The sequence below is a fragment of the Palleronia sediminis genome (assembly GCF_004358695.1).
In the GTDB taxonomy this organism is placed as follows: Bacteria; Pseudomonadota; Alphaproteobacteria; order Rhodobacterales; family Rhodobacteraceae; genus Palleronia; species Palleronia sediminis.
In genome coordinates, this window is the sequence record NZ_SNAA01000010.1 from 1 (window position 1) to 112461 (window position 112461).

Sequence of the window (112461 nt, forward strand, 5' to 3'; positions counted from 1 at the left end):
AACTCGACCTCTTCGATGCATTGAACCTCCCGAAACCCGCCTGACGCTCGATGTCGTCACAAAAACGCTTGACCCGCGTCAACAATATCAATCGCTTATCGGATTAACTGTCGAACTCCGGCGCGCCGCGGACGATGGCCGGGGCGGCCGTCACCGCACGCCCGGATCGGCGGCGGTGACGGCGGGCTGCGAGGGCGTGCCCCCGGTTTCGCCCGGACGCGCCATCACGATATCGAAGCGCGAACGCCAGACCGTATCGCCGTCGATCCGCTCGAAGCTCGCGATCAGGCTGTCCTTGACCCCGAACACGGTATCGTCGGCGAGGTAGGCGTCGCCCTCGACGAAGGAATGGCTGACGATGGTGTGGAACCCCTCGGCCTTGACCAGCAGGTGCATGTGCCCCGGCCGGTTGGGATGGCGTCCGAGCGCGGCCAGCATCTTGCCCACCGGCCCGTCATCGGGGATCGGATAGCTCACCGGCTTGATCCCGCGGAACGCATAGCGTCCGTCCGCGCCGGTTCTGAACCGGCCGCGGTTGTTCCATTTCGGTTGAATGTCGGGCTGCTGCACGTCGTAATAGCCGTCCGCATTGTCCGACCATACGTCGAGTTCGACCCCTTCGAGCGGCGTGCCGTCCAGATCGGTGATCGTGCCCTCGAACAGGCAGGACTCGCCCTTGCCGTCGAGACAGATGTTGTCGCCCATCTCGCGCAGCGGCGCGCCCTCGACATGAAAGGGGCCGAAGACGGTGTTCTCGGTGGCGCCGTGGGGGCGGCGGTTGTTGATGGCGTCGACCAGCATCGACAGGCCCAGCGTGTCCGACAGCAGAATGAACTCCTGCCGCTCGGGCGAACAGATCTGGCCGGTGCGGGTCAGGAAATCTATGCCCAGCGCCCATTCGGCCTCGGTCAGCTCGACCTCCTTGGCGAAGGCGTGCAGATGCTCGACCAGCTTGCCCATCACCAGCCTGAGGCGCGGGTCGATCCCCTCGCCCATACGCTCGTTCACGGCCTCGACCGAACGCTCTTCGGAAAAATAGCTGCCCATGATCCCCTCCTATCGCGCCAGGATGGCGGAAAGCGCGCGGCGCAGATCGCCCTCGGCGTCGCCGGTCATCGCGGGCGCCCGCCACGCGACATGGTGATCGGGCCGCACGAGAAGGCATCCGTCATCGGCGATCTCGCTGACCCGCGCCCAGTCGCCGGTGTGATCGACATAGGCCCGGCGCGGCCCGATCAGATGGGTGCGGATCTTGATTCCCATCTCGGCCGAAAGCGCCTCGGCCGCTGCGACCCACGCCTCGCCGCCGATCCCGGTCAGCACGGTGAACCGCGACCGCCCGCACAGGTCGAGCGTCGAGACCTTGGCGCCGGTTTCGTGATCGAACACCCAGACATGCGGCAGGCGCGCGCCCGGCCATGTCGTCGGGTGATAATGAAGCTCCGCATCGCGGTCGAAGGCGGGTTCGGCCTGGCCGTCGGTCAGGATGGCGCCGCTGCGATAGCGCTGGTTCATCTCGACGCCATGCGCGTCGAACTCGTATTTCTTGAAGGCGATGGCCTTGCGGATCGCCTCGCGCTGGTTCGCGGCCGCCTCGTCGTCGTTGCACCGCGCGTCCATGTTGCGCTGCACGGCATCGGTATCCACGCCGCCCGTCATGCCCAGGCTTTCGAAGATCGGGCCGAACTCGCCGATCGACTGGTTGGCGCGGGTGACGATCTGCTTGGCGACCGGCGCTCGCTCGGCCGTATAGCTGTCGAGCAGCGCCTCGCCCGCCTGCCCCTTGATGACGGCGGCGAGTTTCCAGGCGAGGTTGAAGCCGTCCTGGATCGAGGTGTTGGACCCCAGCCCGTTCGAGGGCGGATGCCGGTGCGCGGCATCCCCGGCGATAAAGACGCGCCCCTTCTGCATCCGGGTCGCGTACATGTTGTTCACGGTCCAGGTGTTGGCCGACAAGAGCTCGATCTCGAGCTCGGGGTCGCCCACGAGCTGCCGCGCGACCTGCCGAGCCATCGCCTCGTCGACCTCGGGCGCGGGTTCATTGATGTCGTAGCCCCAGACGATCAGCCACTCGTTCCAGGGCCGCACCATCCGCACCAGCCCCATGCCGATGCCGCCCACGTCCGAGCCGGGCTGCATCACCCAGTAGAGCACCGAGGGGCGATGCGCGACGTATCTGGACAGGTCGGCGCGAAAGACGATGTTCATCGACCCGCCGACGCCCATCTGGCCCTCGAACGGCAGGCCGAGATGCTCGGCCACCATCGACCGGCCTCCGTCGGCCCCCACGAGATAGCGCGAGCGGACCTCGAACTCGCGCCCCGACAGGCGGTCGCGACAGATGGTCGTCACGCCCGCGTCGTCCTGTTCGTGGCTGACATATTCGGTCGACATACGCGCCTGCGTCCCGCGCTTGCAGGCGGTGTTGAACAGGATCGGCTCCATGAAGGTCTGCGGCAGGTCGTTCATGAAGGTCGGGCTCGACAGCAGGTGTTCGGCCTTGGACAGCGGATGCGTGCCCCAGGACTGCATCCTGCCGATCTCTTCGCCGGCGAGGCTTTCGCAAAATACGTTCTCGCCCATCAGCTCCTGCGCGGAGGCGTGGAGATAGGCCTCGGCCTCGACCTCGGGGCCGAGGTCGCGCAGCACCTCCATCGTGCGCTGGTTGGTGATGTGGGCGCGGGGCGAATTGGCGAGCCAGCGATAGCGGTTGATCGCCATGCAGTTCACGCCCGCGCTCGCCAGCAGCGCGGCCGTCGCCGACCCCGCGGGGCCGGTGCCGACGATGAGGACGTCCGTTTCGATCTCAGCCATGGTCGTTTCCTTTCGTGGTTATCAGCCGGCGGCGGATGGGAAAAAGCTCGAGCCCCGTGCGGTGCGAGATCAGCCCCCACAGACCGCGCGGCGCAAACAGCATCACGGCGATGCCGATGACCCCGAGCGCGATGAGATACCACGCCCCGAAATCCGCCAGCAGCTTTTGAAGCGCGAAAAACACCAGCACCCCCAGGATCGGCCCCTCGATCGTCCCGATCCCGCCGATCACGACGATGAAGATGACGAAGGCCGTCCACTCGGTCACCGAGAACGCCGCATCGGGCGAGATGCGCGCGATCTGCATGAAGATCAGCCCCCCGGCGATCCCCGTGCCGAAGGCCGCCGCCAGAAAGACCGACCATTTCAGCCGCGCGGCATCGACGCCGACGGACCGGGCGGCCTCTTCGTTGTCGCGGATCGAGGCAAGCGCGAGGCCGCGCCGCGACCGCAACAGCCCGTAGATCGCCCCGATGGCGAGCAGCGCGAGCCCCAGCGCCAGCCAATAGGCGAGGATATCGCGCGCCGCGGCGCCCCGCACGTCCAGCGCGGCCTCGATCCAGCCGGTGCCCGCGATGTCGCGCGTGGCGGTGCGCGGCAGCGATGTGCCCGTGCCGCCGCCAAGCGTCTTCCACTGGGCGACCGACAGGCGCACGACCTCGGCGATGACCCAGGTCGCGATGGCGAAATAGGCCCCGGCAAGGCGGAACGCGAAAAAGGCGGTCGGCACGGCGACGATCACCGCGGCGAGACCACCCAGCGGGATCGCCCAGACGGGGTCGATCCCCGCAAGGATCACCCCCGCGAACATCGCATAGGCCCCGAGGCCGACGAAGGCCTGCTGGCCGATGCTGACGAGGCCGCCATAACCCGCCAGCAGGTTCCAGAACTGCGCCAGAACCAGCATCGTGAGGATGAAGAACATGTCCTGGATCAGGCCCCGCCCCGCAACCAGCGGCAGCAGCGCGAGGCCGAGCACGACGATGGCGCCGACGATGGCCGCGACGGTCGAGGCGCGGGTGCGGGTGCGGATGACGTGGCCCATCAGTCCACCGCCCGCGGGAACAGTCCCCGCGGCCTGAACAGCAACACGACCAGGAACGCGACATGGCCCGCGAGGATCTGCCACTCGGGGTTGATCGCCGCGCCCACGGTCTGCGCCACGCCGATGATGATGCCGCCCGCGAGCGTCCCCCACAGCGACCCGAGCCCGCCGATGATGACCGCCTCGAAGGCATAGATCAGCCGCGCGGGGCCGATATTGGGGTCGAAATTCGAGCGCATCCCGAGATAGAGCGCGGCCACCGTCACCACCAGCATCGCGATGGCCGTGGCGGTGGCAAAGATGGTCGCGGGCCGGATGCCCATCAGCGACGCCGTCACCGCGTCGTCCGACGTGGCCCGGAACGCCCGGCCCAGTTCGGTGCGATAGAACAGCCAGTTGAGCGCGAGGATCACCGCGATGGCCGAGGCGAAGGTCAGCAGCGGCAGCACGCCCACCGTGACCGCCCCGAGATCGAGCGATGCCGTCGCCAGCGGGCCGGCCGGCAGGCGCTGGCTATCGGCCGAGAACCCCTCGAGCAGCGCGTTCTGCAGGGCGATGGACAGCCCGAAGGTGACGAGCAGCGGCGGCAGGATGTCGGTGCCGAGGGTCCGGTTGAGCACATGGCGCTGCAACAACCAGCCCGCCCCCGCCATGGCCGGGGCGGCCAGCAGCGCCGCGACGAAGGGCGAAAGCCCCGTCAGCGAGACCAGCACGAGGATCAGGTAGGCCGCGACGACGATCAGGTCGCCATGCGCGAGGTTCACCAGCCGCATGATGCCGAAGACGATCGAAAGCCCGACCGCGAACAGCGCGTAGAGCCCGCCCAGCAGGACCCCCTGCACCAACGTGTCGATCCAGATCATGCCGAGACCCCGAAATAGGCATCGTGGATCGCCTCGCGGCTGAGCGTGTCGGGCGTCCCCTCGAGCGTCACGCGCCCCTCCATCATGCAATAGACCCGGTCCGCGACCTTGAGCGCCTGCCCGATATCCTGCTCGACCACGACGAGGCTCGCCCCGGCCTCGCGGATGCGCGGGACGGCGGCATAGATGTCGCGGATGACCACCGGCGCGAGACCCAGCGAGATCTCGTCGCACAGCAGCAGGTCGGGGTTCGAGATCAGTGCGCGCCCGATGGCCACCATCTGCTGCTGCCCGCCCGAAAGGGCGGTGCCGGGGGCGTGGCGCCGCTCGCCCAAAATGGGAAAGAGGTCGTAGATCGCGTCGAGCGACCAGGGCCCCGGTGCCTTGCGGCCATAACATCCTATCTGCAGGTTCTCTTCGACCGACAGCGACGGGAACAGGCGGCGGCCCTCGGGCACCATGGCCAGCCCCGCGCCCATGACGGCGGCCGCGTCCAGCGCGCCGATCTCGCGGCCGCGGAACACCACCTCGCCGGGCGCCGAGCGCAGCACCCCCGCGATGCTGCGCATCAGCGTGGTCTTGCCCGCCCCGTTGGCCCCGATGATCGCCACGGCCTCGCCCGGCTCGACGCGGATATCGACGCCGAAAAGCGCCTGGAAATCCCCGTAATGCGCCGTCAGGCCATGCGTGCTCAGAAGGCTCATATCTCGATCCCCAGGTAGATCTCGCGCACCTCCTGCGAGGCCATGATCTCGCCCGGCTCGCCGATGCCGATCACGCGGCCGAAATCGAGCACCAGCAGCCGTTCGACCACCGAGTTGAGCGCGTGAAGCACATGCTCGATCCAGATGATCGTCACCCCCTGCGCGTGCACGTCGCGAATGGTGCGGATCAGCGCCGTGCATTCGCCCTCGGTCAGGCCGCCCGCGATCTCGTCCAGCAGCAGCAGGCGCGGCCGGGTCGCCATGGCGCGCGCCAGTTCCAGCCGCTTGCGCCCCAGCAGGGACAGCCCCCCCGCCGGATCGTTGGCCCGCGCCGAAAGCTCGCACCGCTCGAGTATGTCGGCGCAGTCGCGCACGACGGCGGCCTCGCCCTGCCCCCGCCCATGGGTGGCGGCGACCAGCAGGTTCTCGAACACCGTCAGCCGGTCGAAGGGCTGCGGGATCTGGAACGAACGGCCGATCCCCGCAAGGCACCGCCGCATGGGCGGGGTGCGCGTCACGTCCCGCCCGTCGAACGCGATCCGCCCGGCATCGGGCAGAACGTTGCCGGTGATGAGGTTGAACAATGTCGACTTGCCCGCGCCGTTCGGCCCGATGATCCCGAGCGCCTGCCCCTCGGGCAGGTCGAAGGTCACGTCATCCGTGACCTTCAGGCTGCCATAGGACTTGGACACGCCGGCAAGAGAAAGGATCGACACCAGTTTATCCCAGCGGCTGCATCGTGCCGCCCGTGGGGATCGCCGGTTGCGACCCGTTCTCGACGATCACGAGGTCATAGCCGCCGCCCTCGCGCCGCCGCCATTGCCCGCCGACAAGCGGCGTCTTGGCCACGTTCTGCGCGGCAAAGGGCGGCAGGCCCGCCCCGTCGAAGGCGATGCGTCCCACGATGCTTTCGAGCTGTGCGGCGCGGATGGCCTCGGCCACCGCGTCGGGGTCGCCCGCATCCGACGTGCGCGCAAAGCTGTCGGCCGCCATCTCGAACAGCGCGTGCACGAACCCGATCGGCTGCGTCCATTGCCGGCCCGTCGCGGCCTCGTAGCCCGCTGCAAGCTCGCCCGCCGATTGCCCGGTCAGCGACGACGAGAACGGGTGCGAGGGGGACCACCAGACCTCGGACGACAGGTTGTGCCCCGCTTCGCCGAGCTGATCGACCGCCTGCGGGAACAGGATCGCCTTGCCGATGCTCGCCGCCTTGGGGGCAAAGCCCTGCTGCTTGGCCTGCGTCCAGAAGGTCGTGAAATCGGGCGGGATCGGGACGCCGGTGACGATCTCGACATTCGCCTGGCGGAACGCGTTGATCTGGGCGCTGAAATCGTCGGTGAGGTTCTGGTAGCGGCCGGGGTCGGTCAGGGTGTAGCCCTGCGCCTCGAGCACGGGCGGGAACCCGACCTCGGGGTTGCCCCAAGCATTGCCGTCGCCGTCATTGGGAAACAGCGCGCCGACCGCGCGATTCGTGTCGAGCTGACCCCACATGGCGGTGAAGACGTCGATCACGTCCTCGAGCCCCCAGAAGAAATGGTGCGCGTAAAAGAACGGCTCCCACGAGGCGGGATCGCCGGGATTGCCCTGCTGTCCGATGAACCACGGCTGCCAGGGCGCGACGGTCGAGATGCAGGGGATCTCTTCGGCCTCGCAGGTCGTGGCGACGGGGTTCGTCGTCTCGGGGGTGGAGGCGACGAGGATCATGTCCACCTCGTCGTCGATGATGAGCTCGCCCGCCACCTCGGCCGCGCGGTTGGGGTTGGACTGGCTGTCCTTGACGATGACCTCGAAATTGCTGCCCGCCTCGGAAGCGCGGAACCCCTCGAGGATATAGCTGTCGGCCTCGCTGAACGCGGCGAGCGGGCCGGATTGCGGGCTGACATAGCCCAGCCGAATCCGGGCATCCTGCGCGATGACGGGGGCGGCAAGGCCGGATGCGGCAACGAGGCCGCCCGCGGCGGAGGTCTTCATCAGGTGGCGGCGGGTAATCATGGCATGTCCTCCCAGACGTGATGGTTCAGGCGTTCAACCGGCGGGCGCCTCGCCGGCCCAGGCCCGCGCGAGAAGCGCGCGGATCGCGTCCTCTTCGACGGGGCGGGGGTTCCAGTAGGGATTGGCGGCGGCCGCGGCGGCGCACCGGTCGATGTCGCCCTCCTCCATCCCCAGCCCGCGCAGGCTGCGCGGGGCGTCGAGCGATCCGGCGAAATCCCACAGCGCGCGTGCCGGGTCGTCCCCGCCCAGCAATTCGGCCACCGGCGCGAGTTCGCGCGCGGCCGCGCCCATGTTGTAGGCGACGGCATGGGGCAGGACGACGGCATGCGTCTCGGCATGGGGCAGCCCGAGCATGCCGCCCAGCGTGTGGCAAAGCTTGTGGTGCAGCGCCATCGAGCTGCGCCCCAGCACCGCGCCACAGGCCCAGGCGCCGCGTTGCGTCGTCTCGCGCGCGGCAAGGTCGCCCGGCGTCTCGACCACGGCTGCCAGCCCGTCGACAAAGGCCCGCAGCCCCTCCATGGCCAGCGCGTCGGTATCCTCGTCGCGGTCGCGCGCATATAGCGCCTCGACCGCGTGGGCCATCGCGTTGAGCGCGCTCGTCACCGTCATCGCGGCGGGCAGGGTCGCGACAAGCTCGGCATCGTAGAGCACCGTCTCGGGCCGCACCCGCGGATCGGTCAGGGTGGTCTTGGCGCCGTTCTCGGTCTGGCCCAGGATCGGCGTCGCCTCGGATCCGGCATAGGTGGTGGGGATGGCGACCTGCGGCAGGTCGGTGCGCAGCGCGATGGCCTTGCCCAGCCCGATGGTCGATCCGCCGCCGACAGAGACGAGACAATCGGCCTCCGTCTCCTGCGCATGGGCCATGGCGGCCTGCGTCACCTCGACGGGGGTGTGCATCGCCGCGCCGGTGAACAGGCCCGCGCAATGGGCGCCGATATCGGCGGCGAGGTCCATGGCAAGCTCTGCCTGGTGCGGCGTCGACAGGATCAGCGCCCGCGCACAACCGAGACGTTCGACCTCGTCTCCCGCCTCGTGACGCAGGCCCGCGCCAAACCGGACTCTCTGCTCTGTCGTCATTCGTCCCTCCGGCGTCCTCTCGGGATCATGCTAAACACATCGCGCGGGCATCTTGATCGAAAAGACGGCGGCTGACATAACCCGGCGTTATGAAGCTGGACCCCCGCCATCTCGAGATCCTCGCCTCCGTCGTCGATGCCGGCGGCATGACCGAGGGCGCAGCCGATCTCGGCAAATCGCAGCCCTCGGTGTCGCGCAGTCTCTCGCTGCTCGAGGCGCGGGTGGGCGCGCCGCTTTTCGAGCCGGGGCGGCGGCCGTTGCGCCCCACCGAGCTCGGACGCGCCCTGGCGGCCGAGGGGCGGGCCGTGCGCGTCGCCGGACGGCGGGCCACGGATCTCGTCGCGCGGGCGGCCGACGGGCGCGCGGGCGTGGTGCGGGTCGGCGGCACGCCGTTCTTTCTCGATGGCGTGGTCGCCGGGGTGATCGCCGAGTTCCAGTCGGGCAGCCCCGGCATCCGCGTCGAGCAGCGCGCGGGCTACCGCGCCGAGCTGATCGCGGCGCTCGAGTCCGGCGCGCTCGACATGGCGGTGCTGCCGCTGCGCGACGGCGATGTGCCCACGGGCGTCCGCTCGGAGCCGGTGCTCAAGGGGCGCAACGTCATCGCCTGTCGCGTCGGCCACCCGCTGACGCGCCGGGCACCGCTGCGCCTGCCCGATGTCGCGCCCTATCCCTGGATCGCGCCCCCGGCCGACAGCCCGCTCTACCGCGACCTGCGCGACGTGCTGAGCGAAATCGGCGTCATGGATATCAGGGTGAGCTTTACCGGCGGATCGCTGTCGGCGGTGCAGACCGTGCTGGCCGGGTCCGATGCGCTCACGGTGCTGCCGCTGTCGGTCGCCCATCCGCTCGCCCGGCAAAAGACGCTGACGACCCTGCCCATCCGCATCGGCCATGCGCGGCGGCATCTCTGTCTCGTGACGCATGGGGACACGCCGCTCTCGGCCTCGGCCGAGCGCTTTGCCGCGCATCTGCGCGGCGCCATGCGCGCGATCGCGCAAACGCTAGAGCGGGTGGCCCCCGACTGAGACCCGCGCGATACCGCCGGGCTAGAGCACGCAGGTTTCGGTTACATGGGTCTCGAAGAAATCCGAGAATGTCGCCACGCGCAGCGGTAGCCGGTCATAGGGCGGATAGAACAGCGTCAGCCAGATATCGGGCGCGGACCAGTCGGGCAAAAGCTCGACCAGGCGCCCGGCGGCGAGATCGTCGGCCACGATGAACCGCGGCAGAAGCGCGACCCCTTCGCCGTTCACCGCCAGCCGCGCCAGGAAATCGCCGTTATTGGCGCTGAAGGTGCCGCCGGTCCTGAAACTGCGGCTGCCCGCCCCTTTCGACAGGTGCCAGACCTCGCCCGAGGCATTGGCGCCATAGCCGAGACAGGCGAGCGCCGACAATTCGTCCGGCGTCTCGGGCAAGTCTCGGGACGACAGGTAACCGGGGGCCGCGACGAGCACGCGCGGCACGCGGCAGATCTTGCGCCAGATGGTCGACTTGTCGGCGGGCGGCCCCGAGATGCGGATGGCGAGGTCGTAATCGCCCTCGACGATATCGACGAACCCGTCGGACAGGATGACCGACACGCCGGTCTGCGGGTGCAGCGTGGCGAATTGCGACAGCACGTCGGGCAGGACCTTCACCCCTAGCGACATCGGGGCGCTGATGCGGATGCGCCCGGCGGTCATCCCCTGCGCCTCGCGCGTCTCGTCCACCGCGCGGCTCAACCCCTCGACAAGCGGCGTCACCCGCGCCGCATAGACCGCCCCCGCCGAGGTGAGCGAGACCTGCCGCGTCGTGCGCACCAGCAGTTGCAGCCCCAGCCGATCCTCGAGCGCGGCGACGGTGCGCGTCACCGAGGCGGGCGTCAGCCCGAGCTGGCGGGCCGCACCGGCAAAGCTCTGCTGTTCGGCGACCGCCAGGAAGACGCGGATGGATTCGAGTTCGCCCATGTGGGCATCATTACGCTCAGCGCAATGGTGAATGCAACATTCTACCCGTTCCCGACAATGGCAGGCGGGTCTATCTCTGCGTCCAGACAACGGAATCAACCGAGGAGCGGACCATGCTCGACCAGATCAAGGGACTTCACCACGTCACGTCGATGGCGGCGGATGCCCAGGAAAACAATGCCTTCTTCACCAACGTGCTCGGCCTGCGCCGGGTCAAGAAAACCGTCAATTTCGATGCGCCCGAGGTCTATCACCTCTATTACGGCGACGAGGCCGGCACGCCGGGCTCGGTGATGACCTATTTCCCCTTCCCGCGGATCGGGCCGGGCCGGCGCGGCGCGGGCGAGGTATCCGAGACGGGTTTTGCGGTGCCGCCGGGCACGCTCGACTTCTGGCGCGACCGGCTCGAGGGCGCCGGGGTCGATGGCCTTGCCGAGTTCGAGGCCTTCGGCGAACGGCGCCTGCGCTTTCACGGCCCGGACGGTGACGGATTCGCCCTGATCGAGACGCCGGACGATCCGCGCGAACCCTATGCCGACGGCCCGGTTCCGGCCGACAAGGGCGTCCACGGCTTTCGCGGCGTAACCATGCGGCTGCGCGACGGCGCCGCCACGTCCGAGCTTCTCAAGTTCATGGGCTATCGCGAGATCGCCCGCGACGGGGTGCTGATCCGGTTCGCGCTCGAGGGCGGCAACGGCGCCGATATCGTCGATCTGGAGGTTCTGCCCGACGCGGCACCGGCACGCCAGGGCGCGGGTTCGGTTCATCACGTGGCCTTTGCCGTCGCCGATCGCGCGGCCCAGGTCGAGGTGCGCCGCGCCCTGCTCGAGGCGGGCGCCCATGTGACCCCGGTCATCGACCGCGACTATTTCTGGGCAATCTATTTCCGCACTCCGGGCGGTATCCTGTTCGAGATCGCGACGAACGAGCCGGGCTTTGCCCGCGACGAGGATCCCGCCCATCTGGGCGAGGCGCTGAAACTGCCCAAGCAGCACGCCCATTTGCGCCCTCAGCTTGAGAAAACCCTGCCCGCCATCGCGGACTGACCTAGTTCACCCAGGGGCGACGGGGCCACGAGACCCCGGCGCCCCGTTCCGACCGCATCCCGGCGGACCGAAGGAGACCGAAATGACCTCTCAACGCCTCGAAACCGCATGGGCGCCCGTGATGCTCAGCGTCCTGCGCATCGTGACCGCATTGATCTTTTTTGCGCATGGCACGCAGAAACTCCTGGGCTTTCCGGCCTCGGACCGGATGCCCGAGGCCTTTACACTGGGCTGGACGGCTGGCGTGATCGAACTGATCGCCGGCGGCCTCCTCGTCATCGGGCTGTTCACCCGCCCGGCCGCCTTCATCGCGTCGGGCACCATGGCCGCAGCCTATTTCATCGCCCACCTGCCGCAGAGCTTCTATCCGCCTCTCAATGGCGGGGATGCGGCGATCCTGTATTGCTTCGTGTTTCTCTATCTGGTTTTCGCGGGCCCCGGCCCGTGGAGCGTCGATGCCATGAGGAACGGTCGCGCAGGCAATCCCGCCTGACACGACCCTGATTTCAACCACCCCAACGGACAGGAAGAAACGACATGACCGTCAAACTCGCCATCGTCTATTACTCGAGCTACGGCACGAACCACCAGATGGCCTCCATCGCCGCCGAGGCCGCGAAGGCCGCCGGGGCCGAGGTGCGGCTGCTGAAGGCCCCCGAGACCGCCCCCGCCGAGGTCGTCGCCGGAACCGACGCCTGGGCCGCGCAGGCCGAGCGGTCCTCGGACGTTCCCGACGCGACGCCCGAGGACATGGAATGGGCGAATGCCTACCTGATCTCGGCGCCGACGCGGTTCGGCGTCATGGCCAGCCAGATGCGCGCCTTCATCGACACGCTGGGCGGCGTCTGGTTCAAGGGCGGCCTCGCCGGCAAGCCCGTCTCGGCCATGACCTCGGCCCAGAACACCCATGGCGGACAGGAAACGACGCTGGGCTCGTTCTATACCACCGTCATGCATTGGGGCGGCTTCGTGGTCGCGCCCGGCTATACCGACGAGGTCATCTACAAGACCGGCGGCAACCCCTACGGCTACAGCCACACGGTCGGGGCCGAGTTCACCGACGAGGTCAAGACCGCGATCGGCCACCAGGCCCGCCGCCTCGTCGAGGTCGCCGAAAAGCTGAACCGGAGCGATGGCTGACGCCATTCCCGAACCGGGTCGCGGCCGCGCACCGCCGCGGCCCGTCCTGCCGGCGGTGCTCGTCGCGATGGCTTCGGCCGCCGGCGGGCCCGCCCTGGCCGCGACGCCGCCGGACGGCGCCGCGGTCTTTGGCCTTGTCGGGCTCGAGCTCGGGTTTCTCGCCGCGCTCGCACTGATCGCGCTGGCCTGCCTGTTCGTGCCTTTGTCGCGCGCGCTGGGGCTTGGCACGGTCATCGGCTACCTGTCCGCTGGGGTCGTGGCCGGTGCCGCGCTGTCGATCTCGTTCACCCGCGATCCCGATCAGTTGCTGCACTTCGCCGAGTTCGGCGTGGTGCTTTTCCTTTTCGTGATCGGGCTGGAGTTCCGACCCGCCCGCCTGTGGGAGATGCGCGGCACCATCTTTGGCCGGGGTCTGGCGCAGGTCGCGACCTGCGGCATCCTGCTGACGGGCGCGGGGCTGCTGGCCGGGCTCGACTGGCGCGTGGCGCTGATCCTCGGGCTGGGGCTGGCGCTGTCCTCCACCGCGCTCGTCATGCGCGGGATCGACGAAAGCGGCGAGCGCAATTCGCCCTTCGGGCAGACCGCCATCGCCGTGCTGCTGTTCGAGGATCTGGCCATCGTTCCATTCCTGCTGCTGGTCACGCTACTGGCCCCCTCGGGGGGCGAGGCGTCGCTGGCCGGAGACGCCCGCGCCGTCGCCATCGGGATCGGCGCCATCGCGGTGCTGATCGCCGTGGGGCGCTACGCGCTCGATCCGATCTTTCGCGTAGTGGCCCGCACCCGGACGCCCGAGCTGATGACCGCGGCCGCCCTCGGGGTGGTCGTCTTTGCCGCGCTGGTCATGGCCTCGGCGGGGCTGTCCTATGCCATGGGGGCCTTCATCGCCGGCGTGATGCTGGCCGAGTCGTCCTTTCGCCACGAGGTCGAGGCCGATATCGAGCCGTTCCGCGGCCTTTTCATGGGGCTTTTCTTTGTCGCGGTCGGGCTTTCGCTCGATCTCGGCGCGGTGGCCGAATACTGGCTGACGATCCTGCTGGCCGTGCCCGTCACCGTCACGCTCAAGGCGCTCGGTGCCTATGTCGTCAATCGCGCTTTCGGCACGCCGCATCCCGTGGCCCTGCGCATCGCCTTTGCCATGGGCCAGCATGGCGAGTTCGGCTTCGTGCTGTTCGCCGCCGCAAGCTCGGCGATGATCCTGCCGGGCGACGTGTCGTCGGTGGCCGTGGCCATCGTCACCCTGTCCATGGCGCTGTCGTCGCAATCCGACCGGGCCTATCGGCTCGTCATGGGGCGCAAGGCCCCCGAGACGCTGGACGAGGATTTCTCGGATGCGGACGGGTCGGTTCTGGTCATAGGCTTTGGCCGGGTCGGGCAGCTCGTCGCGCAACCGCTGATCGCCGAGGGCATCGCTGTCACGCTGCTCGACCACGATGCCGACCGCATCCGCGAGGCCCGGCAGTTCGACCAGCGCGTGCATTTCGGCGACGGTACCCGGCCCGAAGTGTTGCAGGCCGCGGGCGCGGCACGGGCGCGGGCCATCGTGATCGCGACCGACGATCCCGCGACGACGCTGCGGATCGCCCGGATCGTGCGCCGCCGTTTCGCCAACGCGGCCCTGACGGTGCGCGCCCATGACCGGATCCACGCCGTCCGGCTCGCGGGCGAAGGTGTCCCGACCGATGCGATCATGCGCGAGACGCTGCTGTCGGCGCTGTCGCTCGGGGCCACGACGCTGCGCGCGCTCGGCTATCCCGAGGACGAGGCCGCCGAGGTCGTCGACCGGGTGCGCCGCCGCGATGCCGCGCGTCTCGACGAACAGGTCGCGGCCGCGCGGGACCGGACCGAACGCGATGCCATCGTCTCGGCCATCGCGCCCGAACCGCTCGACCGCGACTGACCGGAACGCGGCCCCTTCAGTCGAAAACGGTGTCCCGCCCCTCGGGGTGGACGGTCTCGTAATAGCCCACCAGCTCGAGCGCGCCGGCCGCCTCGCGGTCGAGAACCACGGTGGCCTTTGCATGAAGCTGAAGCGCCGAGGCCGGGCAGGCCGCGCTCAGCGGGCCTTCGACCATGCGGGCAACGGCATCGGCCTTGGCCGCGCCGGTGGCCAGCAGCAGGCAGGCACGCGACGCGAGGATCGTGGCGACGCCCATCGTGATCGCATAGCGGGGCGTCTCGTCGAACGAGTCGAAATAGCGCCGGTTCGCCTGCCGGGTACTGTCGGTCAGCGTCTTGATCCGCGTGCGCGAGCCCAGGCTGGCGGTCGGTTCGTTGAACCCGATATGCCCGTTGCGCCCGATGCCCAGCAATTGCAGGTCGATGCCGCCCGCCCGCTCGATCGCCGCCTCGTAATCCCGCGCGGCCGCCTGCGGATCGGGCGCATCGCCCCGCGGCAGATGGGTGCGCGACGGGTCGATATCGACCCGGTCGAAAAACGCCTCGCGCATGTAGCTGTGATAGGAACAGGGATGCTCGGGCGGCAGGCCGATATACTCGTCAAGGTTGAAACTCACCGTTCGGGCAAAGGACACATCGCCCGCCGCATGGCGCTGCGCCAATGTCTCGTACAGGGGCAGCATCGTCCCCCCGGTCGCCAGCCCCAGAACCGCGTCGGGCGCGTCGCGAACGGTCCGCGCGACGATATCGGCGGCGCGGTCCACGGCGGCCTGTTCATCGGGGAGGATGAGAACCTTCATGTCGTGTCCTTTCCGAGACGGGCGGCGAGCGCACCGATCAGCGGGGCGTCATGCCCCAGGGCGGCGGGGACGAGGCGCGGGCGGAACAGCGCGGGCTCGGCCCCAAGCGCGTGCCCTACGCGGTCGAGATAGCCGGGGGCAAGCCCGATGCTGCCGCCCAGGGCTACGGTATCGGTGCCGAGGATGGCGGCGAGATCGCCGATCAGCGTGGCCACCGCCCCGGCCGAAGCGTCGACGATGCGCTCGGCCCATGACGCGCCCGCATCGGCCGCCGCGAACACCGCGCGGGCATCGGCGACATCCTGCCCCGCCGCGGCGGCGGCGGCCGCGATGGCCCGCCCGCCCGCGATGCTTTCGACCGTGCCGCGCCGTCCGCTGCCGCAGGGGCCGCTTGCGTGCCGGCTCGAGACAAAGCCCACGTGACCGGCCATGCCGTTCCCGCTCGAGATCAGGCGGTTGCCCAGGACAAGCCCGCCGCCGACGCCGGTCGAGACCGTGAGATAGGCAAAGCTGTCGCTCTCGCGCCCCGCGCCGAACAGGCCCTCGGCCAGGGCCGCGGAATCCGCATCGTTGAGCGCGGTTCCCCCGCCGAAGGCCCGGCCGAGCTTTTCGCCCAGCGGAACCGCGTCGATGGCCGCAAGGATGCCGCGGTTGACCGCGTGCCAGCATCCCGCCGCATCGACCCGCCCCGCGACCGCCACGCCGAGCGGTGCACCGTGGCGATGGCCGAGCCGGTCGAGCAGGGCGCCGATCGCCTCGACCTGGGCATCGGGGTCGGCGGCGCCGTCGGTGGCGGTCTGCAATCGCTCGGCCACGGCGCCGCCCTCGATCCGGGCGGCGGCGATCTTGGTGCCGCCCAGATCGGCGGCAAAGCCGCTCAGCGTCTCGCGGGCCACGGGCCGCATCAGCGCCGCCCGGCGGCCTGGCGGACCGCGTCGGCGAACCAGCCGGTCATGATCTCGAGCCGGGTCAGCGCCGTGCCGACCGTCACCGCGTCGGCCCCCGCCGCCATCGCGCGCGCCGCCCGGTCGGGCGTGTTCACCCGGCCCTCGGCCATGACGAACCCGCCCAACGCCCGGAAGGCGGAAATCAGGTCGGTGTCGACATCGTCGCTGTCGGTCGCGGTCTCGTCGGTATATCCCGAAAGCGTGGTGCCGACGATCCCGGCACCTTGGCGCAGGGCGCGCTCTGCGTCGGCGCGCGTGGCGCAATCGGCCATCGCCAGCGCACCGGCGGCGTGGATCTCGGCGAGGATCGCCGCCGTCGTCTCGGGACGGGGCCGGTCGGTCGCGTCATAGGCCACGATATCAGCCCCCGCCCGCACCAATGCGCGCGCATCTTCGGCAAAGGGCGTGATGCGCACCGGACTATCCGCGAGGTCGCGCTTGACGATCCCCACGATGGGCAGGTCGACGCACCGCCGCGTGGCCTCAAGATTGGCGACCCCCTCGATCCGCAGACCGGCGGCACCGCCGGCCGCGGCCGCGGCGGCCATCGCCGCGACGATCTCGGGGCGGTCGAGCGGGCCGTCATCGACGGGTTGGCAGGACACGACGAGACCGCCGCGCAAGGCATCGAGTACGTTCATCGCGTCAATCCATCAGGCTCGGAAGCCCCGTCGAAAGAACGGGAAAGGTGCAAACGAGGATCAGCACCACGAAGGGCGGGATCAGCCATGGCAGGATCGCGCGGGCCAGCCGCTGATACGGGATGCCGCCGACCTGCGCGACGACGAATAGCGCCATGCCCATCGGCGGCGTCAGGATCGAGATCATCAGATTGAGCACGGTGATGATCCCGAAATGCACCGGGTCGATCCCGAACCCCGCGGCCACCGGCACGAGGATCGGCACCACGACCAGCAGGATGACCAGCGCCTCGATGAAGCAGCCGAGGAAAAAGATCATCACGTTGACCGCGATCAGGAAGGTCAGCGGGCTGTCGGCGATCGACAGGAAAAAGGTCGCGATCTGCTGCGGCGCCTGTTCGCGCGCCATGATGAAGCTGAGCAGCGCCACGCCCGCGACGATGGTCGCGATCGAGGCCGAGGTGACGGTAGTATCGTAGATCGCATCCCAAAGCCGCCGGAAGGTGAGTTCGCGGTAGAACACGAGGTCGATCAGGATCGCGTAGAGCACCGTGACCGCCGCCGCCTCGGTGGGCGAGAACAGCCCCGAGAAGATGCCTCCGACGATGACGACCGGGGTCAGCAGCGCGGGCAGCGATTTCACGAAAAGCGTCCCGATCTCGCCCGCGCTGCGGCGCGGATCGCGGGGATAGTCGCGTTTGCGGGCGATGAACCAGACCATCGTCATCAGCGCGGCGGCGCACAGAAAGCCCGGAACGATGCCGCCGAGAAACAGCTTGCCGATCGAGACGTTCGCGATGACGCCATAAAGCACCATCGTGATCGAGGGCGGCACCAGCGGGCCGATCATGGACGAGGCGGCGGTGACGGCACCGGCGAAATCGTCGTCGTAGCCGGCATCGCGCATGGCCTCGATCTCCATCTTGCCGAGGCCCCCCGCATCGGCCAGCGCCGAGCCGGACATGCCCGAGAAGAACAGAGAGGCCAGCACGTTCACATGGCCGAGCCCGCCGGTCACATGACCCACGAGGCTGCGCGCGAAACCGAAGAGATGGTTCGTGATCCCGGCCGAGTTCAGCACACCGGCCGCGAGGATGAAGAGCGGCACGGCCAGCAGCGGAAAGCTGTTCAGCCCGTCCACCATGCGCTGCATGGCGAAACCGATGCCCATGCCGGTGTAATAGAAATAGCCCATCGAGACAAAGATCATGGCGATCCCGATGGGGACGCCGATCAGCACGAAGAACAGCCACGAGATGCCGACGACGGTCAGGATCATAGCGACGGCTCCCGCGTTACGGACAGGTCGCGCCGTCCGATCAGGCGGCGTACGATCCGGTGGACGACGAGGACGGCCGCGACCATCCCCGAGGCATAGAGCAGCGCGTCGGTCGTGGGCAGCGTCACGGTCGTGTTGTTCCACGTCCGCAGGACGGTTTTGTAACCGATCCAGGCCAGGTGGCCCATGATCCCGAGATAGACGAGGTCGATCGCCGTGTAGAGCCAGAGCCGCGCCCGCGCGGGCAGCAGGTCGGCGAGAAAGGCCATCCTGAGTTGGCCGTCCTGCCGCTCGACCTCGGCGATGGCGACGAAGGCCATCCACACCCAGAGCCAGCGCGCCGCCTCTTCGGTCCAGACGGGGCCGCGAAACAGCGGCGTGCGGCCGAACACCTGGATCAGCACGATGCCGATCAGGGCGATGAAGATCGCCGAGGCGACGATGCCTTCGACGCTGTATCTACGTTTCGACGTCATGCTCGCCCTCCGGCCGCGTGAAACGCCCCGCGGCCCGCGCCGCGGGGCATCGGATCATTCGCCGCGCACGCGGGCGATGGCACCTTCGCCGAACTCTTGCTCGAGCGTGTCGTAATAGGGCTGCATCGCCTCGCGGAAGGGCGCGAGGTCGGGCCGGCTGATGGTCAGGCCGCGCTCTTCGAAGGTGGCGATCAGGTCCTCTTCGGCCTGCTCGGTCAGGTCGTCGTTCAGCTCGCCGCCGGCCTCGACCGCCTCGTCGATCCAGCCCTTTTCCTCGTCGCTGAGCTCGTTCCACAGGTCGTTCGAGATCTGTACGGCGGCCGATGCGACAAAGTGGTTGGTCATCGCGACATGGCTCTGGACCTCGTAGAACTTCATCGCCTCGATGGTCGGCAGCGGGTTTTCCTGCGCGTCGACCTGGTTCGTCTGAAGCGCGAGATAGACCTCGGCAAAGGCGACGGGCGCCGGGGTGGCGCCGACATTCTCGGCATAGGCGATCAGGAAAGGCACGTTGGGCGTGCGCATCCGCAGCCCTTCCATGTCGTCGATCGACTCGATGGCGCGGTTCGCGGTGGTCTGGCGGGTGCCGTAATACCACACGTCGAGCAGGTGAACGCCGTTCTCCTCGAACCTGGCGGCCATTTCCTGGCCCCAGTCGCCGTCGATGATGGTCTGGAGGTGATCGAAATCATCCGCGACATAGGGCGCGCCGATCAGGTTCAGCTCGGGGATGATGTAGCTCATGTCGGGATAGCCGGTGATGACCATGTCGAGCTCGCCCGCCTGAAGCTGCGCGACCATCGACTTGAAATCGCCCAGCGTCGAGGACGGGAACAGGTTCACCGTCAGCTCGCCGCCCGAGATTTCCTCGAGCCGCTCGGCGAATTCCTGCGCGCCCTTGTAGACGTTCGAGCTTTCGTTGTCCTGAAGCCCGAAGGTCAGTTCGCGCTCGGCCATGGCCGGGGCGGACAGGGCAAGGGTCGCCGCGCAGGCGAGAAGTCCGGTCGTCAGTTTCATCGTTTCCTCCTTGGTTGCAACGGGGGCGGCGCGGGCCGCCGATGGTCAATGCGCCCTTGCGGCATCCTTGTCGGACGGCAGGCGCGGTGCCTCGAGACGGGCGCGATAGGACCGCGCGAGGTGGCGGTCCATGATGTCGGTGGCGGTCAGTACGTCGCCGTCGAGGATCGCCTGGTAGATCAGCCGATGCTCGTCATAGGCGATCCGGTCATAGCGCATCGCGTCGTCGGTGGGCGGGCGGTGGGCGATCATCGTGCTCACGAACATGTCGTGCAGCGTCAGGATCACCGGGTTGCCCACGACCGACACGAGCGCGCGGTGAAACGCGATGTCGGTCGCGGCAAAGCGCGCGGTGCCGACCGCGTCGAAATTGTCCTTGAGCGCGGTCTGTAGCTTGGCGAGCTGCACGTTGTCGGCGCGCTTGGCCGCGTCGCGGGCGGCGCCGGTCTCGATGAACTGGCGCATCTGTTCGAGATGGGCGCCGCTCTCGGCATCGCCGAAGATCTCGCGGATATGATCGCCCGCGCCCCTGAGGATACCCGCGATGGAGGGCAGCGCGGCGCGCGGGCGGCGTCCGGCGCCGGCACTCGCATAGCCGCGCATCTGCATCAGCGCGAGCGCCTCGCGCACCGTGGGCCGCGAGGCGGAAAAGCGTTCGCAGAGGTCGCGTTCGGTGGGCAGGGGGGCATCGGGCGGAAAGGTGCCGCCCCGGATCTCGGCGATGAGCGTATCGGCGATCAGGTCGGGCGCGCGGCGCTGGACCTCGTCCGGGGTGTCGGTCTTGTCAGTCACGGGCTCCTCCTCCGTCCGATTTTTGGTATGACCAGAATGAAACCTTGTCAAACTAAATTGCGCCCCTGTAGAATGTGGCCGGACGATCCCTGGCCGCCGGATGGCTCATACCGGACGTGCCGATTTGCAGCATGGATAGGAAAGCGGACGCCCCATGACCGAACGAATGACTGGCATGTATGCCGCGCTGATGACCGGCCTCGACGATGCCGGAGAGTTCGACGAGGCCCGCCAGCGCGACCTGACCGCTTATGGGCTGAAACAGGGGCTCAAGGGGCTCTATGTCGGGGGCAGCAGCGGCGAATCGGGCCTCCTGGGTGTCGACGAGCTGGCGGCGCAGCAGGATGTCGTCGCCGATTGCGCCCGCGACAGCGGCGCGCGGCTGATCGCCCATGTCGGCATGCCCAACCTGCGCGACTCGATCCGCCTGGCCGAGCGTGCGGCGGATCTGGGCTATCACGGCCTGTCGGCCCTGCCGCCCCATTCCTACCCGTTCGGCGATGACGAGATCGAGGGCTATTACCGCGCGCTGGCGCAGGCCACCGACCTGCCGCTCATCGTCTACGAGGTGCCCGTGCGCACCGGCCGGCCCATCCCGCTCGACGCGCTGGTGCGCATCCTCGACCTGCCCAATGTCGAGGGCATCAAGTTCACCTCGACGGACCTGTTCAAGTTCTCGATGCTGCGCCGCCGGCGCCCCGATATCAGCTATTTCTTCGGCTTCGACGAAATTTACCTGACCGGGGGCGTGCTGGGGGCCGATGGCGGGATCGGCACGACCTACAACATCCTCGGCAAGCTCTACGTCGCGCTCGACGCGGCGCTGCGGGGCGGCGACTTGGCCCGCGCGCAGGAATTGCAGGATGTCTCGCAGATTTTCGTCGAGGCGCTGCTGGAGACGGGCGTGCTGCCCGGCATGAAGGTCGCGTTCCGCGTGCTCGGTATCGAATGCGGCCCGACCCGCGCGCCCATGGCGCTGCGCATGTCCCGAGACGCGGCCGAAGCCCACATGCGCGCCGTGCTCGACCGACCCGAGGTCGCGCCCTGGCTGGCATGACCGGCGGCCGGTGAAAGACCCCGTCCCGCTTTCGCGGGGCGGGGGTCCGGGCGCATGGGGATATGCGCCCGGATGGGTTCAGCCGATCATTCGGACAGGGTGAACGGGGCGGTGTAGTTGTCCACGTTCTCGGGGGTGATCAGCACGCAGTCGAAAAGCTGCTTTTCCTCGGCGACCATCGGCTCGCCGTTCTTGATGTAGTGATCGGCCTGGATGACGGCCTCGCGGGCAAAGACCGCGACCGGCTGAAGCACGGTATAGGCCATGTCGCCCGACCGGACCGCCTCGACCGCGTCGGGCGAGCCGTCGAAGCCGCCGACGATCACGCCTTCGTTCTTGCCGGCCTCTTTCAGCGCCGCGATGGCACCCAGCGCCATCTCGTCATTGCCCGAGATCACCGCGTCGATCTGCGGGTTCGCCTGGATGATGGACTGCATCTTGTTGTAGCCCTGCGTGCGGTCCCAGTTGGCCACTTCCTGCGCGACCTTCTCGAGGTCGGGATACTGGCTGAGAACGGTGTTGTAGCCGTTCGACCGGGTGGCGGCGTTGTTGTCGGCCGGGTTGCCGAAGAACTCGACATATTTGGCCGAATCGCCCACCAGCTCCTGCCACTTGACCGCGCCCAGCGCGGCGCCCTGCGCGTTGTTCGACACGAGCTGCGCGATGGCGATGCCGCTTTCGTTGATCTCGGCGTTCACGAGAAAGACGGGGATCCCGGCCTCGGTCGCCTTGCGGACCACGCCGATCGAGCCGTCGGCATTGGCCGGGTCGAGGATGATCGCCTTGGCGCCGTTGGTGATGGCCGCGTCGATCAGGTTCGACTCGGTGTTCGTGTCGCCCTTGTGCGCCGAGACGTTGGCCTCGTAGCCCAGTTCCTCGGCGGTATTCTTGGCCACTTCGCCCTCGGTGAACCAGTAGGGGTTGGCGGGGTCGGTCACGATGATCGAGATCAGGCCCTCGGCCCAGGCCGATCCGGCCATCAGGGGCAGCGTGGCCACGGCGGCCAGCAGCGTCCGCTTGGTAAGTTTCATCATCTCTCGGGTCTCCCTTGGGGTGTGGTGGATGCCGGTCGTCCGGCGGTCTTCGCGTCGGGCCTCCTCGCCCGATGATGCGCGAAACGGGTCACGGGTCTCAGGCCTTGCGGGCCTTGCCCCCGTATTGGATCGAGTTGAGCATGACCGCGAGCACGATGACCGCGCCGGTGAAAACGGTCTGCCAGTACGAGCTGACGCCCACGATGACGAGCCCCGCGCCGAGGAACACGATCACGAATGCGCCCAGCAGCGTGCCCTGCACAGTACCCCGGCCGCCCATCAGCGACGCGCCCCCGACCACGACCGCGGCGATGGCCGTCAGTTCGTAGGTCGATCCCGCGGTCGGCCCCGCCGAGGTCAGTTGCGAGCTCAGCACGATGCCCGCGATGGCCGCGCAGATCCCCGACAGGACATAGACCCAGACCTGAACCGATTTCACCGGCACGCCCGACAGCTCGGCCGCGCGCGGGTTGCCGCCCGTCGAGTAGAGCCAGCGCCCGAAGGCCGTGCGCGTCAGGGTGAAATGCGCCGCCAGCGCCACGGCCGTCAGTACGAAGATGCTGATCGGCACGCCCCAGAGCCGGTTGAAGCCCAACCATTCGAACCCGGTATTGCCCAGCTCGGGCCGGCCCGACAGGTTGTTGAAGGTCAGCCCGTTCGTCATCAGCAGCGCCGCGCCCCGCGCGACATAAAGCGAGCCCAGCGTCGCGACGAAGGCCGGCACCTTGAAAAAGGCGACGAGCACGCCGTTCACCACGCCCACCAGCGCACCCATGGCCAGGGTGCAGACGACCACCGCCCAGACCGGCAGATAGAGGATGACGCCCAGCGCCTCGATCTCGACCCCCTGCATGAGGAAACCGGCAAAGACGCCGCAGAGCGCCAGCGTCGAGCCGACCGAAAGGTCGATGCCGCCCGACAAGATCACCAGCAGCATCCCCACCGACAGCAGCCCGAAAATCGCGACCTGCGACGTCATGATCAGGAAGTTGGACAGGCTGAAGTAGTTTTCCGACAGGATCGAAAAGATCGCGATGATGGCGATCAGGGCGAAAAAGGCCCGCCCTTCGAGCAATACCTGCACGATATTGGCGTCCTCGCCAAAGATCGAGGCGACGGGCCCGCGGGCGCCGTGTTTCTTGTCGGTGGTCACGCCGGTCATGTGTCGAGGGCTCCGTTTCCGTGCCGCGTCGCCGCGGGCTTGTCCATGTCGACGATCGCCCGAGCCGTCGGCTCGTCGACGATCAGCCCGCCGAGCAGGCCGCTTTCGAGAATTGCCTTGATCGCCTCGGCCGTGTCTGGCCCGCCTGCGATGGCCACGATGCGGCGCGTCCCGAGCCGGTCCAGCGGCAGGGTCGCGATGCGCGCGGTGAGGTCGGGACAGACCGGCTGGCCGCGTTTGTCGAAGAAATGGCCCAGCAACTCGGCGACGCCGCCTGCCTGGGCCACCCGCTCCATCTCGGCCGCGTCGATCCTGCCGCTCGCGACCGTCTCGGCCTCGGGCGTCGTGGTGCCGATGGTGGCGACGACCAGATCGGCGCGGGCGCCAAACTCGGCCGCCCGCCGCGCATCGTCGCGCGCCATCGCCGCATCGCGATCCGCGGCGGTGGCAAAGACAAAGGGCGCCTCGATGCCGACCGCGTCGGCCCCGACCGCCCGCGCCAGATGCCGGGCGATGGTCGTGGCACTCGCGTCAGCCCCGGCCCCGCCGGTCATCCCGACGGGCCTGAGATCGGGGGCGCGCGTCTCGGGCAGGGCCGCGACGCAGGACGACAGCATGCGCCCATACCCGACCCCGATCACGCCGTCACGCCCGCGCGCGATCTCGGCCGCGAGAAACCGGGCACCCGCGGCCGCGAGCGCGTCAGGCGTTTCGTCGCCCGTCGCATCCTCGACGACCTCGCAGCGGTCGAGCCCGTGGGCCGCGGCGAGGGTCTGGCCCAGATCGACCTCGCCCGAGGCGGCCATGATCTGCTCTTTCGTGGCATCCGGCCCGAAACTGGCCGAGATCCGGCCCTTGTGCATCACAAGGATGCGGTGGGCGATGGACAGGCATTCGCTGACCTCCGAGGTCGAATAGACCACCGCAAGGCCCTGCCGCGCGCCCTCGGCCAAGAGGCGGAACACCTCGGCCTTGGCGCCGATGTCGATGCCGCGCGACGGCTCGTCGAGCAGCACGACCGAGGGTTTCGTCGCCAGCATCTTGCCGATGACGACCTTTTGCTGGTTCCCGCCCGACAGCGACCCGATGGGCGCGTCACCGCCATCGGTCTTGATCGTCACCTCGCGGATGGCCCGGTCGACGATCTCGCGCTCGGCACTGCGGGAGGTCAGAAAAGCGCGGGTAAAACTGCCGATGGAGGCGAGCGACAGGTTGTGCCCGACCGTCATCGTCTGCACCAGCCCGTCGCGCTGGCGATCCTCGGGCGTCAGGACCAGCCCCGCCTCGATGCGCTGCGCGATCGAGAGCCCGTCGAGGTTGCGCCCGTGCAGACGGACCTCGCCCCCGTCGGCCGGAAGCCGGCCCGCCACGCATTCCATGAGTTCGGTGCGACCGGCGCCCATCAGCCCGTAGATGCACACGATCTCGCCCTGCCGCACGTCGAGCGACAGGCGGTCGACCACGTGATACCCTGATATGCCCGGCGCGGGGATGGTCAGGTCGCGCACCGACAGCGCGACCTCGCCGAACGCGTAGCCGGTGGGCGGCGACCCGAGGTCGAAATTCTCGCCCACCATGTTGCGCACGATCCATTCCAGGTCGATCTCGGACCGGGGGGCATAGGCCGTCATGATCCCGTCGCGCAGCACGACGGCATGATCGGTTATGGTCAGCGCCTCTTCGAGGTGGTGCGAGATATAGACGATCGAGACGCCCCGCGCCTTGAGGTCGCGGATCACCTTGAAAAGCACCTCGACCTCGGCCGCCGACAGCGCCGAGGTCGGTTCGTCCATGATGAGGATGCGGGAATTGACCGACAGGGCGCGCGCGATCTCGACGATCTGCTGCTGACCGAGGCGAAGCTGCTCGACCGGGGTGAGCGGGTCGATATCCTCTTCGAGTTCCTCCATCAGCGCGCGGCACTGGCGTTCTTCCTCGGCGAAATCGACTTGGCCCGCGCGCGTGATCTCGCGCCCCATGAAGATGTTGTCGCGCACGGTCATGTTCGGGGCGAGCGACAGTTCCTGGTGGATGATCGAGATGCCGAGCTCGCGCGCCTCGACCGTGGAGCCGATGACGACCGGAACGCCGTCGAGGATCAGCTCGCCGCTGGTGGGCGAATGGACGCCCGACAGGATCTTCATCAGGGTCGATTTGCCCGCGCCGTTCTCGCCGAACAGCGTCGTGACCCGCCCGCGATGCACGTCGAAATTGACGCCCTTTAGCGCCTCGACGGCGCCGAAGCTCTTGGACACGTCGCGCGCGGCCAGCACAACCTCGGCCGTATCGGGGGCCGCGTCCGGGGCATCGGCAAGCTGAGCCCGCGCCATCACTCCACCTCGAGATCGACCGGCGTCACCAGCCAGTTCTTGGGATTGATCATGGTGAATGCGCCGGTGACGGTCACGGTCTTTCCGCTCAGCGCCGCGCGGTCGAGACCTTCGAGAACCTCGGCCGCCATGGCGCGGTTGATGCCCGCGCCCGCGTCCTGGTACTCGATCTGGTTCTTGAATGCGCCGAACTCGATATCGCCGATCACGTCGCGCAGCTCGGTGCCGTTGATCGCGGGTCCGGTCTGCACGCGGATGGCCGTTCCCTCGGGCATGTCGGGCACGTCGATCGTGAAGATGCCGGAATTGCCCTCGCCGACCGTGCCGGTCAGCGTCACGGCCATGACCGGAAACGCCCCGGCCATCGTGCCGTATTCGGCCACGGCGGCGGCCTTGTCGGCGGCCAGATCGGTGGCGAGCTGCGCCGCCTCGGGCGAGCGGTCCATGACGAACTCGCGGATGCGGGGGAAATGCTCGGCGCCGAAGGCATCGGGGTCGAAGGCCTGCTGGCGCATGTCCTGCTCGCCGCCGATCGAGACGACGGTCGTATCGAGCGCGATAGCCCCCAGCAGCACGACCGCGAGAATACCCACGACGGCCTTGCGCCGCGTGGATCTGGTCGCGCTGGCGGACGCTGTGCCTGTCATTGCCATGGCGGACATACCCCCCTCAGATACCGGCCGGGAAAGATCCCGTTTCGCCCGGATGCGCGCATGTGCGGCCGATACCGGATGCTCCCCCCGGTGCCGGATGCCGATCCGGTGCGTCAGATCAGCCTAGGTGAAAAAAATTACGCTGTCTGCAAAAATTTTCACGACAAGCAACTTTTCCATGTTACATCCCTTTCTGCGGGCTCGGAGGGGCCGTGCGGAGATCGACGAAAGCCCGTTCGATCCGCGGACCGGTCCCGCACCGCGAGGAGGACGGCATGACAGCCAGCAAGAACGGAGCGCCCAGTGGCCGGGTCTTCTGATCTGATCGTCGGAATCGACGCGGGCACCTCGGTCATCAAGGCCGTGGCCTTCGATCTTGGCGGGCGCCAGATCGCCTCGGCTGCCGTGCGCAACGTCTACGATACCGGCCCCGACGGCTCGGCCACGCAATCGCTGCCGCGCACATGTGCCGATTGCGCCAAGGCGCTGCGGGCCCTGGGCGACAAGGTCGACGGGCTGGCCGCGCGCACGGCGGCGGTCGCGCTGACCGGGCAGGGCGACGGCACCTGGCTTGTCGGCGCGGGCAACGAGGCTGTGGGCGACGCGTGGCTCTGGCTCGACGCGCGGGCCGCGCCCACGGTGCGCCGCCTGGCCGCCGGGCCGGACGAACGCGCGCGGTTCGTGGCGACGGGAACCGGGCTCAACACCTGCCAGCAGGGCGCGCAGATGGCCCATATGGACCGGACCGCGCCCGAATTGCTCGACCGGGCCGAGGTCGCGCTGCACTGCAAGGATTGGCTCTTTCTCAACCTCACCGGCGTGCGGGCGACCGACCCCTCGGAGGCGAGCTTTACCTTCGGCGACTTTCGCACCCGCCGCTACAGCGACACGGTGATCGGTGCGCTCGGGCTGGACCATCGCCGCCACCTGTTGCCCGAGATCCTCGACGGGTCGCGCACCGTCCTGCCCCTGACGCCCGAGGCGGCCGCGGCGACGGGCCTGTGCGCGGGCACGCCCGTTTCGCTGGGGTTCGTCGACATGGTGATGACGGCGCTGGGCGCCGGGGTCTATACCGGCGACGCGGGCGCGGCCTGCTCGACGGTCGGCTCGACCGGGGTGCATATGCGCGCCGTCACCGCGGACGCGGTTCACCTCAACGCCGAAGGCACGGGCTATGTCATCTGCCTGCCCGCCCCCGACCGGGTGACGCAGGTGCAGACCAACATGGCCGCGACGCTGAACATCGACTGGGCGCTGGCGCTGGCGCAGGATCTGCTGGCCGAGCATGGCGCGGCCCCCTCGCATGACGACCTGGTGGCGCGCATCGACGGCTGGATGGCGCGCGCGCGTCCCGGCACGCTGGTCTATCATCCCTATATCTCCGAGGCCGGCGAACGCGGCCCCTTTGTCGATGCCGACGCGCGGGCGAGCCTCGTGGGCCTCGGCGCGTCGCACCGCTTTGCCGACGTGATCCGCGCCGTGATCGAGGGGCTCGGCATGGCCGCGCGCGATTGCTACGCCGCGATGGGCGCGATGCCGACCGAGCTGCGCCTGACCGGGGGCGCCGCCCGCTCGGCCGCGCTGCGCGAGGTTCTGGCCGCGGCGCTGAACATCCCCGTCCGGGTGTCGTCGCGCGACGAGGCGGGGGCGGCGGGCTGCGCCATGATGGCCGCCGTCGCCATCGGCGCCTACGACACGATGGAATCCTGCATCGCCGAGTGGACCACGCCCCTGCTGGGCGCCCCCGAGCCGCCCGATCCGCGGCTCGTGCCCGTCTACGACACCCTTTTCGCCAATTACCGCCAGGCGCGCGACGGCCTGTCGCCCGTCTGGAGCGGGCTGGCCACCGCGCGCGCCGCACAAGGAGCATGAGCATGACCGACAGTTCCCGGATCGACCTTTTCGTGATCGGCGGCGGCATCAACGGCGCGGGGATCGCGCGCGACGCGGCCGGCCGGGGGCTGAGCGTCGTGCTGTGCGAAAAGGACGACCTGGCCGAAGGCACCTCGTCGCGGTCGGGCAAGCTGGTGCATGGCGGGCTGCGCTATCTCGAATATTACGAGTTCCGGCTGGTGCGCGAGGCGCTGATCGAACGCGAGGTGCTGATGCGCAACGCGCCCCATATCATCTGGCCCATGCGCTTCGTGCTGCCCCACAGCCCTCAGGACCGCCCCGCCTGGCTGGTTCGGCTGGGCCTGTTTCTCTACGACAATCTCGGCGGCCGCAAAAAGCTGCCCGGAACGCGGATGCTGGACCTCAGGCGCGACCCCGAGGGCGCCGCGCTCAAGGACGACTACACGCGCGGGTTCGAATATTCCGATTGCTGGGTCGACGACGCGCGGCTCGTTATCCTGAACGCGGTCGACGCGGCCGAGCGGGGGGCGACGGTCCTGACGCGCTCGCCCTGTATCTCGGCCCGGCGCGAGGGCGATATCTGGCGCGTCACCACGCGCAATACCATGACCGGCGAAACCCGCGAGTTCGAGGCCCGGATGCTGGTCAACGCGGCCGGGCCGTGGGTGACGGATGTGGTCAATCGCGTGGCGGGCTCGAACTCGGCCCGCAACGTGCGCCTCGTCAAGGGCAGCCATATCGTCGTGCCCAAGTTCTGGAAGGGCGAGAACGCCTACCTGGTGCAGAACCACGACCGGCGCGTGATCTTCATCAACCCCTACGAGCGCGACAAGGCCCTGATCGGCACGACCGACATTGCCTACGAGGGCCGGGCCGAGGACGTGACGGCCGACGAATCCGAAGTACAGTACCTCATCGACGCCGTGAACCGGTATTTCAAGGAACAGCTCACCCGCGACGACGTGCTCACGACCTTTTCGGGCGTGCGGCCGCTTTTCGACGACGGGCAGGGCAACCCCTCGGCGGTGACGCGCGACTACGTCTTCGACCTCGACGAGACGGGCGGGGCGCCGATGCTCAACATCTTCGGCGGCAAGATCACCACCTTCCGCGAGCTTGCCGAGCGCGGGATGCACCGGATCGCCCGGCATTTCCCCGCCATGGGCGGAGACTGGACCGAGACCGCGCCGCTGCCCGGCGGCGATCTCGAGAACGCGGATTACGAGGCGTTCCGCAACCGCATGAAACAGGATTACCCGTGGATGCCGCGCGCGCTGCGCCAGCATTACGGGCGGCTCTATGGCAGCCGCGTCGCGATGATCGTGGGCGATGCCACCTCGCTCGAGGGGCTGGGGCGGCATTTCGGCGGCACGCTCCACGAGGCCGAGGTCGCCTATCTCGTCGAACACGAATGGGCGCGCACGGCCGAGGATATCCTGTGGCGCCGCACCAAGCACCGCCTGCATCTGAGCGAGGCCGAACAGGCCGAGTTCACCGCCTGGTTCCAGTCCCGCGCCGAGGCGGCATGATGGCCCTTACCCTGTCGCTGAACACCAATCCGCTGGTCAACCGCTTTGCCGAGCCGGGCGACCTGATCGACGCCATCGCCCGCGACATCCGCATTCGCGACATCCAGTTGACGCACGAGTTCATCAATCCCGGCTGGCCCGCCCCGGTGATCCGGCGGCTCACGCGCGGGATGGGGGCGGCGCTGCACCGCACCGGCGCACGGGTCACGTCGGGCATGACCGGGCCTTACGGCAGGCTCAACCATTTCGGCCACCCCGACCGGGACGTGCGCCGCTATTACGTCGACTGGTTCAAGACCTTCGCCGACATCATCGGCGATCTGGGCGGGTCATCGGTTGGCACGCAATTCGCCATCTTGACCTTTCGCGATTACGACGACCGCGCCCGCCGCGAAGAGCTTGTGCGGATCGCCATCGACTGCTGGGCCGAGGTGGCCGAACACGCGAAAGCCGCCGGGCTCGAATACCTGTTCTGGGAGCCGATGAGCGTCGGCCGCGAGTTCGGCGAGACCATCGCCGAGGCGATGGCGTTGCAGGACCGGCTGTCGGCCGCGGACATGGCTTTGCCGATGTGGATGATGGCCGATATCGACCACGGCGACGTGACCTCGTCCGATCCGGCCGATACCGACCCCTATGCCTGGGCGCGCGCCGTTCCGCCGGTCAGCCCGATCATCCATATCAAGCAGTCGATGATGGACAAGTCCGGCCACCGCCCCTTTACCGCCGAGTTCAACGCGCGCGGCGCCATACAGCCCGAACCGCTACTCTCCGCGCTGGCCGAGGGCGGGGCCGTCGACAACGAGATCTGCCTCGAGCTGTCATTCAAGGAACGCGAGCCGAACGACCGGCAGGTAATTCCGCATATCGCCGAAAGCGTGGCCTTCTGGGCCCCGCATATCGACACCGGCGCGCGCGATCTGAATGTCTGAGCGCGCGCCCCGCCCCCCTGCCCGCCGGACGGGCCGCCGCCCGTGAGCCGGGATCGCATCTCGGGCGATGCCGAGCGGTCGCTGGCGATCCGCGCCGCGTGGCTGCACTATGTCGGCGGGCTGCGGCAGGCCGAGGTGGCCAAGCGGCTGGGCGTGCCGTCGGTCAAGGCGCACCGGCTGATCGCGCGCGCCGTCGCCGATGGCGCCGTCAAGGTCAGCATCGAGGGCGAGATCATCGAGACGATCGAGATGGAGCAGGCGCTTTGCGCGCGGTTCGGGCTGGAGACCTGCGAGGTCGCGCCCGATCTCGACGAGGACGGCCTGCCCCTGCGGGCGCTCGGCCGCGCCGGCGCCTCGCGGCTGCGCCGGTGGCTCGACTGCGATACCGAGACGACCATCGGCATCGGGCACGGGCGCACGCTGGCCGCCGCCGTGCGCGCCATGCCCCGGCTCGACACCGCGGGGCTGAGCTTCGTCTCGCTGCTGGGCGGGCTCACGCGCAATTTCGCCGCCAACCCGCATGACGTGATGCACCTCCTGGCCGAAAAGACCGGGGCGCGCGCCTATGTGATGCCGGTGCCCTTTTTCGCCAACAGCGCCGAGGATCGCGAGGTTCTGCTGTCCCAGCGCGGGGTGGCCGACGTGTTCCGGCTGGCCGAGACCGCACCGCTCAAGATCGTGGGGATCGGCACCGTCGAGGCCGAGACGCAACTCGTCACCTCGGGCATGATCGGGATGCCGGATATCGCGGCGATCTCGGAGGCGGGCGGCGTGGGCGAGATGCTGGGCCATTTCTTTACACCCGACGGCGCGGTGCTCGAAACGCCGCTGACCGCGCGCACCCTCGCCGTGTCGCTGGACGAAACCCGCGACGATCGCATCGTCGCGCTGGCCGGTGGGCCGTCCAAGGTGGCCGCGATCCGCGCGGTTCTGGCCAGCGGGCGGCTGAGCGGGCTGATCACCGACGAACGCACGGCCGGGCGGCTTCTCGATGGGTGACATTGATCGGAACATCGCACCGGCAACACGAAAGGACGCCACATGACCCGGCCGCAATACTGGATCGGCACGAGCTGGAAGATGAACAAGACCCTCGCCGAGGCGCAAGACTTCGCCCGCGCGCTGGCCGAGGCCGATGCCGGGCGCGACCCGCGCATCCAGCGTTTCGTGATCCCGCCCTTCACCGCCGTGCGCGAGGTGGCCGCGATCCTGTCCGGCACGTCCGTCAAGGTGGGCGCGCAGAACATGCACTGGGCCGATGCCGGCGCTTGGACCGGCGAGATTTCGCCCGCGATGCTCACCGATTGCGGGCTGGACCTGGTCGAGCTGGGCCATTCCGAACGGCGCGAACATTTCGGCGAGACCGACGAGACGGTGGGCCTCAAGACTGCGGCGGCGATAAGGCACGGGCTGGTTCCGCTGATCTGCATCGGCGAGACGCTGGCCGAACGCGAGGCCGGCGCGGCGGCCAAAACGCTGGCCGCGCAGGTCCGCGGGGCCCTTGGCGGGCTTTCGGGCGAGGCTCGGGCCGCGCCGATCCTGCTGGCCTACGAGCCCGTCTGGGCCATCGGCGAAAACGGTATCCCGGCAACCTCGGATTACGCCGATGCCCGCCATTCCGAGATCGGGGAACTGGCCGCCGACCTCTTGGGGCGGCGCGTGCCCTGCCTTTACGGCGGCTCGGTAAACCCCGAGAATTGCGCCGAACTCATCGCCTGCCCGCATATCGACGGGCTCTTCATCGGGCGCTCGGCCTGGTCGGTCGAGGGCTATCTCGACATTCTCGGCCGCTGCGCCGCCACACTCGAAACCTGAAAGGACCACCCATGAAAATCGCAGTTGCCGGCGATACCGCCGGCGAAGGCCTCGCCCGGATCCTGGCCGATCACCTCGGCGCCGCGCATGACGTGTCCGAGATCTCGCATACCGATGCTGGCCCGGATGCCTTCTATGCCAACCTGTCGGAACGCGTCGCCAAGGCCGTGCTGGCGGGCGAATACGAGCGCGCCATCCTGTGTTGCGGCACCGGGATCGGCGTCTGCCTCTCGGCCAACAAGGTGCCGGGCATCCGCGCCGCGCAATGCCACGACACCTATTCGGCGGGCAAGGCGGCCACCTCGAACAACGCCCAGATCATCACCATGGGATCGCGCGTCATCGGACCGGAACTGGCCAAGGACATCGCCGATGCGTTCCTCGCCGCATCCTTCGACCCCGAGGGACGGTCCGCCGGCAGCGTCCGGGCCATCGACGAGGTGGACGCAAAGTATAACCGCGACCGCTAGGCGCGGCGGCCGATCGCCGGGCGGGGCCGCATCCACGCGTCCCCGCCCCCCGCTGACACCCGCGCGGAGACGTCTCGCCATGGACCGGATACTTGCCATCGACAGCGGCCTGACCGTGACCAAGGCCGTGATCTTTGATCTCGCGGGGCGCCAGATCGCCGTCGCGCGCCGCAACGTGCGCCAGATCAAGCCCGCGCCGCACCATGTCGAGCGGGACATGGCCGAGCTGTGGCACGAGACCGCGTCGGCCATCCGCGACGTTCTGGCCCAAAGCGGCACGGACCCGGCGCGCATCGCCGCGGTGGCGGCAACGGGGCATGGCGACGGGGTCTATCCGCTCGACCGCGCGGGGGCGCCGCTCGGCCGGGCGGTGCTGTCGCTCGACAGCCGGGCAAGCGATATCGTCGCCGGATGGCAGCGCGACGGGACGAGCGCCGCCGCCCTGCGCCTGACCGGGCAGGAGCCGCATGTCTCGGCCCATTCCGCACTGCTGTGCTGGATGCGGCGTCACGAGCCCGAGCGGTTCGCGCGGATCGGCCATGTACTGTCGTGCAAGGATTGGCTGTGCCTGTGCCTCAGCGGCCATGTCGGCACCGACCGGACCGAGGCGAGCACCTCGTTTACCGACGTCACGACGCAGGCGTTCTCGACCGAGGCGCTGGCGCTCTACGGGCTCGATGCCCTTGCCCCGGCCCTGCCCCCGGCGGCCCATTCGGCCGCGATCGTCGGCGCGATCACCGCGCACGCCGCGCAGGAGACGGGGCTGGTTGCCGGCACGCCGGTGGCCGCGGGGCTGCATGACGTGACGGCCTCGGCGCTGGGGATCGGTGCGCATGTCCCCGGCGTGGTCGGGATCGTCGCGGGAACCTACTCGATCAACGAATGCGTCTGCGAGGCCCCGACCACCGATCCGCAGTGGTTCTGCCGCAACGCGGTCGCACCGGGCCGATGGAACGCGATGGCGATCTCGCCCGCCTCGGCCACGAATTACGACTGGTTCCTCGACACGCTTTGCGCGGCCGAGGCCGACCGGGCGCGGGCGGCGGGCATTTCGCTCCATGCGCAGCTGGCGCCCGAGATCGACGCGGCGCTCGCGCGGCCCTCATCGGTGATCTATCACCCCTATCTCTACGGATCGCCCATGGGTGCCGCGCCCAGCGCGGGGTTTCTCGGGCTGCGCGGATGGCACGGGCGGGGCGACATGCTCGCCGCGCTGCTCGAGGGCGTCGCTTTCAACCACCGCCAGCATGTCGACGCGCTGCGCGGCAGGTTCGACACGAACGCCGCGCGGCTGACCGGGGGCGCGTCCCGCAACCCCACGGTCGCGCGGCTCTTTGCCGACATCCTCGACATGCCCGTGACCGTCACCGAAACCGACGAGGCGGCCGCCTGGGGCGCGGCGCTTTGTGCGGGGGCGGCGATCGGTGCGTTCGACCGCTTCGACGCGGATCCGCGCGATCTGGACCGGCACGCCACGACCTATCGGCCCGCGCCCGACCGCGCGGCGCATTACGCACGGCGCTATGCCGTCTATCGCGAGATCGCCGAGGACATGGCGGCGACATGGGACAAGCTCGGCGCCCTGGGCGCGCTGGAACGGGAAAAGCACGATGGCTGACAGGCTTGACAGGTTCGACGCGGTCATCATCGGCGCCGGGGTCAACGGGGCCGGGGTTTTCCGCGATCTCTGCGCGCAGGGGCTGAAATGCATGATCCTCGACAAGGGCGATTTCGGCTCGGGCACCAGCGCCGCGCCGTCGCGCCTGATCCATGGCGGGCTGAAATATCTCGAAACGGGCGAGCTGCGCCTCGTGGCCGAGGCCACCTACGAACGGAACCTGCTGCTGCGCAATGCCGCCCACATCGTGCGGCCCCTGCCCACCGCCATCCCCATCATGTCCTGGACCCGCGGCATTCCGGCCGCGCTGCGCACGCTCATGGGCTCGACCACGGCGCCGCGCAGCCGCGGCGCGCTGCTGGTCAAGACCGGGCTCGCGATGTACGATTTCTACGGCGCGCGGGCACGACAGATGCCGAAACACCGCATGGTCGGCCGCAAGCGCGCGCTGGCCGATATCCCGGCGCTGACCCCGCGGATCAAGGCGCTCGGAACCTATCACGACGCCGTCGTGACCGCGCCCGAACGGCTGGTGCTGGAACTCGTGACCGACGGGCTGGCCCTGTCGCCGGGGTCCGAGGCGCTGAACTGGTGCGAGTTGTCCGGCCAAAAGGGCGGCGTGCTGCACCTTGACGGGCCCGAGGGCGCGACGCGCGACGTCACCGCGGGAATCGTCGTCAACGCCGCCGGGCCGTGGATCGACCGGGTCAACGAACGGCTCGGGCTCGACACGCGACTGATCGGCGGCACCAAGGGCGCGCATGTCCTGCTGGACCACCCCGAACTGCTGGAACAGCTCGACGGGCGGATGCTGTATTTCGAGGGCGATGACGGGCGCATCCTGCTGGTGCTGCCGTTCCTTGGCCGGGCGCTGGTCGGCTCGACCGACCGGCCCGCGAACGCGCCGGACGACGTGGCCTGCACCGATGACGAGATCGCGTATTTCCTGCAAAGCCTGCGCGACCTTCTGCCGGGGCTCGCATTCACGCGCGAACAGATCGTCTATGCCTATGCGGGCATCCGGCCCCTGCCCAATTCCGAGGGCGTCGCGCCGGGGCTCATCAGCCGCGATCACTCGGCCCCCATGGAGCCCGCGACCGATGCCCGGCCCTTCGGGGTGATTTCGCTCGTCGGCGGCAAATGGACGACGTTCCGCGCCTTTGCCGCCGAGATCGCCGAATGGGTGCTGGCCGAGCTCGGGCGCGACCGCGACCGCGGCACCGAGGACATGCCGATCGGCGGCGGGCGCGACATGCCGCGCGATACCGCGGCGCGGACGGGCTGGATCGCGCGGGTCGCGCAGGATACGGGCGCCGCCCCCGCGCGGGTCGAGACGCTGCTCGACCGCTACGGCACGACGGCGGCGCGGATCGCGGCGCATGAGGGCGCGACGGCCCGCCCCATGGCGGATGCGCCCGACGTGACCGAGGCCGAGATCGACTGGATCGCCCGGAACGAACGCGTCGTGCACCTGCCCGATATCCTGCTGCGCCGAACCTCGCTGGCCATCACGGGCCGCCTGACCCCGGACTTGTGCCGCCATGTCGCCACGGTCGCGACCGGTGCGCTGGGGTGGGACGCGGAACGCCGCCGCGCCGAACTGGCCGGGCTGGCGGCACTGCTGGCCGCACGCCACGGGGTGGTTCTGGACCTCGCCGATGAGACGGAGGACGCCTAGCCGTTCTCGCGCAACAGCCGCCCGGCAAGGTAGAGCGACCCGCAGATCAGCACGCGCGACTCGGGCGCGCGCGCCGCGATGTGGCGCAGCGCGTCCTCGACATCCTCGGCCACGCGCGCGGGCAGTCCGACGCCCTGCGCGGCCGAGGCCGTGGCCGCGGCGGGCAGCGTGTTCGTCTCGCCGGGGATCGAAACGGCGGTCAGGCTTTCGGCGCGGCCGGCCAGCGGCCGCAGAAAGCCCGCGACGTCCTTGGTGTTCAGCATCCCGCAGATCAGGTGCGTCTCGCGGCGCGGCATCGCGTCGAGGCTCGCGCCCAACGCCTGCCCCGCCGCCGGGTTGTGCCCGCCGTCGAGCCAGAGCTCGATCCCCGCCGCCATCCGCGCCAGCGGCCCATGGCGCAGGCGCTGCATCCGCGCGGGCCATTCGGCGCGGGTCACGGCCGCCTCGCAGCCCGCCCAGCCGCCGCCCAGATGGCGCAGCGCGGCAAGGGCCGCGCCCGCGTTCTGGATCTGGTGCGGCCCCGGCAGGTTCGGCAAAGGCAGGTCGAGCAGGCCGTTTTCGTCCTGATAGACGAGCCGCCCGGCCTCGGACGCCGCATGCCAGTGCTGGCCCGATACGATCAATGGCGCCCCCAGCGACGCGGCGCGGGATTCGATCACCTCTAGCGCCTCGTCCTCTTGCGGGCCGACGACGCAGGGCACGCCGCGCTTTAGGATGCCGGCCTTTTCGCCGGCGATCTGGGTCAGGGTGTTGCCGAGGAACTGCTGATGATCGGCCGAGACCGGGGTGATGATGCACAGCTCGGGCGCCGCGATCACGTTCGTCGCATCGAGCCGCCCGCCAAGCCCCACCTCGAGCAGCACCCGGTCGGCGGGGCAGCGCGAAAAGGCGAGAAAGGCCGCGGCGGTCGTGATCTCGAAAAAGGTGATGGGCTCGCCGTGATTGGCTTCGCGGCAGGCGTCGAGCAACGCGGCAAGCTCGTGCTCGGCGATCAGCTCGCCGGCAAGGCGGATGCGTTCGTGAAACCGCGCGAGATGGGGCGAGGTATAGGCATGTACGCGCTCACCGCCCGCCTCGAGCCCCGCGCGGATCATGGCAAGCGTCGAGCCCTTGCCGTTGGTGCCCGCGATATGGACCACGGGCGGCAGGCTGTCCTGCGGATTGCCCAGCGCGTCGAGGATGCGCCACATCCGGTCGAGCGACAGGTCGATCACCTTGGGATGAAGCGACATCAGGCGCGTCAGGATCGCGTCGGACGTCTCGCCCGGCGGGCTCATTCGGCGGCGGTCGGCGGGGGCCGGGTGGCGCTGCTGGCATCCGATACCAGCACGTCCCCCGGCGGCGGCAGGTCGCCCTGCACCTTGGACGGCATCTTGAGCAGCATCCGCAGCAAGCACACCAGTTCGTCGCGCAGCTTGCGGCGGTCGGTCACGCGGTCGAGCATCCCGTGCTCGAGCAGGTATTCGGCGCGCTGGAACCCCTCGGGCAGCTTTTCGCGAATGGTCTGTTCGATCACGCGGGGGCCCGCGAAACAGATCAGCGCGCCCGGCTCGGCGATCTGGATATCGCCCAGCATGGCATAGGACGCGGTCACGCCGCCCGTGGTCGGATGGGTCAGCACCACGATATAGGGCAGGTTCGCCTCTTTCAGCATCTCGACCGCGACGGTGGTGCGCGGCATCTGCATGAGGCTGAGGATACCCTCCTGCATGCGGGCGCCGCCGGCGGCCGCGAACAGGATCAGCGGCCTTTCGAGTTCGACCGCGCGGCGGGCGCCGGCAAGGATGGCATTGCCGACATACATCCCCATCGACCCTGCCATGAAGGCGAAATCCTGCGCGACGGCGATCGCGGGCACCTCGCCGATCTCGCCCTCGACGACGAGCATCGCCTCTTTCTCGCCGGTCTGGCGCTGCGCCATGCGCAGCCGTTCGGGATAGCGCTTCTGGTCGCGAAACCCCAGCGGATCCGGCTTGGGCGCGGCGACGGGGACCTCGGTAAAGGTGCCGCCGTCGAACAGCGCCCGGAACCTTTCGCGCGGGGAAATGGCCATGTGGTGGTTGCAGTTGGTGCAGACCTGGAGGTTCTCGGCCAGGTCGCGGTGAAACAGCATCGTCCCGCATTCGCCGCATTTCGACCAGAGGTTCTCGGGCACCTCGCGCCGGGAAAAGAGCGAGTTGATCTTGGGCCGGACGTAGTTCGAAATCCAGTTCATCGCGCGCCGCTCCGTTCCTGCGGTGTGGCGCAGGACATAGAACCCGCGCCGCCCGAATGCAATCAGCCCCGCAGCACCAGCCTGAGCGCGGCCCAGACCACGAGCACCATGACGATGTCGGTCAGGAGCATCGGCCCGGTGATCTCGACCTCGGAGGCGGCATAGGGCGTGAGGTAAAGCGCCAGGCCCGTGATCGTGCCCTTGGTCGACAGGATCAGGATCGCCACGATGTTGTTGGCGAAATGCAGACCCCACGCGGCGCCGAGGCTGCCCGTCGCGATGGTCAGGTCGGCCGAGATCAGCCCGAAGAACGCGGCCGAGCCGACGATGGCCCAAGCGTTCGAGCCGTTGGCGCCAGGGTCGAAATGCAGCATTCCGAACAGCACCGCGGGAAGAATCATGTAGATCAGCCGCCACGAGAACCGCGCGGCGAGCTGCTGCATGAGATATCCGCGAAACAGCATCTCTTCGGCGCCGGTCTGCACCAGGATGCCGACCACCGCGAACGGCAGAAGCGTCAGCCAAAGCTCGGGCGCGAGGTTCGGCTCGGCGTCGTAGCTCGTCGACCACATCCACATCGAAATCGAGTAGACCACCGCCACCAGCCCGGCCGCGATGGCGAAATCGCGCAACACGCGGCGTCCGGGACCGAAGAGGGTGCGGACGCGGCGACGATGCAGCAGCCGCACCGCCAGCATCGGCCCCAGCGCCATCCCCACGAAGGTGCTGAGCAGCAGCAGCGTCTCGGTCGGCCGGGTGGGCGAGGCCATGCCCGTCGTCCAGGCCATCGCGGCGTCCAGCCCAAGCGCCGCGGCCATCGCCCCGAACAGCCCGCCGACCCACAGCATGAAGACGACGACGCACAGAAGCACGCCCAGCAGCAGCCGCCAGACCTGCGGCGCGCGCCGGGCGGGCGCGACGAAATCGGTAAAGGCCGGCACTGAGGTCAAGGGAACGTCCCGATCGGATCTGAGGGCCGACACTATATCCGCTTGCGCCGGGCTTCAATGCGCGCGCCTTGCGGCCCGTTTCCCGCACCGGAGCGGATCGGCGGCCCCCGCGCGCCGAGACCCTTGTCGGAACCGGGACACTCCCCTATCCCGATAGCGCAGCGAAAACGGAGGGACGTGTCGTGCTCAAAGGCAAACCGGACAAGTCGAAACTGCCCAGCCGGCATGTCACCGAAGGCCCCGAACGTGCGCCGCACCGGTCCTATTACTACGCCATGGGCCTGAGCGAGACCGAAATCGCGCAGCCCTTTGTCGGTGTCGCGACCTGCTGGAACGAGGCCGCGCCCTGCAACATCGCGCTGAGCCGGCAGGCCCAGGCCGTCAAGCTCGGGGTCAAGGCCGCCTCGGGCACCCCGCGCGAGTTCACGACGATCACCGTCACCGACGGCATCGCAATGGGCCACGAGGGGATGCGGTCGAGCCTCGCCAGCCGCGAGGCCATCGCCGACACGGTCGAGCTGACCATGCGCGGCCATTGCTACGATGCCATCGTCGGGCTCGCCGGTTGCGACAAGTCCCTGCCGGGCATGATGATGGCGATGGTGCGGCTCGACGTGCCCTCGGTCTTTATCTACGGCGGCTCTATCCTGCCGGGCAAGGTGCCCGCGGGCGCCGACGTCCCCGAGGATTTCGCCAGCCGCGACCTGACCGTACAGGATATGTTCGAGGCGGTCGGCCGCCATCAGAACGGCACCCTTTCGGACGCGGCGCTGGCCATTCTGGAACGCGTCGCCTGCCCCTCGGCCGGGGCCTGCGGCGGGCAGTTCACCGCGAACACCATGGCCTGCGTGTCCGAGGCGATCGGATTGGCGCTGTTCAACTCGTCCGGCGCGCCCGCGCCCTATGAAAGCCGCGACCAATACGCCAGCGCCAGCGGCGAGGCCGTCATGGCGCTGCTCGAAAAGGGCATCACCGCGCGCCATGTCGTGACCCGCAAGAGCCTCGAGAACGCGGCCCGCGTCGTCGCCTGCACGGGCGGATCGACCAATGCCGGGCTGCATCTGCCGGCCATCGCGCACGAGGCCGGGATCGATTTCGACCTGTTCGACGTCTGCGACATCTTCCGCGACACGCCGTATTTCGTCGACCTCAAGCCCGGCGGGCAGTTCGTGGCCAAGGATCTCTACGATGCCGGCGGCGTGCCCGTCGTGATGAAGGAGCTGCGCCGCGCGGGCCTCATTCACGAGGATTGCATCACCGCCTCGGGCCGCACCATCGGCGAAGAGCTCGACATGGTAGAGCGCAAGGCCGACGGGCGGGTGATCCACCCCGTCGATGCGCCGCTGACGGCGACGGGCGGCGTGGTCGGGCTCAGGGGCAACCTCGCCCCCGAGGGCGCCATCGTGAAGGTCGCGGGCATCGCGGCCGAGGACCAGGTCTTCACCGGCCCGGCCCGCGTGTTCGAGAACGAGGAAGAGGCCTTTGCCGCCGTCAAGGCACGCACCTACCGCGAGGGCGAGGTGCTGGTGATCCGCAACGAGGGCCCCGCCGGCGGCCCCGGCATGCGCGAGATGCTGGCCACCACGGCGGCCCTTTCGGGGCAGGGCATGGGCAAGAAGGTCGCGCTCATCACCGATGGGCGCTTTTCCGGGGCGACGCGGGGCTTTTGCGTCGGCCATGTCGGCCCCGAGGCCGCGCATGGCGGCCCCATTGCGCTGCTGCGCGACGGCGACACGATCACCATCGACGCGGTCGAGGGGCGGCTTTCGGTCGACCTGTCCGACGAGGAACTCGCGGCCCGCCGCGAGGCCTGGGCCGGTCCGCGCGAAACGATCTACGCGTCGGGCTCGCTGTGGAAATTCGCCCAGCTCGTCGGCTCCACCCGGCTGGGTGCGGTGACGCATCCGGGCGGAAAGGCCGAAAAGCACAAATACATGGACCTGTAACCCGATGAAGCTGATCGGGGGGCTCGACGACCTTGCCCAGAAACGGGCGCTGAAGCGATGGGACCGGATTGCCCGGTCGGCCGGGGCGCTGGACCTCATGTCGTTGCGCCAGCTCAGGATGCAGGCGGCCGACCTGCGCCACCGGCTCGACGATGTGATCCACATCGCCGACCGGCGGCTGGCCGAACCGTCGGGCACGGCGTCCGAAACCCCCGCACCGCGCCATTCCGACTGGGTCTGGCGCCCCGAAGGGTGGAGCCGCGCGCTGACCCCGCGCGGCATCGCCGCCGCCCCGTCGGGCATGCCGATGGGCCACGAGATCAAGCTGTTCCACGATTGCCACCGCTCCGAGATTACGCTGCGGCAGGATGCCAATACCGGGATCGCCCGCTCGGCCCCCTATGCGCTGGTGCTTGACGTGCTGGGTTTCGAAGGGTCGTTCCTGAGCCTCGCCATGGACCTGCCCGAGGCGGCGGCGCGCGAGGTGCGGACCTCGCATATCTTCCAGATCGACCTGAACGTGGCCGTCGACCACCCGATCGAGATCTTCGCGCGGCTCAACGTAAAGCATGGCCCGAATATCGAGACGATCGTGCGCGAGTTCGACATGCGGTTCAGCCCGACCCTGGCCGAGTTCGACCTTGCCTATACCGAGATCGACGCCGACCGCGTCGAGAAGATCTGGCTCGACCTCATTTTCGAAAAGCCCGCGATGAACCGCGTCGCGTTGCAGGACCTCGTCGTCAGCCGCCGCTGGCGCGCCGAAATCTGAGGATGCCGCGATGACAGACCCGACTCCGCCCGCCTCCTCGTGGGATCTGGCCGCCGACCGGTTCGAGCGCGGCACATGGACCCTGCGCCTGACCCCGCGCGACGGCGAGGGGCCGCGGCTCGACGTCACGCTCAGGCACCGCCCGGTTCCGGGGGTCGAGACCGCGACCGAGGGCGGCGATACCGTGCTGACCGTGCCCGTCCCGCCCGAGGCGCTGTCGGACGGTGCCCATACGATCCTCGTCAGCGAACGGAAAACGGGCGCCACCGTCGCGTCGCTGCAGATCGTGGCGGGCGCCCCGCTGGCCGAGGATATCCGCGCCGAGATCGACCTCGTCCGGGCCGAGCTGGATATCCTGAAACAGGCGTTCCGCCGCCAGTTCGCCGGGCGGGACTGACACGCCCAGCGGCCCTGCCCGCGCCATCTTGTTGCCGCGCGGACCGCTTTGTTGTCCCGCCCGTATCCCATTATCGCCGCGATTGTCCGGCATACCCGTCATCGGGGCGCCGCTTGATGGGATATGACGATGGATCGACTGACCGAGATGGAAGCCTTTGCCACCGTCGTGGATCAGGGGGGGTTCACCGATGCCGCCCGCAAGCTCGGGATCTCGAAATCGGCGGTCTCCAAGCATGTTTCGTCGCTCGAGGCGCGGCTGGGGGCGCGGCTGCTGAACCGCACCACGCGCCGCGTCAGCCCGACGGAAATCGGGCTGGTCTATTACGACCGCGCGCGGCGGGTGCTGAACGATGCCGGCGAGGCGGATTCCATCGTCACCTCGATGCAATCGGCGCCCTCGGGGCTGCTGCGCATCAGCGTCGCCACCGATTTCGGGGTCAACCACCTCTCGCCGATCCTGGGCGAGTTCCTCGGCGAATATCCCGACATCACGATCAACATGATCCTCAACAACCGCTATGTCGAACTGATCTCCGAAGGGTTCGACATGGCCGTGCGCATCGGCGAACTCGAGGACAGCACCCTGCGCGCCCGCAAGCTGTGCGAGACGACGCGCCGGATGATCGCCGCCCCGGCCTATTTCGAGAAATACGGCCGCCCGCAAAAGATCGACGACCTCAACGATCACAAGCTGCTGCACTATTCCAGCCAGTCGAACGGCGCGGTCTGGAAACTGACGGCCCCCTCGGGCGAGAAACGGCAGGTGCGCACGGCCGGCTGGCTCAGCGTCAATGACGGCCAATCGCTGCTGAACGCGGCGATCTCGGGGCTGGGTATCGCCTATCTTCCGTCGTTTCTCTATGCCGACGCGCTGCGCGCGGGCCTCGTCGAAGAGGCGATTCCCGACCTGCCCGTCGAACAGCAGGGCGTCTATGCCGTCTATCCGCCGGGCCGGTTCACCCAACCCAAGGTCCGCGCCTTCATCGACTTTCTCGCGCGGTCCTTTGCCGAAAAGGGGCCGGATGGCTGGTGAGCCCGGTCAATCGGGCAATACAACCTCGACCCGGCGGTTGAAGAGCCGCCCCTCGGCCGTTCCGTTCGAGGCGCGCGGCGCGAGGTATCCGACGCCCTGCGCGCGCACCTGCCCCGGCGGCACGCCATAGGCCTGAACGAGACGCCGGCGCACCGCCTCGGCCCTTTGCCGCGAAAGCGCGATATTGCCTTCGAGCGCGCCTTGCGCGTCGGTATGCCCGACAAGCACGATCTCGCGCGCGGGGTCGTCGATCAACCCGCGCGCCAGTTCCGTCAGCGACGCGAAATCCCCCCCGTCAAGCTCGGATGACCCGGTCGAAAAGCTCAGATCGTCCAGCGGCGCGTGGCCCTGCGCGGCAAGAACCGCCCAGACATCGCCCGCGGCGGGACCGGCCGTCGGCGCGGCCGGAACGGCGGCGGCCGCGGGCGCGGCGGCGGCGTCCTCGGACCGGGTTTCCTGCAGATAGGTGACGCCGCCCGCCGTGCTGACCATCAGCGCCAGACGCTCCCGGCCCTCGGGTCCGGCGGCCAGCAGATAGGCGAAATCGCCCAGATCGACGAGCATCTCGGGCCCCGGCAAAGTGGCCGAGCCAAAGCGGAAATCGAACCCGCCGCAATCGACCGAGCGGCAGGAAAACACGACCTCCCAGCCCGCGGCGTCCAGTTGGGCGCGCAGCGTGTCCGCCAGCGCCTCGGTCCCGCCATGGCCCGCGATCTGCCAGACCCGGCGCGCCGTGGGACCGGGTAGCGAAACGCGGGGGATCTCGCCGTTCAGGGCGGGGCCGGCGGGCACCTGCGCGGCCGCGTCCGACCGCAGCTCGCGGGCCAGATCGGCGTCGGGCGGCAAGGCCAGCGACAGCGCCGCCACCGCCCCCGGCGCGAATAGCATCGCCCCGAGCAGCAGCGCCGTCCCCGGACCCCCCGCGCGCCGCGTCATTCGGCCGGCCGGACGCGGTAATGATAGCATGCGGCTCCCTCCATCCCCATCGCGGCATAAAGAGCCGCGGCCGCGGTGTTCGCCTCGGTCGCGAGTAGCGCGAACGTCGTGGCCCCCTGCGTCGCGGCCCATGCGGCGGCGCAGAGCATGACGTTGCGCCCCACCCCGGCGCGCCGCAGCGACGGCCGCACCTCGAGCGCGTGCAGCATCGCCAGGTCGCCATCCACCGCGACAAAGGCCGCTGCGGCCGGCGCATGGCCCGACCGCCCGAGGATCGTGACGCGCGGGACGGCCACACGCTCCATCACCGCGATGCGGTCGGGGCCGATGCCGCCCTCGGCCCAGATGTCGCGCTGGGCCTGCAACGGCGGCCAGACGAGAAAGCCCGTGCGCGGCGGCGCAGGCTCGGCCGTCAGGCGCGCCACCGGCGCGGCCCAGAGCATCGTGCGATCCCGCATCGCGTATCCCCGCGCGGCCAGCGCCGCATCGAGCGAGGCCTGATCCGCGCGCACCGCGAAAACGGGCGGCTGGCCGCGATCGGCCATCGCCCGCTCGGCCGCGTCGATGCCGCCGGCGTCCAGCGCGCCGGTCAGGCGGGCCGACCGGGTGCGGTTCCCGCCGCCCTCGCCGATCCCGACCGAGAACGGGCCTGCCGCGACAACCCGCGCGGGCGGCCATGTCGCGCGCAGCGCCGCCATGGCGCGGTCGGTCGAGATCATTGGGCCAGCTCGGGAAACATCTCGGACAGGCGCGCCACGGCGACGTCGAGACGCGCCGCATCGGTCCCGCGCAACACGACGCTGACCGCCATCGTGCCCGAGACATGCCCCGGATAGCTGCCGATCGAGAGGTCGGGAAAATCGGCCTGAAGCACGCCGAGCGGCCCGGCGATATCGCCCTCGCCGCGATGCAGGATCACCGACCGCGAGACGAGCGGCGTGCCATGCGTCAGCCGGGGCAGGACCGAATCCAGCATAGCGGCGAAAATCGACGGCACCCCCGCCATGACGTGTATGTTGCCCAGCGAGAAACCGGGCGCGGCCGACACGGGATTGTCGATCAGCGTCGCACCCTCGGGGATGCGGGCCATGCGCAGACGGGCCTCGTTCAGCTCGGTCCCGCGCGCCTCGTAATGGGCCTGCAGCGCGGCGCGGGCATCGGCGCGCACGCCGATGGGCACCCCCCCGGCGGCGGCGATGCAATCGGCGGTGATGTCATCATGGGTCGGGCCGATCCCGCCAGAGGTAAAGAGGTGATCGAACCGCGCCGAAAGCTCGCGCGCCGCCGTCTCGATGGTGTCCGCATCGTCGGGGACAAAGCGGATCTCGCGCAGGTCGATCCCGTGTTCGCCCAGGCGCCGCGCCAGATGATGGGCATTGCTGTCGCGGGTGCGCCCCGACAGAATCTCGTCTCCGATGACCAGCATCGCGGCGGTGGGGTTCGGCATCGACGGCTCCCTGCGGGGTCTGCGTGCCGGTTCTAGGCCCGGTTCGCGGCGTTTCAAAGCCCCGCCTCGCGCCGCAACCTGATGCGGGCGGCCGGGCGGGTGGCAAATCCCGCGCCGATCCGTATATTCCCCCGACACCGCGACACGAGGCTTGCTTTGGACGACACCGCGAAACCCCGCCTGACCCGCGACGGCATCCGCCTTTACGCCCCCGAGGATTTCGCCGGGATGCACAAGGCGGGCCGGCTGGCCGCCAGCATCCTCGACGATATCGCGCCGCTGATCGTGCCCGGCCAGACCACGGGCGAGATCGACCGCAAGATCACCGAGGCCGTAGAGAACGCCGGTGCCACCTCGGCGACCATCGGGTATCGCGGCTATCGCCATGCGAGCTGCATCAGCGTCAACCATGTCGTTTGCCACGGGATTCCGGGCGACAAGCGGCTCAAGGACGGGGATATCCTGAATATCGACGTCACCGTGATCGTGGATGGCTGGTTCGGCGACACGTCGCGCATGTATGTCGCCGGAAAGCTCGGGCGGAAGGCCGAGCGCCTGATCGACGTGACGCATGACGCGCTGATGCTGGGGATCGAGGCCGTTCGCCCCGGCGCCACCTTCGGCGATATCGGTCACGCCATCCAGAGCTTCGTCGAGGCCAAGGGCATGAGCGTGGTGCGCGATTTCTGCGGTCACGGGCTGGGCCGGGTGTTCCACGCGCCGCCCAACGTGCTGCATTACGGCCGTCCGGGCACGGGGCCGGTCCTCGAAGAGGGCATGTTCTTTACCATCGAGCCCATGGTGAATCTCGGCCGCCCCGAAACCAAGGTGCTGTCCGACGACTGGACCGCCGTGACGCGCGACAAGTCGCTCAGCGCGCAGTTCGAGCATTCGGTCGGTGTCACCGCCGACGGGGCCGAGATATTCACCCTGTCGCCCGCGGGACGGTTCCACCCCACATACGGGTGATCGCGACCGGCGGGCGCCCCGGCTCCCACGGTTTGCGACGGGTCAGGAAAAGGTGAGGAACGCGATCTTCGTGTCGCCATAGCGCCGGATCTCGCCGGGCGTGAAGCCGGCGGGCGGCACGATTTCAGCCGATTCCTCCCAGACGATCAGAGCGCCCGGCGCGATCCATCCCCCGTCCCGTGCCGAGGCCAGCGCCCGTTCGCCCAGCGAGCGGCCATAGGGCGGGTCGAGAAACACCAGGTCGGCCGGGCCTCCGGGCGGGGCGGGCGGCAGGCGCGTGGCGTCGGCGCCCAGCAAGGTCGCCGCGTCGTCGAACCCCGCCTTCGCGATATTGCGCGCGACGATGGAGCGGGCCTTGGACGCGCGTTCGACCAGCGTGGCCGACACGGCGCCCCGGCTCAGCGCCTCGAGCGCCAGCGCCCCCGTCCCGGCGAACAGGTCGAGCACCCGCGCACCGGCGACCCGGTCGCCCGCGCGCCCGTTGGTCAGCACGTTGAAAAGGCTCTCGCGCACCCGGTCGGACGTCGGACGGATGGCCGTGTCGCCCCGCTCCGGCCCTTCGAGCGTCAGGCCGCGCCGGGTGCCGCCGACGATCCTCATGACCTGAGCAGCGCCTTGAGATCCGTATCGGGGTCGGCAAGCGTATCGGGGTCGGGCGACCGGCCCATCTCGATCAGGCGCTTTCCGACCATGTAGGCGCGCGCATCGCCCATCGCGTCCACGGCCAGCAGGGTTTCGCCCGCGTAGTACCAGACCGACGGCCCCGTGCCCTCGCGCGTCACGATCCGGTCCCAGCCGCGATTGAGCCCCGCGATCTGAAGCTTCATGTCGTATTGGTCCGACCAGAACCACGGCACCGGCGCATAGTCGCGGCCCGCGCCCATGATGTTGCGCGCCACCGCCGCGCCCATGTCGATGGCGTTCTGCACCGATTCCAGCCGCGTCGGCTGCCCGCGATAGGGAAAGACGGCGCAATCGCCCGCGGCCCAGACCCGCTCGGCCGAGCTGCGGCCCTGCGCATCGACGACCACGCCGCCGTCGCAGGTTATCCCCGCATCGCGGGCGATGGCGCAATCGGGCAGGAGGCCGATGCCGACAATGGCCAGATCCGCCGCAATCTCGCGCCCGTCGGCCAGCCGCGCGCCCGCGACGCAGCCCCCCTCGCCCGTCAGCCGGTCGAGCGTCGCGCCCTCGATCACCTCGACGCCACGGGCGCGGTGAAGCTGCCGTACATGCTCGGCCGTCTCGGCCGAGGCGACGCGGCCCAGGATCCGCTGCCCCGCCTCGATCACCGTCACCTCGTGGCCGAGCTTGCGCGCGACCGCGGCGGCCTCGAGCCCGATATAGCCGCCGCCGACGACGACGAGCCGCCCGGCGGTCCGCAGCGCCGGCTCGAGCGCGTCGATATCTGCAAGCGTGCGGACGGTGAACGCCCCCGCCAGATCGCCACCGGCCTTGGCGGACAGGCGGCGGGGATGCAGACCGGTGGCCAGAACGCAGTGATCGTAGACCACCGTCTCGTCGCTCAGCCGGACCGTTCGCCCGGCCGGATCGAGGTCGCGCGCTTCGGTGCCGAGCCGCAGGTCGACCCCCGCCTCGGCATACCAATCCGCGCTGCGCAGAAACAGCCGGTCGCGCGCCATCTCGCCCAGCAGGTAGCCCTTGGACAAGGGCGGGCGCTGGTAGGGGCGCCACGGCTCGGCCCCGGCCATCGTGATGCGGCCGTCGAACCCGGCGGAGCGCAGGGTCTCGCAAACCGACTGGCCCGCCTGGCCGGCGCCGATGACGACGATATGGGACATGGGCCGCTTCCTGCTGGCGAGTTCGGACGCATTGCCTATAACCTCGGCCCACGGTTTACCGCAACGACGACACCCCTTGAACGAGGCGACACATGACGATCAGCCAAGGCGACAGCCTGCCCGATGCCGGGCTTCTCTGGATGGGCGAGAACGGCCCCGAGCAGGTCCGCATCGCCGACCTGACCCGCGACCGCAAGGTCGTGATCTTCGGCCTGCCGGGCGCCTTTACCGGCACCTGCACCACGGCGCATGTGCCCAGTTTCCTGCGCAACCGCGACGCGTTGCGCGACAAGGGCATCGACGAGGTGATCTGCGTCGCGGTCAACGACCCCTTCGTGATGAAGGCATGGGACGCGGAAACCGGCGCCTCGGAAGGCGGGATCGTGATGCTGGGCGACGCAGGCGCCGAGTTCACGCGCGCCATCGGCATGACCTTTACCGCGCCGCCGGTCGGGTTCTTCGACCGCTCCAAACGCTATGCGATGGTGGTCGAGAACGGCGTCGTCCAGACGTTGCAGGTCGACGACAACCCCGGCGAATGCAACCTGTCGGGCGGCGAGGCGATCCTCGCCACGCTCTAGGCGGCCCCGTCGGGCACGCCTTCGAGGAAAACGGTGCGCGTGGGGAAAGGGATGTCGACGCCGGACGCGTCGAGCGCCTCTTTCACCGCGCGCTTCATGTCGGCCTGGTAGGCGAAATAATCGTCGGACGAGACCCAGACCCGCACGAGGAAATCGACCGAGCTGTCGCCGAGATTGTTCACCTTGATAAAGGGCTCGGGCTGCTGCATCGACCGTGGGTCGTCCATGATCGTCTCGCGGATCACCTGTTCGGCGCGCGCGAGGTTCGCCCCGTAGCCGACGCCAAAGGTCCATTCGGCGCGCCGCGTGTCATAGACCGAATAGTTGACGATGGTGTTTCCCCAGACCTCGGAATTGGGGATGATGATCTGCACGTTGGACAGGTCGGCCAGCTCGGTGAAGTTCAGCGAGATATCCTTGACCGTGCCCATCTGCCCGTTCACCACGACGAAATCGCCGTTCTTGATGGGGCGGAAAAAGATCAGCATCACCCCCGCCGCGATATTCGACAGCGTCCCCTGAAGCGCGAGGCCGATGGCAAGGCCCGCCGCACCGATCACGGCGACGACGCTCGTGGTCTGCACGCCGAAGGTGTTCAGCACGAACAGCACCGCGAAACCGATGGCGACATAACGGACGATGTTGCCGAGGAAGTTGAACAGCGTCTCGTCCAGCTCGGGGCGGCGGGTGCCGATGGCCCTTATGCGCCGCCGCAGCCAACCGCCCACCGCGTAGCCGATGACGAGGATGACGATGGCGGCCAGCACGTCGCCCAGAAGCGAGGCGAGGAATTCCAGCGTCAACAGGTCGCCCAGCCGCTGATCCCCCAGAAGCTGAACGTCGAGGATATCCTGGATCATCCGGCCGCCTCGTCCATCGCGCGCGCCAGCGCCACATCCTTGTCGGTCAGCCCGCCCGTGTCATGCGTGGTCAGCCGCACCGCGACACGGTTGTAGGTGTTGGACCATTCGGGATGGTGATCGGCCTTTTCCGCATGAAGCGCGGCGCGCGTCATGAAGCCGAAGGCCGCCGGGAAATCCCTGAACCTGAACGTCTTGTCGATGGCCTTGCCATCGTCGGAACGGGTCCAGCCGTTGGCCAGCAGCGGTTGCAGGTCGTCATCGGTCATTCGGGTTCCTCCTGTCGTTTGCGAAACGGGCCGAAACTGGTCAGCACCTCGATCTCCTCGTCGATGGCCGCACGCTCGGCCTCGAGGAACTCGGCCACGGCGCGGGCCAGTCCCGGATCGGCGATCCAGTGCAGCGAATGCACCGGGGTCGGCAGGTAGCCGCGCGCGAGCTTGTGTTCGCCCTGCGCGCCCGCCTCGACGCGGGTGAGGCCATGCGCCAGCGCCCAGTCGATGGCCTGGTAATAGCACAGCTCGAAATGCAGGAACGGATGATCCTCGGAGCAGCCCCAGTAGCGCCCGTAAAGCGTCTCGCGCCCGATGAAGTTCAGCGCGCCGGCAATCGGGCGATCCCCGTCAAGCGCGAGGATCAACAGCGCGTCGTCCCGCAGGCTGTCCTGCACCCGGTCGAAAAAGGCCCGCGTGAGGTAAGGCGTGCCCCATTTGCGCGCGCCGGTGTCTTGGTAGAACCGCCAGAACGCATCCCAGTGATGCGGCGCGATCTCGTCTCCGGTCAGGGTGACGATGCGCCCGCCGAATGCCTGCGCTGTCGCGCGTTCCTTGCGGATATTCTTGCGCTTGCGCGACGAGAGCGAGGCGAGGAAGCCGTCGAAATCGCCATAACCGTCGTCGAACCAGTGGAATTGCTGCCCCACGCGGCGCATCAGGCCCATGGGGGCCAGCGCCTCGGCCTCGGCCCCGGTGCAAAAGGTCGCATGGAGCGACGAGAGCCCGTTCTGCGTGGCGATCTGCACGGCGCCCTGCACCAGTGCGGCGCGGCCCGTCTCCTCCCAGCCGGGGCGGGTCAGGAACCGGCGTCCCGTGGCGGGGGTAAAGGGCACGGCGATCTGCAGCTTGGGGTAATAGCGCCCGCCGGCGCGCTCCCACGCATGGGCCCAGGAATGGTCGAAGACGTATTCGCCCTGGCTGTGGCTCTTGGCGTAAAGCGGGGCGCAGGCGACGATCGTATCCTCGGCCCGCACCGTCATATAGCTGGGCTGCCAACCCGTTCCCGGCCCGACAGAGCCGCTGTCCTCGAGCGCCTTGAGAAAGCGGTGCGTGGTGAACGGATCGCGGGGGCGACCGCCATCTCGGGCTTCGGGGCAGGCGCAGGCGTCCCACGCCTCTCGCGGGATGGAGGCGAGGTCGGGATGCGCCTCGATGGTGATGCTCGACGTCGGGGGGGCGGTCATGCGGGCAATGATGGCGCGCGGGCGCGGCGGATCAAGACGCGCACGGAACGTAGCCTTCGAAGGTGACGGCATCGCAGTGGCGGCGGGCCGCGCGGTGCTCGGCCGGGCTGCGCACGGTCCAGGCGAGCACGACGGCGCCCTGCGCGCGCAGATCGGCCAGGCGGGGGCGGTCCAGGTCGCTCCGGTCGTGGCTGACAAAGCACGCCCCGACCCGCCCGTAATCGGCGATGCCGCGCAGCCGGGCCGCATGGGCGGGCGACAGCCCCCAGTCGGGGCCGAAGGCGCAGGTGGTCAGGCCGCGCGGGCGCGCGGGCATCAGGCGGCCCAGCTCGGCCACCATGTCGGGATTGAACGACATGACCGCGACCGGCCCCGCGTGACCGTCGAGCGCCGCGGCCGTCGCCCGTTCGAGCCGCCCGTCGGTCCCGCACAGGGCGCCCGAGCGGTCCTTGAACTCGATCAGGAGCGGGCCGGTCGTCGCGGCCAGAACAGCGGCAAGGGTCGGGATCGTCTCGCCCGTGCCGTCCAGCCGCAAACGGCCCAACGCGGCCGCATCCATGTCGTCCATGGCACCGCCCTGCCCCGTCATCCGGTCGAGCCGGTCGTCGTGGAACACCATCGCCACCCCGTCGGCCGACAGGCGAAGGTCGATCTCGGCGCCGTGGCCCGCCGCATGGGCCGCGCGGATCGCGGCCAGCCCGTTTTCGGGCCGACCCGCCCCGTGCAGGCCACGATGCGCGAAATCGAGGCCGGGGCGCGGGATCATGCGACCTGGAACACGCCCTCGATCTCGACCGAGACGCCCATGGGCAGCGACGCCGCCGACACGGCCGAACGCGCGTGGCGCCCCGCATCGCCGAGGATCTCGACCATCAGGTCCGAGGCGCCGTTGATCACCTTGGGCTGGTCGGTGAAATTGGCGGTCGAATTGACGAACCCCGTCAGCTTGACCACCCGCACCAGCCGGTCGAGGTCGCCGCCACAGGCCGCGCGGACCTGCGCCAACAGCGACAGCGCACAGGCGCGCGCGGCCTCGGCGCCATCCTCGATCGACACGCCGTCGCCCAGCTTGCCGGTCAGCAGCGCGCCGCCCGACTGGCTGACCTGTCCCGAGACGTGCAGCAGATCGCCGACCCGGACAAAGGGCACGTAGTTGGCGGCGGGCATGGGGGCGTCGGGCAGGGTCAGTCCCAGCTCCGACAGGCGGGCGTCGATCTTTCCGGTCATGGCGTCTCTCCTGTTCAGCGGATCGGCTCAGCCTTCGCGCATGGCCTTGGTGAAGTAATCGGTCAAGGGTTTCGTCAGGTAGACGATGGGCGCGCGGTCGGCGGTGCGCAGGTAGGTCTCGACCGGCATCCCCGGAATGAGGTGCAGCCCCTCGGGCAGCTTGTCGACCTCTCCGGGTTGGAGCACGATCTCGGCGCGGTAATAGGTCTGGCCCGTCGCCTCGTCGAGGAAGGCATCCGCCGAGACGCCCGTGACCCGCGCCGCCAGCTCGGGGGTGGAGCGCGCGTCGAAGGTGGGCAGGCGGATCAGCACCTCCTGCCCCGGCGTCACGAGGTCGATATCGGTCGGCGGCACCTGCGCCGAGATGACCAGCGGCCGGTCCTGCGGGATTAGGTAGAGCACCGGCTCGGCCGGGCGGATGACGGCCTGCTCGCCGAACACCGATATGTCGTAGACCACGCCCGAGACCGGCGCGGTGATCGCCGTGCGCTCGAGCTGTTCGGCGGTGCTGCGCACGGTCTCGCGGTATTCGACCTCGCTGAACTGGGTATCGCGCAGTTCGCTTATGACATCCTCGCGGCGCTGCACGGTCAGGCCCAGGATCTGGCTGTCGATCTCGGAGCGGCGCCCTGCGGCCTCGGCGGCCGAGGCGAGAAGTTCGCCCAACTGTCCCTCGAGCCGGGCGGCCTCGCGCCGAAGCTCGAGCACGCGGCTGGCTTGCGCGAGCCCCCGGTCGAGCAGGGATTGCTGGCTTTCCAGCTCCTCGCCGATCAGTTCGACCTGTTCGCGCAGGGCGCTGCGCTGGCTGTCGAACCCCTCGATCTGGCGGTCGATCTGTTCGCGCCGGATGCGAAGCTGCTCGACCGAGCTTTCGATCGTCTCGCGGCGAGCGGCGAACAGCCCCTGCTGCCCGTCCAGAAGCTCGCGCGTGGCCGCGTCACGCGATGCCTTTTCGACCAGTTCGGGCGGAAAGACGACGGCCTCGGCATCGTCGCGCTCGGCCACGAGACGGGCACGGCGGGCGCGCAATTCGTCAAGCTGCGCCTGCGCCGCCTCGAGCCTGTTGCGCAGCAGCGCCGTGTCCAGAACGATCAACGTCTCGCCCGCCTCGACGAAATCGCCCTCGCTCACCGCGATGGAATCGACCACGCCGCCATCGGGGTGCTGCACGACCTGGCGGTTCTGTTCGACCTGCACGCGGCCGGTGGCGATGACCGCCCCCGACAGTTCGGTGAAAGTTGCCCAGCCGCCGAAACCGCCGACCAGCGCCAGCAGCCCGGCCAGCCCCAGCATGACGAACCAGCGGGGCGACCAGTTCTTGTGGCGCTGACTCTCGTCGCGGGGCGGGCGAAGCGCGGTCATGACACGCCCCCGCCGCGGCCCGACGACCCGGTGATCTCGGCATGGTTGGTGACCGTTCGTTCCAGCACCTCGCGCGTCGGCCCGAAGGCGCGCCGCACGCCGCCCTCGAGCACGAGCAGGCGTTCGCATTGCGCGATGGCCGAGGGGCGGTGCGCCATGATGAGAACCGCCCCGCCGGCGGCCTTGATCTGGGCCATGGCCTCGTTCAGCGCGGTGGCGCCCTCGTTGTCGAGGTTCGAGTTCGGCTCGTCCAGCACCAGCAGCACCGGGTCGCCATACATCGCGCGCGCCAGCCCGACGCGCTGCATCTGACCGCCCGACAGGCGGCCCGTCGCACTGGAAACCTGCGTATCGTAGCCGTCGGGCAGCTTGAGGATCATTTCATGCGCCGCGGCCTTTTGCGCGGCGGCCACAACGGCGGCATCGTCGACCACCGGGGCCATGCGGGCGATGTTCTCGGCGATGGTGCCGTCGAAAAGCTGCACGCGTTGCGGCAGATAGCCGATATGCTGGCCCAGAACGTCGGGTTCATATTGTTCAAGAGCGGCGCCGCCCAGCCGGATGCGCCCGCCCGCGACGCGCCAGACCCCGACGATGGCGCGGGCAAGCGTCGATTTCCCCGAACCCGAGGGGCCGATGATGCCCACCGCCTCGCCGGGCTCGACGTCGAAGCTGACCATGCGCAGCGACGCCTGCGACTGGCCCGGCGGGATCACCGTCACCTCCTGCGCGCTGAGGCGCGCGACCGGGCGCGGCAGACGGGTGCGCGGGCCCTCTTCGGGGACAGCGCCCAGCAGGGCCGACAGCCCCTTCCAGCCTTGGTTCGCGCGTTGCACCACCTGCCACTGGCCGATCGCCAGGTCGAGCGGCGCCAGCGCCCGGCCCAGCAGGATCGAGGCCGCGATCATGCCGCCCGGCGTCATCTGGTTCTGCAGCACGAGATAGGCCCCGAGCCCCAGCATCGCCGATTGCAGGAATTGCCGCAGCGTCTTGGTCAGGGTGCTGAATCCGCCCGTGTAATCCGAGCTCTGGATGGTTTCCTTGAGCGAGGCGTCGCGCAGCACCTGCCAGCGGGTAAAGGTCGCGTGCTGCATCCCCAGCGACCGCACCATCTCGGCCTCGTGGCGGATCTGTTCCGACATGCGTTCGGAACGGACGAGCGCCTTGTTCGCCCGCGACTGGGGGTTGCGGGTGGTGATCTGGTTCACCACCGCGATGGCGATGAGCGTTCCGCCCCCCGCCACGGCGAGCCACCCCAGAAGCGGATGGAACACGAAGATGATGAACAGGAATATGGGCGTCCATGGCGCGTCGAAGAACGCCGTGAGCACAGGCGAGGACAGCAGGCGCTGCACCGATTCGAGATCGCGCAAGTAGTTCTGGCCGCCATCGTCCTCGGGGGCGACGGCCGCCTTGCGCATCATCGCCGAGAACACCCGCCGGTCGAGCCGGGCCTGGAACCGCGCCCCGATCCGCGCGAGGATGCGGCCGCGCGCGAAATCGAGCACGCCCATGATGGCAAAAAGGAACCCCATCAGCAGCGTCAGCGCGATCAGCGTCGCCTCGGACCGCGAGCCCAGCACCCGGTCATAGACCTGGAGCATGTAGAGCGGCCCGGTCAGCATCAGCAGGTTCACGAACAGGCTGAAGATCCCGACGAGCCAGAACAGCCCCCGGCTTTCGGCGCGGGTCTTGCGCAATTCGTCGTTGCCGCGCACGGTTTTGTCGCCCCCGATCATGCGGGGCGGTTCGGGATGCGGGTGTGGATCGGGGTTCCGATCATGCTAGGCTTTCGGTCCAAGGGTTCGTTCCGGGTGGGGTCCTTTTACGGGATCGGTCTTAACAGGGAATGATGCAATGACACGACTGCCTTCCGTCCTTCGCATTTTCGCGATGGGCGCGCTTTGTATCGCGCCCGCCGCGGCGTTCGCACAGGCCGATGTGGCGTTCGACGGGCTCTGGCGGCCCAGCCCCACCGCCGCCTGCGAGTATACGGGCGCGGATGGCGGTGCGCTCAAGATCGAGGATGACGTGCTTTACGGGGTCGAGAACCGGTGCACGATGACCCAGCCGGTGAATGTTCGCGACATGGCCGCCGTCCTTTACGACATGGAATGCACCGGCGAAGGCACCGAGTTCACCGGCCGCGCGATGTTCATGACCGCGGCCGATGGCGGGCTGATCCTGGTCTGGGACGGGTTCGCCTATAAATACGACGCCTGCGAGGGCGACCCGGTGATCGGAACCGTCACCACCTCCGAAGAGATCGGGATCACCGAGTGACCCGGCCATCGTGCGTCACTGGCCCTTGAGCATCTCGGTGAACCGGACCGGGCCCGTCTGCCCGGTCAGGCGCGCGCGATAGACCGGCAGGCTTTCGGGCACCCGCATCGCGTAGTTGCGCGTCTCGTCGAACGGGATGTGCTCGATCCAGTCGATCACGTCGACATCGGGCGCGCGCGGATCGCCGCGTTCGCGCATCCACCGCAGCGGGCGACCCGGCCCCGCGTTGTAGCCCGCCCCGACCAGCACCGGGTTGTCCCCGAACCGCCGGATCAGCCCCGCGAGATAAGCGGTGCCCAGCGTCGCGTTATAGCTCGGGTCGGTAAAGAGGCGGTCGGCCGAATAGGTCAGGCCCAGTTCGGCCGCGACCTCGCGCGCGGTGCCGGGCATGAGCTGCATCAGCCCGCGCGCGCCCACGCCGCTCGACACGCCGGGATCGAACTCGCTTTCGCGGCGGGCGATGGCCAGCATCAGCTCGGAGGCGATGGGAATCCGGTCGAGACCGGGGTCGATCACCGGGAAATAGGCGCGCGGCAGGGTGATCCCGTTATTCGCGACGGCCTTGGCGATGAGCAGCGCGAGATGCGGCTCGCCCAGCGACAGGACCAGATCGCCCAGCGTGCCGGCCTCGGCCTCGGGCAGGCCCTCGGCCAGATGGGTGAGAAAGGTCTCGGCCAGGTCACGCTCGCCCGCGGCCTGTAGCAGCAGCCCCGCCTCGAGCACCGAGCTTCCGGCGAAACTGGTGTCCTCGAGCGCCGGATAGACCTGCGCGCCGACAAGCTCGGGGTCGAGAGGCAGCCCCGCGCTTTCCGCCGCGAGCAGCCCGTAAAAGCTCGTCTGGTATTGCGCGCCGAAGGTGAACGCCTCGGCGGCCTCTTCGGTCTGGCCCAGCGCGAGATGCGCCCGGCCCAGCCAGTAGCCCGCGCGCCCGAGTGAGATCGGCGTGACGACGTCGGCGCGGAACCGCTTGAAATGCTCGAGGGCACGTTCGGGCTGGTCGAGGAACCGCAGCGCGATATAGCCCGCCAGCCACTCGGCATCCGCGAAATCGCGCCCGCCATCCATCCAGTTGGTCGAGGCCAGCGCATAGGCGCGGTCGTAATCGCCCTCGCGCATCAGCCAGCGCGTCAGGTCGCGCCGCGCATAGCCCCACGATGCCGGGTCGCCCAGCGTATCGCGCGAGACCGATGCGCCCAAGGCGATCTCGACGGCGGTGTCGTACTGGTCCCGCCCATAGGCGCGGCGGAACGCCTCGTAGACGACGCCCGGATCCGTGCGGAACCGCGGATCGACCTGGTCGGGCGCGCTGCCGCCGCGCGCCGCGATGCGGGCCTCGAGCCGGTCTCTGACGTCGCCCTCGAGCCGCGCGACCGAGCGGGCCAGCGCATTGCCGGCCCGGTCCCAGAACAGCGCCTCGGCGCGCCGCTGCTCGAGCGGGGCAAGCGTGTCGGGATAGAGTTCGAGCAACCGGCTCTCGGCCCCGGCGGTCATCGAACGGTCGACCCAGGCCAGCGCCGCCTGCGCCTCGGCATCGCTGTCACGGCCGAGCGCGCGATACGCCTCGACCAGCGCGAGCGTGCCCGCCCCGCTTTCGGGGTCGGCGCCGTCAAAGAACGCGATCACGTCGCGCGCGACGCTCTCGCGCAGCGGGCCCTGCGGCAACAGCCCTTCGGCCTGCACCCGAAGCCGCGCGAGCCCCGGCCAGTCGGGGCGCCGCGCCAGCAGATCGCGCGCGCGCTCGAAGGTGCCGAACCCCTCGCGCAGATACATCCATTCGACGATATCGGCCGCGACGGGCCCCGCCCGCGCGGCGGCCTCCTGCGCACCCAGCCACGAGCCTCCGCGCAGCTCGTCGAGCGCGGCGGCGATGCCGCTCGAGGGGTCGGTTCCGTCGCGCGGCAGCGCAAGCTGCGCCGATGCGGACTGGCCGAACGACAGGCAGGCGGCAACGAGGGCGGCGAACAGGGAAATGCGTGTAATCATGGCCTGCAAACTAGCCGCATGGCGCGTCATGGCCAACTCACGACCTTGGCAATGGCCGCGAGCGGGCCTAGTGGTGGGCCATGCGCCGAGGGGCGCGGGAAAGGCACCGGAGGAGGTCGTGATGTTCAAGGGTTCGTTCGTGGCGCTGGTCACGCCCTTCGGCGCGGATGGCGAAGTGGATTACGACACGCTGCGCAAGCTGGTCGACTGGCACGCCGAAAGCGGGACGGACGGGCTGGTTCCCGTGGGCACCACCGGCGAGACGCCGACGCTGTCGCATGACGAACACCGCCGCGTCGTCGCCACCGTGATCGAGCATTGCGCCGGCCGCATGAAGGTCATCGCCGGCGCGGGGTCGAACAGCACCCGCGAGGCGATCTCGCTCGTCGCCCACGCGCAGGAGGCCGGAGCCGATGCCGCGCTGGTCGTCACGCCCTATTACAACAAGCCCACGCAGGACGGGCTTTATGCCCATTACCGCGCGATCCACGATGCGACCGACCTGCCGGTGATGATCTACAACATCCCCGGCCGCTCGGTCGTGGACATGATCCCCGCCACCATGGCGCGGCTGGCCGAGTTGCCGCGCATCGTCGGCGTCAAGGACGCCACCGGCGACGTGATCCGCGTCAGCGAACAGCGCGCGCTTTGCGGCACCGATTTCGTGCAGCTCTCGGGCGAGGATGCCTCGGCGCTGGGGTTCAACGCGCATGGCGGCGTGGGCTGCATCGGCGTCACCGCCAATGTCGCGCCGGCGCTCTGCGCCGAGTTCCAGCATGCGATGCAGGACGGCGACTGGGCGCGGGCGCTGGAACTTCAGGACCGGCTGATGCCGTTGCACAAGGCGGTGTTCACCGAACCGGGGCTCGCGGGCGCGAAATACGGCCTGTCGCTGCTGGGCCGCTGCCGCGAGGATGTGCGCCTGCCCATCGTTCCGCTGACCGGTGCGACGCGCACCCTGATGAAGGACGCGATGAAGGCTGCGGGCGTTCTGGGCTGACGGCGTCTGGACAGAGACGCCCGTCCTGCCTAGGTCTGCCCGATGGCAAAACCCGCTGACAATCCGAACTACAAGATCATCGCCGAGAACCGGCGGGCGCGTTTCGACTACCACATCGACAGCGACGTGGAATGTGGCATCCAGCTTCAGGGCTCCGAGGTGAAGTCGCTGCGCCGGAACACCGCCAATATCGCCGAAAGCTATGCCGAGGTCGTCGATGGCGAGCTCTGGCTCGTGAACAGCTACATCGCGCCCTATGACCCGGCGATGTTCGGCCACGAGGATCGGCGCCGCCGCAAGCTGCTCGCCACCCGGCGCCAGATCGCCGAGATGCAGCAGGCCACGACCCGCAAGGGCATGACGCTCGTGCCGCTGGTGATGTATTTCAACCATCGCGGCATCGCCAAGATCAAGATCGCCATCGCCAAGGGCAAGAGCGCCCCCGACAAGCGCGAAACGGCCGCCAAGCGCGATTGGCAGCGCCAGAAGCAGCGCCTGCTCAAGGACCACGGCTAAAGGCCGCTCCGTTTCCCGCGGGGCCATCGGCGCGCAAGATGATTGCGCGGGTATCGCGCGGCGCTTGCATGGCCGCGCCGGGGCCGCTAGCGCCAAGGAAACGACCCCCGCGCGAGGCGACAGAATGGCACAGGACGACCCCAGAACGCTGGTATCGACGGATTGGCTGGCCCGGCACCTCGCCGACCCCGATCTGCGCATTCTCGATGCGTCCTGGCACATGCCCGGCAGCGGCCGCGATGCGCGGGCCGAATACGAGGCCGCCCATGTTCCGGGGGCGCGGTTCTTCGATATCGACGAGATCTCGGATCATCGCTCGGACCTGCCGCACATGGCCCCGCCGGTCGAGAAATTCATCAGCCGCCTGCGCGCGATGGGCGTCGGGGACGGCCACCAGGTCGTGATCTACGACGCGACGGGCGTGTTCTCGGCGCCGCGGGTGTGGTGGCTGTTCCGGCTGATGGGCAAGACGGACGTGGCCGTTCTGAACGGCGGCCTGCCCCGCTGGCTGGCCGAGGGCCATCCGGTCGAGGATACGCCGCCCGTCGTGCGCGACCGGCACATGACGGTGATGCGGCGCAACGGGTTGGTGCGCGACGTGACGCAGACCGCCCGCGCGGCCAAGCTGGGCGATCACACGATCCTCGACGCCCGCGCGCCCGAGCGGTTTCGCGGCGAGGCGGCCGAGCCGCGCCCCGGCCTGCGCGCGGGCCATATTCCGGGGGCGCGTAACCTGCCCTATACCGAGTTGCTGACCGAAGACGGGCGGATGAAGGACCCCGACGCCCTGCGCGCAGCCTTTGACGCGGCCGGGGTGGCGCCGGGCCGCCCGGTCATCACGACCTGCGGCTCGGGGATCACGGCGGCGGTTCTGGCGCTGGGTCTGGCGCGGATCGGGCGCGAGGACTGGTCGCTCTACGACGGGTCCTGGGCCGAATGGGGTGCCTATGGCGACCTGCCCATCGAGACCGGCGCGCCCCGCTGAGGCGCGGGCGCGCCGGGCCGGCGGTCAGGCCTTGCCGAACTCGGGATAGGCCTCCATCCCCAGCTCGGCCATATCGAGGCCCAGCGTCTCGGCCTCGGGGCTGACGCGGATGCCCATCGTGGCTTTCAGCACCAGCCAGGCGGCGAGGCTCGCCGTGAAGGCAAAGATCCCGACCGCCGCGAAACCCGCGACCTGGGTGGCAAAACTCGTGCCCTCGGTGTGGACCGGCACGACCAGCGTGCCCCAGAACCCGGCGAAAAGATGCACCGGGATCGCTCCCACCACGTCGTCGATCCCGAGGCGGTCCAGCATCGGCACCGCCAGCACGACGATCACCCCTCCGACCGCCCCGATCCAGAGCGCGCCGAACAGCGACGGGTCGAGCGGCCCGGCGGTGATCGACACCAGCCCCGCAAGCGCGCCGTTCAGCACCATGGTCAGGTCGACCTTGCCATAGATCGCCTGCGTGAGCAGCAGCGCCGCTACCGCGCCCGCCGACGCCGCCATGTTGGTGTTGGCAAATATCCGGCCGATATCGGTGATGTCGCCCACTGTGCCCGCGGCAAGCTGCGATCCGCCGTTGAAACCGAACCAGCCCAGCCACAGGATGAACGTGCCGAGCGTCGCCAGCGCTAGGTTCGAGCCGGGAAAGGGCGTGATGCGCCCGTTCGCGAACCGCCCCATCCGCGGGCCGAGCACGATGGCGCCCGCCAGCGCCGCAAACCCGCCCGCCGCATGAACCAGCGTCGAGCCGGCGAAATCGGAAAACCCGAGATCGGACAGCCAGCCGCCCCCCCAGAGCCACGACGCGCCGATGGGATAGACGAACCCGGTGAGGACCACGGTAAAGATCAGGAAGGGCCAGAGCCTGATCCGCTCGGCCAGGGTGCCCGACACGATGGACGCGGTCGTGGCGCAGAACATGAGCTGGAAAAAGAAATCGGACGCCCTGGAGGCATAGTCCAGCGATGCCGCCGAGGCCTCGAGCCCCACGGGCTCGAGCGCCGTGACCGCGAACCACGGGCCAATCCACCCCGCGATCCACCAGTCGCCCGGATACATCGTCCCGTAGCCCGTGAGCCAGTACATGATGCCGGCAATCGAGAAGAGGCCGATATTCTTGGTCAACTGCGTGGTGACGTTCTTGGAACGCACCAGCCCCGCCTCGAGCATCGCGAACCCCGCCGCCATCCACATGACGAGGAACCCGCCGATGAGAAACAGCAGCGTCGTCATGATATAGGGGCCGATCTGGTCGAACCCGGCCGCGGCCTGAGCCGGGGCGGCCGCGCTTTGGGCAAAGCCGGCGGCGGGGGCGCCGCATAGCACGGCAGTCAGCGCGACCCCGGCGCGTCGTGACATGGGTCCGGGCGCGCGGCGCGCCTTTTCGGGCTCGATCGGATCGGTCGCTGCAATCACCGGTGTCACGTCTGTTCCCCTCGCGGTTTCATCGGCCGGCCGCTTCGGGCCGCGGGTTTCAGCAACACGCGCCCGGCCGGGTGCCGCAACGAAACCGGACCCCGCGCAGGGGGTCGGGTCGCGAAGCTGCACGAAAAAATGCAGTTCGGGTGGGCATTGCTGCCATATTGGGCGGAATGGAATCGCTCAATGCGTTGCAGAACGGTTCCCGAACGCCCAGTTCGCCTCTATGAAGGCGACACGGGCAGGATAACCAGAAACGGAACGTGGGCATGGCTCGCTCAGGCAACGGAAAGTCTCCGCTGGTCGCGCCGCGACGCCGGGGCAAGACGCGCAAGACACCGCCGAAGTCACCGACGCGGAAAACGCGGCGCAGCCGCGCGCCGGCGACACGGCGGCGCAGGCGCGGCCTGCTGGGTTGGATCGCGGCGCCCTTCGTGTGGCTGTTCCGACTGATTCTCAAGCTGACCGTCCGGGGCGCCATCGTCGCCGCGCTGATCCTCGGCGTGGCGGTCTGGTATGTCTACACGACCCTGCCGCCGGTGGGCGAGGTGCTGGACGGGCGCGCGCGCGGATCGGTCACGCTGCTCGACCGCGACGGCGATATCTTTGCCTGGCGCGGCGAACAGTTCGGCGGCCAGATCGACGCGGGCTCGGTCTCGCCGCATCTGCGCAACGCCATCATCGCGACCGAGGACAAGCGGTTCCATCACCATTTCGGCGTCGATCCCATCGGCATCGCCAGCGCCATCCGCATCAACCTGCGCGAGGGACGCGGCCCGCTTTCGGGGCATGGCGGATCGACGGTGACGCAGCAGACCGCCAAGCTGCTGTGCCTCGGCCGCCCGTTCGATCCCGACATCTGGGACAGCGAGGCCGAGTACGAGGCCGATTGCCGCGAAGGCTCGGTCTGGCGCAAGGTCAAGGAAGCCGTCTACGCGATGGCGATGGAGGCGAAATACTCCAAGGACGAGATCCTCACGATCTACATGAACCGCGCCTTTCTCGGCGCCGGATCGCGCGGGTTCGAGGCCGCGGCGCAGCGCTATTTCGGCAAGTCCGCGAACGCGGTCGATCCCGCCGAGGCCGCGATGCTGGCCGGGCTGCTGGTGGCGCCGACGCGCTATGCGCCGACCAACTCGCTGGAGCGCAGCCAGACGCGGGCGCGCACCGTGATCGAGCTGATGGAGGACCAGGGATACCTGACCACCGCCGAGGCCGAGGACGCGCTGCTCAACCCCGCGGTGCTGAGCGAGGCGGCCGAGGCCCGCGCGGGCGGCTATTTCGCCGATTGGGTGATGAGTTCGGCCCCGGACTTCCTGACCAGCAAGACCACGGAGGACGTGATCCTCAGCACGACATTCGATCCGCGCATCCAGCGCGCGGCCGAAGGCGCGCTTCGCGATGTGTTCGAGACCAAGGTCAGCCCCGGCTCCAAGGCGCAGGCCGCCATCGTCGTGATGAGCGCCGACGGAGCAGTGCGCGCCATGGTCGGCGGGCGCAAGTTCAAGGGCGTGGCCGGGCAGTTCAACCGCGCGATCATGGCCAAGCGGCAGACAGGATCGGCCTTCAAGCCCTTTGTCTACGCCGCCGCGCTCGAGCTGGGCTATAGCCCGTCGGACACGATCGAGGACGCGCCGATCACCATGTCGATCCCCGGCTCGGGCGACTGGCGGCCGCAGAACTACACCAACGATTTCGCCGGGCGGATGACCCTGACCGAGGCGCTCAAGGATTCGCGCAACATCCCGGCGGTCAAGGTGTCCGAAGGGGTCGGGCGCGAGAACGTGCGCAAGGTCGCGGCCGATTTCGGGATCGACAGCGATCTCGCCTCGGGGCCGTCGCTGGCGCTCGGCGTGTCGGAATCGACGCTGATCGAGATGACGGGCGCCTATGCCGGCATACTCAACGGCGGCACCTCGGTCGAGCCCTACGGCATCCGCGACCTGCGCCTGCAGGGCAGCGATACGCCGCTGATCGGGCAGGACGGGGGTTTGGGCGAGCGCGTGATCTCGCAGGATGCGGCGCGGCAACTCGTCTACATGATGAGCCGCGTGATCGAGGACGGCACCGGCGTCCGCGCCAAGCTGTCCGACCGCGAGGCCGCCGGCAAGACCGGCACGACCCAGGCCGCGCGCGATGCCTGGTTCCTGGGCTTTACCGCCGATTACGTCGTGGGCGTCTGGATGGGCTATGACGACAACACGCCGCTGCGCGGCGTGACCGGCGGCGGGCTTCCGGCCGATATCTGGCGCGAGACGATGGAGCGTGTAAGCGCCGGCACCCCGCCCCGGCCCCTGCCCATGGACCGGCCGCGCGCGCCCGTCACTGGCGGCACGGTGGCCTCGGCGGGATCGGGCAACGCGGTGCCCGCGCCGCAGCCGCAGCCGCAGCAGCCGCGGCGCATCCAGCCGCCGACGACCACGACGCTGCCCGACGTGGCCGAGCAGATCATCAACGACGTGCTCGGCACGATCTTCGGGCGCGGCGGCGGCTGAACCGGCGGCAGGGGGGCGCCGCCCCTCTTGCCCCGGCGGTGCCGGGGCAATTCACCCCGTGGGTATTTGAGAAAGAGAAGACGGGATCAGTCGCGCCCCGAAACGCATCTGAGCCCGCCGCTTCGGGATCGAGATGCCAGGCGTCCGAGCGCACCAGCCCGCGCGCATCCGAGAACCGGCGGCCGGGTGGAACGGGCGCGGCCGCGCGCGGCACCGGCCCGCCGGCACCGGGCGTCAGGCGCGCGCGCAAGAAGGACATGGGATGCGCGCGCAGCGTCAGCCGGGTGGCGACGTAATCCTCGACGACCTCTTCTCCGGCGGTCATGGCGGGCAGGTGGGCCGCGGGCTCGACGATGCCCTCGCCATCGAGATCGCCGGCGAAAAGCGGCAGGGGCTTGTCGCCGCCCAGGGCGCGCGCCTCCCAGATGGCATCGCGGCGCTTGAGGCCCAGCCTCGCGAAAACGTCCGCCTCGGCCAGGATGCGCAAGGCGCGCGGGCCGATACCGGCGCGGCGCCAGACCTCCTGCACCTCGGTATAGCCGTTGCCGCGGGCGGCGGCGATCCAGGCGCCCTCGTCCTCGCGCAGGGCCTTGATCTGGCGAAACCCCAGCCTGAGCGCGAGCCCGCCATGGCCGTCGGGCTCCATCACGTTGTCCCAGAAACTCGCGTTGATGCAGACCGGGCGCACCTCGACCCCGTGTTCGCGCGCGTCGCGCACGATCTGGGCGGGGGCGTAGAACCCCATCGGCTGCGCGTTGAGCAGCGCGCAGGCAAAGATGCCGGGGTGATGGCGCTTGATCCAGGCCGAGGCATAGACCAGCAGCGCGAAACTGGCCGCGTGGCTTTCGGGAAAGCCGTAGCTGCCGAACCCCTCGATCTGGGCAAAGCAGCGTTCGGCGAAATCCCGGTCGTAGCCGTTCGCCGCCATGCCGCGCAGGAAACGGGTGCGGAACTCGGAGATGTTGCCGAGCTTCTTGAAGGTGGCGAGCGCGCGGCGCAGGCGGTCGGCCTCGTCGGGGGTGAAGCCCGCGCCGATGATGGCGATCTGCATCGCCTGTTCCTGGAACAGCGGCACGCCCAGCGTCTTGCCCAGCACCCGGCCCAGCGCGTCCGATGGAAAGGTCACGGGTTCCTTCCCTTCGCGGCGGCGCAGATAGGGGTGCAGCATGTCGCCCTGTATGGGGCCGGGGCGGATGATCGCGACCTCGATCACGAGGTCGTAGAAGGTGCGCGGCTTCATCCGGGGGAGGAAGTTCATCTGCGCCCGGCTTTCCACCTGGAACACCCCGAGACTGTCGGCGCGGCAGAGCATGTCGTAGGTCGCCGGATCCTCGGGCGGCAATGTCGCGAGGCTGTAATCGGTGCCGTGGTGACGCCGGATCAGGTCGAACCCCTTACGCAGGCATGACAGCATCCCCAGCGCGAGGATGTCGACCTTGAGGATGCCCAGCGCGTCGATATCGTCCTTGTCCCAGCAGATGACGGTGCGATCCTCCATGCTGGCATTCTCGACCGGCACGAGTTCGTCGAGCCGCCCCTCGGTGATGACGAACCCGCCGACATGCTGGGACAGGTGGCGCGGAAAGCCGATGATCTGAAAGATCAGCTCCATCGTCTGGGTCAGCCGCTGGTCGCCGGGGTCGAGCCCGATCTCGGCCATCCGGTGCGCCTCGAGCCCGTTGGTCCCGAAAAACCCCCAAAGCTGCGAGCTGAGCATGGCCAGCGTGTCGTCGCTGAGCCCCATGGCGCGCCCGACCTCGCGGATGGCACGCTTGCCGCGGTAATGGATCACGGTGGCGCACAGCCCGGCGCGGTGGCGGCCATAGCGGTCGTAGATATGCTGGATGACCTCTTCGCGGCGCTCGTGTTCGAAATCGACGTCGATATCGGGCGGCTCGTCGCGGGCCTCGGAGACGAAGCGTTCGAAGACCATGGTGCCGATCTCGGGGCTGACCGAGGTGACGCCCAGCGCGTAGCAGACCACCGAATTGGCCGCCGACCCGCGCCCCTGGCACAGGATGCCCCGGTCGCGGGCAAAGGCCACGATGTCGCGCACGGTCAGGAAATAGGGCTCGTAGCGCAGCTTGCCGATCAGCGCGAGCTCGTGTTCGAGCAGCCGCGTCACATGCTCGGGCGCGCCGGCGGGATAGCGCCCGGCCAGCCCCGCGCGGGCCAGTCGCGCCAGCCGGTCGGATGCGCTTTCGCCATCCGTCACCTCCGAGGGGTATTCATAGCGCAGCTCGTCCAGATCGAAGGTGCAGCGCGCCGCCAGTTCGGCCGCGCGGTCGACCGCGCCGGGATGGGCGGCGAATATCCGGGCCATCTCGGCCGGGCCGCGCAGGCGTTGCTCGGCATTGGCCAGCGCGGCCCGGCCCAGGTCGTCGACCCGCGTGCCGGTGCGGATCGCGGTCAGCACATCGGCCAGCCGGCGGCGCGAACCGTGATGCATCAGCGGCCGCGCGGTCGCGACGGTGGGCAGCCCCAGTTCGGCGGCGATCCCGGCAAGGCGGTCGAACCGGGCCGCGTCCAGCCCATCGTAATGCGGCGCCAGCGCCAGATGGCAGGCGCCGGGAAACCGGGCGGCAAGACGGCGCGCCTGTATCTGCCAATCGTCGGGGCCGCCGGGGTGGATCACAAGCTCGGACCCCTCGGCCCAATCCATGAGATCGGCCAGCCGGATCTGGCAGCGCCCTTTCTCGACCCGGCGGCGCCCCAGCGTCACCAGCCGCGACAGCCGCCCCCAGGCGGGGCGGTCGCGCGGCAGCATCGTGACCGACAGCCCCCGGTCGGTCACGATGCGCGTCGCCGGAACGAGGCGCGGCACGTTGAGGATATCGGCGCTTGGCGGGCGGGGCAGATGCGGCGGGGCGGGCGGGCCGATCAGGGGCGCGTCGGCGCGCAGCTTGACCAGTCGGCGCAATTCACGCGCGCGGGCATGGGCGCGCACGATCCCCGCAACGCTGTTCTCGTCGGCGATGGCCAGCGCGCCCAGCCCCAGCAGCCCCGCGCGGTCGATATATTCCTCGGGGTGCGATGCCCCCGTGAGGAAGGTGAAGTTCGAGGTCGCCGACAGCTCGGCACTGGGGGGGCGAGTCGTCATGCCCCCAGTATGTTCCGTTTACGTTCCGGGGTGGAGTCGCTTTTGCGCGTGCCGCCCCGTCACTCGGCCGTGCAGGGGCCGCCGGTGGCGCAGTCTATGACACGCGCGATCTGGCGCGATTCCGGCGTGGGGAACACCCATTGCGGGCATGGCCCGAGCTCGACCACCGGGCCTGCCGTGGACTCGCGGACAAAGGCCAGTACCCGTTCGCCCGACGCGATGGTGCCGCAGATCCCGGTCTCGCACGACACCTGGAGCGTGATCGGCCCGGAGATCGCGCGGGTGAACCCATCTTCGGCGAGCAACTCGCCCTCGAACTGCGCGGGGATCGAGGCCTCGTCGAGCGCGGTGCCGTCAAAGGGCGGCGTCGCGGCATCGAAGGCGAAGGCGCCCAGCACGATGGCATAGGTCTCGTCGGACCCGGCGGCGGTCTTGAAACTGCGCGCGACGTCGGGCGCGAGGCATGAAAGCGACAGCGCGGGGCCGGCGATGCCCGTCAACAGGGCGGCGGTGGCGGCGAGGCGGATCATAGCTTCTCCCGAAAGGCGGCGAGGACGGCGGAATAGACGTCGCGCTTGAACGGCACGATGGCATCGAGCAATTCGTCACAGGACAGCCAGTTCCATGCCGAGAACTCGGGGTGGTCGGTGGCGATGCGGATCTCGTCATCCTGCCCGTGGAACCGCATCAGGAACCATTTCTGACGCTGCCCGCGATAAGCGCCCTGCCAGGCGCGGCCCAGCAGGTCGTCGGGCAGGTCATAGGTCAGCCAACCGTCGGTTTCGCCCGCGATCTCGACCCGGTCCCGCGCGATCCCGGTTTCTTCCTCGAGCTCGCGCAGGGCGGCCTCGCGCGGGGTCTCGCCCTCGTCGATACCGCCCTGCGGCATCTGCCAGGCCCCCGAAGCATGGTCGATCCGCCGCCCGGCAAAGACATGCCCGTCCGAATTGACGAGCACGATGCCCGCGCAGGGGCGATAGGGCAGATCCTCGCGCCGGATCATTCGGCCGACGGAGAGCGCAGGGCCACGAGCCCCTTGAGGATGTCGATGGCATAGGCGAGCTGGTAATCCTCGTCGCGCAGGCGCGCGGCCTCTTCGGCGGATTCCTGTTCCTGGCGGATGATCTCCTGCTCGTCCTCGCTGAGCGAGTCGTTGCTGAGCGATCCGCGCAGATCGGCCTCGGAGCGCGAGGGAAACGCGCCCTCGTCCTCGGTCTCTTCCTCGGCCACGATGGGCGGCTGCTGCACGACGATGTCGGGCGACACGCCAAGCGCCTGGATCGACCGGCCCGAGGGCGTGTAATAGCGCGCCGTGGTCAGGCGCATCGCGCCCTCGCCCCTGAGCGGCATGACGGTCTGAACCGACCCCTTGCCGAAGGACTTGGTGCCGATGACGATGGCGCGCCGGTGATCCTGAAGCGCGCCGGCGACGATCTCCGAGGCCGAGGCCGAGCCGCCGTTGATCAGCACCACGATGGGCTTGCCCTGCGCCAGATCGCCGTCGGTGGCGTTGTAGCGGTCGCTGTCCTCCTGCACCCGTCCGCGGGTCGAGACGATCTCGCCCTCGTCGAGAAAGGCGTCCGAGACCTCGATGGCCTGGTTCAGCAGCCCACCGGGATTGTTGCGCAGGTCGATGACGAAACCGTTGACGTTCTCCATGCCGCCGGCCGCCTCGACCTGTTCGTTCAGGTTCTCGACCATCTTGGGATAGGTCTGGTCGGAAAAGGTGATGACGCGCAGAACGACCGTCTCGCCGACAAGGCGCGAGCGCACGGCGGTCAGCTCGATCGTGTCGCGGATGATCGACACGTCAAAAGGTTCGTCCACGCCCTCGCGCACGATGGTCAGGATGATCTCGGAACCGACGGGCCCGCGCATCAGCTCGACAGCATCGTCGAGCGTCAGCCCCAGCAGCGTGTCGCCCCCGACATGGGTGATGAAATCGCCCGCCTCGATCCCGGCCTCGGCGGCGGGGGTCTCGTCCATCGGCGAGACGACCTTGACGAAGCCCTCTTCCTGCGTGACCTCGATGCCGAGCCCGCCGAACTCGCCGCGGGTCTGTGTGCGCATCCGGTCGGCGTCTTCGGGCGAGAGATAGCTGGAATGCGGATCGAGCGAGGTCAGCATCCCGTCGATGGCGGCCTCGATCAGGTCGCCCTCGTCCACCTGCTCGACATACTGGGCACGGATCCGTTCGAAGATGTCGCCGAACAGGTCGAGCTGCTCGTAGACATTGGCGCGGCCTTCCGTCTCCTGGGCGATCAGCGGGCCCGCGATCTGTGTCGTGAGCACGCCGCCGACCAGAACGCCGCCCAGTGCAGCCATCGCGAATTTCTTCATCCTTGCCTCATCCTTGCTGCTGGCGGAACCACCCGGAAGGGTCCTGCGGAACCTTGTCGCGCCGCACTTCGATATAAAGCGTCGGGGCCAGCGCCTCGGCAAGCGCGGCTTCGACGCCGGAACTGTCATCGGCCATGAACCCGGCCATCGCGGCATCCGATCCGCCGGGCATGACGCCTACCGGCGCCCCGGCGGGGACCACGAGCCCCGCGTCACCATAAACCGTCTCGAGCCCGCCCAGAACCAGCAGATAGCCTTCGCTCGGCTCCAGGACCATCACATTCCTGTAGTCGAGAAGCGGACCCGCATAGCGAATTGTCGCGGGCCACGGCGTCGTCACCAACGCGCCCGGCCGCGTCTCGATCACCCAGCCGGGCCGCTCGATCCCGGCCCCGTCGCTGTCGCCGAACCCGCGCCGCAGGCTGCCCGCCACGGGCCAGGCGAGGTTGCCGCGGGCCTCTTCGAAATCGGGCTGCCCCGCGGACAGCTCGTCGGGGGGCAGGTCGCCCAGCCCTTCGGCGAAATCGCGCAGCGTCGCCGCGTTCTCGGCCAGCATGCGCATCGCGGCGCGGTCCTCGGTCACGCGGCGCGGCAGGTCGGTGCGGTTCGAGATGGCCTGGCTCAGCCGCGTCCGCGCCTCGCGCGCGGCGGCAAGCCCGTCGCGCAGATCGGCCTCGGCGGTTTCCTGCACATCGCGCAGGGTCGCGATCTCGGACAGGTCCGCCTTGACCGCGTCGAGCTCGGCCACCAGCGCCGGGGTCAGGTCGCGCATGAGCATAGCGGCGCGCACGGTGTCCTCGGGGCCGTCGGGATGCAGCATCAGCGTCGCCTCGGGGGCCGACACGATACTGCGCAGCCCCGACAGGAGCGCCCCGATCCGCGCGCTTTCGCCGTCGAGCCGCCGCCCGATCTCGGCCTCGCGGGTGCGGGCGCGACGCAGGCCCTCGCGCAGGGCGCCCAGGCCCTCTTCGTAGGCGCGGATCGTGCGGGTCAGCGCGGCCACGCGGTCGCGCGCCCCCTCGGCCTGCGCCAGATCCTCGGACGCGATCCGCAACCTTTCGGCCGCGTCGCGGGCCAGCGTGCCCGGATCGGCCTGCGCCCAGAGCATGCCGGGCGCGGCCAGCGCGGCGCCCAGGAGGATCGCGCGCCAAAGCTTCATCGGCGGATGAGGCTCCGCCCGGTCATCTCGTCGGGCAAAGGCAGTTCGAGCAGGTCGAGTAGCGTCGGCGCGAGATCGGCCAGCCGCCCGTCGGCCAGCGTCGCCCCCTCGGGCCCGCCGAACAGCGTGACCGGAACGAGGTTCGTGGTGTGCGAGGTATGCGCCCCGCCGGTTTCGGGATCGACCATCACCTCGCAATTGCCGTGATCGGCGGTGACGATCATCGCCCCGCCCGCCGCCTCTAGCGCATCGAGCACGCGCCCCAGCCCCCGGTCGACCGCGGCGCAGGCGGCCATCGCCGCCTCGAGATCGCCGGTATGGCCCACCATGTCGGGATTGGCATAGTTGCACACGATCAGGTCATAGCCCTTTTCGATGGCCTCAACGAAACGGTCCGTGACCTCGGGCGCGCTCATCTCGGGCTGAAGGTCGTAGGTCGCGATATTCGGCGATTTGGGCATCGCGCGATCCTCGCCCTCTTCGGGCTCTTCCTTGCCGCCGTTGAGGAAAAACGTGACGTGCGGATATTTCTCGGTCTCGGCCAGCCGGAACTGCGTCAACGCGTGGCGGGCGACCCAGGCGCCCAGCGTGTTGACCAGTTTCTGCTTGGGAAAGACGGTGCCGAACCATGCGTTGTGCCGGTCGCTGTATTCCACCATCCCCAGCCGGGCGGCGAGATCGGGGCGCCCCGAGATATCGAAGCCGTCGAAATCGGGATCGCCCATCGCGGCAAGGATCTGGCGCGCGCGGTCGGCGCGGAAATTGAGACAGAACAGCCCGTCCCCGTCCCGCATCCCGTCGTAATCGCCGATCACGGTCGCCTGGATGAACTCGTCGGACACGTCGCGATCATAGGATTGCCGAACCGCCGTCACGGCATCGGGGGCGGTGGCCTGACCCGTTCCACGCACCATCGCGTCATATGCCGTCTTGACCCGGTCCCACCGGTTGTCGCGATCCATCGCGTAATAGCGCCCCGTCACCGTGACGACGGTCGCGCCCTCGGGCAGACGGGCGACGAAGTCGCGCAGGAACTCCTCGGCCGAGCGCGGCGGCACGTCGCGCCCGTCGGTGACGGCATGGATCGCGACCGGGACGCCCTCGGCCGCGATGACGCGCGCGGCCTCGACGACATGGTCGAGATGCCCGTGAACGCCGCCATCCGAGATGACGCCCATCAGATGCGCCGTCCCGCCCGAGCTGACGAGGTCCGACACGAAGGCCCGCAGCGCCGGGTTGGCGGCAAAGCTGCCATCCTCGATGGCCAGCTCGATCTGGCCCAGGTCCATCGCGACGACACGGCCCGCGCCGATATTCATGTGCCCCACCTCGGAATTGCCCATCTGCCCCTTGGGCAGACCCACATCGGGGCCATGGGTCACGAGCCGCGCGGTCGGGAAATCGCGGTGCAGGCGATCGACATTCGGGGTCTCGGCCAAGGCGGGGGCGTTCGCCTCGGTGCCCTCGCGCGCGCCCCAGCCGTCGAGGATGCACAGGACAACGGGTTTCGGTCTGCTCATCTGGACATGCTCCCTTTCACACGGGTTCTAGCCCGAAGGCCCACGCGGCGAAACCGCCATCACGCGCGATGATAGGGCGTTCCGGTCAGGATGGCAGAGGCGCGGTAAAGCTGTTCAGCGAGCATCACCCGCACCAGCGCATGCGGCCAGACCATCGGCCCCAGCGACAGCAGCGTATCGGCCCGGTCGCGCAAGGCGGGATCGACCCCGTCGGCCCCGCCGATCACGAAACATGCCGATGCGCGCCCCTCGTCGCGCCAACCCGCCAGCCGCGCGGCGAAATCGGGCGACGCGACCGTGCGCCCCCGTTCATCCAGCACGCAAAGCGCGGCGCCCTCGGGGATGTTGCGGGACAAGAGCTCGGCCTCGGCGGCGGGGCCGTGGGACTTGCGGGTCTCGACCTGCACCTCGTCCAGCGGCCCCAGCCCCAGCGCCCGCCCGGTGCGGTCGAACCGCGCGAGATAGTCGTCGATCAGCGCGCGCTCGGGGCCGGAGCGGATCCGGCCCACCGCGCAGAGGCGCAGCCGCATCTCAGTACCGCGCAGCGGCCTGTTCGGGGCTCATCCACATCTTTTCGAGCTGGTAGAACTCGCGCACCTCGGGGCGAAAGACATGCACGATCACATCGCCCGCGTCGATCAGCACCCAGTCGCCGGCATCCTTGCCTTCGACCTTGGACGCGGTTCCGGCGTTCTGCTTGAGCCGTTCGACCAGCTTTTCGCTGATCGAGACGACCTGCCGGGTGGACCGGCCCGAACACACGACCATGAAATCGGCGATCGTGGACTTGCCGCGCAGGTCGATCTGCACGACCTCTTCGGCCTTGTCGTCATCGAGGGATTGAAGAACGTGCGAGAGAAGATCCTCGCTGGACAGATCGGTTTCAGCCCGCTGCATCAGGGGCATGGGTCGGTCGGCGGCACCGGTGTCGGCCGCGAAATCTGCAAGAGACAGGACATGGTCCTCCAGGGTCTGGCGCCGTTTCACCACGGCGCGGGCGTGAGACGAACATAAACGCTCACCCCCGCGATTCCAACATCGCCGCCCCGGCCCGTCAATCGCGTTTGCGTGCGCGCCTTTGCCGTGACCTATCCGACACTTGGCGGTCCCGCATCGCCGACCCGGCGCCCGCATGAGCTATATCCCGCCTGTGGGGGCGTGCATGATCGACGCCCGAACCCCGAGACGGAGGGCTGCATGGCAAGGAACGGAAGCGTCTGGCCCCGCGCGGGATGGCGGATCTGGTGGGGCGCGATCAAGGGCGTGTGGGGCCAGATGGACGCGCAGAATATCGGGCTGATCTCGGCGGGGGTCGCCTTTTACAGCATGCTGGCCCTGTTTCCCGCGGTCGCGGCCATCGTGGCGATCTGGGGGTTCGTCGCCGATCCGGTCGAGGTGGGCGAACAGCTCGAGATGGCGCGCAACATCATGCCGCCCGAAGCCTTCAAGCTCGTCGATCAGCAGATCACCTCGCTCATTACGGCGAACTCCTCGACGCTGGGATGGGCCACGGTGCTGTCGCTTTCGGCCGCGCTGTGGTCGGCGCGGGCGGGGGTGGCCGCGCTGATCCGGGGGCTGAACGCCGTCTATCGCGTACGCAACCGCCTGGGCTTTCGCCAGATTTTTGCCGCGCTGGGCGTGACGCTGCTGCTGATCGGCGTGGCGCTGGTGGCGCTGGCCTGCGTCGTGGTGCTGCCCATCGTGCTGGTCATCCTGCCGCTGGGCCCGATCACGACGTTCCTCGTCGCGAGCGTGCGCTGGATCGTGGCGCTGGGCGTGGTGATGGCGGCGCTGGGCGTGGTCTATCGCTACGGACCGAACCGGCGGCGCGCGCGGCCGAACTGGCTGACGCCGGGCGCCATCGTCGCCGTCGCGCTGTGGGGGACGGTGTCCTACGCCTTCTCGCTCTACCTGTCGAATTTCGGCAGCTACAACGAGATCTACGGCGCGCTCGGCGCGGTCGTGGCGCTGCTCATGTGGCTGTATCTCAGTGCGTTCTCGGTGCTTTTGGGGGCGTCGCTGAATGCCGAACTCGAGATCGGGATGGGCGAGGCGCCGCCGCGCACGGCCGAGGCGACCGAGGATGAGGACAAGGGCGCGACCGGGGTTCTGGCTAGATCAACGGGCGCCTGAGAGGCTCTTCGTTCGGGTCGACGACGGCGATGCGCCCCAGCGTGTCGAGATCGTGCAGATGCAACCGGCCCTCGACCCAAGACACGAGGTTGCGCTCACGCAGCTTGGCCAGCGTCTTGTTGGTATGGACAAGCGACAGGCCCAGCGTATCGGCCAGGTCCTGCTGGCGGTAGGGAAAGGGAATGGACCCGTCATCGGCAAGGCCCAGCGCGGCGGTGCGCTGGTGCAGGCGGACCATCGCCCAGGCGACCCGCTCGATGGCGCTGCGCTGCCCGACCGAGGCCAGCGCGTCGCCCAAAAAATGCTCTTCGGTGGCGACCCGCCACGTCACGTCATAGGCGCGCGAGGGATTGTCGCGGAACACGTCCAGGAACTCGGACCGGCGGAACACGCACAGCGTCATGGGCGTGGTCGCATCGACGCTATGCCCCATCGCGCCGCCCATGGCCGCCTGAAGCCCGATGAAGTCGCCGGGCATCACGAAATTGATGATCTGCCGCCGCCCGTCCGGCAGCGTCTTGTAGCGCAGGCCCATCCCGGCCAGCACGGTGAAAAGCTGGGGGTTTCTCGACCCCTCGACAAGGATCGGCCCGCCCGGATCGACGCGCAGCTCGCCGATCTTGAACTCCCGCATGAAGGCGAGATCGGAGGGCGAGAACGCATGGAATATCTCGAGCCGCCGCAGAGGGCAGTCCTTGCAATCGACCCCGTCCTGCATTCCGCCGCTCCCGATGGGTGATCCCCGTGCCTGAACTTCGGGCCGAGCCTAGGCTACGCGGCACCGGATCGGACAGGAAAATCCGACACCCCGAGCGTCAAAATCGCCGCCTGCCCCGCGGGGCGGCCCTGCGAACATAGGGATCTTCGGGTGGGAAGGGATCGCGACGTCGCACCGATCGGCCCGCATTCATGCCGAGGATCAAGGCATTCAGCACGCTCGCCGCCGTCATGATGAGGGCGGTGTTCGGGTCGGGCGGCGCCGTCGGCGGGACCGCCGGCGGCCGGACCCGCGGCGGCAGGCGCGCCACGCCCAGCGCGATCACCCCGATCAGCGCCATGACCGAGCCCATGATAAGCGTCGCGGCCAGCGGGCTGAACGCCGCGGCTAGCGAGATGACGAGCGCGGCGATGAAAAACGCCGCGGCCGCCAGCAGGAAAATGCCGGCGACCGTTCCCCAGATCGTCTTGCGCGCGATGAATTGCGCCTTGAACTTAAGGCGATAGAGTATCGACGCGAGCATGAACTCAGCGCCGCATCAGGCCAAGAACGAACCCGACAGCCGCCGCGATGCCCAGCGCCGTTGCCGGGTTCTGCCGCACATAGGTCTCGACATCCTCGATACGCCCCTGCGCGTCGTCCTTGAACGCCGCGGCCCGTGCCTCGGCATCCACGCGCAGACGCTCCCCGCGGGACTTGCCGTAGTTTCCGACCAGCTCGGTCAGGCGCGAGATGTCCTTTTTCAGCGTGTCGATCTGGCGCGAAAGGTCCTCGGTCGACGGATCGGATTTGGGCGGCAGCGGTTTGTTGGGGGTTTCGACCACGATCGGCCTCCTGTCATGTGTCCAGAATGTGCAATGCGGCTCTGCGGCGAATTGTTCCGGCGCGGAACCGCCTATCGCGGCGCGTGGTGCCGTGGAACCACGATGCCCCCGGCCGGATTGGCACAGCAACAGGCGGAGGCACCCGAAATGACCTATGGCTTCAACGAACTGACCGGATTGCGCGCGCTGATCGCCGGCGACGAGGTTCCGGTCAGCGACCTGCTGATCGAGCGGGCGGGATGGCGCGTGCGGCGGGTCGCGCTCGATGTCGGGTCGTGGTTCGAAAGCCGCCATGCGCTGGTCTCGATCGACCGGTTCGAGGCGCCGCGCGACGATGGCTGGCCTGCCCGGTTCAGCGAGGACGAACTGCGCGACGCCCCGGCATGGGAGGATCACGCCACGTCCGAGATGGACCTGCCGCCGCTGATCGTGGGGCCGTTCGGCATGACGGTATCGCCCCTGATGATGAGCGCCGGGCTCAAGGCGAGCATGGCCCGCAGCCTTCCGCCCGAGGTCGTCGAGACGCCCGAGGGTGCACCCCTGCGCTCGGCACGGGGGTTTCTCGGGATCGAGATCTTCGGCGACAGCGGGTCGCGCGGCACGGTCGAGGATCTGCGGATCGACGACACCTGGAGCGTCACGCATATCGTCACGGACGATGGCGACCCGATCCCCGTCGACGCCCTGCGCGAGACCGATCAGGGCAATTTCGTGATCGGCTGATCGGCGGCGGCGCTGACATGCGGCAACTGGGCCCGGTCGCGCCGCACCGCGTCGGCGGCCGCCACAAGGGCGCGAAAGATGGCGCGCTGGCGGCGGGCGTAGAACAGGTGTTCGGGATGCCACTGGACGCCCAGCGCAAAGGGTTCGGAGGTGCGCTCGATCGCCTGGATCATGCCGCCCCGGTCCCGCGCCGCGACCCGCAGATCGCGGCCCAGCACCTCGACCGCCTGGCTGTGCAGGGCGTTCACCTTCATCGTGTCGGTGCCGGCATGTTCGGCCAGCAGCGTTCCGGGGACGATCTCGACCGCCTTCTTGGGCAGGATCGTCCGGACGTGATCGCTGGCCGTGTAGGTGGCATAGGCATCCTGGTCGAGCCGCCCGCCCAGCGCGACGTTCAGCATCTGCGACCCGCGGCAGATGCCCAGCACCGGCTTGCCCCGTTCGAGCGCGGCCTCGATCAGGCAGACCTCCATCGTGTCGCGCGCGGGATCGAGCCGGGACGAGGCGACGATCCGCCCGCCATAGAGATCGGGCGAAATGTCGTCGCCTCCGCCGATGATGATGCCGTCGACATCCTCGACATCCGACGGCCGCCCCGCGACCCATCGGACGCCGCGCGCGCCCGCGAGCCACAGGTTGAACGCCACGAGCGGAAAGATGCGCCAGCCCGACCGGCGCGACGTGGTGACGCCGATCACGGGGCGTGTCATGGCAATGGCCGCCGGGCATCCAGTACGGGCGAGGACAGCGACAGCCACCGCGCCACCGGCAACGGCCCCGCGCGATACTCCCGCCAGAGCGCCTTGAGCCTGTCCACGCAGCCCGTATCGGCGGCGAGTTCCTCGACCCAGACCCAGCGGCGCCATTCGCGCCCGATGCTCCAGTCCGGGTCGTCGATCCGGCAATCCGGCAGCCGGTAATGCCAGGCCGGGCGGCTCGATTTCTCGGCCATGGCGGGAACCGCGGCGACGGTGCGCTCGGGGAACAGGTGCTTGAGGATCGGCAGCGCGTCGAGCCCGTGATTGCGGGTCGGAGACGCCTTGAAATAGGCTTCGGCCAGATCGTCCACCGTCCATTGCACGGCCGCGGGGTCGCAGAGCATATCGAGCAGCCGCGCCGGATAGGGATCGACGAAGGGCAGCAGCCGCCGCGATCCGTCGAGCTGCATCCGGTCGCGCAGCCAGTCCTCGCACAGCGCGAAGGCCGTCAGGACGGGCAGGATATCGGCGACCGCCTCTCCGGGCAGGGCGACGTTGAGGTGAACGCCAAAACCCAGCGCGATGCCGTCCTGCGTGCCAAAGGCGCCTTGGCGAGCAAGCTCCGCGCAAAAGCGGTCGACCTCCGGGATTTGCGCGGGCGGGATCGGTTCGGTGACGAACTCGACCGGGATGACGGCGCGGCCCAGATCGAGCCCCAGCCGCGCGACGCGGCCCTCGACCACGTCGCGCAGCGCCGTGTCCAGCAGAACCTCGATATCGCCCAGCGCGGATCCCTCGACGGCATAGACATAATCGGCTGTCTGTCGCACCCGCCCGCCCAGCCGTTCGGCCGCGATTTCGGCCAGCCGGGCCTCGGTCACGCCGCCGCATTCGACCTCGATGCCGACGCGGCGCAGCGTGCCGTCGCGGGTGGCGGTACGGGGCAGATCGTCGAGCAGGACGGCCATGTTACACCATCTCTTGCGGAACGCCGGGCAGCGGCATCCCGAAGCTTCGGGCGGCGTCCAGATCGTAGGGCAGCAGAAAGCCCGCGCGGTTCTCGGGCTGGCGCGTCTTGTCCAGTTCGGCCTGCGCGCGCATCCGCCCCGCCAGCCCCGGCCCCTCGCCCATGTCGAGACCGGGCAGCCAATGGGCAAAGGCGCGTTTGCGCACATGCGCAGCGAAATCGGAATCCTCGTGGACGATCCCGGCCTCGGTGTCCCAGTGCAGCGAGCGCCCGTTGAGATTGGCCGAGCTGACGATCACCGCGTCCTCGTCGAAAATCGACAGCTTTGCATGGACATAGACCAGCGGCGCCTGGTGGAACACGGCGCGCGGGCCGCCCTCGGTCTCGGGGGGCGCCGTCCGGCGTTGCGCGGGCGACAGGATCGCCGCACGCTCGCCAAAGGCCGACAGGACCGTGTCGATGCAGATCACCTGGAGATGCTCGCCGAACCGCGCGTCGATCTTGTCGCGTTCCTCGAAGGCCACGACCTCGGGGGCGGCGGGCAGGATCAGGACGAACTCGAGCGCGTCGTTTTCGCGCCCGGCCGCGGCGATGGCGTCGGCCAGCCGCGTGTCGCGAAAGAACTGCGTTTCCAAATAGATCGTCTGTCGCGCGCGCCCGACCCGCGCCACCGTCTCGTCAAAGATCTGCTTGGCGATGGGGCGGGGGCCGACGGTCAGCAGCTTGCCCTCGTTCGCGGCCGAGATCGTCGCGATGAAACCTGTATCCGGGGGCTGGGGATCGGCCTTGCCCTTGAGCACCGACCATAGGCAATCGAGATGCCGCTCGGCCGCCTGTGCCGCCGGGCCGCGCACCACAGCCTGAACGTCGTGCCAGGTCTCGTTTGCGGGGCGGCGGTGGTTCAGTGTATCGTATCGACGGGGATTGAGGTCGAGCCCCCCGACGTAAAGCGTCTCGCCGTCGATCACCGCGATCTTCTGGTGGTGCGTCACGGGATAGAGCGGCGGAACCGCGCGGTTGTAGCAGACGACCGTTCCGCCCTCGAGTTTCAGCCATTCGTGGATGCCCGGCATGTCGCGAAAGACCGCCGCGCGCTCGTCCTCGGGCAGGCCGTTCAGCCAGTCGCTGACCCCCGAAAGCTCGGACCGGACCAGCGGATAGAGCACCGTGCGCATCGTCGGCGAGATCTGGGCCGGGTGCAGGCCGGGCATGACGCGAAACGGCGCGTCCGGGCCGGAAAGCTCGGTGATGGCGGCGAATTTCCGCAGGCTCGACCATGTCAGCAGGTGCATGTCGGGCGCCACGATGGCGTCGAAATCCGTCAGCAGGATATCCACCGCGACCCCGCGCCCCAGAAGGTGCAGGATCAGGTCGAACCAGTCCTCGCCGATCTCGCGCCCCTCGTCGCTGCGCAGCTGCGTCAGCGGATCGAAGACGCGGAACCCGCAGGCCACGCGCGATTTCGCGCCCAGCACCGCACGCTCGAAGGCCGGGAACGCCTCGGCTGCGGTCAGCAGGAGTTCGACCTCGTTGCGGGAATCGGCGGTCATGGTTCCTCTCCGAAATCGCTCGGCTCAAAGATGGCCTCGACGAGGAACTCGGTCTTGCCCTCTTCGATCCGTTGCCCCGCATCGAGCTGCATCGCAAAGGCCCCCATGAGCTGCTTTCCCAGCCCCGAGGCCACGTTCTCGGCATCGGGGTCGAGCATCGGCCCGGCCGAGTTCGACACCTCGAGCCGGACGCGCCCGCCCTCTATCTCTTTCAGCGACAGGCGCACCCATGGCGCGCCCTCCCCCTCGGTGCCGACATATTTCAGCGCGTTGGTCATTGCCTCGGTGACGAGCAGCGACAAAGGCACCGCCTGGTCGGGATAGAGCAGGACCGGATCGACATCGATCTCGACATCTATCCCGCGCTCCTCGGCGCGGCCGGTTCGGATCGCCTGCTCGGCCAGTTCGCGGACGAGCCTGCTGGCATCCACGCGGCTCAGCACCGTGGCCTCGTAGAGATTGCGGTGGATCGTGGCCAGCCCCAGCACCCGATCCTGAAGCCTGCGCAGCACGAACCGCGTCTCGGGGGCCTCGGCCTTGCGAAGCTGCATGTTCATCATCGACGCGATGAGCTGGAGGTTGTTCTTGACCCGGTGGTGAACCTCTTTCAGCAGCACATCCTTTTCGTGCAGGCTGTTCTCGAGATCGGCCTCGTCGCGGACGATCTGTTCCGTCATCCGGTGGAACACGTCGATGACCTCGCGCAATTCGCTGGGCACGTCCGCGCCGCGCGGCGGGGCGAGGATGCGGCGATTGGCGGTAAAGGCGCGGATGCGCTGTCGAAGCTGCCGTATATGCCGCACGACAAGGCGATGCACCGCGAAATAGGCGACGCCGATGCTGACGAGCCACATCAGCAGTGGGAACATGATCGCGGTCGTCGCGGTCAGGCCGCCTGTGCGCACGGCGCCGGGCGGCCAGATCGACATCGCGTAGATCTCGTCGGGGACCAACGGCGCGATGGTATAGAGCCTCTGGCGGTTATCGTTCGACCGCGCCTTGAAGGTCCGCGGCCCCGAGCCGCTGAGACTTTCGAGCGGCCGCCCCGCCGGCAGCATCCCCTCGACCGTCGCCACTTCGGAGGGCGACCAGAGCACGCGCCCGTCCTCGGTGAAGGTCAGCGATAAAAGCGGCTCCATCGGGAGGGTCGGATTGCGCACCTCGAGCGCGGATTGCGGAACCGACAGCGCGACGTAGCCGGCATTCTCGCCGTCGATCATGACGGGCTCCGTCACCACGACCACGCTGCGCCCGGTGATCCGGCCGCGCAGCGCCGATATGTCCGAACTGCGATCCGCCAGATAGGCCTGGTAGATCTGCGCCTGGCTCACATCCTGGCCGACCCCCGAAGAGCCGCAGGCGACGATGCCCTCTTCGGTGACGTAGCCTGCGAAGGTGAGCGAATCGTTCTCGGTGACATAGCTGCGGAAATGCGCCGAGCAGTCCTCGAGGTCCCGCAGCAGGGTCGGCATCGTCTCGGCCGCGATCCGGCTGGCGCCGCGGATGCGCAGGATGTTCTCGCGCTCGGCCGTGGCGGCGGTCAGCGTCGCGCCCATGAGCGCGGCGCTCACGTTGCGGTCTGCCTCGGAGATGACGCGATAGGTCTGGACCATCGCGATCAACCCGATGGGCAAAAGCGCGAGGCCGAGCAACAGCGCAAGACGAATATCCAGACGGTCGAGCCCGTCGATCCCGCGGACGCCGCTCAGCATCGGTCAGCCCCGTCGGCCCGAGATGGACGCCGACAGAACCGATGCGCTGGTGGCGTCCGAGATCACCGGGTCCTCGTCGGGGGCGAGCCCGAGAAGTTCGGCTAGCTTGCGGCGGCCGCGATTGGCCCGGCTCTTGATCGTGCCAACGGCGACGCCGCACATCTCGGCGGCTTCTTCGTAGGCGAAACCCTCGGCACCGACGAGCGTCAGCGCCTCGCGCTGTTCGGCGGGCAGTTGATCGAAGGCACGGCGGAAATCGTTCATGGCAAGGCGGCCGTCATGGGCGGGCTTTTCCGACAGGCTGGCCGCCATGACGCCGTCGACATCGGCGACCTCGCGCTTGGCCTTGCGGCGGATCGAGTAGAACGCGTTGCGCTGGATCGTGAACAGCCACGCCCGCAGGTTGGTGCCCGGCTGGAACTTGTCCATGTTCTTCCAGGCCTTTTCGATGGTGTCCTGCACCAGGTCGTCGGCCGCGGCCGAGTTCCGCGTCAGCGACATCGCGAACGCCCTGAGCGCACCGAGATGTTCCACCAGCTCGTCCCTGGGGTCGGGATGGGGGCTACTCATTTGCGGCGTGATCGTTGGTATCGTTGCCGCGTTTGTCGTGCTCCTGATCCTGGTTCTTGAGGCGGGACAGAAGGTCCTTGAAGCGGTCCGGCACATCGCCGCCCGCCGCGTCCTGATAGACCCTCTTAAGGTTCTCGTCGATTTGCCGCATGACATTCGACGTTCTGGTATCCTTCGTCATGTGGATCGACACCATCCCGTGCGTGTTCGTTTTTTTCGCGCAATTACGGGAACCAACGCGATGCCGGCGGGTTGGGTTCCGAAGAAAATCACGGGGACACGATAAATAATGAGTGCTATGAACGCGCAGATGGATCTGTCCGACATGATCGGCGCAGAGCTTCCGTTTCTCAGGCGCTATGCCCGCGCCCTGACCGGGTCGCAACGCACCGGCGACAATTACGCCGCCGCCACGCTCGAAGCCATCCTTCAGGATCCGTCCATATTCATGCGCAGCATGGGCCCGAAAACGGCCCTGTTCCGCGCTTTCCACAAGATCTGGGCGACGGCCGGCGCGCCCACCGCCGATACCGAGGACACGGCGACCCGGATGGAGAGCCGCGCGCTCGACCACATGGCGGGGCTGACCAACAACACCCGCGAGGCGCTGCTGCTCTCGACGATCGAGGGGTTCGGCTTCGAGGATGTGGGCCGGATCATGGATATCGACAGCGGCGAGGCCGAGGAACTCGTGTCCATCGCCATCGCCGAGATGGAAAAGTCGATGACCGGCAAGGTCATGATCATCGAGGACGAGGCGATCATCGCGATGGATATCCACTCCATCGTCTCGGAAATGGGCCACAACGTCACCGGCATCGCGCGCACGCGCAGCGCGGCGGCCGATCTCGGCGCGCGCGACCGCCCCGACCTGATCCTCGCCGATATCCAGCTCGCCGACAATTCGTCCGGCATCGACGCGGTGAACGACATTCTCGGCCAGTTCGGGAATATCCCGGTGATCTTCATCACCGCGTTCCCCGAACGGCTGCTGACCGGCGACAAGCCCGAGCCCGCGTTCCTCATCCCCAAGCCCTATTCCGAGGAACAGGTCCGTTCGGCCGTGAGCCAGGCGATGTTCTTTGCCAGTACCGACACGCTGAAAACGGCCTGACCCATCGGGCAGGAATGCGAAAAGCCGGCCCGAAAGGGCCGGCTTTTTCGTGTCGGGGGTCCGCATCGCCTAGTCGCGCCCGCGGCCGCCATCCTGATCGTCGTCATCCTCGAACACCTGTTTGAGGACCAACGCCGCGGCCGCCATCAGGAACACGAAGAACAGCGCCTGCGCCAGTTCCGCCGTCGCGTCCGCGCCGCCGCCAAAGCCGAACAACCCCGACATCAAGGCCAGGGTAAAGCTGATGAATGCCCAGAAAATCATGCCCGATCACTTTACTACTTGTGTACGCCTCGCCATCCAAAGACGCGGCGACACGATCGGGTTCCGGCCTCACCCTGCGGAAACCGGCTGTTCGCGAAACTGTGACAAATCGGCAAAATCCGCGCCGGGGTCCGGCGCGGCGCCTAATAGTCGCGTTCGTAGAAGATCCCGACCGAGCTTTCGCCCGTGTTCGAGGTTCCGCCGCGAATGGTGATCGTGTCGGTCAGGTCGAGGTTGAGGTTCACCTCGGCCTCGCCGCCCGCCTCGATGGTTACGTCGGTATAGAGATTCTCGGACAGGTAGGCCCCGGCCCGCACGCCGATATTGCCCTCGTCGTCGGTCGTCACGTCCAGGTCGTTCAGGCCGAACTGGTCGCGCAAATTGCTGACGATCCCGCCACCGCCCTTGCCCGCCAGCGTCGCGACCGCCGAGGCAAGCTGCGCCGCCTGAAGCGGCGAGATCTGCTCGATCGAGCGGCCGAAGATCAGCCGCGCCAGCACCTCGTCCTCGGGCAGTTCCGGCTCGGATCGAAAGGTGATGTCCGGCTCGGACACATCGCCCTCGACGACGATGAACACCGTGACGTCGCCGCTGGAGGTGCGGGCGACCAGCCGCAGGACGGGCACGAAATCGCCCTGCAACGTGATGCTGCCCTCGGTCAGGGTGATCCGCTGCCCCAGCAGGTCGATCCGCCCGCGGATCAGCTCGAACCGCCCCGAGGGGATGACGTTCGAGGTCGTGCCCGTGATGGTGAGCCGCCCGCCCAGCTCGGCGTCGAGCCCCCGCCCCCGAACGAAGATGCGATTGTCGGCGATGATCGTCAGGTCGAGCGCAAAGCCCCCGCCCCCGCCGCCGCCGGCGCGCGCATCGTCGCTGTCCTCTTCGATCAGACCGGCGCGGCGGCGCGTGGCGGTCACGCCCGGCGGCGCGTTGACATGCACCAGCCCGTCGGGGATCGGCCCGGTCGCGCCCAGCCCGGTCGAGGGCACGCGCAGCTCGGTCGTGCCCAGCCGGATCGTGCCGCCGATGACGGCCCCACCGGTCAGCGGCCCGGTCAGCGTGACCGTGCCGTCGGCCGTGGTGCGGTAGAGCCGCGGATCCTCGACCACCACGCGGCTGAGCGTCGCGGACAGGTCGGCCGGGAACCCGGCGCCCAGCCCTATGGTGCCGCTCGCGCTGAGGGTTCCGCCCTCTTGTTTGCGGGCGGTGGCGTCGATGGAGACGCTGTCGCCCCGGATGCGGGCGGTGGCGTTGATCCCCTCGAGCACCAGCGCGAGGTTGGGCGCGATGAACCGCGCGTCGGCGACCGTCACGGTGCCGCCCAGCGACGATAGCGCCAGCGGCCCGTTCAGCCCGAGGTCGAACCGGGCCACGCCCTGCAACGAGCGCGGCTGGATGAAGGGATTGGCGATCCGCAACGGCGCGGCCCCGTCGATGGAGAGGTTGGCCGTGCCGAAATCCTCGGCGACGCTGCCCGTCACCTGCGCGTCGATCCCCGCCGGGCCGTCGAGCGCCACGTCCAGCGTGATCCCGCGCCCGCCCTGCGTCGCGCGCCCGCGCGCCGTCAGCGGGCCGGGCAGCCCGTCGACGAACCGCCCGAGATTGTCGAGCCGCGCGTCGAAGGTCAGATCGCTCGCCCCGCCGAGGATGCTGCCCTGCGCGGTCGCGTCCAGCCCCGCGGCATCCAGCCGGAAGGTCCGCACGCGGATGGGCGAGTCGGCCCCCGTGCGACTGGCGTCGATGGCGAGTTCCGCCGCCCCGGTCAAAAGCTGGTCGAGCTGCGCGATCCCGGCGCGCAGGTTCCGCGCCGTGGCATTGGCGCTCAGGTCGAACCGCCCCGCATCCAGCGCGCCCTGCCCCGAGATATCGGCGCGCAGCGATCCGCCCAGCGGGCGGTTGGCAATGCTCGAGAACACCGAGAGATCGTTGACCGACAGCGACACGTCGCCATCGGCGGCGGGCACGGCGGTCTCGCCCCTCAGCCCCGTCAGCAGGACGTCGGCGGCGATCTCTGCGCCCGCCCCGGTGCCGTCCAGATCGACCGACCAACCCTGACCGGTTTCGGTCGCGTCCAGCGTCACGCGCGCAGCACCCGACATGGCGGGAACTACACGAGACAGGTCGGACAGCGCGATATCGGCGTCGATGGCGCTGTCGCCCGGTGCGAGCCGCGCCTCGGCGGTGGCCGTGATCTGCGGGTTTTCGATGCGCAGGGCGGGCAGGCGGATCGCGTCGCCGTTCTTTTCGACCGACGCCGACAGCGCGGTGCGGCCCGAAAGCAGGTTGTCGAGCTCGGCCTGGCCCGTGGCGATATCGCTCACGGTTCCGTCGAGCGTCACGTCGGCCATGCTGCCATCCAGCCGCCCCGATCCCTCGACCCTGAGATCGACGCTGCCGCCAAGCTCGCGGTCGAGGATCGCGCCGAAATTGGCAAGGTCGCGGGCCTGCACGTTCAGGCGGCCATCGGCGCGGGGGGCATCGGCCTCGAGATCGGCGATGGTCACGTTGCCCTCGACCCGCGCGTCGGCCCCGGTCGCGTCGAGCGTCACGTACCACGCATCGCCCGGATTCTCGGCATCGAGCGTCAGCGTCGCCGGCCCGCTCAGGCGGTCGTCGATCCGCGCCAGCGTGTCGATCCGCGCCTCGAGCGCGACCGACCCCTCGCCCGAGCCAAGCGCCGCCTGCCCGTAGATCGTCACCGCATCGTTGCGCAGGGCAAGCTGCGGGATGCGGGTGCCGGTCTCGTCGCGTTCGGCGCGCAGCGTCACGCGGGTCTCGCCCCCGATCAGCGGGTCGAGCTGCGGAATATTTAGCGCGAGGTCGCGGGTGCGCCCGTCCAGCGCCACGTCGAACGTCCCGCCCAGCAGGGTCGCATCGGCATCCAGATCGAGCGTGGCCGCCCCGTTGAGTGGCCGGCCCGCCAGCGCCGAAAACACCGCCAGCCGGTCCGCGTCGAGCTGCGCGGTCAGCGACAGCGGCACGTTCTCGCCATCGGGGTCGAGCGATCCCTCGCCCGTCAACGTGAACCCGGCCCCGTCGAGCCGTAGCGCGTCGAGCGCGACCGGCGTTCCGGCGCGGTAGTCGATCCGCGCCCCGCCCGCGATCCGGTCGCCCAAGGCCTGTTCGAGCCCCGCATCCTCGAGCGAAAGCCCCGCCGCGTCGAAATCGAGATCGGCGGTCACGGCCAGCGTGTCTCCGCTGCCCGAGATGATGCCGTCCCCGTCGAGCGCCACGCGGTCCAGCGACAAGCCGGGCCGGTCCAGACCCTCGATGACGATATCGCCGGTCCACGTATCCCCGGCGCTCGCGTCGAACTGGATGTCCAGGTCGACGCCATCCACGCGGATCGCCTCGCCCACCGGCAAGAGCACGGGGCCGCCATCGGTCGCGGCGATGCGCCCGGTGAGGTCGAGCAGGTCGGGCACGCCATCGGCGCCGATCTCGGCCCGCCCCTGCAGGTTCAAAGACTGTGCCTCGAGGCTGAGCCGGGCAAGCGACAGCGCCCCGTCGGCGCCCCGCGTCCCCCGCGCCTCGAGCGAGACGTCGGGGCCGAAGAAGGGCCGGTATTGCGGCGAAAACAGCGCGGTCACGTCGCCCTGCAGGTCGGCGGCGAAAACGGTGCCGCCATCCTCGCCGGTCAGGGTAACGGTGCCGTCGAGCCGGGGCTCGCCATCGGTGGCCAGCGACAGGTCGGCCCGGAAGTCGTCGAGCGGGCCGCTCCCCTCGACCGAGGCCGAAAGCGACGGCTTGCCGGGCAGATCGGCGAGGTTCGCGACAATGCCGTTCGGCCCCTCCTCGAGCGCGAGATCGAGCGCGAGCTCGCGCGTGTCGTTGTCGAACTCTCCCTCGAGCGACAGGATGCCCCGCTCGTCGTCGATGCGTTCGGCCCTGATATCCACCCGGCCCGCACCATCGGCGAGGTTGGCCGAGCCTTCGAGCGTGACGACCGCCGCCTCGCCGATCACGGGCTGGCCCAGCTCGAAACTGTCGATATCGAGCCGGCCGATATTGATCGCCACGGGCAGGTCGGGCAGGCGGAACGGGGTCGCCTCGGCCGAGGGCAGGTCGACGCTGTCATCGCCTTGCGGCAGGCGCGGCAGCTCGATCCGCGCGGCGGCCAGTTCCTCGACCTCGAGCCGCCCGCGCAAGAGGGCCGAGCGTCTCCAGTCCAGCACCGCGTCGTGCACGGTCAGCCACGGGCCCTCGTCATCCGAAATGATGATCGCGTCGATGGTCGCGCGCGAGGACAGCGCCCCTTGGAATCCGCGCACATCCACCTGGAAGCCGGGCCCGGACAGGCGGCTTTCGATCAGGTTCTCGAGAAAGCCGCCGCCATCCTCCTCTTCGGCGACGTCCTGCGCCGCCACCGGCAACGTGCCGAGGATCAGGGCAAAGAGGCCCGTTCTTGCCAGCTTGCGCATCGACCCCACCTCAGAACGCCTGCCCGATACCGATATACACCTCGACGCCCTCGCCATCGCCGCCGATGGGCGCGGCCACGTCAAGCCGGATCGGGCCGATGGGCGTCAGGTACCGCGCGCCGAGGCCCGCGCCCGCATGATCGGGCGAGTCGCTGTCGGGAAAGCTGTCGAACCCGACGGTGCCGTAATCCGCAAAGGCCACGACGCCGATCTTTTCGGTCACGCGCGCGCGCAGCTCGGCCGAGACGCCGACGAACGATCCGCCGCCCGTCTCGGTCCCGTTCATCCGCACGCCGAGCGACTGGTAGTCCTGCCCCCGCACCGTGCCGCCGCCGCCCGAATAGAACCGGAACTCGTTGGGAACCTCGCGCAGCTCGGCGCCAAAGATCGAGCCGCCCTGGATGCGGCCGGCCAGCGTCACCCGATCCTCGGCACCAAAGCTGAGATAGCTGCGTGCGTCATAGACCAGCCGCGCGCCGTCGCCGGTCTGGTCGTTCACGCCGACAAAGGGTTGCAGCCCGAGATTGACGTAAAAGCCATCCGTCGCATCGAGCGGCTCTTCGCGGTTGTCGAAGGTGCCTTCGAGCGGGGCGAGCAGCATGGAGTAATCGCGCTCGCCCAGATCGTCCTCGACCCGGCTGAACCGATAGGCCAGCCCGTAGGAAAACGTGATCTCGTCATTGACGATGCGCTGGATGCCGGCCCCGACGAAGCCGACCGTCGACAGGTAATCGGGCTCGTCGAGCCGTTCGAGCGTCGTCTCGAGAAACAGCGTATTCTTGGCCGAGAACGTCGCCGGCCGTTCGAACCGGGCGCCCAGCTTGTAATCCGGGCCGCCCGTGCCGCCGCCCAGACCCGAAACCTCGCCCTCGAAGCGCAACCGTTCGGCCCCGCCCAGCAAGTTGCGGTGCAGCCAGAACCCCGACAGCGTCAGCCCGTCGACGGTCGAGATCTCGGCGCCGAAGCCGATGCGGCGCGGCTCGAAGGCCGAAAGCGCGGCGATGATGTCGAGCCGGTCGCCCGGCGACAGCGTCTCGGCCTCGGTGACGGCGACCGAACTGAAGACCTGCGTGCGGCGCAGCCGTTTGGCGGCGGCCTCGACCTCGTCGGGGTCGTAGATCTCGCCGGTGGGCAGCCCGGCGATCGCGCGCAGACGTTCGGGACGCACCGCGTCGCTGCCACGCAGGATCAGGTTGCCGAAGGTCACGCGCGGGCCGGGGGCGAGGTCGATATCCACCGCCAGCCGGTCCTCGTCGTGCTGGGCGATCACGGTCTGGTCGGCGATCTCGGCCTTGGCGTAGCCGACCTGCCGCCAGGCGTCGATGCTTTCGCGGGCCGCGTCGCGGACGATGCCCGACCGCGCCGGCTGGCCGGTGCGAAAGCCCTCGGGCAACTCGGTCCGGGGCGCGAGCGGGGCGATGGACAACGCCGAGAAACGGAAGGTCGGGCCGGGGCGGACGCGGACCGATATGGTGTCGATCCGCGGCGGCGGGCGCAGCGGCGGGATATTGGCGGCCTCGCGCCCGTCGATCAGGATGTTGACGATCCCGCCGAAATGCCCCTCGGCGTAAAGGGCGCCGGCGATCCGGGCGTAATCCGCCCGCGCCGCGGCCAGCAGCTCGGCGCGGTCGGTCACGCCCTCGTTCTCGGCCGCGACCAGCAGGGACGCCGATTTCAGGTCGTCCTTGAGCTCGCCGCCGCCCGCGACCTCGAAATACAGCTTTTCGAAGGCCTGGGCGGGCAGGGCGAGCACGCAGAGCGCAGCCGTCGCGCGCAAGATCGAACCGATGCCGTTCACGAAAACCCCCCGAGGACCGTCCGGCCGTTATAGGGCGGGGGGAGCGTTACGGAAAGACGCCGCGGCTTCACGTTTTTCGCCGCGCTCAATTCTCGACCTCGGTGGCCACCTGCGCCCAGGTGATGATGGTGAACACCGCCGTTCCGCCGACCACGTTGCCGAGCAGGACCGGCCCGAAGAACGTCAGCGACTCTGACCAGCCGATGAGCCCCTGCACCACGAGATAGGCCATCTCGACCGATCCGGCGATGATATGGGTGAAATCGCCCGCCGCGATCAGCCAGGTAAAGGTGACGATGATGAAATAGGGGTTATGCGGCACCGTGGGCAGCATCCAGACGATGGCGGCGATGATGACGCCCGCGGGCACCGCCTTGGCGAAGCCCTCGAGCGGGGGGTTCAGCACGGCATGTTCCGAGATACTGCGCATCGCGTCGTGGATCTCGGGCGAAAAGGCCCCCGAATAGCCGATGAAGGTCGCCGCCACGAAGGCACCGACGACGTTCGACAGCAGCACGATCGCCCAGAGCCGCCCCGTGAGGTAGAAATATTCCCGGCAGGGCTGCGACATCAGCGGCAGAACCGTGGTGATGGTGTTCTCGGTGAAAAGCTGCATCCGGCCCTTGATGACCAGCAGAAAGCCCAGCGTGTAGCCGAGGCTCTCGACCAGCGGGCGCCACGGCGTGTCCGGCAGATGCGCGCGAAAGATCGCCTCGCCCAGTACCGAAAAGGCGATGAGGATGCCCGCGGCCAGACCCGAGAACACCAAAGATGTGCGCGGGCGGGTCATCTCCTCGGCCCCGTCGCGGCGGATGACCTCGTAGATCAGCTTGGCCGTCAGGCGCGAGGCGCGGTCGACCTGCTTTTCGGCATCCTCCGATGCCTTCCCGTTCTCGCGATTGGTGCGCTTTTCCTCGTGGGCGCGTACACGCTCTTCGGTGCTATCCATATGCCCTTTCCCGAACGACACTACGGAACCCTGCCGCCGGGCAACTTGTTCCGCAATCGCAGTCTGCGCGGAGGATGACATGACCAAAGACCACGGCCCGTCCATCAAGGACGACGAGACGTTCGAGGCATTGCGCGAAGAAGGCGCGTCCAAGGAAAAGGCCGCGCGGATCGCCAATGCGCAGGCCAATGACAGCATGAACCCCGGCCACAAGGGCGGCAAGGCGCCCCGCTACGAGGATTGGACCAAGGACGACCTCTATGCGCGGGCGCAGGAAATCGGGGTCGACGGGCGCTCGACCATGGACAAGGACGAGCTGATCGAGGCCCTGCGCAACCACTGAGCCGCGGCTCATCCCTGGTCGAGAAGGGCGCGCGCCGCCCCCGGTGCCATCAGCCGAAGCGCGAGCCAGCCCAGGGCCCCCAGAACCAGCGTCATCGCCGCCGCCGCGGCCATGGTGCCCAGCCGCTCGAGCGCGAGCGATCCCACCTGCGACACCAGCGCCAGCACCTCGATGATGGCGACGGTCAAAAGCGCGGTGAACAGCGTATAGCTGACCGGCAAGAGCCGGAACGCCACCGGCAGACATAGCAGGCCGATGCCCGCCACGATCCAGGGGCCGGGCGACAGCAGCCCCACTCCCAACGCGGCAGCGGTGCCCAGCACGGTGCCGACGCTGCGCTTGACCGTGCGCCCCGCCAGGCCGCCATGCGGCGGCAGCACCAGCACGGCGAATGTCAGCGGGAACCAGAACCCGTGATCGCCGAAGAACCGCGCCCCGATCCAGACCGAGATTCCCAGCCCCACGGCCGTCATGACGCCGAAGACCATCGCGTATCTGCGGCTTTCGCGATCCTCTTCGCCCGTCGTGCGGGTCTCGCCGAACCAGCCGGTGATGAGCAAGGCCCAGCCGCCCGCCAGCAGGAATATCAGCATCAGCATCGGTTTCTCGCCGCTTTCGAGGATCGGCGAGGTAAAGACCGCCCATGTCAGCAGCGCCCGGATGCAGGGCCGCGCCAGCCCGTAGGTGCCCGCGACGCCGCACATCAGCCCCAGGATCACCGCCACCATCACTGCCATGTCGGGCGCGCCCAGCGACAGAAGCCCCGCCATGCCCATCACGACCGTGACCACCCCGCCCAGCCGGATGCCCGCATCCTTGGCGGCGAGATGGGCGGGCATGGCCGCGACGAAGGCGATCGACCCGACGCGCCCGAAGATCAGGATCGCCACCACCGCGGGCAGGACGATGGCCGCGCAGGTCACGGCGACCGACCGCCAGGGCATCGGCCCGCCGCCCTCGAACATCCAGCTTTGCAACGTGTTCATGCAGGGGTTCCAGCCGATGGGCGCGCGCGGGCGCCTGTCGGTGGCGCCGCGGCGTCAGGTATAGACGGACTCGCGGTCGAAATGCTTGACCAGAAGGTAATAGACCACAGCCCGGTATTTGTTCCGGTTGGAGCGTCCGTAGATGCGCAGCACCTCCTGGATGCCGCCCATCAGGCTGTCACTTTCGGGCAGGCCGAGTTTCTTGCGCAGGAAGCCGTCCTCGATCCGCTTCAACTCTTGGGTGTCGGATGCGGCGACGGTCGAGGCGTCCTCGCGGTAGATCGCCGGACCGCAGCCGATCGTGACCTTGCGCAAAAGCTCCATGTCGGGCTCGACCCCGCAGGTCTCGCGCAGGTCGGCCGCGTATTTCTCGATCAGATCGTCGCGTTTGCCCATCGTTCTCCCCCCCGGATCGGCCCCGTCGACTGGCGGTCGGTTCCGCCGGTTCCGCAAGGGTAGCCGCCCGCCCCGGCCCGATAAAGGGATTTCGGGGCCGGGGCGGGCACGCGGCACGGGCGAACGTCGTGCCGCGCAGGATCAGTAGCGGTAGTGTTCGGGCTTGAACGGACCCTCGGGCGCGACGCCGATATAGGCCGCCTGTTCGGGGTCGAGCTTGGTCAGCTTGGCCCCGATCTTTTCGAGATGCAGCGCGGCCACCATCTCGTCGAGATGCTTGGGCAGGATGTAGACGTCGTTCTCGTATTCGCCGCCGTTCCGCCACAGCTCGATCTGGGCGAGCACCTGGTTGGTGAACGAGGCCGACATGACAAAGGACGGATGGCCCGTCGCGTTGCCGAGGTTCAGCAGACGGCCCTCGGACAGCAGGATGATCCGGTTGCCCGAAGGCATCTCGATCATGTCCACCTGGTCCTTGATGTTGGTCCACTTGTGGTTCTTGAGGCTGGCAACCTGGATCTCGTTGTCGAAATGGCCGATATTGCCGACGATGGCCATGTCCTTCATCGCGCGCATATGCTCGATGCGGATCACGTCCCGGTTGCCCGTCGTGGTGATGAAAATGTCGGCGCTGTCGATCACGTCCTCGAGCAGCACGACCTCGAACCCGTCCATCGCCGCCTGAAGCGCGCAGATCGGGTCGACCTCGGTCACTTTCACCCGCGCGCCCGCACCGCGCAGGCTGGCGGCCGAGCCCTTGCCAACGTCGCCATAGCCGCAGACCACGGCGACCTTGCCCGCCATCATCGTGTCGGTGGCGCGCCGGATGCCGTCGACCAGGCTTTCCTTGCAGCCATACTTGTTGTCGAACTTGGACTTGGTGACGCTGTCGTTGACGTTGATCGCCGGGAACGGGAGCTGGCCCTTTTTCTTGAGGTCATAGAGCCGGTGAACCCCGGTCGTCGTTTCCTCGGACACGCCCTTGATCTGGTCGCGCATCCGGCCGAACCAGCCGGGGGTTTCCTTCATCCGCTTGCGGATCTGGTCGAAGATCGCCTGCTCTTCCTCCGAGGTGGGCACGGCGATCAGGTCCTCCTCGCCGGCCTCGACCCGCGCGCCGAGCAGGATGTAGAGCGTCGCGTCGCCGCCATCGTCGAGGATCAGGTTCGGGCCGTCCTCGAACATGAAGGACCGGTCGAGATAGTCCCAATGCTCCACGAGGGTCTGCCCCTTGACCGCAAAGACGGGCACCCCGGCCTCGGCCACAGCCGCGGCGGCGTGGTCCTGCGTCGAAAAGATGTTGCACGAGGCCCAGCGCACATCCGCGCCCAGCGCGGTCAGCGTCTCGATCAGAACGGCGGTCTGGATCGTCATGTGCAGCGATCCGACGATCCGCGCGCCCGAAAGCGGCTTGTCCTTGCCGTATTTCTCGCGCAGCGCCATGAGGCCGGGCATCTCTGTCTCTGCGATATCGAGTTCCTTGCGGCCATAGCCTGCAAGCGTGATATCCTTGACGACATAATCCTTGGCCATGCGGTCCATCCTTGAATGCGGTGTCGCGGGGCCTTTATCACCGCTGGGGATTGCCGGCAATCGACCGCGGAGAGCGATGGAACACCCAGTCACCAGCGACCGCCCGGCCGCGTCAGATGCTGCGATCGTCTTTGTCGCCGATGGGGACTATGCGGCCTTTGCGCTGCACGCGGCCGCGCAGATCGCCGCGCTGCACTCGGCGCGCGATTTCGACATCTGCCTGTGCGGCACCGTGCCGCCCGCACCGCTGCCCGACAGCCTGTCGCATCTGGGCATCCGGCTATGCGGCATCGCCACGGGCGGGCGGTTCGACGGGCTGCGGCTGGACGAGGGGCGCACCGATATCGTCTATCTCAGGCTCGCCCTGCCCGAGGCATTCGCCCGCGATTATCGCCGGGTGCTCTATCTCGACGCCGATATCTTTGTCGAACGGGGCGATTTCGCCGCGCTCCTGCGGGCCGACCTGCACGGTCACGCCTTGGCCGCGGTGCGCGACAATTCGCAATGGCGCACGCCGAACCGCCGCCCCGAGCAATTCCGCCGGCTGGGCCTGCCCGCCGCGCCCTATTTCAATGCGGGGGTCATGCTGATGGACCTGCCCGCCTGGCGCGCCGCGGCGATCACCGATCGCGCCGTGTCCTTGGGCGAGGCGAACCGCGAGCGCATGATCCGCCATGACCAGAACCTGCTGAATGCCGTCCTGCAGGGCGACTGGGCCGAGCTTCACCCCGCCTGGAACTGGCAATACACCCGCGCGTCGAACCTGCTGTCCGAGATGGTCGGTCCGAACCTGCTGCACTTCATCGGCCCCGAAAAGCCGTGGTCGCACAAGGGCGGACGGCTGCCGCTGCGCTTTCACGACGCATTCGCGCGGTTCACCGCCGCGCATTTCGGCCGCAGCCCGGATGCGGCCGGGATTGCCCCGTCGAAAAACCGCGATTGGCTGCGCAAATCGCTGTGGAAACAGACGCTGTCGGTGGGCCGGATGTGCGATTATCTCGACCGGTTCGACGGCGATCTCGACATTCTCGGCGGGGCCGCCCGGTGAAGCCCGCGCGCGCCTGGCAACGGATGCTCTCGGGGCGCAGGCTCGACCTGCTGGACCCCACGCCCGTCGATATCGAGATCGAGGATATCGCCCACGGTCTCGCCTTCGTCGCGCGCTGGAACGGGCAGACGCGCGGCGATTTCGCCTATTCGGTGGCCGAGCATTCGCTGTTGGTCGAGGCGCTGTTCGCCCGGATCGACCCCGCCGCCCCACCGCGCTGGCGCCTGGCCGCGCTGCTGCACGACGCGCCGGAATACGTGATCGGGGACATGATCTCGCCGGTCAAGGCGGCCGTGGGTCCGGGCTATGGCGCGCTCGATGCGCGGCTCGCCGCGGCGATCCGCCTGCGTTTTGGCCTGCCGGCCGAGATCCCGCAAACCGTCAAGCGAAAGATCAAGGCGGCCGACCGCGCCTCGGCCCGGATGGAGGCGGTCAGCATCGCGGGCTTTTCCGAGGCCGAGGCGACGCGGTTCTTCGGCCGCCCCGACCCCGCCCTGACCGAGGGGCTGGAAATCGTCCTGCGCCCCCCGCGCGAGACCCGCGCGGATTTCGTCGCCCGTCACGCCGCGTTGCTGGCGGCGATCTAGCCCCGCGTCGCGGCCAGCCGCGCAAGCCCGCTCGTCACCCCGATGCCCGCGACGGCGGCCAGCGCAAAGGCGAGCGCCGCGCCCAGATGCGGCAGGCCGATGGCCAGCACGAAACAGAAGGCGGCAAGGCTCGAGATACCCAGCATCGCGGCACGCAGGGTCGAGATGGCGATATCGGCCCCCACGCGCTGATGGATCGTGATCGAGATGACGCTCAGCCCGAGGGGATAGGTCAGCAGCAGCCCCGACAGCGCCGGGCCCAGCCGCTCGGTCACGAGCGTCACCGCCGCCACCAGCGCGCCCGCCAGCCCGCCGCGCAGCAGCAGCACCCCCCATCCGCCCGCCCCCCGCGCGGGTGGACGGGGTTGTTCGAGCCGCTGCGTGACCCGGCGCGCGAACAGGGTCGCGGCGGCGAAAAGCGCCAGCCCGACCCAGGCCATGCGCGGCACCGCGGCCAGCGGAACGGCGGCGGCGAACCATGACAGGGCTGCAAGCGCGAGGATCGCGCGCGACCGCCGCGCGCCGATGACATAGACCAGCAGAAAGACCTGCGACGCGGTCAGCGCGATCAGCGCCGAGGTCGCGGCATCCACCGCGAACCCCACGCTGTTCTCGCGCAGGATGAAAAAGAACCCCGGCCCCAGCACGATGGGCAAGCCCCCCAGCGCGCCGCCGATGGCGGGGCCGAACCGCTCGACCGCCCAGGCCACGGCGATGACGATGCCCGCGGTAGCCAGCACGCGCAACGCAAGCTCGGCGGCAAGCGTGGCGGTCATCGCGGGCGCCTCGGCACGGCAGGACGGGCGGTCGCGGCGCTGGACGCCTTGGGCATCGGGCAATCTCCGGTTGGGGGCGGTCGGCCCGGCACCGGCCTATCTAGGGCACGGCGGCGGCAGGGCACCAGCGCGCCGCGACCGGCGGGATGCAGCCGCCCCAAAGCGCGCTTCTTGACCCCGCCGGACCGGGGGAGCAAAGACACGCGCGTTCGACCTGTCGCGACCTCTTCGGTACCGCCAATGCCCCCACAGCCATCCCCCTGCGACCTTCCGGCCCTGCGCGACGCGCTGGCCTCAAAGGGCGACATGCCGACCGTTCTGGTCTGGTTCAAGGCCAAGCCGCGCATCTCGACCATGCGCCCGCTGGCCGCGACCATCGCCGGGGCCGGCTACCGTGTGTTCCTCGGGTGGCCGCCGATGCTCGACCTCGATCCGGCCGAGGTGGCGGGCGATACCGGGCTTGCCTGCTACGTGGTCCGGTTTGCCGATGTGCCCAGCCTGCGCGGCGTCGACCTGTTCATCTCGTCCGAGGTCGACATCAGCGACGCGCCCGCCGACGCCGTGCGGTTCGCGATCCACCACTCGCTGCCCGATGCCTCGATCCGGCGCGAGTATCACAGCCTGATCGCCATCAAGCCAAAGGTCGCGATCAATGCCGACTATTACGCCATCCCCGTTCTGCAGGAGCCGCAGGACTGGCAGGCGAAATGCTATGCCCCTTTCGTCGACCGGGTGTTCCCGGCCAATTTGCTGAGCGGGCGGCCCGACCGGCTGACGGTGGTGCCCTTCGGCTATCCCAAGATCGACCACCTGATGGCCGAGGACGTGTCCGGGGTCGCGCTCGACACGATCACCTATGCCCCGACCCAGTCGATCAAGGGGTTCGGGTCGGTGGCCCGGCGCGGCCAAGAGATCCTGTCGATGCTGCTGGCCGAGTTTCCAGACCATCGCATCGCTTTCAGGCCCTACCCGGTGCGCGACCCGGCGCGGTTGCAGGATCTCATGCACCGCTTCGACGATCATCCGCGCTACGTTCTGGACGAATCGCCCACCGGCGAGGACGTGTTGCGCCGCTCGGCGCTGGTCGTCACGGACCGCTCGTCCGTCGCCATATCTTTCGGCCTGGGATACGCGCGGCCGGTGGTGTTCTTCGACGACACGCGCCCCAAGGCCGGCAAGGGGATCGGGCCGTTCGATACCATCGGGCTGCGGACCGGCACGATCGACGAGTTGCGGACCGCCATCGAACGGCTGCTGGCCGATCCGGCCGCCGTCGCCGAAAGGGTGGAGCGCCGGCGCGGCGACTACATCTGCAATCCGGGGCGCGCGGCCGAGTACCTGGTCGAGGCGATCCCCGATATCCTGTCGGGCAAGTCGCGGCCCGACTGGCTCGAGGTGCCGCGCCGCCCGTTTGCCGCCCGCAACCGGGCTGCCTATTTGCGGCAATTCGAAAGGCTGAGGTCCGAGGTGCTTAGACGCGATCCATCGGTCGACGAGGAACGCTTTGCATTCTTTCGCGAGGCGTATCAATCCGCCGCGCCGGTCCGACCGCTCAGATCCCTTGCGGGGCGGATCCTTCGAAGAATGCGAGATCCTCGACGCTATCTATCTCGCCCCAGGGGCCCTGAGTCGCGATAGCCTCGATACCCGTGCCCCGCGCGATCAGCGCGTCGAGAAGTTCGGTCATGCTTTGCGCGTCGCGCGCCTCGGGCGGCATCCCCGCGCGCAGCGCCTCGATGGCGGCCCAGCCTTCGGGCGTGATGCGGACGAGCCCCATATACTGCCCCTCGATCTCGTCGATGCTGCGCGGGCGGCGCCCGATCCCGGCGAGCCAGCGGCGCCCGTCCCCCGAAGGCGGCTTCAGGCGAAAGGTCTCGGCATCGTCAAGAGGGTCGTCGAACCGGCCGCGCCACTGGGCCTCCCAATCGGGGTCATAGGTGATCGCCACGCCGCCCACCGCCCCGGCCAGCGCGCGCACGGCCTCCGCGCCGTAGAAGATATCGGAATAGCTCACGATCACCGGCCCCGCGCGCAGCCATTCCGCCGCGCGGGCGAGCGAGGCGACCATCTGCGTCTCGGCCCAGCGGGGATTGTGGAACGCGGCGTCGGCATAGGGGGCGAAGGCCTCGGCGCGATATCCGGTGACGATCCCGATCTCGCGCACGCCCGCCGCCGCAAGCGCCGCGCGCTGGCGCGCGACCAGCGGCACTCCGCGCAGGGGCGTCAGCCCCTTGGGTCGGTCATCGGTCAGGTGCCGCATCCGCGACCCGCGCCCGGCGGCCAGGATCAATGCCCGCATGTGAGAACCTCGCGCAGTCTGGCCATGTCGCGCGGATCGGCGCGATCCTCGCGTTCGGGGTGCCACATCCACCCCTCCCACGGCAGGGTTTCATGGGCGATCGCCTCAATCGCGCCGTCGGGCGCGGTGGCGAGGACGCGATAGCCCGGCGGGCATCCGTCCAGCGTCATCGCATGAAAGCTGTTGACCTCGTGGTCGAGCGTGCCGCTCAGGCGGTGGCGCGTGGCGACATGGCCCCCGACCGGCGCAAGGGCGCCGCCCGCCCGGCGCGCCATGACCTGCATCCCGCGGCAGAGCCCCAGAACGGGCAGCGGCGCGGCCTCGGCATGGTCGAGCAGCGCCGCCTCGAGCATGTCGCGCACCGCGTCGCGCCCCGGATCGGCGCCCCCCGACAGGATCAGCGCCCTGGGCCGGATCGCGTCGAGCCAATGCGCGAGCCCCTCGGCCCCGAGCCCCGACGGCACGGGCGCCGGCACGCCGCCCGCCGCCGCCACCATCGCGGCGAGCCGGGTGTCGAGCGCATCGCGCGTTTCGTCATGGGGTGGGCCGGTCAGGTCCCGGCGCTGCGTGATGGCGGTGACGGGGCGCGGGGGGGTGGCGGTCAAGACACCCGCTCCACCCGGCGGGCGGCGCAATCGAGCCGCAGCCAATGCGCCCGCGACCAGCGGCGGAACAGCTCTTCGCCCGCGCCGATCACGGCCGGAAGCTGAAGCTCGCCCGCGCGGATGGCCATGTGCGAATTGATCCCGCCATATTCCGTGACCAGCCCGCCGATCCCGTGCGAGAACAGCCAGTCATAGCCCGGATCGGCGCTTTGCACGAAAACGATGGCGCCCGACAGGTCGGCCGCCCGCTGGGCCCCCGGCGCCAATCGCACCACCGGCCCGGTGACGCTGCCCTGCGTCACGAAATTGGGCGCGCTTTCGGCGATCTGGAACCCGAGCACATCCTCGGGCCGGGTAATCAGCGCCGGAAGCCAGACGCGCCGCGTTTCGTCATAGCGGCGGCGGCCGTCCTCGATGCTGCGCGCAAGCACCGTGGCGGGATCGTCGGTGCGCGCGTTCAGATCGCCCACGATGCCGATATCTGCATAAGACAGGTCATCGGCCGAGAACCCCAGCGCGCCGCCCCAATCGGTAAAGGCCCGCAGCACGTCCGACAGGCTGCGCGTGAAAACGAACTTGGCGTATTCGCGCATCTCGATCCCGGCCTGCAGGAACTCGACGAAATCGACCACGTCGAGCGACATGCCATGACGCCCGAGCAGGCCGCGTATCTCGCGCAACTGCCGCGGGCTGAGACCGAATCCCGGCTTGTCGTCCTGCGCCGTCGCGTCCCGGCCGCGGCCGCCGAGATAGAGGTCGGGCGCCTCGTCATAGCGCGGCGAGCAGATATCGTAGGTGCCGGGGCGCAAATGCCCGTAACGCTCGAGGAAAGCCGCCCGGTCGAGCCGCGACAGATCGCGCGAGAACTGCCCCGAGACGGTATCGACCGAGCCGAGGAACCGCTGGTAATCGCCTTCGGTAAAGACGCCCGTGGCCACGAGCGACCGCAAGAGCTGCACCGCCATGAAACCGGCGCGCGCCAGACCCGCAAAGGGCAGCGTTCCGTATCGCCGGCAATCCTGCAAAAGCCAGTAGATCCGTTCGAGCGGTTCGAGGTCCGACGCCCCGATCCGGTCCTGCCGCTCGCGCAGAATGTCGATCTTTTGCGCATCGAGCCGCCACAGCCCGTCCTGCTGGGCGATGACGCGGTTCGTCAGGCGCCGCAGGCTCGATGCAAGCGCCTCGCGCTCGGCCGCGCCGAACCCGGCACCGGCGAGCTCTTCCAGCCGGTCGGGCAGGTCGAGCGTGTAGCACGAGAACACGATCTCGAACTCGATTTTGTCGTGCAGGTGGGGCGCCTCGACGAGGCGGCGGATATAATGCTCGGCCAGCCGCTCGGCGATGGCGTCGTCCAGGTCCGACGGGATGAACGAGTTGAAGGACAGGCGCACGTCGACATAGGGCTGACCCGCAAAGGCCTGCAGCAACGGAAATCCGCGCAGGTTGCGATAGCCGTAATTGTTGCGCTGATAGGCCCAGGTCATGTCGGTCAGCAGGTCGCGATAAAGCGACAGCGCCAGCGGCCGGGGCCGGGTGCCGATGATCTCGGCGGGGTTCCAGTCGGGCATGACCCCGAAGACGGTAGATTGCCCGCACAGATAGGGGTGCGGCCGTTGCAGCGTCGCGACCCGCGCCGCGATCCGGTCCAGCACGGCGCGATGTTCGGCCTCGGGCATCGTTTCGCGCGCATCCGCCAGAACCAGCGGGCGCGCCTGAAGCAGGTAAAGCGCCCCGTCCGTCAGCGCGGCGAACTCGATATCGAGCGGACGGCCCGGCATCAGCGCCTCGAGCTCGTCGAGAAGCGCCAGCACCGGGCGCACCGCCTCGGCGGCCGCATCGGGCGGCGCCCCTCGGGCGACGACATGGGTCTCGGCCCCGCCCCGCCCGGCGGTGATCGCGGCCGTGTCGGACCCGCGATGCAGGCTGATGACGCGATAGGGCGCGTTGGTGCCGGGATCGTGCGTGAAAGCCACGCCCGAGACGGCCACCCCCGACAGCATCGGTTGCACCAGCACCTCGTCCTCGGGCGCGGCGGGCCGATACGAGGCGAGAACCTCGTCGACCGCCCCGGCCAGCGCCGCGGCGCCGCGCACGTCGAGGATCGAGCTGTAGGCCCCCGCGTTCGACGCGGCGTTGCCATCCTCGGACAGGGCCGACGAGCGCACGATCACCGCCGCCTCGGGGCCAAAAGCATCAGCGACCGCGGCCAGCCGCCCGGCCCGGTCGCGCTCCCATTCGGCGGCGGTGAAGCTGACCTGCGGCAGCACGCGCGCGGCGGCCAGACGTCCCTCGAGATTGCCGAGCGTCCGGGCCTTGGTCGACAGGATATCCAGCATGGGCGTCACTCCGCGAACACGTCCGACGGGCCGTAGGCCGCGAGATGCTTGAGAACCGGGTGCGCGACATAGAACGTCTCGGCCCGTTCGCCGGGCGCGGGGTCGACACGCGGCCATGCGCCCCGCTCAAGGTAGGCCGACAGCGTCTCGACCAGAACCGCCGCGCGTGCAGCCCCGTCGTGCAGATGGTCGATCACCGTGCGGTCGAAAGGCGCGGGAAACCGGCGGCGCAGCAGGATCGGGCCGGCGTCGATCTCGGCCGTCAGAAAGATGGCCGAGGCGCCCAGCGTCCCCTCCGCCAGCAGGCTGAACCAGTTGGTCGTGCTGCCGCGAAACGCCGGCAGCCAGCCGCCATGCACATGCAGCATCGCCTTGCCCGCGCCCAGCGCGTCACGGCGCAGGATCTGGCCGCCGTAGCCCGAAAAGATCGCCGTATCGCCGGGCAGCGCGGCGATGGCGGCGACGGTATCGGGCGCGTTGATATCGGCGCTGTCGATCGTCGTGACCGGTGCGCCCAGCACGCGCAGATCGTCCTCGAGCGCGCTGTTGGGATCGAACGCCGCCGCCTGCCACAGCGGATCGGGCCGTGCGGGGGCGGCGGGCAGGGGCGCGCGGCTTTGCCCCGGCAGATCGCCGCCCGGCCGCCGCATCGCCAGCACATGCGCCGGCCGCAACCCGTGCCGCGCGAGCGCCTGGAGATAGGCGCGGCTGCGCGTCGTGTCGGCGCAGATCAACGAGATGCCGGGCAGGTCACTCATGCTCGCGCTCCCTCTCGATCAGGGTGGCGAGGGCCATGCGCTCCGCCTGCAACGCTGCGCGCAGATCGCCCGCCACGCGGCTGCGGGCCCCGGCGGGTTGCGAGCAGACGAGGTCGCAGAGCTTGAGCAGGGCGTTGAGCCGGGGCAGCCGCCCGACCGGGTCGTTCGCCGCGAGGATCGCCGCGAACCGCGCATAAAGCGTCAGATCGTCCACCGGCCCCGCCCCCTTGCGCAGCCGCGCGTCATAGCGGGCGTGGATCCGCTTGCCGACCTCGAACCGCTGCACCAGCCGGTCGATCCAAACCGGATCGGGCGCGGCGGCCAGCGCGCCCAGCAGGTCGCGCGTCTCGATGGGGGCGGTGCCGTCGGGCAAAGGGGGGGCGGGGTGCGGGGCCCCGGCCGGGGGCGCCTCGGGCAGGGCATTCAGCACGGCGGCGCGCGACGCGGCCCAATCGGCCAGGAATCCCGGCCCCTCGAGCGGCGAGTAGAAATAATCCTCGCGCCCGGCCAGCAGGTCGCGCGCGGTGTAGCGATAGCCGCTCATGCCGCGACGCCCGCGCCGGTGAGCAACCCCGCCAGCGCGGGCACATGGGCCAGCAGCGCCTCGGGCGGGCCGTCGTTGCGAATGGTCAGGTCGGGCGCCTCGGGGGCGGGGAACGGCAGGTCGAGCCCCGCCACATCGCGGATCTCGCCCCGATCGAACCGCGCATAGAGCCCCTTGCCGTCGCGGGCGCGCAACTGCGCCACGGGCGCATCGACAAAGACCTCGCGATAGGCGGCGGCGCGGGTGCGCATCTCGGCGCGGTGCTCGGGGAACAGCGACAGGATCGCGCAGACCACGCCGAACCCCTGCCCCTCGAGCCAGAGGCACAGTCCCATCATCCGCTCGGCATTGCGGCGCCGGTCGGCCATGGAATGCCCCAGATCGTCGCCGAAGGCCGCCCGGACCGCATCGCCATCGACCAGCACGACATCGGGGCGCGTCCGGCGCGCATGGGCGACGACCGCCTCGGCCAGCGTGGTCTTGCCGGCGCCCGACAGGCCGACGATCCAGATCACCATGACAGCGAACCCTTTCGCGGGAGATGTGGAAAAACGGGGGCGCACCGCCCGCGCGCGACCTTTGGCACAAAGCGACGACCGAGGGAACAGGGCCGGCCCGGATCGGCAGGACACCGCCTCGCGCGGCGCAGACGGGCGTTGACCGCGCCCGTGCGCCGGGTGCAGATCCCGAGCGAACGCTCGCCACAAGGGATCACGGCTCATGCCCCTCGACCTCGTCATCGCGAATGGAACGGTCGCCACCGCCTCGGACGTGTTCGAGGCCGATATCGGCATCCGCGACGGCCGCATCGTCCAGATCGGCGGCGAGATGAAGGATGCGGCACGGGTGATCGACGCGACCGGGCGCTATGTCCTGCCCGGCGGCATCGACAGCCATGTGCATATCGCGCAGCCTTCGGGGCCGGGGATCGAGATGGCGGACGGGTTCGACAGCGCGACCCGCTCGGCGGCCTTCGGGGGCAACACGATGGTCATGCCGTTTTGCCTGCAGGAACGCGGGCAGTCGCTGGCCGCGGCCTTTCGCGACTACATCGCCCAGTCCGAGGGGCAGGCGCATGTAGATCTGGGGTTTCACCTGATCGTCACCGATCCGACCCCCGCCGTTCTGGGCCAGGAGCTGCCCGCCCTGATCGAAGAGGGCCACAGCTCGGTCAAGGTCTTCATGACCTACGAGGCGCTGCGGCTGGACGATGCGGGCATACTCGCGACGATGGACGTGGCGCGGCGCCACGACGCGCGGGTGATGGTCCATTGCGAGAACGAGGACGTGATCGCCTTTCTCGCCCAGCGCGCGGTCGAGGCGGGCGAGCTGGGGCCGCGTTCGCACGCCGCAACCCGTCCCGTCGCCGCCGAGCGCGAGGCCACGCATCGCGCGCTCACCCTGGCCGAGGTGGTCGATGTGCCCATCGTCATCGTCCATGTCTCGAACGGGGCGGCCATGGACGAGATCGCGCGCGCCCGGATGCGCGGCGTGACCATCACCGCCGAGACCTGCCCGCAATACCTGATGCTGACCGAGGACGACCTGTCGCGCGAGAACTGGGAGGGCGCGAAATTCGTCTGCTCGCCGCCGCCCCGCGACCGCCGCGAACAGGAAAACTGCTGGCGCGGGCTCCAGAACGGGCTGTTCGACCTGTTCTCGTCGGATCACTGCCCGTTCCGCTACGAGGACGAAAAGGGCAAGCGCAACGCCGAGGGGTTGCGCAATTTCCGCCATATTCCCAACGGCATTCCGGGCGTCGAGACGCGCCTGCCCATCCTGTTTTCCGAAGGCGTGATGAAGGGCCGGATCGACCTGCCGCGCTTTGTCGCGCTGACGGCGACGAACCATGCCAAAACCTACGGGCTCTATCCCCGCAAGGGCACCATCGCGGTCGGGTGCGATGCCGATATCGCGATCTGGGATCCGCAGGCCCGCCGCACGATCCGGCACGCCGATCTGCATGACGCGGCCGATTACACGCCTTACGAGGGGCTCGAGGTGCAGGGCTGGCCCGAGACCGTGCTGCTGCGCGGTCGACCCGTCATCGAAGGCGGCAAGATGGTCGCCGAGGCGCGCGGAGAGGTGGTGCGGCGCCGCTAGTCCCCGACCGGCGCGCCGGGGTCCGGTGCGGCGAGACCGCTTTCCGCTGCCGCCTCGGACAGGAGGTCGCGCATGCTTTCCAGCACGCGGACCCGCGACGAGACCTGCCGCTGGATCACGCCGAGGCGCCGCGTCACCGCCCCCGGCCCCGAGGGCGGGCACCAGATCGAACCGGGGGGTGCGTCGGCGATGGCCATCTTGGGAACCACCGCCACGCCCAGCCCGGCCTGAACGCAGCCGATGATCGAGGGCATGGTGTTGGCCGTCGCGATCAGCCGGGGCGAAACGCCGAGGCGCGAAAGCTCGGTCTCGATCTGGCGGGCCAGCGGCGCGCCGGTCTCGTAGCGGATGAAGGGCCATTCGCGTAGCAGGCGCGCGGCATCCAGGCCGCGGGTTTCGGGAGGGGCGACCAGCATCAGCGGCTCGGTCAGGACGGGCGCCCAGCTCAGCCCGGCGGGGACGCCCACCTGTTCGGCCACGATGGCCGCATCCAGCCGGCCCGCCGACACGTCGAGCGTCAGCCGCTCGGACAGCTCGACCGTCAGATCGAAGGACAGGTCGGGATAGATCCCGCGCATCCGCGTAAAGACCCGCGGCACGAGCCGCATGGATACCGTGCGGATCGCCCCGATCTTGAGCACCCCGGACATCCGCGTGCCGGAAATCGACATGCGCGTCTCGGCCATGATCTGCACGACCTGCCGGGCGGCGCGGACGACCTCTTCGCCCTTGGCATTGAGCTGTGGCGGGCGCTTGGCCCGGTCGAAGACCGCCACCCCCAGCTCACCCTCAAGCGCCTGTATCTGCTGGCTGACGGCCGATGCCGTCAGATGGACGATCCGGGCGGCCCCGGCGAAACTGCCGGTATCGGCCACGGCGATGAGCGTATGAAGCTGGCGCAGATCCATGCCCCAGATAAAGAATCTCTTCACCTAAATGCAAAATATATTCGTTTCGTGAAGGCGATCTTGTCTTATAGCTATACCAAGATGTCGCCCGACGACATGACAGCCAGGGAGAACACAATGAACGCCATCACGCGCCTCGCCACGGGCCTCGGCCTCGCCGTCGCGGCCATGTCGCAGACGGCACTCGCGCAGGACTATCCCGACCGCCCGGTCGAGTTCATCGTCCCATGGTCGCCCGGCGGCGGCAGCGATACGCTGATGCGGATCGTGGCCAGCAACCTGCCGCAATACCTGGGCGCCGAGGTTCCGGTCATCAACATGCCGGGCGTCGGCGGCACCGTCGGCCTCACCGAGGCCTCGCGCCGCGATGCCGACGGCTATACGATCAGCCAGGTTCACGAGGGGCTTCTGACCGCCTCGGCCACGGGGATCACCGATCTGACCTGGCAGGATTTCGATCCGGTCGCGCTGATGACCACCTCGCCGCAATATCTCGTCACCAATGACGACCAGCCGTTCTCGACCTTCGAGGAAATGGTGACTTACGCGCAGGAAAACCCCGGCGAGCTGACCATCGGCGTCACGCTGGGCGGCGTTCCCCACCTGCACGCCGCCATGATCGAGGAGGCTTTCGACCTGGAGTTCTCCTATGTCGGCTACGAGGGCACGGGCGAGCGTATCCGCGCCGTCGTCGGCGAAAATCTCGACCTTGCCATCGGCGACATCGCCTCGGCCGGGCAGTTCGTCGAGAATGGCGACCTGGTGTTTCTCGCCGTCGGCGCGACCGAGCGGGTCGAGCAGGCCCCCGACGTGCCGACCTTTACCGAGCTCGGCGCCGATCTCGATCTTGCCGTGACCCGCGGCATCGTCCTGCCCAAGGGCAGCCCCGACGAAGCACGCGAGACGCTGGCCGCCGCGCTCGAAGAGCTGTCGCAGGACGAGACGTTCATCGAGCAGATCAACAATTCGGGCGCCGATGTGCGGTTCCGCGGCCCCGAGGAATATACCGCCTATCTCGAGAACCTGACGCAGACGGTCGACCGCCTCGCCGAAGTGCTCGCCCCGTGAGCGACCGGCCGGATCACCCGAACGGGGAGGGGCCGGGCGAAGTCGCCCGGCTCCTGTCCTATGTGGTCCTGCTGGCGATCTCGGCGGGGCTGTTCGTCGAGGCCGCCAACATCCCGACCTCGCGCTTCGAGAAACTGGGCGCGGGGGCGTTCCCCATGCTCGTCCACGGCATCCTCATGGCGCTTCTCGTCAGCGCCATCGTGGGATCGCTGCGCGCGCTGCCGTCCGGCGCCTGGGGCCGTTTTGCCGCAAGCATCACGGCCTGGGCACGGGCGCGGCGGCTGGTATTCGCCGTCTTCATCTGTCTCGCGCTCTACCTCGCGGCGATGCCGGTCATCGGCTATCCGATCGCGACGCTCGTCTTTCTCGCCGTGCTCCAGATCACCTTCGCGCCCAAGACGCGGACCGCGATCGCCATCGCGCTCGTCCTCGCCGTGGTCTTTTCGTTCGGCCTGAACTGGCTGTTCGCCGAAATCTTCAACGTCTTCCTGCCGCGGGGCCGCTAGATAATGGACGCATTCCTCCTCGGCGCCTCCGAGCTTCTGTCGCCGACCACGCTGCTGTGGATGCTGCTCGGCTCGATGGCCGGGATCATCGCGGCCGCCATTCCCGGCTTTACCGTCACGATGGCCATCGTGCTGACCCTGCCCCTGACCTTTGCGATGGAGCCGTTGCAGGGCATCGCGGTCATGCTGGCCGTCTATGTCGGCGGCTATACGGGCGGCCTGATCTCGGCCGCGCTGCTGGGCATTCCGGGCACGCCGTCCTCGGTGGCGACCACGTTCGACGCCTTTCCCATGGCCCGCGGCGGACAGCCGGGGCGCGCGCTGTCCATCGGCGTCTGGGCCTCGTTCTTCGGAACGGTCATCTCGACCGCGGTGCTGATCGTGGCTGCCCCGCCGCTGGCGATCTTTGCCGTGCGGCTTGGCCCGTGGGAATATTTCTCGCTGATCGTCTTTGCCCTGACCATCGTGGCAAGCCTCGTCGGCAACGCGCTGCAACGCGGGCTGATCGCGGCGATGATCGGTCTGGCGATCTCGACCGTCGGGACCGACCCGATCCTCGGGCGCCCGCGCTTCGATTTCGGGCTCGACGTGCTGGCCGCGGGGCTTCCGTTCCTCGTCGTGCTGATCGGGATCTTCGCCATCTCGCAGCTTGCCTCCGAGGTCGAGGATGCCGACGCCATCAAGCGCGGCGAGCGTCTGGCCACCGGCGAGATCGAGTTCCACACCTGGGCCGTGATGCGCGAGGTGCTGATGCGCCCGGTGAACCTGATCCGCTCGTCGCTGGTGGGGGTCGCCGTCGGTGCGCTGCCGGGGGCGGGCGGGTCCATCGCCAACCTCGTCGCCTACGACCAGGCCAAGCGGGCGTCGAAGACCCCCGAACGGTTCGGGACAGGGATCGCCGATGGCGTCGTCGCCTCAGAGGCGGGCAACTCGGCCACGGCGGGCGGCGGCCTGATCCCGCTGATCGCGCTCGGCATCCCCGGATCGGCGGTCGACGCGATCCTCATGGCCTCGCTCATGGTGCACGGCATCTCGGTCGGGCCGCGGCTCATCATGGACAATGCCGACCTAGTCTATGGCATGTTCCTCGCCATGGCGATTTCGAGCCTGATGATGCTCGTCGTCTGCATCTTTTCCATGCGGATGTTCCTGCGCATCGCCGAGGTGCCGAAATGGGTGGTCGTGCCCATCGTCCTCGTCTGCTGCGTCGTGGGCAGTTTCGCGTTGAACAATCGGGTGACGGATCTCTACCTGCTCGGCTTCGTGGGGCTGGCGGGCTATGCGCTCAAGGCGCTCGACTATCCGCTGGCGCCGCTGGTGCTGGGCGTCATCCTCGGCCCCATCGCCGAAACCAACCTGCGCCGCGCGCTGATGACCGACAGCGACTGGACGCTGTTCCTGACGCGTCCGACGAGCCTCGTCTTCCTGATCGCCGCCGCCCTCTCGATCACATGGGCGGTCCGCGCGCATCTGCGCGCGCGCAAGGCCGCTGCAACCCGAAAGGAATCCCCGCAATGAAGCTTCGCCACGATGCGCTCTATGCCTCCCGGCGCTCGCCGGTCCTGGCCGACAATGCCGTCGCGTCCTCGCATCCCCTCGCCACGCAGGCGGGGATGCGGATGCTGGCGCGAGGCGGCAACGCGGTGGATGCGGCCATCGCGACGGCGGCGGTGCTGACGGTGGTCGAGCCCACCGGCTGCGGGCTGGGCTCCGACGCGTTCTGCATCCTGTGGGACGGCAAGGAATTGCACGGGCTCAACGCCTCGGGCGCGGCTCCCGCCGGCTGGGCGCCCGAGCGGTTCGCGGGCCGCCGCGAAATGCCCGATCGCGGCTGGGAGACGGTGACCGTGCCCGGCATGGTCGACGCCTGGGCGGTGCTGGCCGAGCGGTTCGGGACGCTCGATCTGCCGACGCTTCTCGCCCCCGCGATCGGCTATGCGCGCGACGGGTTCAACGTCTCGCCCATCATCGCCGCGCTCTGGGCACGCGGGGCCGAGCTGCTGTCCGATCAACCGGGCTTTGCCGCCTGTTTCATGCCCGAGGGCCGTGCCCCCCGCGCCGGAGAGCGGTTCCGAAACCCCGACCAGGCGCGAAGCCTCGAACTCATCGCCGAGAGCGGCGGCCGCGCCTTCTACGAGGGCGAACTGGCCGAGCGCATCGCCGCCTTTGCCGCCGAGCACGATGCCGCGCTCACGGTCGAGGACATGGCCGCCCACAGCTCGGAATGGTGCGGCACGATCTCAAAGGGTTTCGACGGCGCCGATCTGCACGAGATCCCGCCCAACGGGCAGGGCATCGCCGCGCTGATGGCGCTTGGAATGCTCGACCACACCCCGATCCGCGATTTCGGCCCCGACGATCCGACGGCGCTGCACCTCCAGGTCGAGGCGATCAAGTTGGCCTTTGCCGACATGCATGCCTGCGTCGCGGATTCACGCTACATGACGCGCACGACCGCCGCGCATCTGCTCGACCCCGACTATCTCGAAAGCCGGGCGCGGCTGATCGACCCCGCCCGCGCCCAGTGCCACGGGCCGGGCGCGCCCAAGGCGGGTGGCACGGTGTATCTCAGCGCGGCGGATGCGGGCGGGATGATGGTGTCGTTCATCCAGTCGAACTATTCCGGCTTCGGCTCGGGGGTGGTGGTGCCGGGCACCGGCATCAGCCTGCAAAACCGCGGGTCAGGCTTTTCGCTCGAGCCCGATCACCCCAACCGCGTCGCCCCGCGCAAGCGCCCCTTTCACACGATCATTCCGGGGTTCGTCATGCGCGACGGGCAGCCCGATACCAGTTTCGGCGTGATGGGCGGGCCGATCCAGGCGCAGGGGCATCTGCAGATGATGCTGCGCACCCAGCTTTGGAACCAGGACCCGCAGACCGCCATCGACGCGCCGCGCTGGCGCTTTGTCGCGGGCGACGAACTGGCCTGCGAAGAGACCATGCCGCAGGCCACGCAGGACGATCTGGCCGCGCGCGGTCATCGCCTGTCGCTGGCCGCGCCCGACAGCGCCTTTGGCTTTGGCGGGGCGCAGATGATCCGGCGCCTGCCGGGGGGCGGCTATGTCGCGGGCTCGGACCCCCGCAAGGACGGCAACGCCGCCGGGTTCTGAGCGCGGGCGCGCGGGCGATGGCCCTGCCCCGCGCCGCCGCTATATGATGGCGTCGTGGCCGGTGCGGGCGACCCCTGCACCGGCGTCTTGCGACAGGGGCCACGCATGAGCGACTGGATCGACCGATTTCCCGGCCTCGCCGCGCTGCACGCGCCCGTGCGCGACGCGCTGGTGGCCAGTGCCGGGATCGTGCGCGTGCCCGAGGGCACCGTCATCTTCGGCCCCGGACAGGCGCCCGAGAACCTGCTCCTGCTGCTTGAGGGACGCGTCCGGGTTCAGCAGCTTGCCGAAAACGGGCGCGAGATCATCCTCTACCGCGTCCATGCCGGGGAAAGCTGCGTGCTGACCACGGCCTGCCTGCTGGCCTTCGAGGACTATACGGCCGAGGGCATCGCCGAGACCGATCTCGAGGCGGTGGCGATCCCGAAACGCGCCTTCGACGACGCGATGGCCGGCTCGCCAGAGTTCCGGCAATTCGTCTTTGCCGCCTATTCCCGGCGGATCACCGACCTGTTCCTGACCGTCGAGGAAATCGCCTTTGGCCGAATGGATGCGCGGCTTGCCCACAAGATGCTTGAGCTCGGCCGCGAGGGCGACCTGATCGACGCCACCCATGGCGATCTGGCGCGCGAACTCGGCACCGCGCGCGAGGTCGTGTCGCGCCAGATGTCGGAATTCGCGCGCCGCGCCTGGGTCGAGCAGAAGCGCGGCGCCATCCGCATCGCGGACCGTCCCGCGCTGGAACG

At 69.0% G+C, this 112461-nt stretch carries 107 protein-coding genes (1 of these 107 only partly in view); 38 read left to right on the forward strand and 69 right to left on the reverse strand.

The features are described from left to right. Positions 1-150: 150 nt before the first annotated feature. From E2L08_RS09815 to E2L08_RS09850, 8 genes are read right to left on the reverse strand one after another with little or no spacing between them, the layout of a single operon-like run. Positions 151-1047 (reverse strand): intradiol ring-cleavage dioxygenase, encoded by an 897-nt coding sequence (locus tag E2L08_RS09815; protein WP_133396903.1) that lies wholly within the window; start codon positions 1045-1047, stop codon positions 151-153. A 9-nt stretch (positions 1048-1056) separates the two neighbouring features. Continuing rightward, complete coding sequence (locus E2L08_RS09820; protein WP_133396904.1) at positions 1057-2814, reverse strand: FAD-dependent oxidoreductase; 1758 nt, start codon at positions 2812-2814, stop codon at positions 1057-1059. Further along, positions 2807-3859: a branched-chain amino acid ABC transporter permease gene (locus tag E2L08_RS09825; protein WP_133396905.1), complete on the reverse strand. Its 1053-nt coding sequence runs from the start codon at positions 3857-3859 to the stop codon at positions 2807-2809. The genes E2L08_RS09820 and E2L08_RS09825 overlap by 8 nt, the downstream gene beginning before the upstream one ends. Further along, positions 3859-4722 (reverse strand): branched-chain amino acid ABC transporter permease, encoded by an 864-nt coding sequence (locus E2L08_RS09830; protein ID WP_133396906.1) that lies wholly within the window; start codon positions 4720-4722, stop codon positions 3859-3861. The genes E2L08_RS09825 and E2L08_RS09830 overlap by 1 nt, the downstream gene beginning before the upstream one ends. Then, a complete protein-coding gene (locus E2L08_RS09835) occupies positions 4719-5426 on the reverse strand; it encodes an ABC transporter ATP-binding protein (RefSeq protein WP_133396907.1) in 708 nt (235 codons plus the stop codon). The genes E2L08_RS09830 and E2L08_RS09835 overlap by 4 nt, the downstream gene beginning before the upstream one ends. Continuing rightward, the gene (locus tag E2L08_RS09840) at positions 5423-6142 is read right to left on the reverse strand and encodes an ABC transporter ATP-binding protein (protein ID WP_133396908.1); all 720 of its coding nucleotides are present in this window, start codon (positions 6140-6142) and stop codon (positions 5423-5425) included. The genes E2L08_RS09835 and E2L08_RS09840 overlap by 4 nt, the downstream gene beginning before the upstream one ends. Positions 6143-6146: 4 nt before the next feature. After that, entirely contained in the window at positions 6147-7418 is a 1272-nt protein-coding gene (locus E2L08_RS09845) for an ABC transporter substrate-binding protein (RefSeq protein ID WP_133396909.1), read from the reverse strand. A 33-nt stretch (positions 7419-7451) separates the two neighbouring features. Continuing rightward, entirely contained in the window at positions 7452-8495 is a 1044-nt protein-coding gene (locus E2L08_RS09850) for a maleylacetate reductase (RefSeq protein ID WP_133396910.1), read from the reverse strand. Positions 8496-8584: 89 nt separating this feature from the next. Here E2L08_RS09850 and E2L08_RS09855 point away from each other — a divergent pair, with 89 nt between their 5' ends. Next, positions 8585-9520 carry a LysR family transcriptional regulator gene (locus E2L08_RS09855; RefSeq protein WP_133396911.1) on the forward strand — a complete coding sequence of 312 codons (936 nt, stop codon included), beginning with the start codon at positions 8585-8587 and terminating at the stop codon, positions 9518-9520. 21 nt (positions 9521-9541) lie between these two features. On the opposite strand, the gene E2L08_RS09860 is transcribed toward E2L08_RS09855, so the two are convergent. Continuing rightward, complete coding sequence (locus tag E2L08_RS09860) at positions 9542-10441, reverse strand: LysR family transcriptional regulator (RefSeq protein ID WP_133396912.1); 900 nt, start codon at positions 10439-10441, stop codon at positions 9542-9544. A gap of 113 nt (positions 10442-10554) precedes the next feature. Between E2L08_RS09860 and E2L08_RS09865 the strand changes: the two genes are divergently transcribed. From E2L08_RS09865 to E2L08_RS09880, 4 genes are all read left to right on the forward strand, one after another. After that, the gene (locus E2L08_RS09865) at positions 10555-11487 is read left to right on the forward strand and encodes a VOC family protein (protein WP_133396913.1); all 933 of its coding nucleotides are present in this window, start codon (positions 10555-10557) and stop codon (positions 11485-11487) included. 82 nt (positions 11488-11569) lie between these two features. Next, positions 11570-11980, forward strand: coding sequence for a DoxX family protein (locus tag E2L08_RS09870; protein WP_133396914.1), 411 nt, complete (start codon positions 11570-11572; stop codon positions 11978-11980). A 44-nt stretch (positions 11981-12024) separates the two neighbouring features. After that, positions 12025-12627, forward strand: coding sequence for an NAD(P)H:quinone oxidoreductase (wrbA, locus tag E2L08_RS09875; protein WP_133396915.1), 603 nt, complete (start codon positions 12025-12027; stop codon positions 12625-12627). Continuing rightward, on the forward strand, positions 12620-14524 hold the full coding sequence (locus tag E2L08_RS09880) for a monovalent cation:proton antiporter-2 (CPA2) family protein (RefSeq protein ID WP_133396916.1): 1905 nt from the start codon (positions 12620-12622) through the stop codon (positions 14522-14524). The genes wrbA and E2L08_RS09880 overlap by 8 nt, the downstream gene beginning before the upstream one ends. A gap of 16 nt (positions 14525-14540) precedes the next feature. On the opposite strand, the gene nagB is transcribed toward E2L08_RS09880, so the two are convergent. Genes nagB through E2L08_RS09915 form a run of 7 tightly spaced genes read right to left on the reverse strand, consistent with a single transcriptional unit; the run spans position 14541 to position 20475 of the window. After that, positions 14541-15323, reverse strand: a complete 783-nt coding sequence (nagB, locus tag E2L08_RS09885) for a glucosamine-6-phosphate deaminase (RefSeq protein WP_133396917.1) — start codon at positions 15321-15323, stop codon at positions 14541-14543. After that, the gene (locus tag E2L08_RS09890; protein ID WP_133396918.1) at positions 15320-16228 is read right to left on the reverse strand and encodes an ROK family protein; all 909 of its coding nucleotides are present in this window, start codon (positions 16226-16228) and stop codon (positions 15320-15322) included. Before E2L08_RS09890 ends, nagB begins: the two co-directional genes overlap by 4 nt. Continuing rightward, positions 16228-16911, reverse strand: a complete 684-nt coding sequence (locus E2L08_RS09895) for an N-acetylmannosamine-6-phosphate 2-epimerase (RefSeq protein ID WP_133396919.1) — start codon at positions 16909-16911, stop codon at positions 16228-16230. Before E2L08_RS09895 ends, E2L08_RS09890 begins: the two co-directional genes overlap by 1 nt. A 4-nt stretch (positions 16912-16915) precedes the next feature. After that, positions 16916-18190 (reverse strand): TRAP transporter large permease, encoded by a 1275-nt coding sequence (locus E2L08_RS09900; protein ID WP_133396920.1) that lies wholly within the window; start codon positions 18188-18190, stop codon positions 16916-16918. Next, positions 18187-18666, reverse strand: coding sequence for a TRAP transporter small permease (locus E2L08_RS09905; protein ID WP_133396921.1), 480 nt, complete (start codon positions 18664-18666; stop codon positions 18187-18189). The genes E2L08_RS09900 and E2L08_RS09905 overlap by 4 nt, the downstream gene beginning before the upstream one ends. Positions 18667-18720: 54 nt before the next feature. Next, positions 18721-19683: a sialic acid TRAP transporter substrate-binding protein SiaP gene (locus E2L08_RS09910; protein WP_133396922.1), complete on the reverse strand. Its 963-nt coding sequence runs from the start codon at positions 19681-19683 to the stop codon at positions 18721-18723. Between the two features lie 45 nt (positions 19684-19728). Continuing rightward, a complete protein-coding gene (locus E2L08_RS09915) occupies positions 19729-20475 on the reverse strand; it encodes an FCD domain-containing protein (RefSeq protein WP_133396923.1) in 747 nt (248 codons plus the stop codon). Positions 20476-20629: 154 nt separating this feature from the next. Between E2L08_RS09915 and E2L08_RS09920 the strand changes: the two genes are divergently transcribed. Further along, a complete protein-coding gene (locus E2L08_RS09920) occupies positions 20630-21532 on the forward strand; it encodes a dihydrodipicolinate synthase family protein (RefSeq protein WP_133396924.1) in 903 nt (300 codons plus the stop codon). 86 nt (positions 21533-21618) lie between these two features. Here E2L08_RS09920 and E2L08_RS09925 read toward each other — a convergent pair whose 3' ends face one another. The 4 genes from E2L08_RS09925 to E2L08_RS09940 all read right to left on the reverse strand — a co-directional run bounded on the left by E2L08_RS09925 (position 21619) and on the right by E2L08_RS09940 (position 26651). Beyond that, positions 21619-22566: a D-ribose ABC transporter substrate-binding protein gene (locus E2L08_RS09925; RefSeq protein ID WP_133396925.1), complete on the reverse strand. Its 948-nt coding sequence runs from the start codon at positions 22564-22566 to the stop codon at positions 21619-21621. A gap of 97 nt (positions 22567-22663) precedes the next feature. Further along, on the reverse strand, positions 22664-23728 hold the full coding sequence (locus E2L08_RS09930) for an ABC transporter permease (RefSeq protein ID WP_133396926.1): 1065 nt from the start codon (positions 23726-23728) through the stop codon (positions 22664-22666). After that, on the reverse strand, positions 23725-26058 hold the full coding sequence (locus E2L08_RS09935) for an ATP-binding cassette domain-containing protein (protein WP_133396927.1): 2334 nt from the start codon (positions 26056-26058) through the stop codon (positions 23725-23727). Before E2L08_RS09935 ends, E2L08_RS09930 begins: the two co-directional genes overlap by 4 nt. After that, complete coding sequence (locus E2L08_RS09940; protein ID WP_240758186.1) at positions 26058-26651, reverse strand: DUF2291 domain-containing protein; 594 nt, start codon at positions 26649-26651, stop codon at positions 26058-26060. The genes E2L08_RS09935 and E2L08_RS09940 overlap by 1 nt, the downstream gene beginning before the upstream one ends. A 363-nt stretch (positions 26652-27014) precedes the next feature. Between E2L08_RS09940 and E2L08_RS09945 the strand changes: the two genes are divergently transcribed. From E2L08_RS09945 to E2L08_RS09980, 8 genes are all read left to right on the forward strand, one after another. After that, the gene (locus E2L08_RS09945; protein WP_133396929.1) at positions 27015-28583 is read left to right on the forward strand and encodes an FGGY-family carbohydrate kinase; all 1569 of its coding nucleotides are present in this window, start codon (positions 27015-27017) and stop codon (positions 28581-28583) included. A gap of 2 nt (positions 28584-28585) precedes the next feature. Beyond that, positions 28586-30094 (forward strand): glycerol-3-phosphate dehydrogenase, encoded by a 1509-nt coding sequence (locus E2L08_RS09950; protein ID WP_133396930.1) that lies wholly within the window; start codon positions 28586-28588, stop codon positions 30092-30094. Beyond that, on the forward strand, positions 30094-31026 hold the full coding sequence (locus tag E2L08_RS09955; RefSeq protein WP_133397024.1) for a TIM barrel protein: 933 nt from the start codon (positions 30094-30096) through the stop codon (positions 31024-31026). Before E2L08_RS09950 ends, E2L08_RS09955 begins: the two co-directional genes overlap by 1 nt. Before the next feature lie 42 nt (positions 31027-31068). Then, positions 31069-32025 (forward strand): sugar-binding transcriptional regulator, encoded by a 957-nt coding sequence (locus tag E2L08_RS09960; protein ID WP_133396931.1) that lies wholly within the window; start codon positions 31069-31071, stop codon positions 32023-32025. 42 nt (positions 32026-32067) lie between these two features. Beyond that, the gene (locus E2L08_RS09965; protein ID WP_133396932.1) at positions 32068-32841 is read left to right on the forward strand and encodes a triose-phosphate isomerase; all 774 of its coding nucleotides are present in this window, start codon (positions 32068-32070) and stop codon (positions 32839-32841) included. An 11-nt stretch (positions 32842-32852) separates the two neighbouring features. Next, positions 32853-33311 (forward strand): D-erythrulose-4-phosphate isomerase, encoded by a 459-nt coding sequence (gene derI, locus E2L08_RS09970; RefSeq protein WP_133396933.1) that lies wholly within the window; start codon positions 32853-32855, stop codon positions 33309-33311. Between the two features lie 79 nt (positions 33312-33390). Further along, positions 33391-34929, forward strand: coding sequence for an FGGY-family carbohydrate kinase (locus tag E2L08_RS09975; RefSeq protein WP_133396934.1), 1539 nt, complete (start codon positions 33391-33393; stop codon positions 34927-34929). Then, positions 34922-36607, forward strand: a complete 1686-nt coding sequence (locus E2L08_RS09980) for a glycerol-3-phosphate dehydrogenase/oxidase (protein WP_133396935.1) — start codon at positions 34922-34924, stop codon at positions 36605-36607. Before E2L08_RS09975 ends, E2L08_RS09980 begins: the two co-directional genes overlap by 8 nt. On the opposite strand, the gene E2L08_RS09985 is transcribed toward E2L08_RS09980, so the two are convergent. The 3 genes from E2L08_RS09985 to E2L08_RS09995 form a co-directional block, all read right to left on the reverse strand. Then, positions 36604-37884, reverse strand: a complete 1281-nt coding sequence (locus tag E2L08_RS09985) for a bifunctional folylpolyglutamate synthase/dihydrofolate synthase (RefSeq protein WP_133396936.1) — start codon at positions 37882-37884, stop codon at positions 36604-36606. The genes E2L08_RS09980 and E2L08_RS09985 overlap by 4 nt on opposite strands. Further along, a complete protein-coding gene (gene accD, locus E2L08_RS09990) occupies positions 37881-38822 on the reverse strand; it encodes an acetyl-CoA carboxylase, carboxyltransferase subunit beta (RefSeq protein ID WP_133396937.1) in 942 nt (313 codons plus the stop codon). The genes E2L08_RS09985 and accD overlap by 4 nt, the downstream gene beginning before the upstream one ends. A 62-nt stretch (positions 38823-38884) precedes the next feature. Further along, entirely contained in the window at positions 38885-39763 is an 879-nt protein-coding gene (locus E2L08_RS09995) for a CPBP family intramembrane glutamic endopeptidase (protein WP_240758196.1), read from the reverse strand. Between the two features lie 191 nt (positions 39764-39954). Here E2L08_RS09995 and ilvD point away from each other — a divergent pair, with 191 nt between their 5' ends. The 4 genes from ilvD to E2L08_RS10015 all read left to right on the forward strand — a co-directional run bounded on the left by ilvD (position 39955) and on the right by E2L08_RS10015 (position 43922). Beyond that, on the forward strand, positions 39955-41718 hold the full coding sequence (gene ilvD / locus E2L08_RS10000; protein ID WP_133396939.1) for a dihydroxy-acid dehydratase: 1764 nt from the start codon (positions 39955-39957) through the stop codon (positions 41716-41718). Between the two features lie 4 nt (positions 41719-41722). Continuing rightward, positions 41723-42490 (forward strand): DUF6478 family protein, encoded by a 768-nt coding sequence (locus tag E2L08_RS10005; protein ID WP_133396940.1) that lies wholly within the window; start codon positions 41723-41725, stop codon positions 42488-42490. A gap of 10 nt (positions 42491-42500) precedes the next feature. Continuing rightward, on the forward strand, positions 42501-42887 hold the full coding sequence (locus tag E2L08_RS10010) for a hypothetical protein (protein WP_133396941.1): 387 nt from the start codon (positions 42501-42503) through the stop codon (positions 42885-42887). Positions 42888-43016: 129 nt separating this feature from the next. Next, a complete protein-coding gene (locus E2L08_RS10015) occupies positions 43017-43922 on the forward strand; it encodes a LysR family transcriptional regulator (protein ID WP_133396942.1) in 906 nt (301 codons plus the stop codon). Positions 43923-43928: 6 nt separating this feature from the next. On the opposite strand, the gene E2L08_RS10020 is transcribed toward E2L08_RS10015, so the two are convergent. Genes E2L08_RS10020 through E2L08_RS10030 form a run of 3 tightly spaced genes read right to left on the reverse strand, consistent with a single transcriptional unit; the run spans position 43929 to position 46305 of the window. After that, entirely contained in the window at positions 43929-44858 is a 930-nt protein-coding gene (locus E2L08_RS10020) for an OmpA family protein (protein ID WP_133396943.1), read from the reverse strand. Further along, on the reverse strand, positions 44855-45577 hold the full coding sequence (locus E2L08_RS10025; protein WP_133396944.1) for a GNAT family N-acetyltransferase: 723 nt from the start codon (positions 45575-45577) through the stop codon (positions 44855-44857). Before E2L08_RS10025 ends, E2L08_RS10020 begins: the two co-directional genes overlap by 4 nt. Beyond that, positions 45574-46305 carry a competence/damage-inducible protein A gene (locus tag E2L08_RS10030; protein WP_133396945.1) on the reverse strand — a complete coding sequence of 244 codons (732 nt, stop codon included), beginning with the start codon at positions 46303-46305 and terminating at the stop codon, positions 45574-45576. The genes E2L08_RS10025 and E2L08_RS10030 overlap by 4 nt, the downstream gene beginning before the upstream one ends. Positions 46306-46461: 156 nt before the next feature. Between E2L08_RS10030 and map the strand changes: the two genes are divergently transcribed. Then, on the forward strand, positions 46462-47274 hold the full coding sequence (gene map / locus E2L08_RS10035; RefSeq protein ID WP_240758188.1) for a type I methionyl aminopeptidase: 813 nt from the start codon (positions 46462-46464) through the stop codon (positions 47272-47274). Positions 47275-47316: 42 nt separating this feature from the next. Here map and rsmD read toward each other — a convergent pair whose 3' ends face one another. Together rsmD and E2L08_RS10045 are read right to left on the reverse strand one after the other, a co-directional pair. Beyond that, entirely contained in the window at positions 47317-47874 is a 558-nt protein-coding gene (gene rsmD, locus E2L08_RS10040) for a 16S rRNA (guanine(966)-N(2))-methyltransferase RsmD (RefSeq protein WP_133396947.1), read from the reverse strand. Further along, complete coding sequence (locus tag E2L08_RS10045; protein ID WP_133396948.1) at positions 47871-49076, reverse strand: NAD(P)/FAD-dependent oxidoreductase; 1206 nt, start codon at positions 49074-49076, stop codon at positions 47871-47873. Before E2L08_RS10045 ends, rsmD begins: the two co-directional genes overlap by 4 nt. Positions 49077-49168: 92 nt before the next feature. Between E2L08_RS10045 and E2L08_RS10050 the strand changes: the two genes are divergently transcribed. Next, on the forward strand, positions 49169-49657 hold the full coding sequence (locus E2L08_RS10050) for a peroxiredoxin (protein WP_133396949.1): 489 nt from the start codon (positions 49169-49171) through the stop codon (positions 49655-49657). On the opposite strand, the gene E2L08_RS10055 is transcribed toward E2L08_RS10050, so the two are convergent. From E2L08_RS10055 to E2L08_RS10085, 7 genes are read right to left on the reverse strand one after another with little or no spacing between them, the layout of a single operon-like run. After that, complete coding sequence (locus E2L08_RS10055) at positions 49654-50517, reverse strand: mechanosensitive ion channel family protein (RefSeq protein WP_133396950.1); 864 nt, start codon at positions 50515-50517, stop codon at positions 49654-49656. The two genes, E2L08_RS10050 and E2L08_RS10055, sit on opposite strands and share 4 nt — an antisense overlap. Beyond that, positions 50514-50786: a 4a-hydroxytetrahydrobiopterin dehydratase gene (locus E2L08_RS10060; RefSeq protein ID WP_133396951.1), complete on the reverse strand. Its 273-nt coding sequence runs from the start codon at positions 50784-50786 to the stop codon at positions 50514-50516. The genes E2L08_RS10055 and E2L08_RS10060 overlap by 4 nt, the downstream gene beginning before the upstream one ends. Next, positions 50783-51976, reverse strand: coding sequence for a GNAT family N-acetyltransferase (locus E2L08_RS10065; RefSeq protein ID WP_133396952.1), 1194 nt, complete (start codon positions 51974-51976; stop codon positions 50783-50785). Before E2L08_RS10065 ends, E2L08_RS10060 begins: the two co-directional genes overlap by 4 nt. Before the next feature lie 31 nt (positions 51977-52007). Beyond that, positions 52008-52742: a glycerophosphodiester phosphodiesterase family protein gene (locus E2L08_RS10070; protein ID WP_133396953.1), complete on the reverse strand. Its 735-nt coding sequence runs from the start codon at positions 52740-52742 to the stop codon at positions 52008-52010. Further along, positions 52739-53203 (reverse strand): RidA family protein, encoded by a 465-nt coding sequence (locus E2L08_RS10075; RefSeq protein ID WP_133396954.1) that lies wholly within the window; start codon positions 53201-53203, stop codon positions 52739-52741. Before E2L08_RS10075 ends, E2L08_RS10070 begins: the two co-directional genes overlap by 4 nt. A gap of 27 nt (positions 53204-53230) precedes the next feature. Continuing rightward, positions 53231-54565: an HlyD family type I secretion periplasmic adaptor subunit gene (locus tag E2L08_RS10080; protein WP_133396955.1), complete on the reverse strand. Its 1335-nt coding sequence runs from the start codon at positions 54563-54565 to the stop codon at positions 53231-53233. After that, the gene (locus E2L08_RS10085) at positions 54562-56304 is read right to left on the reverse strand and encodes a type I secretion system permease/ATPase (RefSeq protein ID WP_133396956.1); all 1743 of its coding nucleotides are present in this window, start codon (positions 56302-56304) and stop codon (positions 54562-54564) included. Before E2L08_RS10085 ends, E2L08_RS10080 begins: the two co-directional genes overlap by 4 nt. A gap of 118 nt (positions 56305-56422) precedes the next feature. Here E2L08_RS10085 and E2L08_RS10090 point away from each other — a divergent pair, with 118 nt between their 5' ends. After that, positions 56423-56848 carry a hypothetical protein gene (locus tag E2L08_RS10090; protein WP_206076998.1) on the forward strand — a complete coding sequence of 142 codons (426 nt, stop codon included), beginning with the start codon at positions 56423-56425 and terminating at the stop codon, positions 56846-56848. Positions 56849-56863: 15 nt separating this feature from the next. Here E2L08_RS10090 and E2L08_RS10095 read toward each other — a convergent pair whose 3' ends face one another. Continuing rightward, on the reverse strand, positions 56864-58831 hold the full coding sequence (locus E2L08_RS10095; protein WP_168771114.1) for a lytic transglycosylase domain-containing protein: 1968 nt from the start codon (positions 58829-58831) through the stop codon (positions 56864-56866). 121 nt (positions 58832-58952) lie between these two features. Here E2L08_RS10095 and dapA point away from each other — a divergent pair, with 121 nt between their 5' ends. The 3 genes from dapA to sseA all read left to right on the forward strand — a co-directional run bounded on the left by dapA (position 58953) and on the right by sseA (position 61332). Next, a complete protein-coding gene (dapA, locus tag E2L08_RS10100) occupies positions 58953-59831 on the forward strand; it encodes a 4-hydroxy-tetrahydrodipicolinate synthase (protein WP_133396958.1) in 879 nt (292 codons plus the stop codon). 42 nt (positions 59832-59873) lie between these two features. Beyond that, complete coding sequence (gene smpB, locus E2L08_RS10105) at positions 59874-60347, forward strand: SsrA-binding protein SmpB (protein WP_133396959.1); 474 nt, start codon at positions 59874-59876, stop codon at positions 60345-60347. Between the two features lie 124 nt (positions 60348-60471). After that, a complete protein-coding gene (gene sseA / locus E2L08_RS10110; protein ID WP_133396960.1) occupies positions 60472-61332 on the forward strand; it encodes a 3-mercaptopyruvate sulfurtransferase in 861 nt (286 codons plus the stop codon). Positions 61333-61356: 24 nt separating this feature from the next. On the opposite strand, the gene amt is transcribed toward sseA, so the two are convergent. Next, positions 61357-62694, reverse strand: a complete 1338-nt coding sequence (gene amt / locus E2L08_RS10115) for an ammonium transporter (protein WP_133396961.1) — start codon at positions 62692-62694, stop codon at positions 61357-61359. A gap of 329 nt (positions 62695-63023) precedes the next feature. Between amt and E2L08_RS10120 the strand changes: the two genes are divergently transcribed. Further along, positions 63024-65249 (forward strand): transglycosylase domain-containing protein, encoded by a 2226-nt coding sequence (locus tag E2L08_RS10120; protein ID WP_133396962.1) that lies wholly within the window; start codon positions 63024-63026, stop codon positions 65247-65249. Here E2L08_RS10120 and E2L08_RS10125 read toward each other — a convergent pair. Genes E2L08_RS10125 through rsfS form a run of 8 tightly spaced genes read right to left on the reverse strand, consistent with a single transcriptional unit; the run spans position 65206 to position 74274 of the window. Then, complete coding sequence (locus tag E2L08_RS10125; RefSeq protein WP_133396963.1) at positions 65206-68349, reverse strand: error-prone DNA polymerase; 3144 nt, start codon at positions 68347-68349, stop codon at positions 65206-65208. The genes E2L08_RS10120 and E2L08_RS10125 overlap by 44 nt on opposite strands. A 59-nt stretch (positions 68350-68408) precedes the next feature. After that, positions 68409-68879: a hypothetical protein gene (locus E2L08_RS10130; protein ID WP_133396964.1), complete on the reverse strand. Its 471-nt coding sequence runs from the start codon at positions 68877-68879 to the stop codon at positions 68409-68411. Continuing rightward, positions 68876-69352 carry an RNA pyrophosphohydrolase gene (locus tag E2L08_RS10135; protein ID WP_133396965.1) on the reverse strand — a complete coding sequence of 159 codons (477 nt, stop codon included), beginning with the start codon at positions 69350-69352 and terminating at the stop codon, positions 68876-68878. The genes E2L08_RS10130 and E2L08_RS10135 overlap by 4 nt, the downstream gene beginning before the upstream one ends. Beyond that, positions 69349-70689, reverse strand: coding sequence for a S41 family peptidase (locus E2L08_RS10140; RefSeq protein WP_133396966.1), 1341 nt, complete (start codon positions 70687-70689; stop codon positions 69349-69351). The genes E2L08_RS10135 and E2L08_RS10140 overlap by 4 nt, the downstream gene beginning before the upstream one ends. 7 nt (positions 70690-70696) lie before the next feature. Then, the gene (locus E2L08_RS10145) at positions 70697-71848 is read right to left on the reverse strand and encodes a murein hydrolase activator EnvC family protein (protein WP_240758190.1); all 1152 of its coding nucleotides are present in this window, start codon (positions 71846-71848) and stop codon (positions 70697-70699) included. Further along, positions 71845-73368 carry a 2,3-bisphosphoglycerate-independent phosphoglycerate mutase gene (gene gpmI / locus E2L08_RS10150; RefSeq protein ID WP_133396967.1) on the reverse strand — a complete coding sequence of 508 codons (1524 nt, stop codon included), beginning with the start codon at positions 73366-73368 and terminating at the stop codon, positions 71845-71847. Before gpmI ends, E2L08_RS10145 begins: the two co-directional genes overlap by 4 nt. Before the next feature lie 59 nt (positions 73369-73427). After that, complete coding sequence (rlmH, locus tag E2L08_RS10155; protein WP_133396968.1) at positions 73428-73898, reverse strand: 23S rRNA (pseudouridine(1915)-N(3))-methyltransferase RlmH; 471 nt, start codon at positions 73896-73898, stop codon at positions 73428-73430. A gap of 1 nt (position 73899) precedes the next feature. Next, the gene (gene rsfS / locus E2L08_RS10160; protein WP_133396969.1) at positions 73900-74274 is read right to left on the reverse strand and encodes a ribosome silencing factor; all 375 of its coding nucleotides are present in this window, start codon (positions 74272-74274) and stop codon (positions 73900-73902) included. A gap of 291 nt (positions 74275-74565) precedes the next feature. On the opposite strand from rsfS, the gene E2L08_RS10165 reads away from it, so the two are divergent. Beyond that, a complete protein-coding gene (locus E2L08_RS10165) occupies positions 74566-75501 on the forward strand; it encodes a YihY/virulence factor BrkB family protein (protein WP_133396970.1) in 936 nt (311 codons plus the stop codon). Here E2L08_RS10165 and E2L08_RS10170 read toward each other — a convergent pair. The 3 genes from E2L08_RS10170 to E2L08_RS10180 all read right to left on the reverse strand — a co-directional run bounded on the left by E2L08_RS10170 (position 75482) and on the right by E2L08_RS10180 (position 77043). Then, on the reverse strand, positions 75482-76219 hold the full coding sequence (locus E2L08_RS10170; RefSeq protein ID WP_133396971.1) for a Crp/Fnr family transcriptional regulator: 738 nt from the start codon (positions 76217-76219) through the stop codon (positions 75482-75484). The two genes, E2L08_RS10165 and E2L08_RS10170, sit on opposite strands and share 20 nt — an antisense overlap. 97 nt (positions 76220-76316) lie before the next feature. Next, positions 76317-76742 carry a hypothetical protein gene (locus E2L08_RS10175; protein ID WP_133396972.1) on the reverse strand — a complete coding sequence of 142 codons (426 nt, stop codon included), beginning with the start codon at positions 76740-76742 and terminating at the stop codon, positions 76317-76319. A gap of 4 nt (positions 76743-76746) precedes the next feature. Then, positions 76747-77043: an ElaB/YgaM/YqjD family protein gene (locus E2L08_RS10180; protein ID WP_133396973.1), complete on the reverse strand. Its 297-nt coding sequence runs from the start codon at positions 77041-77043 to the stop codon at positions 76747-76749. Positions 77044-77190: 147 nt separating this feature from the next. Here E2L08_RS10180 and E2L08_RS10185 point away from each other — a divergent pair, with 147 nt between their 5' ends. Next, complete coding sequence (locus E2L08_RS10185) at positions 77191-77766, forward strand: hypothetical protein (RefSeq protein ID WP_133396974.1); 576 nt, start codon at positions 77191-77193, stop codon at positions 77764-77766. Here E2L08_RS10185 and E2L08_RS10190 read toward each other — a convergent pair. From E2L08_RS10190 to E2L08_RS10215, 6 genes are read right to left on the reverse strand one after another with little or no spacing between them, the layout of a single operon-like run. After that, positions 77742-78476, reverse strand: coding sequence for a gamma-glutamyl-gamma-aminobutyrate hydrolase family protein (locus E2L08_RS10190; protein ID WP_133396975.1), 735 nt, complete (start codon positions 78474-78476; stop codon positions 77742-77744). The genes E2L08_RS10185 and E2L08_RS10190 overlap by 25 nt on opposite strands. Further along, positions 78473-79432 (reverse strand): amidoligase family protein, encoded by a 960-nt coding sequence (locus E2L08_RS10195; RefSeq protein WP_168771115.1) that lies wholly within the window; start codon positions 79430-79432, stop codon positions 78473-78475. The genes E2L08_RS10190 and E2L08_RS10195 overlap by 4 nt, the downstream gene beginning before the upstream one ends. Position 79433: 1 nt before the next feature. Continuing rightward, entirely contained in the window at positions 79434-80981 is a 1548-nt protein-coding gene (locus E2L08_RS10200) for a phospholipase D family protein (RefSeq protein ID WP_133396977.1), read from the reverse strand. Continuing rightward, positions 80978-82693 carry a histidine kinase dimerization/phosphoacceptor domain -containing protein gene (locus tag E2L08_RS10205; RefSeq protein WP_133396978.1) on the reverse strand — a complete coding sequence of 572 codons (1716 nt, stop codon included), beginning with the start codon at positions 82691-82693 and terminating at the stop codon, positions 80978-80980. The genes E2L08_RS10200 and E2L08_RS10205 overlap by 4 nt, the downstream gene beginning before the upstream one ends. A 3-nt stretch (positions 82694-82696) precedes the next feature. Next, positions 82697-83263, reverse strand: coding sequence for an RNA polymerase sigma factor (locus E2L08_RS10210; RefSeq protein WP_133396979.1), 567 nt, complete (start codon positions 83261-83263; stop codon positions 82697-82699). Continuing rightward, positions 83256-83444 carry a NepR family anti-sigma factor gene (locus tag E2L08_RS10215; RefSeq protein WP_240758191.1) on the reverse strand — a complete coding sequence of 63 codons (189 nt, stop codon included), beginning with the start codon at positions 83442-83444 and terminating at the stop codon, positions 83256-83258. The genes E2L08_RS10210 and E2L08_RS10215 overlap by 8 nt, the downstream gene beginning before the upstream one ends. A gap of 108 nt (positions 83445-83552) precedes the next feature. Here E2L08_RS10215 and E2L08_RS10220 point away from each other — a divergent pair, with 108 nt between their 5' ends. Beyond that, positions 83553-84377, forward strand: a complete 825-nt coding sequence (locus E2L08_RS10220) for a response regulator (protein WP_133396980.1) — start codon at positions 83553-83555, stop codon at positions 84375-84377. A 69-nt stretch (positions 84378-84446) separates the two neighbouring features. Here the strand turns inward: E2L08_RS10220 and E2L08_RS10225 are convergent, their stop codons facing one another. The 4 genes from E2L08_RS10225 to E2L08_RS10240 form a co-directional block, all read right to left on the reverse strand. Continuing rightward, positions 84447-84641 carry a DUF1328 family protein gene (locus E2L08_RS10225; RefSeq protein ID WP_133396981.1) on the reverse strand — a complete coding sequence of 65 codons (195 nt, stop codon included), beginning with the start codon at positions 84639-84641 and terminating at the stop codon, positions 84447-84449. Positions 84642-84784: 143 nt separating this feature from the next. Continuing rightward, positions 84785-89062 (reverse strand): translocation/assembly module TamB domain-containing protein, encoded by a 4278-nt coding sequence (locus E2L08_RS10230; protein ID WP_133396982.1) that lies wholly within the window; start codon positions 89060-89062, stop codon positions 84785-84787. 10 nt (positions 89063-89072) lie between these two features. After that, entirely contained in the window at positions 89073-90860 is a 1788-nt protein-coding gene (locus tag E2L08_RS10235) for an autotransporter assembly complex protein TamA (protein WP_240758192.1), read from the reverse strand. A gap of 85 nt (positions 90861-90945) precedes the next feature. After that, entirely contained in the window at positions 90946-91809 is an 864-nt protein-coding gene (locus tag E2L08_RS10240) for a formate/nitrite transporter family protein (RefSeq protein WP_133396983.1), read from the reverse strand. Positions 91810-91888: 79 nt separating this feature from the next. On the opposite strand from E2L08_RS10240, the gene E2L08_RS10245 reads away from it, so the two are divergent. Continuing rightward, entirely contained in the window at positions 91889-92152 is a 264-nt protein-coding gene (locus tag E2L08_RS10245) for a DUF7218 family protein (RefSeq protein WP_133396984.1), read from the forward strand. A gap of 8 nt (positions 92153-92160) precedes the next feature. Here E2L08_RS10245 and E2L08_RS10250 read toward each other — a convergent pair whose 3' ends face one another. The 3 genes from E2L08_RS10250 to ahcY all read right to left on the reverse strand — a co-directional run bounded on the left by E2L08_RS10250 (position 92161) and on the right by ahcY (position 95067). Then, on the reverse strand, positions 92161-93138 hold the full coding sequence (locus E2L08_RS10250; RefSeq protein WP_133396985.1) for an FUSC family protein: 978 nt from the start codon (positions 93136-93138) through the stop codon (positions 92161-92163). A gap of 54 nt (positions 93139-93192) precedes the next feature. Next, positions 93193-93534: a DUF2853 family protein gene (locus tag E2L08_RS10255; protein WP_133396986.1), complete on the reverse strand. Its 342-nt coding sequence runs from the start codon at positions 93532-93534 to the stop codon at positions 93193-93195. A gap of 141 nt (positions 93535-93675) precedes the next feature. Beyond that, positions 93676-95067, reverse strand: a complete 1392-nt coding sequence (gene ahcY, locus E2L08_RS10260; protein ID WP_133396987.1) for an adenosylhomocysteinase — start codon at positions 95065-95067, stop codon at positions 93676-93678. A 76-nt stretch (positions 95068-95143) separates the two neighbouring features. Here ahcY and E2L08_RS10265 point away from each other — a divergent pair, with 76 nt between their 5' ends. Together E2L08_RS10265 and E2L08_RS10270 are read left to right on the forward strand one after the other, a co-directional pair. Further along, positions 95144-96115 (forward strand): glycosyltransferase family 8 protein, encoded by a 972-nt coding sequence (locus E2L08_RS10265; protein WP_133396988.1) that lies wholly within the window; start codon positions 95144-95146, stop codon positions 96113-96115. Between the two features lie 23 nt (positions 96116-96138). Then, on the forward strand, positions 96139-96702 hold the full coding sequence (locus E2L08_RS10270) for an HD domain-containing protein (protein WP_133397028.1): 564 nt from the start codon (positions 96139-96141) through the stop codon (positions 96700-96702). Here the strand turns inward: E2L08_RS10270 and E2L08_RS10275 are convergent. Then, positions 96699-97478, reverse strand: coding sequence for a hypothetical protein (locus E2L08_RS10275; RefSeq protein WP_168771116.1), 780 nt, complete (start codon positions 97476-97478; stop codon positions 96699-96701). The two genes, E2L08_RS10270 and E2L08_RS10275, sit on opposite strands and share 4 nt — an antisense overlap. Positions 97479-97718: 240 nt before the next feature. Here E2L08_RS10275 and E2L08_RS10280 point away from each other — a divergent pair, with 240 nt between their 5' ends. Next, positions 97719-99116 carry a CDP-glycerol glycerophosphotransferase family protein gene (locus tag E2L08_RS10280; RefSeq protein WP_133396990.1) on the forward strand — a complete coding sequence of 466 codons (1398 nt, stop codon included), beginning with the start codon at positions 97719-97721 and terminating at the stop codon, positions 99114-99116. On the opposite strand, the gene E2L08_RS10285 is transcribed toward E2L08_RS10280, so the two are convergent. Genes E2L08_RS10285 through E2L08_RS10310 form a run of 6 tightly spaced genes read right to left on the reverse strand, consistent with a single transcriptional unit; the run spans position 99031 to position 104538 of the window. Further along, positions 99031-99777, reverse strand: a complete 747-nt coding sequence (locus E2L08_RS10285) for a phosphocholine cytidylyltransferase family protein (protein WP_133396991.1) — start codon at positions 99775-99777, stop codon at positions 99031-99033. The two genes, E2L08_RS10280 and E2L08_RS10285, sit on opposite strands and share 86 nt — an antisense overlap. After that, positions 99765-100382, reverse strand: coding sequence for a gamma-glutamyl-gamma-aminobutyrate hydrolase family protein (locus E2L08_RS10290; RefSeq protein WP_133396992.1), 618 nt, complete (start codon positions 100380-100382; stop codon positions 99765-99767). The genes E2L08_RS10285 and E2L08_RS10290 overlap by 13 nt, the downstream gene beginning before the upstream one ends. Further along, positions 100379-102718, reverse strand: coding sequence for a PEP/pyruvate-binding domain-containing protein (locus E2L08_RS10295; protein ID WP_133396993.1), 2340 nt, complete (start codon positions 102716-102718; stop codon positions 100379-100381). Before E2L08_RS10295 ends, E2L08_RS10290 begins: the two co-directional genes overlap by 4 nt. A gap of 5 nt (positions 102719-102723) precedes the next feature. Then, positions 102724-103476, reverse strand: a complete 753-nt coding sequence (locus tag E2L08_RS10300; RefSeq protein WP_133396994.1) for a formyltransferase family protein — start codon at positions 103474-103476, stop codon at positions 102724-102726. Next, on the reverse strand, positions 103469-104020 hold the full coding sequence (locus tag E2L08_RS10305) for a hypothetical protein (RefSeq protein WP_133396995.1): 552 nt from the start codon (positions 104018-104020) through the stop codon (positions 103469-103471). The genes E2L08_RS10300 and E2L08_RS10305 overlap by 8 nt, the downstream gene beginning before the upstream one ends. Beyond that, positions 104017-104538, reverse strand: coding sequence for an adenylyl-sulfate kinase (locus E2L08_RS10310; protein WP_133396996.1), 522 nt, complete (start codon positions 104536-104538; stop codon positions 104017-104019). The genes E2L08_RS10305 and E2L08_RS10310 overlap by 4 nt, the downstream gene beginning before the upstream one ends. Before the next feature lie 202 nt (positions 104539-104740). On the opposite strand from E2L08_RS10310, the gene hydA reads away from it, so the two are divergent. Next, on the forward strand, positions 104741-106123 hold the full coding sequence (hydA, locus tag E2L08_RS10315; RefSeq protein ID WP_133396997.1) for a dihydropyrimidinase: 1383 nt from the start codon (positions 104741-104743) through the stop codon (positions 106121-106123). On the opposite strand, the gene E2L08_RS10320 is transcribed toward hydA, so the two are convergent. After that, entirely contained in the window at positions 106120-107055 is a 936-nt protein-coding gene (locus E2L08_RS10320) for a LysR family transcriptional regulator (RefSeq protein ID WP_240758193.1), read from the reverse strand. The genes hydA and E2L08_RS10320 overlap by 4 nt on opposite strands. 93 nt (positions 107056-107148) lie before the next feature. On the opposite strand from E2L08_RS10320, the gene E2L08_RS10325 reads away from it, so the two are divergent. From E2L08_RS10325 to E2L08_RS10345, 5 genes are all read left to right on the forward strand, one after another. Then, positions 107149-108099, forward strand: a complete 951-nt coding sequence (locus E2L08_RS10325; RefSeq protein WP_133396998.1) for a Bug family tripartite tricarboxylate transporter substrate binding protein — start codon at positions 107149-107151, stop codon at positions 108097-108099. Beyond that, complete coding sequence (locus tag E2L08_RS10330; protein WP_133396999.1) at positions 108096-108605, forward strand: tripartite tricarboxylate transporter TctB family protein; 510 nt, start codon at positions 108096-108098, stop codon at positions 108603-108605. The genes E2L08_RS10325 and E2L08_RS10330 overlap by 4 nt, the downstream gene beginning before the upstream one ends. Before the next feature lie 3 nt (positions 108606-108608). Continuing rightward, positions 108609-110123, forward strand: coding sequence for a tripartite tricarboxylate transporter permease (locus E2L08_RS10335; protein WP_133397000.1), 1515 nt, complete (start codon positions 108609-108611; stop codon positions 110121-110123). Continuing rightward, the gene (locus tag E2L08_RS10340) at positions 110120-111715 is read left to right on the forward strand and encodes a gamma-glutamyltransferase family protein (RefSeq protein WP_133397001.1); all 1596 of its coding nucleotides are present in this window, start codon (positions 110120-110122) and stop codon (positions 111713-111715) included. The genes E2L08_RS10335 and E2L08_RS10340 overlap by 4 nt, the downstream gene beginning before the upstream one ends. A gap of 105 nt (positions 111716-111820) precedes the next feature. After that, positions 111821-112461, forward strand: partial view of a Crp/Fnr family transcriptional regulator gene (locus tag E2L08_RS10345; RefSeq protein ID WP_133397002.1) — the 5' portion only. 25 nt of this gene lie beyond the right edge of the window; only the first 641 of its 666 coding nucleotides appear in the window; it begins with the start codon at positions 111821-111823; its stop codon lies off the right edge, out of view.

Coding starts and splice junctions, on each gene's coding strand:
- E2L08_RS09815 (WP_133396903.1), bottom strand. CDS start 1,047: ATGGGCAGCTATTTTTCCGAAGAGCGTTCGGTCGAGGCCGTGAACGAG.
- E2L08_RS09820 (WP_133396904.1), bottom strand. CDS start 2,814: ATGGCTGAGATCGAAACGGACGTCCTCATCGTCGGCACCGGCCCCGCG.
- E2L08_RS09825 (WP_133396905.1), bottom strand. CDS start 3,859: ATGGGCCACGTCATCCGCACCCGCACCCGCGCCTCGACCGTCGCGGCC.
- E2L08_RS09830 (WP_133396906.1), bottom strand. CDS start 4,722: ATGATCTGGATCGACACGTTGGTGCAGGGGGTCCTGCTGGGCGGGCTC.
- E2L08_RS09835 (WP_133396907.1), bottom strand. CDS start 5,426: ATGAGCCTTCTGAGCACGCATGGCCTGACGGCGCATTACGGGGATTTC.
- E2L08_RS09845 (WP_133396909.1), bottom strand. CDS start 7,418: ATGATTACCCGCCGCCACCTGATGAAGACCTCCGCCGCGGGCGGCCTC.
- E2L08_RS09850 (WP_133396910.1), bottom strand. CDS start 8,495: ATGACGACAGAGCAGAGAGTCCGGTTTGGCGCGGGCCTGCGTCACGAG.
- E2L08_RS09855 (WP_133396911.1), top strand. CDS start 8,585: ATGAAGCTGGACCCCCGCCATCTCGAGATCCTCGCCTCCGTCGTCGAT.
- E2L08_RS09860 (WP_133396912.1), bottom strand. CDS start 10,441: ATGGGCGAACTCGAATCCATCCGCGTCTTCCTGGCGGTCGCCGAACAG.
- E2L08_RS09865 (WP_133396913.1), top strand. CDS start 10,555: ATGCTCGACCAGATCAAGGGACTTCACCACGTCACGTCGATGGCGGCG.
- E2L08_RS09870 (WP_133396914.1), top strand. CDS start 11,570: ATGACCTCTCAACGCCTCGAAACCGCATGGGCGCCCGTGATGCTCAGC.
- wrbA (WP_133396915.1), top strand. CDS start 12,025: ATGACCGTCAAACTCGCCATCGTCTATTACTCGAGCTACGGCACGAAC.
- E2L08_RS09880 (WP_133396916.1), top strand. CDS start 12,620: ATGGCTGACGCCATTCCCGAACCGGGTCGCGGCCGCGCACCGCCGCGG.
- nagB (WP_133396917.1), bottom strand. CDS start 15,323: ATGAAGGTTCTCATCCTCCCCGATGAACAGGCCGCCGTGGACCGCGCC.
- E2L08_RS09890 (WP_133396918.1), bottom strand. CDS start 16,228: ATGCGGCCCGTGGCCCGCGAGACGCTGAGCGGCTTTGCCGCCGATCTG.
- E2L08_RS09895 (WP_133396919.1), bottom strand. CDS start 16,911: ATGAACGTACTCGATGCCTTGCGCGGCGGTCTCGTCGTGTCCTGCCAA.
- E2L08_RS09900 (WP_133396920.1), bottom strand. CDS start 18,190: ATGATCCTGACCGTCGTCGGCATCTCGTGGCTGTTCTTCGTGCTGATC.
- E2L08_RS09905 (WP_133396921.1), bottom strand. CDS start 18,666: ATGACGTCGAAACGTAGATACAGCGTCGAAGGCATCGTCGCCTCGGCG.
- E2L08_RS09910 (WP_133396922.1), bottom strand. CDS start 19,683: ATGAAACTGACGACCGGACTTCTCGCCTGCGCGGCGACCCTTGCCCTG.
- E2L08_RS09920 (WP_133396924.1), top strand. CDS start 20,630: ATGACCGAACGAATGACTGGCATGTATGCCGCGCTGATGACCGGCCTC.
- E2L08_RS09925 (WP_133396925.1), bottom strand. CDS start 22,566: ATGATGAAACTTACCAAGCGGACGCTGCTGGCCGCCGTGGCCACGCTG.
- E2L08_RS09930 (WP_133396926.1), bottom strand. CDS start 23,728: ATGACCGGCGTGACCACCGACAAGAAACACGGCGCCCGCGGGCCCGTC.
- E2L08_RS09935 (WP_133396927.1), bottom strand. CDS start 26,058: ATGGCGCGGGCTCAGCTTGCCGATGCCCCGGACGCGGCCCCCGATACG.
- E2L08_RS09950 (WP_133396930.1), top strand. CDS start 28,586: ATGACCGACAGTTCCCGGATCGACCTTTTCGTGATCGGCGGCGGCATC.
- E2L08_RS09955 (WP_133397024.1), top strand. CDS start 30,094: ATGGCCCTTACCCTGTCGCTGAACACCAATCCGCTGGTCAACCGCTTT.
- E2L08_RS09965 (WP_133396932.1), top strand. CDS start 32,068: ATGACCCGGCCGCAATACTGGATCGGCACGAGCTGGAAGATGAACAAG.
- derI (WP_133396933.1), top strand. CDS start 32,853: ATGAAAATCGCAGTTGCCGGCGATACCGCCGGCGAAGGCCTCGCCCGG.
- E2L08_RS09975 (WP_133396934.1), top strand. CDS start 33,391: ATGGACCGGATACTTGCCATCGACAGCGGCCTGACCGTGACCAAGGCC.
- E2L08_RS09980 (WP_133396935.1), top strand. CDS start 34,922: ATGGCTGACAGGCTTGACAGGTTCGACGCGGTCATCATCGGCGCCGGG.
- E2L08_RS09985 (WP_133396936.1), bottom strand. CDS start 37,884: ATGAGCCCGCCGGGCGAGACGTCCGACGCGATCCTGACGCGCCTGATG.
- accD (WP_133396937.1), bottom strand. CDS start 38,822: ATGAACTGGATTTCGAACTACGTCCGGCCCAAGATCAACTCGCTCTTT.
- E2L08_RS10005 (WP_133396940.1), top strand. CDS start 41,723: ATGAAGCTGATCGGGGGGCTCGACGACCTTGCCCAGAAACGGGCGCTG.
- E2L08_RS10010 (WP_133396941.1), top strand. CDS start 42,501: ATGACAGACCCGACTCCGCCCGCCTCCTCGTGGGATCTGGCCGCCGAC.
- E2L08_RS10015 (WP_133396942.1), top strand. CDS start 43,017: ATGGATCGACTGACCGAGATGGAAGCCTTTGCCACCGTCGTGGATCAG.
- E2L08_RS10020 (WP_133396943.1), bottom strand. CDS start 44,858: ATGACGCGGCGCGCGGGGGGTCCGGGGACGGCGCTGCTGCTCGGGGCG.
- E2L08_RS10025 (WP_133396944.1), bottom strand. CDS start 45,577: ATGATCTCGACCGACCGCGCCATGGCGGCGCTGCGCGCGACATGGCCG.
- E2L08_RS10030 (WP_133396945.1), bottom strand. CDS start 46,305: ATGCCGAACCCCACCGCCGCGATGCTGGTCATCGGAGACGAGATTCTG.
- rsmD (WP_133396947.1), bottom strand. CDS start 47,874: ATGAGGATCGTCGGCGGCACCCGGCGCGGCCTGACGCTCGAAGGGCCG.
- E2L08_RS10045 (WP_133396948.1), bottom strand. CDS start 49,076: ATGTCCCATATCGTCGTCATCGGCGCCGGCCAGGCGGGCCAGTCGGTT.
- E2L08_RS10050 (WP_133396949.1), top strand. CDS start 49,169: ATGACGATCAGCCAAGGCGACAGCCTGCCCGATGCCGGGCTTCTCTGG.
- E2L08_RS10055 (WP_133396950.1), bottom strand. CDS start 50,517: ATGATCCAGGATATCCTCGACGTTCAGCTTCTGGGGGATCAGCGGCTG.
- E2L08_RS10060 (WP_133396951.1), bottom strand. CDS start 50,786: ATGACCGATGACGACCTGCAACCGCTGCTGGCCAACGGCTGGACCCGT.
- E2L08_RS10065 (WP_133396952.1), bottom strand. CDS start 51,976: ATGACCGCCCCCCCGACGTCGAGCATCACCATCGAGGCGCATCCCGAC.
- E2L08_RS10070 (WP_133396953.1), bottom strand. CDS start 52,742: ATGATCCCGCGCCCCGGCCTCGATTTCGCGCATCGTGGCCTGCACGGG.
- E2L08_RS10075 (WP_133396954.1), bottom strand. CDS start 53,203: ATGACCGGAAAGATCGACGCCCGCCTGTCGGAGCTGGGACTGACCCTG.
- E2L08_RS10080 (WP_133396955.1), bottom strand. CDS start 54,565: ATGACCGCGCTTCGCCCGCCCCGCGACGAGAGTCAGCGCCACAAGAAC.
- E2L08_RS10085 (WP_133396956.1), bottom strand. CDS start 56,304: ATGATCGGGGGCGACAAAACCGTGCGCGGCAACGACGAATTGCGCAAG.
- E2L08_RS10090 (WP_206076998.1), top strand. CDS start 56,423: ATGACACGACTGCCTTCCGTCCTTCGCATTTTCGCGATGGGCGCGCTT.
- E2L08_RS10095 (WP_168771114.1), bottom strand. CDS start 58,831: ATGATTACACGCATTTCCCTGTTCGCCGCCCTCGTTGCCGCCTGCCTG.
- dapA (WP_133396958.1), top strand. CDS start 58,953: ATGTTCAAGGGTTCGTTCGTGGCGCTGGTCACGCCCTTCGGCGCGGAT.
- smpB (WP_133396959.1), top strand. CDS start 59,874: ATGGCAAAACCCGCTGACAATCCGAACTACAAGATCATCGCCGAGAAC.
- sseA (WP_133396960.1), top strand. CDS start 60,472: ATGGCACAGGACGACCCCAGAACGCTGGTATCGACGGATTGGCTGGCC.
- amt (WP_133396961.1), bottom strand. CDS start 62,694: ATGTCACGACGCGCCGGGGTCGCGCTGACTGCCGTGCTATGCGGCGCC.
- E2L08_RS10120 (WP_133396962.1), top strand. CDS start 63,024: ATGGCTCGCTCAGGCAACGGAAAGTCTCCGCTGGTCGCGCCGCGACGC.
- E2L08_RS10125 (WP_133396963.1), bottom strand. CDS start 68,349: ATGACGACTCGCCCCCCCAGTGCCGAGCTGTCGGCGACCTCGAACTTC.
- E2L08_RS10130 (WP_133396964.1), bottom strand. CDS start 68,879: ATGATCCGCCTCGCCGCCACCGCCGCCCTGTTGACGGGCATCGCCGGC.
- E2L08_RS10135 (WP_133396965.1), bottom strand. CDS start 69,352: ATGATCCGGCGCGAGGATCTGCCCTATCGCCCCTGCGCGGGCATCGTG.
- E2L08_RS10140 (WP_133396966.1), bottom strand. CDS start 70,689: ATGAAGAAATTCGCGATGGCTGCACTGGGCGGCGTTCTGGTCGGCGGC.
- E2L08_RS10145 (WP_240758190.1), bottom strand. CDS start 71,848: ATGAAGCTTTGGCGCGCGATCCTCCTGGGCGCCGCGCTGGCCGCGCCC.
- gpmI (WP_133396967.1), bottom strand. CDS start 73,368: ATGAGCAGACCGAAACCCGTTGTCCTGTGCATCCTCGACGGCTGGGGC.
- rlmH (WP_133396968.1), bottom strand. CDS start 73,898: ATGCGGCTGCGCCTCTGCGCGGTGGGCCGGATCCGCTCCGGCCCCGAG.
- rsfS (WP_133396969.1), bottom strand. CDS start 74,274: ATGCCCCTGATGCAGCGGGCTGAAACCGATCTGTCCAGCGAGGATCTT.
- E2L08_RS10165 (WP_133396970.1), top strand. CDS start 74,566: ATGGCAAGGAACGGAAGCGTCTGGCCCCGCGCGGGATGGCGGATCTGG.
- E2L08_RS10170 (WP_133396971.1), bottom strand. CDS start 76,219: ATGCAGGACGGGGTCGATTGCAAGGACTGCCCTCTGCGGCGGCTCGAG.
- E2L08_RS10175 (WP_133396972.1), bottom strand. CDS start 76,742: ATGCTCGCGTCGATACTCTATCGCCTTAAGTTCAAGGCGCAATTCATC.
- E2L08_RS10185 (WP_133396974.1), top strand. CDS start 77,191: ATGACCTATGGCTTCAACGAACTGACCGGATTGCGCGCGCTGATCGCC.
- E2L08_RS10190 (WP_133396975.1), bottom strand. CDS start 78,476: ATGACACGCCCCGTGATCGGCGTCACCACGTCGCGCCGGTCGGGCTGG.
- E2L08_RS10195 (WP_168771115.1), bottom strand. CDS start 79,432: ATGGCCGTCCTGCTCGACGATCTGCCCCGTACCGCCACCCGCGACGGC.
- E2L08_RS10200 (WP_133396977.1), bottom strand. CDS start 80,981: ATGACCGCCGATTCCCGCAACGAGGTCGAACTCCTGCTGACCGCAGCC.
- E2L08_RS10205 (WP_133396978.1), bottom strand. CDS start 82,693: ATGCTGAGCGGCGTCCGCGGGATCGACGGGCTCGACCGTCTGGATATT.
- E2L08_RS10210 (WP_133396979.1), bottom strand. CDS start 83,263: ATGAGTAGCCCCCATCCCGACCCCAGGGACGAGCTGGTGGAACATCTC.
- E2L08_RS10215 (WP_240758191.1), bottom strand. CDS start 83,444: ATGACGAAGGATACCAGAACGTCGAATGTCATGCGGCAAATCGACGAG.
- E2L08_RS10220 (WP_133396980.1), top strand. CDS start 83,553: ATGAGTGCTATGAACGCGCAGATGGATCTGTCCGACATGATCGGCGCA.
- E2L08_RS10225 (WP_133396981.1), bottom strand. CDS start 84,641: ATGATTTTCTGGGCATTCATCAGCTTTACCCTGGCCTTGATGTCGGGG.
- E2L08_RS10230 (WP_133396982.1), bottom strand. CDS start 89,062: ATGCGCAAGCTGGCAAGAACGGGCCTCTTTGCCCTGATCCTCGGCACG.
- E2L08_RS10240 (WP_133396983.1), bottom strand. CDS start 91,809: ATGGATAGCACCGAAGAGCGTGTACGCGCCCACGAGGAAAAGCGCACC.
- E2L08_RS10245 (WP_133396984.1), top strand. CDS start 91,889: ATGACCAAAGACCACGGCCCGTCCATCAAGGACGACGAGACGTTCGAG.
- E2L08_RS10250 (WP_133396985.1), bottom strand. CDS start 93,138: ATGAACACGTTGCAAAGCTGGATGTTCGAGGGCGGCGGGCCGATGCCC.
- E2L08_RS10255 (WP_133396986.1), bottom strand. CDS start 93,534: ATGGGCAAACGCGACGATCTGATCGAGAAATACGCGGCCGACCTGCGC.
- ahcY (WP_133396987.1), bottom strand. CDS start 95,067: ATGGCCAAGGATTATGTCGTCAAGGATATCACGCTTGCAGGCTATGGC.
- E2L08_RS10265 (WP_133396988.1), top strand. CDS start 95,144: ATGGAACACCCAGTCACCAGCGACCGCCCGGCCGCGTCAGATGCTGCG.
- E2L08_RS10270 (WP_133397028.1), top strand. CDS start 96,139: ATGCTCTCGGGGCGCAGGCTCGACCTGCTGGACCCCACGCCCGTCGAT.
- E2L08_RS10275 (WP_168771116.1), bottom strand. CDS start 97,478: ATGACCGCCACGCTTGCCGCCGAGCTTGCGTTGCGCGTGCTGGCTACC.
- E2L08_RS10280 (WP_133396990.1), top strand. CDS start 97,719: ATGCCCCCACAGCCATCCCCCTGCGACCTTCCGGCCCTGCGCGACGCG.
- E2L08_RS10285 (WP_133396991.1), bottom strand. CDS start 99,777: ATGCGGGCATTGATCCTGGCCGCCGGGCGCGGGTCGCGGATGCGGCAC.
- E2L08_RS10295 (WP_133396993.1), bottom strand. CDS start 102,718: ATGCTGGATATCCTGTCGACCAAGGCCCGGACGCTCGGCAATCTCGAG.
- E2L08_RS10300 (WP_133396994.1), bottom strand. CDS start 103,476: ATGAGTGACCTGCCCGGCATCTCGTTGATCTGCGCCGACACGACGCGC.
- E2L08_RS10305 (WP_133396995.1), bottom strand. CDS start 104,020: ATGAGCGGCTATCGCTACACCGCGCGCGACCTGCTGGCCGGGCGCGAG.
- E2L08_RS10310 (WP_133396996.1), bottom strand. CDS start 104,538: ATGGTGATCTGGATCGTCGGCCTGTCGGGCGCCGGCAAGACCACGCTG.
- hydA (WP_133396997.1), top strand. CDS start 104,741: ATGCCCCTCGACCTCGTCATCGCGAATGGAACGGTCGCCACCGCCTCG.
- E2L08_RS10325 (WP_133396998.1), top strand. CDS start 107,149: ATGAACGCCATCACGCGCCTCGCCACGGGCCTCGGCCTCGCCGTCGCG.
- E2L08_RS10335 (WP_133397000.1), top strand. CDS start 108,609: ATGGACGCATTCCTCCTCGGCGCCTCCGAGCTTCTGTCGCCGACCACG.
- E2L08_RS10340 (WP_133397001.1), top strand. CDS start 110,120: ATGAAGCTTCGCCACGATGCGCTCTATGCCTCCCGGCGCTCGCCGGTC.